The sequence below is a fragment of the Photobacterium sp. AWH4_225 genome, from assembly GCF_056158405.1.
This window is the reverse complement of the sequence record NZ_JBSWTF010000001.1, coordinates 174,244-288,552: the sequence shown is the minus strand read 5'-3', so window position 1 is coordinate 288,552 and position 114,309 is coordinate 174,244. Positions and strand designations below refer to the sequence as shown.

Sequence of the window (114,309 nt, the reverse complement as noted above, 5' to 3'; positions counted from 1 at the left end):
AGTAGTCGATGGTTGTGCTTTTGCCGCCATTGGCTTGGCCGCTGCAGGCATTGTTTTTGGCTCTTTGGATTCAGCTTCTTTAACTTCAGCCGCTTTAGGTACCGATTTTGTCGGTGCTACTTTTTTTGGTAATGGATCTTTTGTTGCTGAAGCTTTTGGTAATGGCTCTTTTGGTACTGGAGCCTTTGATACTGAAGCTTTCGGTACTGATACTTTCGTTGCAGCAGCTTCAGAGGCAGGTGCTTCGGAATTAAGTTGTTCATCAAGGTTAACTTCTGACTCAACAGCAGTAACCTTGGCGATGGATTGCGGTTCTGCCATTGTGTTTTCGGCTTCATGAGCTGAAGCGGCTTCTGCCGTCGCTACCGGACTGACAGCCTTAACGACTTCACTCACCGGCTCATCGCTATGCCACACCTGCCAGCCGCCAATACCTAGCACAACACCTAGGCTCAGCACACCCAGTGCAGCCCAAGGTTTCAGGTTCGCCTGCTTCACCGGTTTAATCGTTGCCGGTTTGATATCACTGTAAGCCATACTATTTTGCTGGCCCTGCTTGCGGCTTAGCGCACTCAGTTTTTTATTCAGTTCACTCATGGTCTATTGCCATCCCCACAGTACCGGGTATGTCCATCTTGGCTGGCGTGCACCCAAGGTATCGCGGATCGCCACGAGCACCTCATCACGCCCAACCAGTAATTTGTTTTCACTGTATGCGGCGATCAACGCCTTGTGACACAGCTGGTTAATAAGTCTTGGAATGCCATCACTGGCCTGCCATATCGCCTTACCCTGTGGCAGGGCAAACACTTCTTTATCGACACCTGCGGTCTGCAGGCGGTGCTCGATATAGGCGATGGTCTCAGCCAAATTCAATGGTCTTAATTCGCTTCGAAAGGTGATCCGCTGGCGGAACTGGCGCAGCTCTTGTCTTGCAAGCTGCTTATCGAGCTCAGGTTGGCCCAGCAATACAATGTGCAGCAGCTTTTCCTGCTCGGTTTCCAAATTACCCAGCAGGCGGATTGCCTCGAGGGCATCATCAGGTAAGGCCTGGGCTTCATCGATAAGCACGACAACGGTTTTACCTGCAGCCTTACGTGACAGCAGTGCCTGTTGCAGCCTGTCTGCCAGCAGACTGTTATCTCCCTCGCCTTCCAAGCCCAGCTCTCGGGACAAAGCAATCCGCAACGCCGAGCCACTCTCAGCTGGCGTCGGCAGATAAGCGAGCTCGAAGTGCTCTGGGAGTTGATTGATCAGCATCCGGCACACCAGGGTTTTTCCCGTGCCGACTTCTCCGGCGATCTGGATGATCCCCTCGCCCATATCCAGCGCCGCCAAGGTGGTATCGATCGCCTCTAGATGCGGCGGCAAAGCATGGAAAAAATGAGTATTAGGTGTCAGGCCGAAAGGCGCTGACACCATGCCGAAATGCTCGAGGTACATGGTTTAACCCTCTTCAGGGAACCACTCGTTGATCAAAGCGCGAGAGCGTTCCACTTCCTGTTGCCAGGTCTGCTCACCAACGACGGTCGGCTTAAGCAAGATCACCAATTCGGTTTTGGTCTGCAGCTTGTTCACGTTACGGAACAGGTGACCCAGCATCGGGATATCACCCAGTAGCGGCACCTTCGATACTTGATCCGAAGTTGCTGATTTCATCAAACCGCCGATCACTACCACATCGCCGGAACGGGCGTGGATCACCGAATCTGACTCACGGATAGAGCTCTTTGCCAGTGGCAGCTGATAGGTACCAAAGGTCTCACCCAACGCAATGTCACGGATCTCGGTTTCAACATCGATGACCGCAGGGTGAACATGCAGTAGAACACTACCCTCATCGCCAATCTGTGGCGTTACATCCAAAGAAATCCCCGAGAAGAAAGGCGTCAGCTCGATATCTGGCGAGGCCGTGCCGCCGTCGCTGTTTACTTCACCGCCGGACACATCGGTCACGAAATACTGATCACTACCGACCTTGATCACCGCCTTCTGGTTGTTGGCCGCAGTAACACGCGGGCTGGATAGTACGTTCAAGTCGCCCTGAGTATCTAGGAAGCTTAACACCGCATCGAAGTTACCATCAGAGATGGTAATGTTGGTCTGGCCGCCAAGCAGGGCGGCAATCGGATCGGCCCCCGGCAAGGTCGGGATATTGCCGTTACTCAGGTCACCGCGGCCAAAAATAATTTCAGTCCCACCGATAGTTTTGGTGATATTGCTCCAGTTGATGCCTTGCTGGTAGCCATCACTCAAGGTCACTTCCATGATCTTGGCTTCCAGTACCACCTGGCGCTTTAGGCGCGTTTGAGAAACACCGAGGAACTCTTTAACTTCGCGCAATTCGTTCGGGTAAGCACGGACTGAAATCAAGCTCGCCTGCGGTGAAACCACAATACTGCGGCCTTGGCCGCTGCCAATCATCGCCTGTACGGCTTTTTCCAGCTGGGCCCAGAAGTCACTTTCCGATGTCGTCTGGATCGTAGTGCCGCCCGTGGTTGTGCTGGAGCTATTGTTGTTACTGCTGCTGTTATTGTTGTTTCCGCTGTTGTTGGAATTGCTACTTGAGCTGCCGGAATTACCGGAATCACTGTTGGTAATCGAGCCGGTTGTCAGCGTGGTCAGAGAGACACCACGGCGCTGCAGCTGCAGGTAATCCACCGGGATCACTTCAGTACGTAACGTCGCAGGGAAAACCTGGATAATATTGCCCTTGCGGGTGGTGTTGTAGCCGTAGATATCAGAGACCACAGACAACACTTCGTCGAGCGTCACATCGCGCAAAGTCAGGGAAATACGGCCCTGAACCTCAGGGTGGATCACCATATTGAAAGGTGTACCTTTCACCAGGCTGCCGAAGAACGCCTTGGCTTCAACATTGCGGGCGTTAACCCTAAAGCGCTTTTCAAGCACTGTCTGGCTGGCATAGTCCATACCATCAAGGCCCGGCATCAAATCGTTGCTGACTGCTGTCGGCAAGTCCATCAAAGGTCGGCTGTTCGCTTCATTGGCGGCCTGATTCAGGGCACCTTTTACTTCCACCGGATCACGGTGTCCCATATTGGTCGAGCATCCTGCCAGGGAAGCCATGACAACGGCTACAATTAATCCACGCATGTTTACCACTTCTTGTTCTACTCTGACTTTACGTTATCGGCGAACATATCCAGTCGCCACTGCCGACCACCCCGTTGCAAGATGACGTAATCATCCGTCACCTGGCTCAAGGTATAACCGCTGATCCGCCCGCCGGTTCCGACAGACACACTGTTAAGAATCGCCCGGCATGCCTGGCCATCCTGATCGCAAAATATGCCCTGCAGCTGCGGCAGGCGTGCCCGTGATGGGCTGGACTTGACCGCCGGAGCCTGCCACCCTAATGGCGCTGTCGGATCCTGCGCGGCCTGTGCCGGTACCAGTGACATAATCAGCCATGCCACGGCTATCACTGCTAATCTAACCACCAATAAAGTCCTCGCTTACTCCGAGTGTGTAGACTTCCAATTGGATATCGGCCCAAGGATAGTTATCTACTTTGTAATCCAAACTGCGCCAGTAGTACTGGACCGGCAACGCTTCCAATTGCTCGAGGTAGCTGATCAAATCAAAATAACGGCCTCGCAGGCTCAATCTAACTGGGTGGATGAAATACCCTTCATCTTCACCGCCAACCAATTGCACCGGCGGTAGTGATTCCAGAGAAAGCAACTTGAGCTTACGCGAGTGCTGAAGTACTTTTTCCATCAGCGCCGACATCTGAACCGGAGTCACCAAGCTTGATACGCGGCCATCTAACTGGGCATCGAGTTCGGCATTTTGCTGCTCAAGCAGGATGATCTGCTCGTCGATTTCCGCATCAGGATCACCTTTGAGCTTGCGCTGCATAACCAACAACTGATTACTGTTGGTGATCAATGCATTCTTGACCGATTGCAATTGCCCTTTTGCTGCATCAACGGCTTTCATCTGGGGCTCGATAATGGCAACAAAGCCGACAAACAACAGGCCAATCCATCCCGACAGCGCAATCAGCCATTTCTCACGCTTGGTCAACAATTCAAATTTGTCACATAGCGTCTGCCACTGGTTCATTGGGCGACTCCTTGCGTACCCGCTTGCGACGCTGGCTGATTACGCTCTGCCAGCAGCTTGAAGGTCACTATATTCTGTTTATTTCTGCCCAAAGACATCAGTTTAAAGCGGCGGTCCGACAGTGATGGGTACTGTTTGAATTCCTGCAGCCATGCCGGCACCGCATCAGGCGTACGCGCCAAGCCTTCCAAGTTGAGCTGCGGCCCTTTGACCTTCAGGTGCTGGACCGAGATATCACCACTTGCTGCCGCCGACAGCTGCTGCATCATGCCGGCATAACCGACCTGCAAACTGCTGTCATGCAAGGCTATCGCCTCAAGCGCGGCGCGTTTGTCAGCCAAATGCTGCTCCAAGCCGTGGGCCACATCCACTTTGATTTGGCTCGGCAAGTGCTTTGCCAAGGCAGCCTTGGCCTGTTCGACTTCAGCGGTCTTTTGCTGCAGGCGTTGCTTATCTGCAGCCAGCTCCTGCTGCTGTTGGTAACCCTGCCAGCTGAACCAGCCAGCCAGTGCCCCCAGCATCACAGTGATAGCCACCCAGCTCATCACAATATTGGGCAGGGTCAGCAGCTCAAGCTTTGGCTTTAGGGCGTCACTGTAAAAGTTAATACCGACCTGCTCGGGCTCAATCACCGCACAATAGGCCACACGTACAGCATTGCTTGCCAAGGAAGGGGGCGAAGGCGTAACCGGTTCAACCTTAACGTTGAGGCGCTGACTCAAAGCCTGTGCCAATTCGCTATCATCATCGTCATCGCAAGAGATCAGTAGCTGGGTGATCGGCGCATCACGCAACTGGGCGCTAAGGAAGTCCAGCGAGCGCTGCAGCTCCAACGCCAAGCCATCCAGCTGCAAGCCTTTCTCCAGCGACTGGGAATCATCCCTTGCCAGTAATGGCACACTAAAACCACGTAGCTGACGTTGGAAACACAGAACTTGTTGTTTGAAAGCCGATAATTGCAGGTTGGTTTTACCACGACGGTGAAGTACCAACTGGCTGCGCTCAAAGGCAGTCAGCTGTCCCCATACCACCTCTTCGGCAGATACCGACAACAGCTCACAGCCGGCTTCACGACAGGCTTTTTCCAATTGTTCTATTTGTTTTTTCTGGGTCGAAAACGCCTGCAGGCGATCTTTGAGGGGAGCGACAAAACCGTCGGCTACCAACTCCATTGGCGATTCATTGACCAGCTCCTTGACCAAAAATGGCAAGGCGGTCGGATACTCTTCCCTCGGCAACTCTGGCTTGTCTATCAGCATGCTCTGGTATAAGCCGTGACCCAATACCATGCGTACTTCAGCCCCTTTGAGCTGGTGCTTTTCGATCAGTGAACGAATAGCATCGGGCCACCCCATAACACCGTTAACCGGTTGCTCATCAGTAGCCCACGCTTTATTTTCCTGATAAACCAAGGCCACGGTATCGGCGAACAATGCCATTCCCACTACAGGAGAATGTGTCTTCTTCCTAAATAACTTCTTTATTATCATTTCAGGCTACTTGGGGTTAACAGGCTTATATCAGGAAATATTGTGGGAAATCACTATTCTTGACATCCAGTGTCAATATTTTGACCATTATAACGATAATTCCCATAATGAATAGTGATTTTTTGCTCTACTCGCTGCTTTTTCCAAACAATTTCCGTGAGTTATTATTACTGGCAGCATCATGCTCTGATGAAATTTCAGGCGAAAAGTAGCGTCCTTGACCGCCATTTATGCCTAATTGCTTGAGTACCTGCCATTCATTGGCATTTTCAACTCCAACGGCAATAACCTTTACATCAGAGTCGGCGCAAGCGCCCAACATACTTCTGACGAATAACTGATTTTCCTGACGCAGGTTTATCTCACGTACCAAGCTGCGATGCAGTTTTATGTAATCGGCACGGATATCTTTGATGTAGTGGGTACTGACAATGGTTCGTCCTGCCTGATCGACCACGAGCTTACAACCAAGCCCCACCAGCATCCGGGTCACTGGCCGCATGGCATCAAGGTGTTTGACCAAGCCCCCTTCAGGGATTTCAAACGACAAGCGGTTAAGTACAGTTCGCGGCGTTTGCAGCAGTTCATCGCGCAGCCATTTGACGAAGCTCTTTTCTAGCAGTGCTTCAACGCTGAGGTTGACGGAAATCGACTCGGTGATCGGCTCGCTCTTGAGCATATGAAGTGCCTTGGTCACCACCAGTTTATCCATCCGAGCACTGAAACCGACCTGCTCAACGGCCGTCAGGAAGCGAGATGCTTTGATCAACATACCGTTCTCATCCCTGATGCGAGATAACAACTCACGGTGAAGCGGGCTACCATCGACCAGTTGAACCGACTGTTGATACATCACCGGGCCGCCGCTGGTGAAAATGGCGTCCAGCAAAGTACGCCAGCGCACGCTACCGCGGGCATCTTCGAACTGCTGATCTTTCTTGAACGCATACCAGCTATTGGAACCTTGTAATTGCGCACTGCGCAGGGCCATATCCGCCTCGTCCATGATACGACCGCGGCGTTCGCCACTGGCACAATACGTTACACCGATATGGCACCAGTTATCCGGCTCCAATGGCGCCGGAGGCGAGAGCCTGTCCAGTGCATTCATCAGCGCATTACAGAACTGCTTAACCTCTTTGGCCGGTTGTTGCGGCAGCAGTATGGCAAACTCAGCATCGAAGTAGCGCGAAAGTACGGTATCAGGATAGCGCTGGATCAGGTTCGACAAGATCCCACCAACATCCTGGATCAGCTCATCTGCCTCAGCTTTACCCTTGTCGGCCAGCAATTCTTCCCAATCGGTGATCCGAATAAGGATCACTGCACCATGGGTTTCCTGATCCTGCAGCATCGACTGCAGCCGGCTGTCGAACAACACCCGGTTTGCGGCACCAGTCAGCTGATCAAGAAAAGTATGAGTACGAATAAAGGTATCGAACCGGCTCCGCTCTTGGCGGGCATCTTTGAGCTCGGCAATCATTTTGTCGAGCGCCAAACTGGCCGTCGCCGGCCATTCCTGCTCGTCACCGACTTCGTTCTCTTCTACCCTACCAGCCAGAATCAAGCGCCCACGGTGTTCGAGCAATTCAGAACCGTGCAGCTGACGGCGCAGCCAATCCATCCCCCAGATCAGCCCTAGGATAATGATGGCAACAGCCAAGCTTATCGACGACATCGCCCCAATCGAGTAGGTAAACTCGGTGTAAGGCGGAATGGACTTCATGGTTACGGTAAAGCCCGGATTATGTTCGAGATCATAACGGCTTCTATGGAGAATACTCGGATCCGTCAGCGGTTGTAGTCCCTTGAAGGCATACACGACGCCGGCTTCACTGCCCACTTCCAGCTCTACTACATTACTGGCCTTAAGCAGTTTGGGTAGCCAGCGAGAAATGGCTTGCGAGCCTTGGGGATCGGCCAACTCCTGATCGATCACTTCCACAACACCATCCAGATAATGGGTAAGGTAATCTTGTCCCAACTTGCGAAAACTCACCGCCCCGCCAATAAAAATGACGAAAATGGCACAAATAACAATTAATGTGACAAAGGCAACTAGGCGGTTTGTTAACCGCATCCCTGAAGCTTTTCTCATAAGCAGCCAAAAAAACTCTTTTAGTCAAACAGATACCTAGCCAGAGATAATCCAAACAAGGCAAAGGCACGGGCGTATATTGCAAGCAAAATACCATTCAATCGATCATGCTGTCAGTGCCAAAGTCGACAAATTAACAATTTTGTAAACCCTAGTTGGGGCAGAAACAGTCTGAATAGCGCAGAAACTCATGGTACTGTAGGGAAAACGGCATCTTCGGCTCTCCCACCAGCGCTATAGGGTAATTAACAAACATGGATTGGATCACCTGCACCAAAAGCTTTGTCACTGTTGTCGATCAGGGCTCTCTCGCCCAGGCAGCCACCAAGCTCAACACCTCCAGCTCGGCACTCTCCAAGCGCTTGGCGTGGCTTGAAAAACAGCTGGGTGTGCAGTTGCTCAAACGTACCACCCGCAGCCTGACCATGACCGATGCTGGCAGACTGTTCTACCAGCGCAGCGCTCGCTTGCTGGATGACTGGCACCAGATGCTGGCAGAGACAACGTCCACTTATGGCGAAGTCAGTGGCGTATTGCGGATAGGTGCACCTCTGGCCGTTGGCAGCCGCCTGCTGGTCAATTATCTGGCTGAGTTTATCGAGGAATACCCTAATATCCAGGTCGAGCTGCATACCATCACCCCGGGACAACTACCGGATCTCAACCTGGATGTATTTATCAGCAAGGAGTTGACGGACTTCAATTCATCGAGCTATATCGCCACCAAGCTGTTCAACTTTCGCCATGGTTTCTACGCCGCGCCATCGTACCTGGAAGGAAAGCCGTTGATTGAAAACCCCGAACAACTTGCCCAGCATAACTGCCTGATGTTCGGTACCCATGGTCATGAGCAAGAGCACTTGTTTGAAAATGATGTCAGGTTACGGCTCAAGGGCAACTTCACCACCCAGAACCCGGAAGCGCTGGTTGCTGCTGCGGTAGCTGGGATGGGGATCATTCTGGCAGGGGAAAATACCGTCAAGCGCGAGCTCAGCAAAGGCTTACTGGTACCGGTTTTGCCGCAGCTCAGACAGCCAGTAAGCTCGGCTTATGCCTACTACCCCAAGCTGGACTACAACCATGTCAAAACCAAGTTGTTCATTGATTTTATCAAGGCAAAATCCAACCCGGCCCACAGCTAACAATTATTACTTTGAATATTTAGAGCAATAAAAAGCCCCGCATCGGCGAGGCTTAATATCTTGGTCAATGACCTAACAACACAGCAAGTGTTTAGAACGGAATATCGTCGTCGAAATCCATTGGCGGCTCATTGTACTGAGGCTGAGGTGCAGCCTGCTGCTGAGGAGCCTGTTGCTGTTGCTGCGGAGCAAAGTTCTGCTGAGGTGCCGCTGCTGGCTGCTGAGGCTGACCCCAACCACCTTGCTGCTGTTGACCACCCATTGGTGCGCCCATACCCTGGCCACCGCCTTGACGGCCGCCCAGCATTTGCATAACACCATTGAAGCCTTGAACCACAACTTCAGTTGTGTAGCGGTCCTGGCCGCTTTGGTCCTGCCACTTACGCGTCTGCAGTTGACCTTCGATGTATACCTGAGAACCTTTACGTAGGTACTCACCAGCTACTTCAGCTAGCTTGCCGAACAGCGCCACACGGTGCCATTCAGTTTTCTCGCGCTGCTCGCCAGTGTTCTTGTCACGCCAGCTTTCAGAAGTGGCAATGGTAATATTTGCTACTGCACCACCACTTGGCATGTAACGGATTTCCGGATCATTACCCAAGTTACCGACAAGGATAACTTTGTTTACGCCACGACTGGCCATAGTTCACTCCGATCTCATTATCGGTGCTGGGAAAAGGCCAGCGACCGTTATTGAAAGTTTATACTTAATCGCGCAGTCTATCATGCTTCACCCCTGATCGAACAGGGTTGAATCCGAGTAAAATACAGCAAACAGCCACGCGAAGAAGTGACACACAATGGTGCTATTATAACCAGCTCACTGTGTTTTTATACAGCTTTTTCTTTCAAGGCCCTGAGCCCTGTGCAATAATGCCGCAGTCATAAATTAGTCAATAAAGCTCATCGATATGGATAACATTGAAGTCAGGGGTGCCCGTACCCATAACCTCAAGAACATTTCCCTCACGCTGCCTCGGGATCAGCTGATTGTTATCACCGGCCTGTCGGGATCGGGAAAGTCGTCTCTGGCTTTCGACACCCTGTATGCCGAAGGACAGCGACGCTACGTCGAATCACTGTCGGCCTACGCCCGTCAGTTTCTATCACTGATGGAGAAACCGGATGTCGACCATATCGAGGGGCTATCCCCTGCGATTTCCATCGAGCAGAAGTCGACCTCGCACAACCCGCGCTCTACGGTCGGTACCATTACCGAGGTTTACGATTACCTACGTCTGCTCTACGCCCGTGTCGGTGAGCCACGCTGTCCGACTCACCATGTTGAGCTAGCCGCCCAAACCGTCAGCCAAATGGTCGACAAGGTGCTCGAACTGCCGGAAGGCAGCAAGATGATGCTGCTGGCACCGATCGTCAAAGAGCGTAAGGGTGAACACGTTAAAACCTTGGCCAACCTCGCCGCACAGGGTTATATCCGCGCTCGTATCGATGGCGAGGTGTGCGATCTGTCCGATCCACCAACGCTGGAACTGCATAAGAAGCACACCATCGAAGTGGTGGTCGACCGCTTCAAGGTCCGCGATGATCTGCAACAGCGCCTGGCAGAATCTTTCGAAACCGCACTGGAGCTATCCGGCGGTACCGTGGTTGTCAGCCCGATGACCGACGGTGAACATGAAGAGATCGTGTTCTCGGCCAACTTTGCCTGCCCGCACTGTGGCTACAGCATGCAGGAACTGGAACCTCGCCTGTTCTCCTTCAACAATCCAGCCGGTGCTTGTGGTACTTGTGATGGCTTGGGGGTACAGCAGTTCTTTGACCCTGAACGTGTGGTGCAAAATGGCGAACTGAGCCTGTCCGGCGGGGCTATCCGCGGCTGGGACAAGCGCAACTTCTATTACTTCCAGATGCTCAAGTCACTGGCCGAGCATTATGGCTTTGATGTCGAAGCACCATTCGATAGCCTGCCGAAAAAGATCCAGAACGTGATCCTCAGCGGCTCGGGCAAGACCGATATCGAGTTCAAGTATATCAATGACCGGGGTGATATCACGGTCCGCCGCCATCCATTCGAGGGGATCCTCAACAATATGGAGCGCCGCTACCGCGAGACCGAATCCAACTCGGTACGAGAAGATCTGATCAAGTTTGTTTCGACTAAACCGTGTAGCAGCTGTGGTGGCTCGCGCCTGCGCCTGGAAGCCCGCAACGTGTTTATTGCCGATACCACCTTGCCGACCGTAAGCGAGATGAGTATCAGCGAAGCGATGGACTTCTTTAGCCAGCTGGCGCTGACCGGGCAGAAAGCCAAAATCGCCGAGAAAGTCCTTAAAGAAATAAATGACAGATTGAGCTTCCTGGTCAATGTCGGCCTCAACTACCTCAATCTATCCCGCAGTGCAGAAACCTTATCGGGTGGTGAAGCCCAGCGGATCCGCTTGGCTAGCCAAATTGGTGCTGGCCTTGTAGGCGTGATGTATGTACTGGACGAGCCGTCAATCGGCCTCCACCAGCGCGACAACGAGCGCCTGCTTAAGACCCTGACCCACCTGCGCGATCTCGGAAATACCGTGATTGTGGTCGAGCACGATGAAGATGCTATCCGGATGGCCGACCATGTGATCGATATCGGCCCGGGAGCCGGTGTCCATGGTGGTAACGTGATTGCCGAAGGTAAGCTGGCTGATATCGTCGATAACGACAATTCGCTGACGGGCCAATATCTCAGCGGCAAGAAATGTATTGCAATACCGGAGCAGCGAGTCGCCATGGATCCCGAGAGGACCGTCAAGCTACTCGGCGCTACCGGCAATAACCTAAAAGATGTTGATGTTGAAATCCCTGTTGGCCTGCTGACCTGTATCACAGGGGTGTCCGGCTCGGGCAAGTCGACCCTGATCAATGACACCTTCTTCCAGATCGCCCACCACCAACTCAACGGGGCGACATCTGGCCAGGCTGCGCCTTATCGTGAAATCCAAGATCTTGAGCACTTCGACAAGGTCATTGATATCGACCAGAGCCCGATTGGCCGTACGCCACGCTCTAACCCGGCAACCTACACCGGGATCTTCACGCCTATCCGTGAATTGTTTGCCGGCACCCAGGAATCGCGTTCGCGTGGTTACAAGCCGGGTCGCTTCAGCTTCAACGTCAAAGGCGGACGCTGTGAGGCGTGTCAGGGCGACGGTGTGATTAAAGTTGAAATGCACTTCCTGCCGGATGTCTACGTGCCTTGTGATGCCTGTAAGGGAAAGCGCTACAATCGCGAAACACTAGAGGTTCGCTACAAGGGCAAGACCATTGACGAGGTGCTGGAGCTGACAGTCGAAGATGCTCGCGAGTTCTTCGATGCGGTACCAGCCATTGCAAGAAAACTGCAGACCCTGATAGATGTTGGCCTGTCGTACATCCGTTTGGGTCAGGCGGCGACTACACTATCGGGTGGTGAGGCACAGCGCGTGAAACTAGCACGCGAACTGTCCAAGCGTGATACCGGCAAGACCCTGTATATCTTAGATGAGCCAACCACAGGCCTGCACTTCCATGATATACAGCAGTTGCTCAATGTCCTGCATCGCTTACGTGATCACGGTAATACCATCGTGGTGATCGAACATAACCTCGATGTTATCAAGACTGCAGACTGGATCATCGATCTTGGCCCCGAGGGCGGTAGCGGTGGCGGTGAAATCATTGCAACCGGTACACCTGAACAAGTGGCGCAGATCGCAGGTTCGCACACTGCACGCTTCCTCAAGCCTTTGCTGCCAGAGTGAACGCCAGTACAATAGTTCAGGCAACCTAACCGACGACGATAAACCGGGCTTGCATTCAAGCCCGGTTTTGTTTGATTCTGACAGTGAGATCCGCGCAACCACCATGACAGTGTTATATGTAAAAGGCACCAACCTTGCCGAGAAAGGGATCAGCAAACCGATGATTAAGCCATTTTTGGTGTCACTCGGGATCTTGTTCCTACTCGCGATGCACTACTTCCAGCATAACCCTGGTGGATCCGGGCTTGAGTTGTCATTCAATGCCATGAGCTGGATCCCATTCAGTTTTGCCATTGCCTTCGGCCTGCTGGAAATTTGCCGCCAGCGGGTATGGCGCTACTCGCGCTTGACCATTGTCCTGGCTGTTTGCTGTATCTTACTCACCCTCCCGGTGTTCTACCCCAATGCCGATGTCAGCCAGAGCTTGCCAAGACTACTTGGCTTATGGGCCGGCCTACTATTCTTCGTCGGCTTGCAGCAATTCTCGTTTAACCACAAACGTCGCCAGCGCATGCTGTGGTTTGTCCTTGCTGCAGTCTGGATCCAATCAGGCTTCGGCTGGGTACAATTCATGCTTCTTGAGCCGGGCAACCCTATTGGCTATGACACCGTGGCCAACCGCCCATACGGTATTTTCCAGCAACCCAACGTGATGGCCAGTTTCCTCGCCACCGGCTTGGTGCTATCTGGTTATTTACTGGCGCGCATCCCAATGTACCGGGGAAAATGGAGCTGGCAGCAATGCTTCTTGCTACTGACACCTGTTGTCACCCTGCCGCTGCTTGTTGTTCTGAGCTCACGGACCGGCTGGCTCGGTGCTGTGGTCGGTACCCTACTGCTGATCCCATATCTGCGCCGCTTTGCTGCCAAGGCACAGTGGCGAATGTGGCTGCTGATGATAGTACTGGGGCTCAGTGTTTCCTGGCACATCAACAGCTCAGCAGGTTGGTCACCGCAGGAAAACCGCTTGAGTTTGGTCAGTGCCCGTGCGATGCATATTCCACAAGCAGTCAATATGTTCCTCACCCAGCCACTAACTGGCTACGGCTTCGGCACGTTCGAGGTCAGTTATATTACCCAAACCGCAAGGTGGCACCACGATAGCCCGGACAACCCAGCCGGTATGGCAGCCCTTACCCATCCGCATAACGAGCTGGTATTCTGGGCCGCAGAAGGGGGGATCATTCCTCTACTTGCGCTGTTCGCAGCCGCGGCAGCAGTATTTCTCAAAATAAAGAAAGCCCGGGAAGGGACCCAGCTGGCTCTGATCGGCCTATTTTTCCCGATCGTCTTGCATTCCCAACTGGAGTACCCGTTCTACCATTCTCTGGTTCACTGGGTGATTTTCATCTTGCTGATTTATTGGGTCGATAACCTAACGGCCAAATACTACAAAAAACGAATGGACTACATCCTGTCAATACGAGCCTTGGTATTGAGCGTCCCGCTCATCACTACCGGATTTATGGTGACGACTCTATATTCGGGTGCGCAGCTGACCAAATACGAAACCAGCCATCCGGCCAATGTCGATTACCTAATGCGGGTCAACAACCCATGGGCGTGGCAAAATCGTTTTGAATGGGATTTACATCTGACCCAATTGCAGCTGGGGATCGCCAGTAACAACCCAACCTTGATCCAGGAATACATCAACTGGGCGCAGCAAAAAGCCAAACACTGGCCCCGTCCTGATCTGTACCAAAACCTGATCAGTGCCCACGGCCAGCTTGGACAGCTGGAACAGGCCGTACAAATTCTTGATGAGGCTCGTTACCTCTACCCAGAACACAAATTCGCTTCGCCAAGTACGACTGAGGTACAGACAATAGAAAGTGAAGCTGATAAATCAGCTCCTTAAAGACAAAAATGGCTACCTTGAGGTAGCCATTTTTTTACTATCGATAATGTTGGTATCGAAGCGCAGATTTATTTCAGCGTCGTTTGCAGTGCACGCAAACACAATGCGACGTTTTCACTGCGGGCAGCATAACCCATCAAGCCGATACGCCAGGCTTTACCTGCCAGAGCACCAAGGCCAGCACCAATTTCCAAGTTATAACGCTCAAGTAGGGTTTTTCTGACTTCGGCATCATCAATACCGTCAGGAATGTAAACTGCGTTCAGCTGAGGCAAGCGATGAGCCTCATCCACCACAAACTCAATGCCTAACTGCTCCAGACCTTCACGAAGTTCCAGGTGGGCGTCTTTGTGGCGCTGCCAGGCATTTTCCAACCCTTCGTTATGCAGCAAAACCAAGGCTTCATGCAGAGCATAAAGACTGTTGACCGGCGCAGTATGATGATAGCTGCGCTTGCCTTCACCGCTCCAGTATCCCAACACGAGGCTCTGATCGAGGAACCAACTCTGCACCGGTGCTTGGCGGCTTTGGATTTTAGCCACTGCTTTTTCAGAGAACGTCAGTGGCGATAGACCCGGTACACACGACAGGCATTTCTGGCTGCCGGAATAGACCGCGTCCAGCTGCCACTCATCCACCAACAAAGGAACGCCACCTAGCGAGGTCACAGCATCCACAATCGTCAGGCAGTCATGCTCACGGGCCAGTTTGGCAATCGCCTCGGCATCACTGAGCGCACCAGTTGAAGTTTCGGCATGGACAAAGGCCACGATTTTTGCGTCCGGATTGCTGTCCAGAGCCTGGGCGACCAAATCGGGATCAACTGGCTCCCCCCAGTTGTTATCGACCATCACGGCAACGCCGCCGCAACGCTCGACATTTTCACGCATCCGGTCGCCAAATACGCCATTGCGGCAGACAATCACCTTATCGCCGGGTTCAACCAAGTTGACGAAACAGGCTTCCATACCTGCACTGCCCGGGGCAGAGACCGCAATGGTAAAGGTATTTTGAGTCTGGAAGGCGTATTGCAGCAGCTGTTTAAGCTCATCCATCATACCGATGAATAGCGGATCCAAGTGCCCAATGGTCGGGCGGCTCAGGGCCTGAAGCACCTGTGGGTAGATATCTGAAGGGCCCGGGCCCATAAGGGTGCGCTGTGGTGGGTAGAAGCTACCAATCGTCATTATTGTTTTCCTCCCTGGCGGTAAGCGTGACAGTCAATCGTTATTGTAAGGTACTGATTGACTATATCAGCAATGAGCTAATTATGCTTATACCAAATCATGACCACCTTCTGGCACATAGATTCCATCAACATTTGTGACAATTTTTTGCAAAATTTATGCATATTTTATTTCTATGTAATTGACAACACACCTGCAAATCCGGTTCAATGTAGATCGTTTTTTGTTCATCCTGAGGAAAGGTTTTTCTCAGGGGCAGACAGAAGAGGAGCGTTACCCAGGTATCTAGGATTGCGGGGCCCCACCCCGAGGCAGTCTGGAGAGGGGGAGTAACGCCGAGATACGACATGACAGGGGGCATGGCGTATCGGCTACGAAGGTTGAATCCTTCTGGCTGTCATCTATTCACTATGGTAATGAATAGGTGGGGAGCTTCTGGTTGTTGTACCGGTTTACAATCTTACCTTTTTGCTCTCCTGACTTTTGTCGGGACTACCATCCCGAGCCCCCTGTTAATTGCGTTTATACTCTTTATTACTGGGAGACTCGTTGTGAGCTTTGTCGAAAATAACTTTACTGTTCCTCCACCGATAACCGTAGCGAAATTTGGCGGTACTAGCGTAGCCGATCATGCCGCCATGAGCCGAAGTGCCACGATCATCAAGGACAACCCTGCTGCTAAAGTAGTTTTGATCAGTGCCTGTTCCGGCGTTACCAACCTGTTAGTTGAACTTGCAAACGGAATTGCCGATAACGAGCAGCGCTCCCAACGGCTACATAAATTGACCTCTATTCACCAGAACATTATCGACAACCTGGCTCAGCCAGACGCTGTCGCTGGCCACATAGAACAACTTATCAATAACGTGGCAAGCCTAGCCGAGCAGGCCGCCGAAGCACCATCGACTAAGCTGACTGATCAGCTGGTTGCCCATGGTGAACTGTTGTCGACGCACTTATTTACCCAAATTCTCAACGAAATGGGGGCTACTGCCCAACGTTTCGATATTCGCTCTGTCATGCGTACCGACAGTCAATTCGGCAAAGCCATTCCGGAAATCGACGCCATCCGCCAACTCGCCGATGACCAGCTCCAGCCTTTGCTGGAAAGCGGTACAATTGTCGTATCCCAAGGCTTTATTGGCTCAGATAACAACGGTGAAACCACGACCCTAGGCCGTGGTGGCAGTGATTACAGCGCCGCTCTCGTTGCTGAGGCCATCAGTGCCGGAACCCTTGAGATCTGGACTGACGTACCAGGCATGTACACTACCGACCCGCGTATCACCGCCAATGCCAAGCCAATCAGTGAGATCAGCTTCAGTGAAGCTTCTGAAATGGCCAACTTCGGCGCCAAGATCCTGCACCCATCGACCTTACTGCCAGCGGTTCGTCAGCAGATCCCTGTCTTCATTGGCTCATCCAAAGCGCCTGAACAAGGCGGTACTTGGATCCGTCAGAAAGTCAGTGAACCACCGAAGTTCCGTGCTTTAGCGCTACGCTGCAACCAGACTATGGTTACCTTGACCAGTCTGAACATGTTCCACGCCTACGGTTTCCTATCAGAAGTATTCCGTATTCTGGCCGAGCATAAGATTTCGGTTGATTTGATCACTACCTCAGAGGTCAGTGTGTCATTGACCCTAGATCAAACCGATACCGGTGGTGGTGCCCCAAGCCTGCCTGCTGCGGCAATGGAGCAACTTAGCAAGTTGTGTAGCGTGGAGGTCGAGCAAGACCTTTGCTTAGTCGCACTAATCGGTAACGAACTCGGTGATGCCCCTGGCGCAGCAACCCAGGTATTTAGTCGTTTGGATGACTACAGTCCACGCATGATCTGCTTCGGTGCCAGCACTCACAACCTGTGCTTCCTGGTGAAAACAGAAGAGTCACGCGAAGTGATCAAGGTTCTGCACCAAGGCCTGTTTGAGTAAGGCTAAACGGATAAGATTCTGAATAGTAGAAAAGAAAAAGGCGCTCAATGAGCGCCTTTTTTATTGTTGTTCTGTTGCTTGATATCTTAAGCCAGGCAACAGAATGAAAGTTTCAAAAACGCAAAAGCTGACATCCATGTCGCTCTAACCCGTCTTCCCTGACGGGTAGGTTTTGAAATTTATTCTGCTGCATAGGCTAGACTATTCGAACAAAAGTTCTTAGCAAACCTACTAGCCATTAAGGTTCGGCCCCAGCCATTTCTCGGCTTCGACCAAATCCCACCCCTTGCGATCAGCATAGCTGTCACGTTGATCATCTTGGATCTGGGCGATCGCAAAGTAGCGCGAGTCTGGATGGGAGAAGTACCAGCCAGAGACCGATGCCCCCGGCCACATCGCATAACTGGTGGTCAGTGACATACCGATGGTTTCTTCGACCTGCAACAGCTCCCACAGCGAGCCTTTTTCGGTATGCTCAGGACACGCTGGGTAACCCGGTGCCGGGCGGATCCCCTGGTATTTCTCGCGGATCAGATCATCGTTGGACAAATCCTCATCCGGTGAGTAACCCCAGATATCCTTACGTACCTGCTCATGGAGATACTCAGCAAATGCCTCGGCCAAACGGTCGGCCACAGCCTGGATCATAATCGCGTTATAATCATCACCCGCCGCTTTGTAGGCATCTGCCAACTCGCGCTCACCAATACCACCGGTTACTGCAAAGGCACCAATCCAATCGGCCTTGCCGCTTTCTTTCGGCGCAATGTAGTCCGACAGGCAGTAATTGAAGCCTTTCGGTTTCTCAGTTTGCTGGCGCAGGTTGTGTAATACCTTGGCGACTTCGGTTCGCGACTCATCGGTGTACACCTCGATATCATCACCAACGCTGTTGGCCGGGAACATGGCACACATACCACGGGCTTTGAGCAAGCCTTCCTGTTCAACCCTATCAAGCAACTCGTTAGCATCATTGAACAAGCGGCGCGCTTCCTCGCCAACTTCTTCATGATCTAAGATGGCCGGATATTTGCCCATCAATGACCAGGTCATAAAGAAAGGCGTCCAGTCGATATACTGACGCAGGGTGGCAACATCAAAGTCATCAAACACCTGTACACCAGGTTTCAGCGGTGCCGGCGGAGTGTAGTTATCCCAATCAATCGCCACCTTGTTTGCCCTTGCGACATCCAAGGTAACCGGCTTAGTCTTAGGGCGCTTGCGACTATGCTGGTCACGAACCCTGACATAGTCAGCATCCAGTTTTTCGACAAAAGCAGGACGCAACTCATTAGACAGCAACGACGTACATACACCAACCGCTCGAGAAGCATTGTTCACATACACCACCGGGTGACTGTAGTTCTGCTCAATTTTCACCGCCGTGTGAGCCTTTGACGTCGTGGCCCCACCAATCAACAGCGGCAGGTCAAAGCCCTGGCGCTCCATCTCTTTCGCCACGTGGACCATCTCATCCAAAGAAGGTGTGATCAGGCCTGACAGGCCGATGATATCGACATTCTCTTCCTTGGCGACCTTGAGGATCTTCTCGCAAGGTACCATTACACCGAGATCGATGATTTCGTAGTTATTACACTGCAGTACCACACCAACAATGTTCTTGCCGATATCGTGGACATCGCCTTTTACTGTTGCCAGTAAGATCTTACCGTTTGTCGCACCCGCTTGTTTCGCAGCGTTAATATAAGGCTCTAGGTGGGCAACCGCCTGTTTCATTACCCGGGCTGATTTCACCACCTGCGGCAGGAACATCTTACCTTCACCGAACAAGTCACCGACCACGTTCATGCCATCCATCAACGGCCCTTCGATCACTTCGAGCGGCTTGGACGCATTGAGGCGCGCTTCTTCGGTATCTTCGACGATAAACTCGGTGATCCCCTTGACCAAAGCATGCTCAAGGCGTTTTTCTACCGACCAAGTGCGCCACTCAAGCGCCGACGCATCGTCTTCTTTACCCACGCCTTTATTGGCATATTCAGCAGCGATATCCAGCAGGCGCTCGGTCGAATCATCACGGCGGTTCAGAACCACGTCCTCTACCGCTTCGCGCAGCTTTTCCGGGACATTGTCATAAATTTCAAGCTGGCCGGCGTTCACGATGCCCATATCCATGCCGTTCTTAAAACAGTGGTACAGGAATACAGCATGAATGGCTTCACGGACGTAATTATTGCCGCGGAACGAGAACGAGACGTTGGACACCCCACCGGAAATCATTGCATGCGGCAGATCGCGCTTGATATCCGCAACGGCTTCGATGAAATCAACCGCATAGTTGTTGTGCTCTTCGATACCGGTCGCTACCGCAAAGATATTCGGATCAAAGATGATGTCTTCTGGCGGAAAGCCAACTTCATCAACCAAGATGCGGTAGGCATTGGTACAGATCTCCAGCTTACGCTCGCGGGTTTCCGCCTGGCCAACTTCGTCAAACGCCATCACAATTACAGCGGCACCGTAGCGGCGGATAAGCTTGGCCTGCTCAACGAATTTCTCTTTGCCCTCTTTGAGCGAGATGGAATTAACAATCCCCTTGCCCTGAATACATTTCAGGCCAGCTTCAATCACTTCCCACTTCGAGGAGTCGACCATGATTGGGACTTTGGAGATTTCTGGCTCAGAGGCACACAGGTTGAGGAAGCGCACCATGCACGCTTCGGCGTCCAGCATCCCTTCATCCATGTTGATATCAATGATCTGGGCGCCGTTTTCTACCTGTTGGCGGGCTACTTCCAGCGCCTCGTCATACAATTCTTCTTTGATCAAGCGCTTGAAACGGGCCGAGCCGGTCACGTTGGTTCGCTCGCCCACGTTGACGAATAAGGTATCTTTTTCAATAGTCAGCGGCTCAAGACCAGACAAACGGCAGGCTACCGGTAGCTCCGGCAATGCGCGAGGCGCGACCTCTGCCACAACCTCAGCAATCTGACGGATATGCTCTGGCGTAGTACCACAACAACCACCCACCAAGTTTAAGAAACCGCTTTCGGCCCACTCTTTGATATGGGCCGCCATCTCCTCCGGTGACAAATCATATTCACCAAAGGCATTCGGCAGGCCGGCATTGGGGTGCGCAGAGACCGCACACTCGGAAATTCGCGACAGCTCTTCAACATACTGGCGCAGCTCATCTGGCCCCAGAGCACAGTTCAGACCAAAAGAAATAGGGTTTACATGACGCAAGGCATTATAGAAAGCCTCAGTGGTCTGGCCCGATAGCGTACGGCCGGAAGCGTCGGTAATGGTACCGGAAATCATCACCGGCAAAGCATAGCCCAGCTCTTCAAACACGGTGTCCACCGCGAAGGCACAGGCTTTGGCGTTAAGAGTATCGAAAATCGTCTCGATAAGGATGATGTCCGAACCACCCTCAATCAAAGCACGGGTTGATTCGGCATACGCCTCAACCAGCTGATCAAAAGTAACATTTCGGAAGCCAGGATCGTTTACATCCGGCGATATAGAACAGGTGCGGTTGGTCGGGCCCAATACACCAGCCACAAATCGTGGTTTATCCGGTGTCTTTGCCGTCCACTCATCGGCCACTTGACGGGCAAGCTTGGCCGCTTCGAGATTGATCTCGGCACTCAACGCTTCCATCTCATAATCGGCCATCGCGATCGTGGTTGCGTTGAAAGTGTTGGTTTCCAGGATATCAGCACCGGCCTCAAGGTATGAGGCATGAATATCCTTGATCAATTGCGGTTGTGTCAGTACCAGTAAGTCGTTATTGCCCTTGAGATCCATGTGCCAGTCGGCAAAACGCTCACCACGGTAATCTTGCTCTTCCAGCTTATAATCCTGGATCATGGTGCCCATGCCACCATCAATGATCAGGATCTGCTCTGCCAAGCGCTTATTTAGTAAATCCTTGCCCATCAACACCGCTTTACTTCCTTATCTATTGTTACAGCTAATTCACATCCTACCATAGCAAAAATGGAAATCTAGACGTCTAAAGGGCTTTTCGTTGATTAATTTTTAACTCATTGTAAGAAATTAAAGATAGCTATCGGGCAACGATAGATTTATATTTTGACACAATTTTCAGCTTTACTTTCAAATACCATCGAGGTCACTGGATGTCAGTTTACAGCACCCTCTGTTTCCTGGCGGCAGCAGCAATGCTTATCGCCTTTGTAAACAGCAAAATAGGAAAAATGCAGACCACTATCGCCATCACTGCTGGGGCGTTGGTGCTATCTCTGGGCATCATTGTTGCCGGGCATAATGGCTGGTTCCATCTAGAAGACATTGCTGCAAGCCAACTTGGCGAGATCAACTTCGAGAGCTTCTTGCTCAAGGGTATTCTAGGTTTCTTGTTGTTCGCGGGTGGCTTGGGGATCAAACTGCCTCACCTAGAAGATCAAAAGTGGGAAATCACCACCCTGGCCCTTGCCGCCACGTTATTTTCGACCTTCTTCATCGGGTTTTCCCTATGGGGGATTTGCCAGGTGCTCGGTATCCAGCTTGATTTGATCTATTGTTTGATTTTCGGCTCGCTGATTTCACCGACTGACCCGATCGCCGTACTAGCCATTGTAAAAAAACTCGATGCGCCAAAGCGTATCTCTACCCAGATTGAGGGCGAATCTTTATTCAATGACGGCTTCGGCCTTGTCATTTTCGTTACCCTATTTACCATCGCTTTCGGTAACGAAGCCCCTACCGTTCTTGGTGTCGGCCAGCTGTTCCTGCAGGAGGCCATCGGCGGTATCGCCTACGGTTTCGCACTGGGCCTGATCTTCCATTACCTGATCAGCTCTACCAATGACCATTCGATGGAGCTGCTACTGACTTTAGGTATCCCGACCGCTGGCTACGTGTTTGCCGATGTCATCCATGTTTCAGGGCCATTGGCGATGGTGGTGTCAGGTATCATGATTGGCAACTGGACCCGCTACATTGGTTTTTCCAAGGAGAGTGAAGATCATCTCGATCACTTCTGGGAATTGGTCGATGAATTCCTCAACGGTGTGCTGTTCCTATTGATTGGTATGAGTATGCTGCAGTTCAGCTTCCATCAGGAAGACTGGGTATTGATGGTCATTGCCGTACCGTTAGTACTGCTCAGCCGTTACCTCAGCATCAAGCTGTCCTATGTTGGCTTCAACCGCTACCGCGACTACAACCCGATGTCAGTCAAGATCCTGACCTGGGGTGGCTTGCGCGGCGGTCTTGCCCTTGCGATGGCCATGGCTGTACCGGCTGGGGTGATGGTGATCCCTGACAAGAACATTGATGTGCGGGAGATTATGCTGGTGATGACCTACTCTGTGGTGGTGTTCTCAATATTGATTCAGGGTTCGACGATTACCCCGCTGATCCACAAAGCCAAACTGTGGGAAGCCGAAAATAGCCCAAGTAAATAGCTACGATAAAAAAAGACCTGCTTCGGCAGGTCTTTTTTTTGCTGGAAACTTTTTCTATTACAGTTGAAAGAACGTCCCAAGCACCAGAATGTAAATTTCAAAAACGCAAAAGTGACATCCATGTCGCTCCAACCCTGGAACGCCAGCCCGGACCGTCCCTGGCGGGTAGGTTTTGAAATTTTATCCTAGTGCATGGGCCGCATGCGTAAAGCAGGATAACTGCCTACTCTGCAAGTATTGTGTTATTCGGCAACAGGCTATTCATCTGTGGTGAAGTTGGCTTCCGAGAAATGCTCCAAGTCATAAGGAGTCTGCTGGTAGACACAGTAGTTTAGCCAGTTAGAAAACAGCAGGTGACCATGGCTACGCCAGCTAGCAATGGGTGGGTTGTCTGGATTATTGTCCGGATAGTAGTTCACCGGTACATTTGGCTCCATTCCTTCCCCGACATCCCTGACATACTCATTATGCAGGGTATCAACGTCATACTCCGGGTGACCGGTTACAAACACATTTCGCTTGTCTTTGGTCGCTGCCAAGTACACGCCGGCCTGCTCAGACGTCGCCAGAATATCTAGATCAGTATGCTCTTCCAAATACTCTGGTGAGAAGTCGGCAAAGCGGGAGTGTGGCGCCAAGAATGAATCATCAAACCCTCGCAAGATAGGGTTGTGGCAGTCATGCGTTCGGTGCCAATATACCCCAGACAACTTCTCCTTACGGGTGCGCTTAGGCAGGTCGTACAGTAGCTTCAATCCCGCCTGGGCTGCCCAGCACACAAACAGCGTTGAAGTCACATGCTCCTTAGCCCAGTTCATGATGGTTTGAATTTCTTCCCAATACAGCACATCTTCAAACTGCACCAAACCCAGCGGGGCACCCGTGACAATCAAACCATCGAAGTTACGGTCTTTCACCATTTCGAACTGACGGTAGAAGGTATCGAGATGCTCGGTCGGCGTATTCTTGGTCGGCCGGTTATCAATGCGTAGCAGTTCGACATCGACTTGTAGCGGACTATTAGAAAGCAGACGCAAGAACTGGGTTTCCGTTTCGATCTTCTTCGGCATCAAGTTTAGCAGCAGCACCTTCAAAGGACGGATTTCCTGACTCGATGCACGGGCTTCCGACATCACGAAGATATTCTCTCCCCGTAGGATATCGGTTGCTGGTAATTTGTCAGGGATCTTAATCGGCATGGGTGCTTCTCCTTAAACGTTTTTCCGTCTGCTCTGCCCCACCAGAGATGTTTAGACGTCCAGATTTCTAAATAAAACTATAAGAGATCACGCCAAGGTGCAAGCAAAACAAGATTAAAAGAATAGATGATGTGGCACGTAAAGGTGAGAAATACTCATGAAACAAGGAAGGTATGAAAGAGGCGCGATTTATTTATCGCCTGAAATGAAAAAACCCAGCCGTTAGGCTGGGTTTTGAAGAAGTGTTCAGCAATGACCTACTCTCACATGGGGAGGCCCCACACTACCATCGGCGCTACAACGTTTCACTTCTGAGTTCGGCATGGGATCAGGTGGTACCGCTGTGCTATTGTCGCTGAACAAAATCGTGGTGCTAGTACCCAGATTTGAACTGGGGACCTCACCCTTACCAAGGGTGCGCTCTACCAACTGAGCTATACCAGCACGCAATTCTGCGTCGAAACCCGCGTTTGCGAATTTCCGAAATTGGAAGCCTGGCGATGTCCTACTCTCACATGGGGAGGCCCCACACTACCATCGGCGCTATTACGTTTCACTACTGAGTTCGGCATGGGATCAGGTGGGTCCATAATGCTATGGTCGCCAAGCAAAATTCTTACAATCTTGAAAGCTGATGTTCTCAACACTCATCCAAGTGTTTGCGGAGTCCGTAAAAACCCCTTGGGTGTTGTATGGTTAAGCCTCACGGGCAATTAGTACAGGTTAGCTCAACGCCTCACAACGCTTACACACCCTGCCTATCTACGTCGTAGTCTCCAACAACCCTTCAGGAACCTTATAGGTTCAGGGATGACTCATCTTGAGGCTCGCTTCCCGCTTAGATGCTTTCAGCGGTTATCGATTCCGAACTTAGCTACCGGGCAATGCGTCTGGCGACACAACCCGAACACCAGAGGTTCGTCCACTCCGGTCCTCTCGTACTAGGAGCAGCCCCTCTCAATCATCCAACGCCCACGGCAGATAGGGACCGAACTGTCTCACGACGTTCTAAACCCAGCTCGCGTACCACTTTAAATGGCGAACAGCCATACCCTTGGGACCGACTTCAGCCCCAGGATGTGATGAGCCGACATCGAGGTGCCAAACACCGCCGTCGATATGAACTCTTGGGCGGTATCAGCCTGTTATCCCCGGAGTACCTTTTATCCGTTGAGCGATGGCCCTTCCATACAGAACCACCGGATCACTATGACCTGCTTTCGCACCTGCTCGACTTGTCAGTCTCGCAGTCAAGCGGGCTTATGCCATTGCACTAACCTCACGATGTCCGACCGTGATTAGCCCACCTTCGTGCTCCTCCGTTACGCTTTGGGAGGAGACCGCCCCAGTCAAACTACCCACCAGGCACTGTCCGCACCCCGGATAACGGGGCGACGTTAGAACATCAACACTACAAGGGTGGTATTTCAAGGACGGCTCCACCGAATCTAGCGACTCGGTTTCAAAGCCTCCCACCTATCCTACACATGTAGGGTCAATGTTCAGTGCCAAGCTGTAGTAAAGGTTCACGGGGTCTTTCCGTCTAGCCGCGGGTACGCAGCATCTTCACTGCGATTTCAATTTCACTGAGTCTCGGGTGGAGACAGCGTGGCCATCATTACGCCATTCGTGCAGGTCGGAACTTACCCGACAAGGAATTTCGCTACCTTAGGACCGTTATAGTTACGGCCGCCGTTTACCGGGGCTTCGATCAAGAGCTTCGACCGAAGTCTAACCCCATCAATTAACCTTCCGGCACCGGGCAGGCGTCACACCGTATACGTCATCTTTCGATTTTGCACAGTGCTGTGTTTTTAATAAACAGTTGCAGCCACCTGGTATCTGCGACTGCCAGCAGCTCCAAGAGCGAGTCTCTTCACCGCCGGCAGCGTACCTTCTCCCGAAGTTACGGTACCATTTTGCCTAGTTCCTTCACCCGAGTTCTCTCAAGCGCCTTGGTATTCTCTACCCGACCACCTGTGTCGGTTTGGGGTACGATTCCTTACTATCTGAAGCTTAGAGGCTTTTCCCGGAAGCATGGCATCAATGACTTCAGTGCCGTAGCACCTCGACATCGGGTCTCAGCCTAGTGTAATCCCGGATTTGCCTAAGATTACAGCCTACACCCTTGAACCTGGACAACCGTCGCCAGGCCCACCTAGCCTTCTCCGTCCCCCCATCGCAATAGTAAGAAGTACGGGAATATTAACCCGTTTCCCATCGACTACGCCTTTCGGCCTCGCCTTAGGGGTCGACTCACCCTGCCCCGATTAACGTTGGACAGGAACCCTTGGTCTTCCGGCGAGGGAGTTTTTCACTCCCTTTATCGTTACTCATGTCAGCATTCGCACTTCTGATACGTCCAGCACACCTTACGATGCACCTTCAACCGCTTACAGAACGCTCCCCTACCCAATACCTATAAAGGCATTGCCGCAGCTTCGGTGTATAGCTTAGCCCCGTTAAATCTTCCGCGCAGGCCGACTCGACCAGTGAGCTATTACGCTTTCTTTAAATGATGGCTGCTTCTAAGCCAACATCCTGGCTGTCTGAGCCTTCCCACATCGTTTCCCACTTAGCTATAACTTTGGGACCTTAGCTGGCGGTCTGGGTTGTTTCCCTCTCCACGACGGACGTTAGCACCCGCCGTGTGTCTCCCGGATAGTACTTACTGGTATTCGGAGTTTGCAAAGGGTTGGTAAGTCGGGATGACCCCCTAGCCTTAACAGTGCTCTACCCCCAGTAGTATTCGTCCGAGGCGCTACCTAAATAGCTTTCGGGGAGAACCAGCTATCTCCAGGTTTGATTGGCCTTTCACCCCTAGCCACAAGTCATCCGCTAATTTTTCAACATTAGTCGGTTCGGTCCTCCAGTAAGTGTTACCTCACCTTCAACCTGCCCATGGCTAGATCACCTGGTTTCGGGTCTAATCCTAGCAACTGAACGCCCAGTTAAGACTCGGTTTCCCTACGGCTCCCCTAAACGGTTAACCTTGCTACTAAAATTAAGTCGCTGACCCATTATACAAAAGGTACGCAGTCACCCCGAAGGGCTCCTACTGCTTGTACGTACACGGTTTCAGGTTCTATTTCACTCCCCTCACAGGGGTTCTTTTCGCCTTTCCCTCACGGTACTGGTTCACTATCGGTCAGTCAGGAGTATTTAGCCTTGGAGGATGGTCCCCCCATGTTCAGACAGGATATCACGTGTCCCGTCCTACTCGATTTCACTCGCAATGCGCTACCGGTTACGGGGCTATCACCCTGTATCGCTGAGCTTTCCAGCTCATTCACCTGTCGCAAAACTAGCTTAAGGGCTAATCCGGGTTCGCTCGCCGCTACTGCCGGAATCTCGGTTGATTTCTCTTCCTCGGGGTACTTAGATGTTTCAGTTCCCCCGGTTCGCCTCAATGCGCTATGTATTCACGCATTGATAACTGCTTATGCAGCTGGGTTTCCCCATTCGGAAATCCAAGAGTATAGTGATTCTTACCATCTTCTCTTGGCTTATCGCAGGTTAGCACGTCCTTCATCGCCTCTGACTGCCCAGGCATCCACCGTGTACGCTTAGTCACTTAACCATACAACCCCAAGGGGTCTGTTCGTATGGCTCAACAACCAAGGTTGTTCATCTGAGTATTGATGAACTGTGTTTCGCCGGACTCTTACACAAGACACTTGAATGTGTGTTGCTTGAGAACTCGTTTCATCTTTCGATGAAACTATTAGTTATTGAATTCGAAAATTCAATTTACTAGTCAGCTTTCCAGATTGTTAAAGAGCATGTGTTTATCGTCAGATAACCACTTTCTAAAGATTCTTAAGGAAGAAACCTTAGAGAGTGGTGGAGCTAAGCAGGATCGAACTGCTGACCTCCTGCGTGCAAGGCAGGCGCTCTCCCAGCTGAGCTATAGCCCCAACGATTCGAAAGACTTCACACTCACTTCCTCTGGGAGAGAAAGTGGTGGGTCTGAGTGGACTTGAACCACCGACCTCACCCTTATCAGGGGTGCGCTCTAACCACCTGAGCTACAGACCCAAGTCTTTCACGTTCTTTTACTATTAACCAAGCAATCTGTGTGGACACTGCATAAAACGCAGTCATATCGTTAAGGAGGTGATCCAGCCCCAGGTTCCCCTAGGGCTACCTTGTTACGACTTCACCCCAGTCATGAACCACACCGTGGTAAACGCCCTCCCGAAGGTTAAGCTATCTACTTCTGGTGCAGCCCACTCCCATGGTGTGACGGGCGGTGTGTACAAGGCCCGGGAACGTATTCACCGTGGCATTCTGATCCACGATTACTAGCGATTCCGACTTCATGGAGTCGAGTTGCAGACTCCAATCCGGACTACGACGTACTTTCTGGGATTCGCTCACTCTCGCAAGTTGGCCGCCCTCTGTATACGCCATTGTAGCACGTGTGTAGCCCTACTCGTAAGGGCCATGATGACTTGACGTCGTCCCCACCTTCCTCCGGTTTATCACCGGCAGTCCCCCTGGAGTTCCCGCCATTACGCGCTGGCAAACAAGGATAGGGGTTGCGCTCGTTGCGGGACTTAACCCAACATTTCACAACACGAGCTGACGACAGCCATGCAGCACCTGTCTCAGAGTTCCCGAAGGCACCAATCCATCTCTGGAAAGTTCTCTGGATGTCAAGAGTAGGTAAGGTTCTTCGCGTTGCATCGAATTAAACCACATGCTCCACCGCTTGTGCGGGCCCCCGTCAATTCATTTGAGTTTTAATCTTGCGACCGTACTCCCCAGGCGGTCTACTTAACGCGTTAGCTCCGAAAGCCAGTGTTCAAGACACCAACCTCCAAGTAGACATCGTTTACGGCGTGGACTACCAGGGTATCTAATCCTGTTTGCTCCCCACGCTTTCGCATCTGAGCGTCAGTCTTTGTCCAGGGGGCCGCCTTCGCCACCGGTATTCCTTCAGATCTCTACGCATTTCACCGCTACACCTGAAATTCTACCCCCCTCTACAAGACTCTAGCCTGCCAGTTCCAAATGCTATTCCGAGGTTGAGCCCCGGGCTTTCACATCTGGCTTAACAAGCCGCCTGCATGCGCTTTACGCCCAGTAATTCCGATTAACGCTCGCACCCTCCGTATTACCGCGGCTGCTGGCACGGAGTTAGCCGGTGCTTCTTCTGTCGCTAACGTCAAACACATACGCTATTAACGCATACGCCTTCCTCACGACTGAAAGTGCTTTACAACCCGAAGGCCTTCTTCACACACGCGGCATGGCTGCATCAGGGTTTCCCCCATTGTGCAATATTCCCCACTGCTGCCTCCCGTAGGAGTCTGGACCGTGTCTCAGTTCCAGTGTGGCTGATCATCCTCTCAGACCAGCTAGAGATCGTCGCCTTGGTGAGCTCTTACCTCACCAACTAGCTAATCTCACCTGGGCTAATCCTGACGCGAGAGGCCCGAAGGTCCCCCTCTTTGCTCCGAAGAGATTATGCGGTATTAGCCATCGTTTCCAATGGTTATCCCCCACATCAGGGCATATTCCCAGGCATTACTCACCCGTCCGCCGCTCGCCGCCCATAAACGCACCCGAAGGATTGTTTATGTCGCTGCCGCTCGACTTGCATGTGTTAGGCCTGCCGCCAGCGTTCAATCTGAGCCATGATCAAACTCTTCAATTAAAGTTTTGGCTCAATGAATACTGTTATTACTTATTTCTAAGTAAGAATTGACTGTGCCGATATAGCCGAAGCTATTTCGTATTGGTCACTCAGTTTCATTGATAATGCTTTTGTTGACTATCATTTCACGAGTGCCCACACAGATTGCATGGTCAAATTGTTAAAGAACAATATATTCAACGTGTTATCAGTGATTATCGAAACAATCTCTCGTTGAACAGGGCAGCCATTCTATCCAATCAATTCTCAGTGTCAAACACTTTTTGAAAATTTATTTTTTAGAGTGAATCCCCTTCCGATACGTAGTGGGCTTTTCAGCGCCGCTCTCCGTGTCGGTGATGCGGCATTATAGGGAGAGAATTATTATTGGCAAGCATAAAAATAAAAAAAAATGCCAAGCGAACAAAAAACAAACCAACACGGAAGAACTGGTTTATTTCAACGACAAAACATTCAATATATCCCGGCCAGCCGCTTTTACTCTTCGCTTGCTAGGCTGCAGGCACAGCACCATAAGCTCCTGGCAGGCTGAAACATGATACGCTTTCATCAACCGATTATATTCGGCTTTCCCTGTTACCCAGCGTAAATATCCCGCTATTAAGTCAGCAGGGCGATTGCTAACTTTGGGGCGATGCCGGTCAAGAATGTGCTTCATTGCCACAAGTCGCTTGTTGTGATCACGACTGATAGCATCCGCTCTGTCGGAGACATAATGACAAAGGTTACTGTGAAGCACCCCAACCACCCCCTCTTCTGCCACCTTTAGCCATAGATCCCAGTCTGAAGCAGATTTGAGGTTTGGGTCAAAGCCACCGACTTTGACCAGGGCGCCCTTATTGACCATGACAGTACTGGTACCCACTACATTTTCGGCAAATAGAATCGAAGTGAAAGAAGGAAAGACTGTTACTGGATCAGTACTCAGCAACTTGTTAAAGCGTGGCCAAAAAGCAAAACAACCAATTATAGGGTCACCCGCCTCGGTGATATGCATGTAGTCGGTAAAGCTCAATACCATCTCAGGATAATGGCGGTGAAGGTCGAGTTGCTGCGATAGCTTGTTTTCCAACCAAAAGTCGTCTGCATCAAGAAACGCGATTAATTCGTTGCTGCAATGTTCTATCCCGAGGTTCCTTGCCTGCGAAGCACCTAGCCGTTGGGTACATAGCACCTTGATATCATCCTGCTGCGCCAACCATTCACGTGAACCGTCGGTTGAGCCGTCATCAACCACAATGATTTCGACCGCTACACCCTGCATCCGGATACTGTTGATGGCCCGCGGTAGCGTAGATAGACAATTGTAATTAGGGATCACCACACTCACTTCTGTTTCAACGCTCATCATCATCGCCTCTCTACATAGATTGTCGATAACGCAATGCAAACCACACGCCAAAGCGTATTGGCATCAATATTGGATAACAACAATAAGGCACACCACCAGCAACATACTGCCAAAGGGCAATGAGGATAAAGTCATGAAGAAGATCGGATACGTGATCCCTGTTTTCCCAACATTATCTGAAACCTTTGTTGGTGTTGAGATCAGGGCAATGCAAAAGCTAGGACACGCTGTTCAACCTTATGCATTCAGCCCAGGCCAGCACTTTCAGCCAGCTGATAGTGAATTGAAAAAGCAGTGCCGCTACCTCACTTCAGCCCCTGCGTATCCTTTTGCCAATATCTGGAACTTCCATCGCTGCCACCATTTTCTCAGGCAGCAGCAAGGGTTTAGTTACTTATCCCTTCTGCGACAAGGGTTACAACTGGCGCGCCTCGCCCAGCAGGATAAATGCGAGCATCTCCACGCCCACTTTGCATGGCACAGCACGGCCACGGCAATTGTTGCGGCAAAGCTGCTCAACATCCCCGTCTCTTTTGTCGGCCATGGCGCCGATATCTATGCCACCCCACAGGACATTGAAAGCAAGCTGAAAGCCGCTAACTTTATCTGCGCTGTCACCAAAGACATGCAAAATGAACTGCAAACTGCAACTAAAAGTCCAGTTTTGCATATACCCTGTGGTATTGACGCCTCCCAATATCCGCCGCTCAATAGCAACTGGCAACCAAAGAAAGACTTTTTGTTTATTGGCCGACTGGTTGAGAAGAAAGGACTTGATACTTTGCTCCATGCACTGAGCCAACTCCCTCCGGACACCCATCTAGATATTGTCGGAGACGGCCCACTACGATCTAGCCTCAACCAACTTGCCCATCAGCTCGGGCTTAATTCTCATACCCGCTCGCAAGTTCATTTTCTCGGCCATAAGGAGTCAGCTTGGTACCGCCAGCATGCCAACGACTACAAAGCCCTTGTCGCCCCATTCACCATCGCCCCGAATGGTGATAAAGATACCGGCCCACTAGTCATCAAAGAAGCAATGGCATTGGGCCTTCCGGTCATTACTACTGACTTGTCAGGATGCAATGAAATCCTCGAACAGCAGTATGGTCTTCAAGTACCTATGGATGATCACCTTGCTCTTGCTAACGCTATGGCAACGCACCGCTTGCAACCCATTTCCACTCTCAAGCAAATCCGGCAAAGAGCCTTTGATCGGGTCATGGATCAATTCACTGCTCTTTCACAAGCCAAAAGGCTTTCTACACAGGTAGAAGCATTATGACTCCGGCAATGACTATGGCGGTATACGCTGTTGGTTTGGTCAGCAGCAAGCTAATTGCCCTTGGCCTCCAGCCTTTCGTCACGCAGTGGCTGGGCGCAGATCAATTTGGCCAACTTGATGTACTGGTGACCTTCGGCAGTTTACTCACCCTGATCATGGCATTTGGTATCAGTGACGCCATGTACCGTTTTGCCCATGACCAAGCCGATCAGGCCGCTTTTTTTCGTTGCACATTCGGACTCATTTTGCTGATTGCCTCTGTGATAATGCTACTGGGGCAGGCCTTCCTCTCCGAACTGCAACAAATCCTGCCGGGAGACCCCTCATCTTTTGCCGTGCGCTGTTTGTTAATCACCCTATTGCTCAACACCCTGTGTTGCGTACCGCTAGCAATCCTTAGGATACGTAACCTTGCAAACCAGTTTGTATTGGCACAGGTTGCTTTCGCTTTGGTCCAAGGGCTGGGAATCATCTTTCTAGCACCTCAGTACGGCGTTGATGGAATAATGGCTGCAGGTCTAGTCGCACAAATTGTCCAGATCATCACTCTCTCCAAGCATTTTCCGCCCCCAAGATTGGGCCTTAGTGCCTTACTGCTGAAATACGGCCGTGCCATTACCCTTTCGGGCATACTCAGCTTTTTAGTTATGGGGGTTGAGCGCTGGGCCATCGCCGATACTCTCGGCCTAGCGGCTCTGGCCCCCTATGCGATTGCTGCACAGTGGGCCATCGCTGCCAGTCTGTTACTCGAACCTTTTGGTATGTGGTGGTTTCCCAAGCGCTTCGGCTTGCTCGGTACTCAGACACAACGCCAGCAAGCTGCAACCCTGAGTGTGTTGGGTTGCCAGTTAGGTTGCTTGGTTGCAGCAGGGATCATCATTGTTGGCTCCCGCTTTTTATTGCTCTGGCTACCTGCCGAATTTCACCAGAGCGCACAGATCCTCCCTCTATTGGGTATCACCGTCATGTTCAAGCATGCCAGCACCCTGCTCAACATAGGCTGTTACCACCAGAAGGACGGCAACAGCATCATGGCAATCGGGATTATTAGTGCAGCATGTGCAGTCGCCCTATTGGTATTTGTCCTTCCCCGTTACGGTCTCTACCCGTTTATTTTGGCGGGTATCGGTTTACAACTACTGCGGGTTTGCTTGTTTTATCTCTGGAGTCAGCATTACCTCCGCCTGCCCTACCCGCTGCCGCGCCTAGCTGTAAGCTATGGTCTCGTGGCCTTAATACTGGTTAGCCATATCCACTTCAATTTGGCCCATGAGATCGCCTTTAGCCTACTGTTATTGATACAAGTTGGCTGGCCATGGCTTCGCCCTAAGCTGACGGGATGGAAAAAAGCAGCGGAGGCTAACGGATGAAACGGCAAAACCAAGGACTTCTAGCATTGACATGTTGCGGGCTGATTTTTACCGCCTGGATGTCGCAGGGCAATTTGATTCTGGTTGTCTGTTTGCTATTTGTCCTGCCTTTTGTCATCAGCCAGGCTTTTCTGGTGTGTGTTGGCTTCATTATTTTCTCTTATTTCCGGATCCACGAAGCCTTCCCGCTACTCATGCCATTGAAGATCCCCCAGCTATTAGCACTCGCCAGCCTAGCAGGGCTTGGCTGGCAGCTATGGCTGCAGCGGGACACCGTCAACTGGCACCGCTTGCAAACCCTTTTCTTGCTCTTCAGTGCCTGGGTTCTGGTGTCCTGCCTATTCGCCACCAACCGTGGTGAGGCTTTTGCAAGTTTCAATGGCAACTTCATCAAGATTGTCATTATGGTCTTTGCTATCAGTTGGCTGCCACAACGCTTACCCCAATTGAAAGTGATCCCTTATTTACTGCTACTCAGCGGTTTGCTAATTGGTGGACTGGCCTTGTTCAATAAGGCCAATGGCATTGGCTTGGTGGAAGGCACCCGAGTCACCATTGGCCGAGATATTGGCTCAATGTTAGGTGACCCCAACGATCTAGCGCTGGTACTGCAGTTTCCCGTTTCTTTTGCCATGGCCTACAGTTTCCATGGCCCGAAATGGCAACGGGCACTGGCGTTCGTTGTGCTCATCATCATGATCATGAGCGTGTTGGCGACCCAGAGCCGCGGAGGATTGCTCGGTATTGCCTGTGTTGTATTTGCCATGGCGCTACTGAAAAGCCGCTCAATCGTTCTCCCCAGTATTATCAGTGGCGTCGGGCTGATGGCGCTGGTGCTATTGGCAGGGATCAGCGACCGAAGCTCCGGCGGGGCAGCTGAAGCCGGAATCGATGAGTCGGCCATGGGACGAATTTATGCCTGGCAAGCCGCCTTCAACATGGCTGTCAGCAACCCCTTTGCCGGGGTCGGCCTCAATAACTTCTACTACAACTATTATTTCTACTCGCCGCATTGGGATGGCAAAAACCATGCGGTACATAGCACCTGGCTCCAGATCCTATCAGAGACAGGGTTCGTCGGGTTGGTACTATTCCTGCTTATGGTAATAGGTGCCCTGCGTGTCAGTTACCAACTCCTCAAACGTCTCGAGCACCATGAGATGAAGCCACTGGCTCAGGGACTATGGCTGGGAACCCTATCTTTCTGTGTCAGCGGGACATTCCTGACTCAGGGAACAACCTGGCCACTGTACATCTTAATCGGATTATTGCTGGCACTAGACCGGCTTACCCTAAACCAGGAGGCAAACCATGCGCGCACTTGTTAAAGCCCATTTGGCGCCAAACCACTTTGCCATGCTCAAAAGTATGGTCCGACAGCTAAGAGGCAGTTCACTCCCTTCGATCCCCTTTCTGCACAAAGGACTCTATCACTTGCATTTGGCAGTAAAGCAAAGCCTTCATTGCATTTTGCAAAAAGGGTATTTCACGCCTGTCTTTGTCTCCCGTCTGACCAACCGCCCCCGACTACTGCAATTAAGTTGCGGTATGCCGCAAATCATTGGGCCGCTGGATATCACACTCGGTGAAAACTGCCGACTTTCCGGTATCGCAACGTATTGTGGTAGGGCTTGGGGCAATCAGACCCCACAACTAATTGTCGGTGACAACGTTGATATTGGCTGGCAAAACACCCTGGCCGTTGGCCACACAATCCGCATTGACGATAATGTTCGCCTTGCGGGTAAGGTATTTCTTGCCGGCTTTCCCGGCCACCCGATGGATCCCACCGCCAGGGCCGAAGGTAAACCTGACACAGACCAGCAAATTGGTGACATTCACCTGTGCCGCAATGCCTGGTTAGGGACTGGGGTTATGGTTATGGCCGGTGTAACTGTCGGTGAAGGAAGCGTGATCGCCGCCGGCAGCGTAGTGACGAAAGATATCCCTGCAGGGGTGCTGGCAGGCGGTAATCCAGCCAAGGTTATCAAGCAACTGGAGTATTGAGATGGAATTTTTGGTTTTCGGTGAAGACTGGGGGCGCCACCCCTCAAGCAGCCAACATTTACTCCAAGCAATTGGTGAGCACTACGAAGTGCATTGGATAAACTCAATCGGCCTGCGTCAACCCACCCTCACCCATAAGGATATCCAGCGGATTGGAGAAAAGCTCATAGCGGCCTTTAAGACAAGACTGCCATTTACTCCAGCATCGACGATTTCAGTGACAACCAGTACCGAACAACCAACGTCGGTCATCAAGCCGCTTGTCTGGCCGATGGCGCAAACCTCCCTCATCCAACAGCTCAATAACCGATTACTGAAACGGCAAGTCAGCGCCAAACGTTGCCAGCGGGTAGTATGGGCGGCCTTACCCAGTGCAGTAGACTATTTGGATATCTGCGACAGTGATCTTGTGATCTACTACTGTGGTGACGACTTTTCCGCACTCGCCGGGGTCGACCACCAGCTCGCCGCTGACGCCGAACGGCGCTTAGTTGCCCAAGCCGATATCATTTTTGCCTGCAGTCCCGCTTTGCAAGATAAGTTCCCCGCAAACAAAACCGTTCTGTTGCCGCATGGTGTGCACCTGTCGCAATTTGCAAACGCAACAACCTGTCCAGAAGATATCGATCCGAGCAAACCCAGTATTGGCTTCTATGGCAGCCTCAATAACTGGCTCGATCAATCGCTTATTGTCAGACTTGCTCAAGCTCGCCCCAACATTAACTTCTATTTTATTGGCCGTGAAGACTGTGATACAGAAGCGATGCGACAGCAGACCAACATCATCCTGTTGCCTGCCAAGCCTCACCACCAGCTACCTCAATACCTTCAGCACTGGGATATGGCGATCCTACCCTTTGTCGATAATGACCAGATCCGCGCCTGTAACCCATTGAAGCTGAGGGAGTACCTTGCAGCAGGTAGCCCGGTCATCAGCACGAACTTTCCAGCGACGGCCCCTTACCGAGATCTGATCACAACAGCCAGCAAAGAATCCGAATGGTTAACAGCTATCGATCACTACTGCCAATGGACAACTCAGCAAAGAAGTAACCATGCCAAGCAGGCCTATCAAGCGGTTAGTCATGAAAGCTGGTCGTTCCGTGCTACACAAGCAATTGAAGTTATTAAACAAAAATTACCGCACTAGCCTAGTGTCAATATTTTTAGGCGGTAGATAACAATTCTCCCAACTTCAGGCACTTTTTTTGCTACCAATAATGGAGGAGCAAACGGAGCCACCCAGGGGGAAAGATGAAAAGGATATTGATAGCGTTAGGTTGCCTGTTAATAGTAGGTTGTGCCACACAACCAGGGCCAAGCAGCCTGACCCTATTCTTCAGCCCAGAGCAGATTTCACTCACTGCCGAGCAACAGCGCAAGATAAGTGACTTCCTGGCACAAAACCCCTACCAGCAATTAAGCGCCAAAGTGGCCCCGGCCGATCTGGATAATCCCTTTGATGCCCTGCTTCAGGGACAAAAGCGAATCCAGGCCGTCAGTACCCTTTCCAACAGCCAGAACATCCCGCTGCACCTGGAATATGTACCGACCCAAACCGCTGATACTTTGATATTAGAAAGGCAAGCACCATGAGGCACCAACTCTTTGCCAAGCTGTATCCGCTTCTGCAGGCGTTGTGGAACCATCGCTACCTGCTGATCATCCCTGTACTGGTTATGCCACTACTGATGACTGCAGGCGGGGCACTCAAAGCAAAGCGCTACTACGCCCAGACCACAATCCTGGTACAGGAAGCCGCAATGCTAAACCCATTTCTGGAGGATTTGTCTATCTCGATGAACCTGCAGAAAAGGATTAAAGCCCTACGGGTATTGCTCCATAGCCAGTTCGTTTTGCAACAAGTTGCCATAGACCTTGAATTGGCCTCAGCGGACAATCCTAGCCAACTCAATACCGTCACCAGCCAACTCAATAGCAACCTGAGCGTCAACCTAATTGGTAACGATTTGGTTCAGCTTGGTCTTAACTGGCATACCCCGGAAGAGATGCCCCTGATCCTCAATAAACTTGCATCCTTATTCCTGGACAAACTACGTGCCCCCGGCCGGGCATCTATTGACGGCTCCGAGCTATTCCTCCAGCAGCAGCTTGAATCAACCTTGGCCGATCTCGAGAGCGCCGAAAGCGCTTTGGCCACATTCAAATCGGATAATGCCAGCAACCTACCCCAGCTCCAGGGAAGCCGGATCCAGAATGATGCCCAGATCAACACCCTGATCCAGGAAACCAAGCTTGAATTACTCAACGCCCAGGCCAAGCGGGATAACTTCTATGACCGCCTCGCCAGTACCAACCCCGTCGTCGGCATGCTGGAAGCCGAAATCGTCAAAGCCGAGGCAGAGCTTGCGATACTTCGGGCCAGCTATACCGATCGCCATTCTTCGGTCAAAGCAGTACTGCGCCAACTCGATCGCCTGAAACAGGAACGCTCCCGCTTGGTTGACCAGCAACAGTCGCTCAACCCACAGCAAGTCAGCCAGTTGTGGCAACGTATTGCCAGCAACACCCAGCAATTGGATAACCCCAACCAACCGATCCTGATCAGCCAGTTTGAACAACTGCAGCAGGCCGAGAACCAAATCCAGTCGTTGCAGGGCGAATTGCAGTTGCTTGAGGCACAAGCCTTGCAACTAGAAGAAAAGCGGGCCGAATTTGCCCAACTGGAAAAAGAACTGACTGTGCTGCAGCGCAACTATGACGTCAAAGCCAAAATCTACAACCAGCTTCTCGAACGTTACGAGATGGCCAAAGTGACCGGCCAATTGGGCCGCTTCGAAGAGCCGGACAAACTCCAGATCATTGCCCGCCCAAGCGTCCCAGGCCAACCACTCAATTGGCCATGGTGGCTCAACTTCAGCCTCGGTATTTTTGTTGGTCTCGGGCTAGGGCTATCACTGGTTTGTGCCGTGCAGCTACTCGATACGCGGTTATACCAAAGCCGCCAAATCACCCGACTAGCCAAGGCACCGGTGTTGATCCGAATTCCACACTTTAGCGAGGAGGCATCATGACGACCCATACCCTGCAAGTTGTCCAGCACCTAAATCCTGGAGGCATCGAAAGGCTGGTGCTCAACCTTGTACGCTTTGCCTCTAACGATAACCAAGTCCATGTCGTTGCATTGGAAGGGACTAAAGATCAGGCAATTGCGCAATGGCCCGAGCTTGCCCCGCTCGCAGAACGGTTATATTTCCTCGACAAGCCTGCGGGACGCGATATAAAAACCATTTTCAAATTGCGCCGTCTTATCCGCTCCTTGCAAGCTCAGGTGATCCACTCTCACCACCTCGGGCCGTTGCTATACAGCCGTGCGGCCTGCCTCGGTCTCAAAGGAATCACCCATATCCAAACCGAGCACGACAGCTGGCATCTCGACGACCCTAAACAACGCTTGCTAACCCGCAGCTTGCTGGCAGGCAGCCGGGTCAAACTGGTGGCCGATGCACCTCGGGTAGCCGATCACTTGAGTGAGCTGGGGATCAAAACGGATCAGATCATTATCAACGGGATCGATACCCTGCACTATGCCCCGGGCCAAAGTCCCCAAGCCCGCCACCAGCTGCAGCTCCCAACCGACGCATTGATCATTGGCTGCGCCGGTCGGTTGGTAAAGGAGAAAGGTATCGATGTTATGCTCGAAGCACTGGCAACCCTGCCTGAATGCTACCAGCTTGCCGTCGCCGGCGACGGACCTGAGCGCCAGCCGCTAGAACAACTCGCACAACAGTTGGGATTGAAAGGGCGGGTCCACTGGCTTGGCCGCTGCGATAACATGCTGAATTTCTACCATGCTATCGACCTGTTCTGTATGCCCTCGCGTCAAGAAGGACTTCCGCTAGCACTGCTGGAAGCACAGGCCTGCGGCAAACCCGTGGTGGCGACCGATGTCGGTGGTATCCCCGATTTGATTTGTCCCCACAGCGGACACCTTATCCCACCTGATCAACCCGCCGTGCTGGGACAGAGCCTACTGGAGAAACTCCGTGGGCCGATAAATAGCTGCGCCCAGACAACACAATATATTCGCCAGCTCGCCGATGTCAGGACGATGGCGAGCGCTTATGAATCCCTGGCCAACGGATAGGAGAGGCTGACCATGACTATCAGCTGGATGGTATTAATTGCCCTGACCCTGATCATTTTCTATCACCATGTTATCTATACAGGTTTGATGGTGGTATGGGGACGTAAGTCGCCTCGTGCTGTAGAAGATCACGACAACGACAATGGCATTGCTACTCCCAATGCCGGTCATGAGATAGGGGAGCAGCCCTCCGTTGCCATTCTCATCCCTGCCCACAACGAAGCTGAGTTTATCGAGGCAAAACTTGCCAACCTGATGATGCTGGAATATCCGCCCGAGAAGCTATCGGTTTGGGTATGCTGTGATGGCTGCAGCGACAATACCGCAGATATCGTCGCAGATTGGCAAACTCTGTATACCAAAGCCGGTATTCGCCTAGAGCTCATGGATGAACCTGACAATAAAGGCAAGGTTGTACGTATCAACCAGTTGCTGTCCGCGGTCAAAGGTCAGGTTGATTTGATTGCGATGTCGGATGTGTCTGCCCTGCTCTCTATTGACGCCCTCACCCAGGCTGCCGGCAGTTTTCGCGACCAGCAAATTGGCGCCCTAACCTGCAACTATCTGTTGGCCGAAGCCCCAGAGGGTGAACAGCAATATTGGCAATGGCAAAATGCAATACGCCAAACTGAATCGCAAATCGGTAATGTAATGGGAGGCAACGGCGCTTTTTACATTGTGCGGGCAAAACTGTTTTCACCATTGCCAGAAGATACCATCAATGATGATTTCATCCAGACCATGCTGGTTATCAAGCAGGGCTACCAGGTTCAGTTCAACCACTATATCAACAGTGTCGAACTCTCGCCGTCAACGGATCAGGATACCTACCAACGCCGCCAGCGCATAGGGGCGGGCAACCTGCAGCAGTTGATACGTTGCCGGTTTGTCTTCCTCAGCAGCCATCAAGGTGCTCGCTGGCTATTTACCTCGGGCAAGGCTATGCGCACCGTGATGCCCTTTATTTTGGTTGGCTACTTACTGCTTTCTGCAATCTTGGCTTTTCAAGGCTCAGCCATTGCCCAGGCCTTGCTGGCCCTGCAGTTGGTCGGCTATGGCGCAGCAGCCTTGCCCTTGTTCGGTATCAATAACAAGGTGGCAAACAAGCTGCATTATTTCATCTGTGGTTATGCCGCCTCTTTACTGGGGATGACCCGTTACCTGATGGGACATTTCCGCTCAGGTTGGCGCCACCAGCCACCTGTCTCCGACTATCAAGCGCAAACCACACTGTTCATGAAAAGGGCCAGTGATGTCGTGCTTGCCAGCATCGGACTGATCATCACCCTACCTGTGTGGCCTGTCATTGCCCTGCTGATCAAGTTGGATTCGCCCGGCCCCGTTTTCTACCGTCAGATGCGGGTCGGTAAAATCAGCGACCAACAGGTCGAACTGTTCGAAGTCATCAAGTTCCGCTCGATGTCCAACAACGCCGAGTCGGCTTCGGGGGCAACCTGGGCCCAGCAAAACGATCCACGCGTAACCAAAGTAGGACACTTCCTACGGGTCACCCGCCTTGATGAACTGCCCCAGTTCCTCAATGTCCTAAAAGGCGATATGGCGCTGATTGGCCCGCGCCCGGAGCGTCCGCAATTTTGCGGCAAATTGCAAAATGCATTGCCATTTTACCTTGAGCGAACCGCTGGCCTGAAACCGGGGATCACCGGCCTAGCCCAAGTCAGCCAGGGCTATGACAGCAGCTTGGAAGATGTAAAAAGCAAAATCGGCTTTGATCACGCCTACGCACTGGCTCTAAGCTCGCCGCTGCAATGGCTCAAGATGGATTTGTTCATCATTTTCAAAACCATCTACATCATGGTTAGTAAACGCGGGCAATAGTTGGCACAGCACTTGTATTAATAGAGGAGGACTTCACAAATAACACTAGAGGCCAGTTATGAATCAAGCAGTAAATAACGCCAATATCGGTTTGACGCTCCAGGACGAATTTGATGCCCACCTTGCCAGACAGATGGAGCCGGAGTTCGAATCACTCAGTCTGACCGATAACGATGAGATGATCATCGACATGACCCAGGTACAATTTATTGACTCTTGTGGAATTGGTGCCATTGTTTTCTTATACAAGCGCTTAAAAAGCCGAGGAAAACAGCTACGCCTGCTCAATGTAAACGGCCAACCGCGCCAGCTGATGAAAATGTTAAGGATTGACAAGGTGATCCCCCTGATCACCTCAGCGGAGTTATGTTGATATGGTAAAACTTTCAAGCCTGCTACTGATAATGCTCGCCAGTGGATGTACGACTTGGCCGACATCTGGTGATAACCCGTATTCGGAGCCAGACGTCGATCAGTGGCATGAGCTTGAACACCACGATTTCGAGCTACAGCTACTGGCTACCCGGGGGGCCAAGCTTTGCCTGCCGGGCCAATATATGAAGCTTGCCAATCTCCACGATAAGGCTGGCCAAGAGCACAAAGCGGGTTTTACCGATGATGCCGATATTACCCTGCTCGAATACCAGACCCAGTTTGCCAAAATTCAACGCCAGATGGATTGGCTCGAGCACCACACCGAATGCCTCGATACCCGCTATTCTGAAATCCAGCTCAGGGATCAGTTCCTGTTGTTAATGCGGGTTGATAACCAATTTGCTTTCAACCGCGCCAAACTGTTACCTGATTACCAAAATGCATTGCGACGGGCAGCTTCAATCCTAAAACGCCAAGATCACTGGCAGCTAGAGCTGACCGGACACACCGACACTATCGGCACCGAACAAAGCAATTACCAATTAGGTATGCGCCGGGCCGATACGGTCAGGCGCTTCCTGATCGAACAAGGTGTCGACTCACACCAGATTGCCATTTTCAGTGCCGGTGAACGTGAATCGTATGAAGATCCCAATTCAAGAACCGAACGCCTGAGTAATCGTAAGGTTGAAGCTCGGGTGCTGGTCGACCACCATACACGGGCTCCGCACCGGGTGTACTCACTCAGTGACTGGCATGCTGTCAAAGAGCAGCTAAGTCCAGGTTCGCTATGATAAGGCTTTTCTTGGTCATCTGCATGTTGGTCATCGCCCCTGCTTGGGGAGCAAACCTGACGCCGGGTGACCGCGTCTTCCTCCAGTTGCCCGGGGAAGCCGATTTCAACGAACCCCTCACTATTGATGATCAGGGCCAGATAAGATTGCCAGAGATAGGCTTGGTCCCAGTGGCCGGGCTCACCCTCGAGCAGGCCGAGCAACGCATCCGCGAGGAGCTGAGGACCGTCTACCGCAACCTCGACGAATTCAAGCTCAGTATTCTCGAGCAGGTTTTACGGGTCCGGGTATTGGGTTATGTCGAAGAGCCGGGGATGATATCGCTCAAGCCCGGTAGCAACATCCAAATGGCGGTAACTGCTGCAGGTGGTGCCCGTCCCGGGGCCCAGCTCGATCAATTCAAGCTGATCCGCGACGGCAAAAGCCAGCAATTCGACTACAAAGCGTATCTGGACGGCGGTGATCCGGCTAGCCTGCCTGCCTTGCAAGGTGGAGATACTATTTTCATACCGGCCTCACCGCTACTCGGAAACGTCGAGGTCGACTTTGACGCCGCCTCGTTAACCAAAGGCGGGGATGCCAACGAAGAGCAAGGGATCACCATCTTCGGTGAACTGCGTAATCCCGGCACCTTCAGCTTCAAACCCGGTATGACCGTTGTCGATGCTGTTATGCGTGCCGAAGGGGTTACCCGCTATGCCGACGTCACCAAGATAAGGGTCATCACCGATAACATCCCCTACCAGTTCGACCTCAAGGCTTATTTAGATAGCGGAGATACCAGTAACCTGCCGCCCATCAAGCCCGGTACCACTATCTTCGCCCCGATTGAGGTCGAAGACATCAACACCACCTCTCGCACTGTGTATGTGATGGGGGAAGTCAAAGCGCCCGGCGCCTATGAAAGCTCACCCGGTACCGGCTTCATCGATGTGCTAGCCAATGCCGGCGGGCCAACCCGCTTTGCCGATACTACCCAGATTAAACTGCTGAGCAGTACCAAAGCAGCTATGACGATCAACCTAGTCAAATATACCCAGGCCCCAGCTCTTTACCCCCTACCAGACATGATGCCTGGCGATGTTATCTTTATTCCGGAAAAAATCGATTTCAACGAAAAGTCATGGCTCAAGGTCACCAATGACCGGGCAATCAAAATCATCGGCGCGGTCAACAACCCGGGCCGCTTCGAATGGAACGACACCATGAGCTTTATGGATCTACTGGCACATGCCGGTGGTCCTAAGCAACAAACCAACCTGTCGAACATTCGAATTGTACGTGAAAGTGCCAGCATCGATGAGGAGCGAGTGACGACGTTCAATTTCGAAGCATTCACCAAGCTCGGCAAGCCACAGAACCAGCTGCCGCAACTACAAGCTGGCGATACCGTTATTTTCGACGAACTGCCCCACGACCCGACAGACAACAAAGCCAGCTGGTTACGCCAATCAGCACAAGATTCAATATATATCTTCGGTCAGGTCGGTGCTCCCGGACGATATGCCTTTAATAACGAGCAAGGCTTTTTGGATATCCTCTCTGCTGCCGACGGGCCTACCGGCGAGGCCGATATCCAGGATGTGCTGATCACCCACCGTAACGGTACCACCACCAAAGTGACCCGCTTTAACCTAGCCCGTTACTTCAAGACAGGTAACGAAGCCTTGTTACCTAAAGTCGTTGCCGGGGATGTGATATTTGTGCCGCAGGTCGATACCGTCGCAGACACCGAAGCCATCAAGGTGATGGGGGCAGTGAAGTCACCCGGCCGCTTCAACTGGAATGTCAGCATGACTTTTCTTGATGTGTTGGCTCTCGCTGGAGGCCCGCTGCAGCAGGCCAACATCACCAATATCCGCATCATAAAAGAAAACCGTCAGTCACAAGATAACGTGCTGTATTTCGATCTGGATAACTTCATCAACGAAGGGGGAAGCTTTGCCGCCCTGCCCCGCCTGACGGCCGGTGATACGATTGTAATCGATGAGCTTCCCCATGACCCGACAGACAACAAATCGAGCTGGATACGCCAGTCTGCCGATGATTCCATCTATGTGTTTGGCCAAGTCGGTGCACCGGGCCGTTATGCTTTCAACCGCGAGTTGGGCTTTCTGGATATTCTCTCAGCGGCCGATGGACCGAACGGCGATGCCGATCTGCGCCAAATCCGGATCAGCCACCGCAACGACAATACCTCACGGGTAACCCGGCTAAACCTGTCGATGTACTTCGAAACCGGTGATGAAAGCCTGCTGCCGAAAATCGTCCCCGGTGATGTCATTTATGTGCCCAAACTCGAAGGGAACTGGCTCGATAAGCCTTCCGAGCAGGTGGTAAGGCTTATGGGGTCGGTCAATAAGCCTGGCCGATACCCTTTCAACAGCCAGATGAACATCCTCGACCTGCTCGCTGAAGCCGGCGGCCCAACCGACAGCGCATACATCGAGCGGATCATGATTGTGAATACGTCGTGTTGCGGTGACAAGGCACAAACCTTCAACTTGCGCGACTATGTCATCGAACCGGCACGTTATCCCCTCCCCCTGCTTAGGGCTGGCGATACTGTCTATGTTCCCAACCTCAACGACTCGGTCGGTGAACAGTGGCGCCAGGGCTTGAGGGATGTACTGGGGATCTTTACCTTGATAGCCTTAGGAGCAGCATTATGAAACCTTGGCTCAGCGGCGAATATGACCAACTTTTCCATCAAATCCACCAACGCAGTGCGCGGGTGATTACCTTGGCCGGGGCTTCGAATCAATGTGGCACCTCGACCCACTGTAATTGGCTGGCAAGACGCTGTGCTGAAGATCACAAGGTCTTATTGGTCGATCTTGATCTCTCTGGTAACGGCCAGGGTTATACTGCCAAGCCCTGGCACTGCAATGGCGAGGGCGAAGCCGAGGCCATGGTAACGCTCACCGAGCAGCTCACCTTACTCCCTCAGCCAAGCGAAGAGCGGACTATTCTTGACTTACGCCAGCCACACAGCTTTCATCAGGCGCTTGAGCGTTGGAAACAGGACTACCACTACATTCTGTGTGATGTCGGTACCATGACCCAGACCAACTGGCGAAACCTGCCCATCAACGCACTTAGCCATGCAAGTGATGCGACCATCCTTTGTTTGGCGGCAGCCCAAACCACGGAAAGTGAGTTATTAACCTGTATCGGTAAATTGGAACAGAACGGCATCCCTCTACTAGGAACACTCATCAATGATCAGGTGAACCCTTCGCTGGCTGATGAGATCATTCGGGTCCTGACAACCAAAGCCCGCTGGTTACCGAGCAGTATCAAACAGAAAGTCGTCGATTATCTGCAAGCAAGCGCGCTTTTGCAGGGAAAATACCAATAAAGTACCTGCTAGGGAGCTTGTCCATGAACCAAGTGTTGTTCCAGCGCCAGTTTGTCCTAAACTACGAAAACATTTCGGCAATGCGCCGGATGCTCGACGACAAAGCCCAAGCGTTACAACTTGCTCCCGACACCATTCAGAACATCAAGCTAGTCTGCAGTGAATACTGTGCCAACCTGCTAGACCATCAACAGCAGCCGGCAACCCACTGCACCATCAGTTATGGCAAGTACGACGGCCAATATTGTTTTTCTATCAGCGACAACGGCTCACCATGGCCCGCCCAGACTATCCAAATCAACGAGGCTGAACTGCCTGACTTCCCTACCGAGTCGGGCATGGGGCTTGCGCTTATTAAAACCACTTTCCCTGACTTTAGCTACACTATTGATGCTGATAGCAACAAAATTACGTTTTTGTTACCCCAGCAATCAAGCCGTAAACACCTTGTTATTGTCGATGACAGCCGAAGCCAACTCACCATGCTGACCAGTTACCTCGAGGCAGATTACCAGCTCTCGATATTCAGCCGGGCCGAAGATGCATTCAAGTGGCTGCAGGGGAACCACTGTGATCTAGTGCTGACCGACTTATGGATGCCCGATACCAATGGCCTAGATTTTCGTCGCCTTGTCGGTGACTTACGCCGCCATCGGTTATTGCCGTTTGTGTTCCTTTCGGGCGATACGGTGTCGGAAACCATGGCAGCGGTTACCCAATCCGGAATTGATGATTTCCTTGCCAAGCCCATCAATAAGCATCACCTTCTCCAAGTACTGGAACGCGTACTCAACCGCCATCACCACCTGCTCAATGCCTTTGAAGACAACCTGCTTCAGCAACTGGAAACCACTACACCGCTTTATCAAGGTGATCGTAGCTACCAGGCTTACCCGCTGGCTAAATTCAATATACAAATCAGCCGTGAGCCTGAAATCAGCGGTGATTTTGTTATTCAGCATCGCCTTGAAAATGGATCACAGTTATTGATCCTCGGGGATCTGATGGGGCATGGCATTGTGGCCAAAGCCAACGGTGGGATCTGTTACGGTTTGATCCAAGGTTTATTACTCGATCCGACAATTAGTCCAGAGGTGATATTCAACCGGCTCAATGAGCATCTTTATCATACCGAAGCTAACAGCCTGATTTGCTTGTTAGGCATTCATCTTGATCGGGACCAAAAACTATCCGTCTATAATGCCGGAATGCCTGCGCCAATTAGCTTTACTCCGTCATGCCGTAGGCTCAGGGAAGGAATGGGTCTTATAGGATTGTTCGACTGCATATCCCCAACCTCCCAACAGCTTACTTTTGGCCAAGGAGATAGCCTTCATTGTTTCAGCGATGGTTTACTGGAGTCGGAACTACCCGAGACAGTACAGCAACACATTGCAACCTTGCCCGCTGAGCAGCGCCATCATTACTTGTGGCAGCGACAGCCTGATAATCATGAAGATGATAGGACGCTTATTAGCCTAACTATTCAATAACGGATATCTTGGGCTCAGAATGGAACTCAGCACAAGTGAAGCATTCTTTTTATGACAGCTGATAGATTTGGCTCAACTGATTCCAACATGCGGTGTCACTGTAGTTAGCCCTAACCATCTGCTGTTGTTTCTGTGATAATGCATACCAATAAGCCTTACCGTGCTGGTCTACTTGTTTCAACTTGCCCGCTAGCTGTGGCCATTGCGCTTCTTCGACTAACCATTGTGAGTCAAGCAGTGATGGCATCTCACCTACATCGGTAGAAATCACCACCACGCCGCTGGCCATTGCTTCAAGTGCCGCCATCGGCAAGCCCTCCGCACGGGAGGTAATAAGCAGCACATCCAACTGTTGCCAGTACGGAGTCATACTCGGCACAAAACCATGCCAATTGAGTGGAGCGTCATCTAGTAATGACGCCTGCTCCCCATCACCAAAAACATGAAAGTCCATACTCGGCAACTGCTGGCTCAAATTAACAAAACGATCGATGGCTTTTTCATGGCTCAGTCTACCGACAAAACCAACTTGTAACCGATGATGGCGTTTGCGCTCAATCGCATTCTCTCCACAACGTACGAAATTGCGCTGCAGTTCGCAACGGAACGGCTGGCGTTGTTGGATCTTGCGGCTGACGGCAAGATTATGGGATAAGCAGGCACTATAACGATTAACCCATTCGTAACAGGCTAACTTACCCGATACCGCCTCACCGGCATGGAATGTCGTCACTAAATGGAAAGCTGTTAAGACACGACAGCCACGAGCGATAATTGATGCTTTATAGCCATGGGCATGAACAACATCACAGCTTGATAATCGACGGAAAAAGCGGATGGTTGAAGTATCTGAAAGGAAGCGAAAAGGAACATTTTCTTGCCCAAGTTGGGCATACAACGGATGGTCTGGGTAGCGATTTAGGAATACAACCTCAACATCGGCTTGTTGGGATTGCAGCATCAGGGCCAGCTGGTGGATATGGCTTTCGATACCACCGAAGCCAGAGCTGTCAACAAAGAGGTAAACCATCTATTACTATCCTTGATCACAAACGATAAGGAATTAGATGCAAAAAAAAAGCCGAGTCTAAGACTCGGCCTCTTTTTTATTTAACGCGCTAGTGCTTATTCAGCAGCAGCTTCTTCCTGAGCTTCAGGACGATCTACTAGCTCGATGTAAGCCATAGGGGCTTTATCGCCAGCACGGAAACCGCATTTCATGATGCGAGTGTATCCGCCTGGACGCTGAGCAAAACGTGGACCCAGTTCGTTAAATAGTTTCGCAACAACTTCGTTATCACGAGTACGTGCGAATGCAAGACGACGGTTAGCAACACTGTCAGTCTTAGCTAGGGTAATCAATGGCTCAATTACGCGACGCAGCTCTTTTGCCTTAGGCAGGGTAGTCTTGATAAGTTCGTGACGTACCAGAGAGCCAGCCATGTTGCTGAACATCGCTTTGCGATGGCTGCTGTTGCGGTTGAGTTGACGACCACTCTTACGATGGCGCATGACCTAATCCTTCTAACTAGATATCAGTAACTATTAATCTTCAGCAATAGATGCTGGCGGCCAGTTTTCTAGGCGCATGCCTAGAGACAGACCACGTGATGCCAGCACGTCTTTGATTTCAGTCAAAGACTTCTTACCAAGGTTTGGAGTCTTAAGAAGCTCAACCTCAGTACGCTGAACAAGATCACCGATGTAGTGGATCGCTTCTGCTTTTAGACAGTTAGCAGAGCGAACAGTTAGTTCAAGATCGTCTACAGGACGCAGTAGGATCGGATCGAACTCCGGCTTCTCTTCTTTCTCTTCAGGAACACGTACATCACGAAGATCTACGAATGCATCCAATTGCTCAGCTAGGATAGTAGCTGCGCGACGGATAGCTTCCTCAGGATCAAGTGTACCGTTTGTCTCCATATCGATAACAAGCTTGTCAAGGTCAGTACGTTGTTCTACACGTGCTGCCTCAACCGCGTATGCGATACGGTCAACTGGGCTGAAAGTTGCATCAACTAGCAGACGACCAATTGGACGCTCATCTTCTTCAGTGTGAATACGAGCAGACGCTGGTACATAGCCACGACCACGTTCTACCTTGATGCGCATGCTGATATCAGCATTGTCATCAGTTAGGTGGCAGATTACGTGCTCTGGGTTCGCAATCTCAACATCACCGTCGTGGGTGATGTCACCTGCAACAACAGGGCCTGCACCAGATTTATTCAGAGTAAGGATAACTTCGTCTTTACCCTCAACCTTAACGGCTAGGCCTTTAAGGTTTAGAAGGATCTCAAGAATGTCTTCCTGTACTCCTTCTTTGGTGCTGTACTCGTGTAACACACCGTCGATTTCTACTTCAGTGACGGCACAACCCGGCATTGAAGATAGAAGAATACGACGTAGAGCGTTACCAAGAGTGTGGCCGAAACCACGCTCAAGCGGCTCAAGAGTTACTTTTGCATGCGTCGTGTTAACTTGTTCAATATCAACAAGACGTGGCTTAAGAAATTCTGTTACAGAACCCTGCATTGTGTCCTCTCTTAACTATAGCCTTACTTAGAGTAAAGCTCGACGATCAGGTGTTCGTTGATGTCGGCAGACAAATCAGAACGTTCTGGAAGGCGCTTGAAAGTACCTTCTAGCTTGCTGCTGTCTACTTCGACCCAAGTCGGTAGTTCACGCTGAGTAGCAACTTCTAGAGCTGCTTTGATGCGTGCTTGGTTCTTAGCTTTCTCACGAATGCTAACAACGTCGTTTGCCGCTACCTTGAAAGAAGGAACGTTTACGACTTGACCGTTAACTAGGATCGCTTTGTGGCTTACCAGCTGACGTGCTTCAGCGCGAGTAGCACCAAAACCCATGCGGTAAACTACGTTATCTAGACGACCTTCAAGAAGCTGAAGCAGGTTTTCACCTGTGTTGCCTTTAAGGCGAGCAGCTTCTTTGTAGTAGTTACGGAATTGCTTCTCTAGTACGCCGTAAGTACGACGAACTTTTTGCTTCTCGCGAAGCTGTACGCCGTAGTCAGATAGACGACCGCGACGAGCACCATGCACACCAGGTGCATTGTCAATTTTACACTTGGTATCAATCGCGCGTACACCAGACTTAAGGAACAAGTCTGTGCCTTCACGACGGCTAAGCTTCAGCTTAGGACCCAAATATCTTGCCATGTTCTTTCTCCAGTTTTCCTAGAAACGAAACGTTATACGCGACGTTTCTTAGGTGGACGACAACCGTTATGAGGGATCGGAGTCGCATCAACAATGTTAGTGATACGGAAACCCGCAGCGTTTAGAGCGCGGATAGTAGACTCACGACCAGGACCAGGGCCCTTAACCATAACTTCCAGGTTCTTAACGCCATACTCTTTGGCCATTTCGCCAGCGCGCTCAGCAGCAACCTGTGCAGCGAACGGAGTAGACTTACGAGAACCACGGAAACCAGAACCACCTGCAGTAGCCCAAGATAGAGCGTTACCCTGACGGTCAGTAATGGTTACGATTGTGTTGTTGAAAGAAGCATGAATGTGCGCAACGCCATCAGCAACTTGCTTACGTACGCGCTTACGAGCGCGAGTTGGTTGTTTAGCCATTGTACTCTACCTTCCGATTATTTTTTGATCGGCTTGCGCGGACCCTTACGGGTACGAGCGTTGGTTTTAGTACGCTGTCCACGTAGTGGTAGACTGCGACGATGACGAAGACCACGGTAACAACCAAGGTCCATTAGACGCTTGATGTTCATGGAAACTTCACGACGTAGATCACCTTCTACAGTGTACTTAGCTACACCATCACGCAGTAGATCGATCTGCTCTTCAGTTAGTTCACTGATCTTAACATCTTCAGCGATACCCGCTTCAGCTAGGATAGCTTTTGAGCGAGTCTTACCGATGCCGTAGATCGCAGTAAGAGCGATTACAGAATGTTTTTGATCAGGAATGTTAATGCCTGCAATACGGGCCACTATTCACTCCTAGTACTTTTCAAGAATAACCGCTGCAAAGCCCGTTTAGGATACGCAGCGGTGGAACAATTCTTTTGCACACACAAAAGATTGGTTGGCTAATTTAGCCAACCCACCTTCAATTTGCAAGAAATATTTCTGCTAATTAGCCTTGGCGCTGTTTGTGCTTTGGCTCACTGCAAATTACACGCACAACACCGTTGCGCTTGATAACTTTACAGTTACGGCAGATTTTCTTAACGGAAGCACGAACTTTCATTGCTAAACTCCGTAAATGGGATCTTAACGGCCTGAGCCCTTAAGATTAGCCTTTTTCAAAACAGACTCATATTGTTGAGACATCAGATGTGTCTGAACTTGAGCCATGAAGTCCATAATGACCACAACTACGATTAGTAGTGAAGTACCGCCGAAGTAGAAGCGGACATTCCATGCAATCATCATAAACTCGGGGATCAGACAGATAAAGGTGATATACAACGCACCAGCCAATGTCAGGCGAGTCATCACTTTATCTATGTATTTCGCGGTCTGCTCACCCGGGCGAATACCAGGTACGAACGCACCAGACTTCTTCAAGTTGTCAGCTGTCTCGCGAGGGTTAAACACCAACGCGGTATAGAAGAAACAGAAGAAAATAATCGCAGCAGCATACAGCATCACGTAAAGTGGCTGACCTGGGCTTAGCGCCAGTGAAATATCACTTAGCCAACCTAGGTTCTCATTCTGACCGAACCACTGAGCCAGTGTACCCGGGAACAGAATAATGCTTGATGCAAAAATCGCTGGAATTACCCCTGCCATGTTGATTTTCAACGGCAGGTGAGTGCTCTGGGCAGCGAAGACACGACGGCCCTGCTGACGCTTGGCGTAGTTAACGACGATACGACGCTGACCACGTTCCATGAACACTACAAAGTAAATGACAGCGAAAGAGATCACTGCAATTAATAGTAGAAGAAGTACGTGCAATTCACCTTGACGCGCTTGCTCCACTGTCTGTCCAATAGCTGGCGGCAAACCTGCAACGATACCAGTGAAAATAATCACAGATATACCGTTACCTATGCCACGCTCCGTAATCTGTTCACCCAACCACATCAAGAACATGGTACCGGTAACCAAACTGACGACCGCAACAAAGTAGAATCCTAGGCCTGGGTTAATCACCAAACCAGGGATCATACTTGGTAACCCCGTTGCAATACCAATCGCTTGGAAGGTTGCCAAAACAAGCGTGCCGTAACGGGTGTACTGACTGATCTTACGACGGCCAGACTCCCCTTCCTTCTTCAACTCGGCCAAAGCCGGGTGGACAACCGTCAGCAACTGGACAATGATCGATGCCGAAATGTACGGCATGATACCCAGTGCTAAGATGGAAGCACGCTCAAGTGCACCGCCAGAGAACATGTTAAACAGTTCAATGACGGTACCCTTTTGCTGTTCGAACAGATCGGCAAGTACAGCAGCGTCAATACCAGGAATAGGCACAAAAGAGCCTGCTCGGAAAATTAAGATAGCACCTAAAACGAATAATAGGCGTGTCTTAAGCTCTGCTAGGCCACCTTGGGCGCTACTAAAATCTTGTCCTGGTTGTTTAGCCATCTGTACCTCATCCTCGAGTTAATTATTCCTCGATTTTACCGCCTGCAGCTTCGATAGCAGCTTTAGCGCCTTTAGTAACGCGTAGACCTTTAACTGTTACAGTGCGAGCGATCTCACCAGAAAGTACAACTTTCACGAACTCGATGTTCTTAGTGATTACGTTCGCAGCCTTAAGAGTTTCAAGGCTTACTACGTCACCTTCAACTTTCGCTAGTTCACCTAGACGAACTTCAGCTGTTACAAGGCTCTTGCGAGAAGTAAAACCGAATTTTGGTAGACGCTGTTTCAAAGGCATTTGACCGCCTTCGAAGCCTGGACGTACAGAACCACCTGAACGTGATTTCTGACCTTTGTGACCACGGCCACAAGTTTTACCCAGACCTGAACCGATACCACGGCCTACGCGCTTCGCAGAAGGCTTAGAACCAGCAGCCGGAGATAGAGTATTCAAACGCATTCTGATTACTCCTCAACTTTAACCATGTAGATAACTTTGTTGATCATGCCGCGTACGCAAGCAGTATCTTCAAGTTCTACAGTGTGGTTGATGCGACGAAGGCCTAGGCCACGCAAAGTAGCTTTGTGCTTCGGCAGACGACCGATTGAGCTCTTAGTCTGCGTCACTTTAATAGTCTTAGCCATGTCAATTACTCCAGAATTTCTTTAACAGAAAGACCACGCTTAGCAGCGATCATTTCTGGAGAGTTCATGCCACTCAAACCGTCAATAGTCGCGCGAACGATGTTGATTGGGTTTGTAGAGCCGTATGCTTTAGCTAGAACGTTGCGAACACCCGCAACCTCTAGTACTGCACGCATTGCACCACCGGCGATGATACCTGTACCTTCTGAAGCAGGCTGCATGTACACTTTAGAACCAGTGTGGCGACCTTTAACAGCGTGGTGTAGAGTACCGTCGTTTAGTGCAACTGTAACCATGTTACGACGTGCTTTTTCCATCGCTTTCTGGATTGCAGCAGGTACTTCACGTGCCTTGCCGTAACCAAAACCGATGCGACCGTTACCGTCACCAACTACAGTTAGTGCAGTAAAGCTGAAAATACGACCACCTTTAACCGTCTTAGATACACGGTTAACAGCGATCAGCTTTTCATGCAAATCTGATTGTGTTTTTTCGTTAGCCATCTTCCGCCTACCTTAGAATTTCAGACCAGCTTCACGAGCAGCTTCTGCTAGTGCAGCTACACGGCCGTGGTATTGGAAACCAGAACGATCGAATGCAACTGTTGAGATGCCTTTTTCAATCGCGCGCTCAGCAATAGCTTTACCTACAGCTGCAGCAGCGTCTTTGTTACCAGTACTCTTAACCGACTCACGGATCGCTTTTTCTACTGTAGAAGCGGCTGCGATTACCTCAGAACCATTTGGTGCGATAACCTGAGCGTACACGTGACGTGGAGTACGGTGTACAACTAGGCGAGTTGCACCCAGTTCAGCAATCTTACGACGTGCACGGGTCGCACGACGGATACGAGATGCTTTCTTATCCATAGTGTTACCTTACTTCTTCTTAGCTTCTTTAGTACGCACGATTTCATCGGCGTAACGAACACCTTTACCTTTGTAAGGCTCAGGGCTACGGTAAGCGCGAATATCAGCAGCTACCTGACCAACAACCTGCTTATCAGTACCAGTTAGTACGATTTCAGTTTGTGAAGGACATTCAGCTTTGATACCTGCTGGAAGTTCGTGCTCAACTGGGTGAGAGAAGCCAAGAGTTAGAGCTACTGCGTTGCCTTTGATAGCAGCACGGTAACCTACACCTTTAAGAGTAAGCTTCTTGGTGTAACCTTCAGTAACACCAACAACCATGTTGTTAACTAGTGCACGTGCAGTACCTGCCTGTGCCCAAGCTTTCTCGAAACCTTCGCGAGGACCGAAAGTGATAGCGTTCTCTTCCTGGGATAGAACTACTGCTTCGTTGATAACGCGAGTAAGTTCGCCTTTACCACCTTTAACAGTGATTTCCTGACCGTTAAGTTTAACTTCTACGCCGGCAGGAATAACTACTGGTGCTTTTGCAACACGAGACATTTCCTACTCCTATTATGCTACGTAGCAGATAATCTCACCGCCAAGACCCGCTTTGCGTGCAGCGCGGTCGGTCATAAGACCCTTGGAAGTGGAAACAACAGCAATACCAAGGCCGCCCATCACTGATGGAAGTGCATCTTTTTTCTTGTAGATGCGTAGGCCAGGACGTGAAACACGCTGGATTTGCTCGATAACTGGGTTAGCTTCGAAGTACTTAAGAGTAACTTCTAGCTCAGGCTTAACTTCACCAGTTACAGTGTAGTCAGCCACAAAACCTTCTTCTTTAAGAAGAGCTGCGATAGCAACTTTCATTTTTGAAGATGGCATTTTAACAGCAACTTTTTTCGCTGCCTGACCGTTACGAAGACGGGTCAGCATATCCGAAATCGGATCTTGCATGCTCATAAGTCAATACTCCGTGATTCTAAATTGGATAACTGGGATTACCAGCTAGCCTTGCGCAGACCCGGAATCTCGCCTTTCATGCAAGCTTCACGAACCTTGATACGGCTTAGACCAAACTTACGTAGGTAGCCGTGTGGACGTCCAGTCTGGTTACAGCGGTTACGCTGACGAGACTTCGCAGAATCACGTGGTAGTGACTGAAGTTTAAGCACTGCATTCCAGCGGTCTTCTTCAGACGCATTCACGTCGCTAATTAGAGCTTTAAGTGCAGCACGCTTCTCAGCGAACTTAACTTCTAGCTTGGCACGTTTAGCTTCGCGTGCCTTCATTGATTCTTTAGCCATTAGTAACCCTTACTTTTACTTACGGAATGGGAAGTTAAAAGCAGACAGTAGAGCATGAGCTTCTTCATCAGACTTAGCAGAAGTAGTGATAGTGATATCAAGACCACGTACACGATCTACTTTATCGTAATCGATTTCTGGGAAGATGATCTGCTCACGAACGCCCATGCTGTAGTTACCACGACCATCGAAAGATTTCGGGTTTAGACCACGGAAATCGCGAATACGAGGTACAGCAATTGAAATTAGACGCTCAAAGAAATCCCACATGCGTTCGCCACGTAGAGTTACTTTACAGCCAATAGGGTAGCCCTCACGGATCTTAAAGCCAGCAACAGACTTACGAGCTACAGTGATTAGCGGCTTCTGACCTGCAATAGCAGTCATGTCAGCAGCAGCATTCTCTAGAAGCTTCTTGTCGTTGATCGCATCGCCCACACCCATGTTAAGTGTGATCTTTTCGATCCTTGGGACTTGCATGATACTCTTGTATTCGAACTTTTCAGCAAGTTCTTTAACTAGAGTCTCTTTGTAGTAATCATGCAGTTTCGCCATTGTACTACTCCAAAAATTACTTGATAGTTTCGCCAGTCGATTTGAAGAAACGAACTTTTTTGCCGTCTTCGAATCGGAAGCCTACACGGTCCGCTTTACCTTCACCGTTAACGATTGCAACGTTAGAAGCGTCAATTGCAGCTTCTTTTTCAACGATGCCACCTTGGATGCCCATAGCCGGTACTGGCTTCTGGTGCTTCTTAACAAGGTTGATACCTTCAACGATTACTTTACCGGTTGCTAGAACCTTAGATACTTTACCTTTCTTACCTTTATCTTTACCAGTAAGAACGATAACTTCGTCGTTACGACGGATTTTAGCTGCCATTTGCGTTACTCCTTACAGTACTTCAGGCGCAAGTGAAACGATCTTCATGAACTTATCGCCACGAAGCTCACGAGTCACAGGGCCGAAAATACGAGTACCGATTGGTTGCTCAGTGTTGTCGTTCAACAATACGCAAGCATTACGGTCAAAGCGAATGACAGAGCCGTCTGGACGACGTACGCCTTTACGAGTGCGCACAACCACCGCTTTCAGAACGTCACCTTTCTTAACTTTACCGCGAGGAATTGCTTCCTTAACAGTAACCTTGATGACATCACCGATATGTGCATAGCGACGGTGTGAACCACCCAGAACCTTAATACACATTACGCTACGAGCGCCGGAGTTATCGGCTGCATCAAGCATACTTTGCATTTGGATCATGTTAGTGCTCCGCTAATTTTAAACATCTTGACCCATTTCGAGCCGATTTGCCTTTTCTTCAAAGGCGGCGAATATTAACACGCTTTTCGGTCGATGGGTAGACAAAAAATGAACGGCCCCAAAATTTTTTCGGGGCCGCTCTCTTATATCGTAGTTAAGTTCGCTTAGATGCGAGCTTTTTCTACTACGCGTACCAGAGTCCAAGACTTAGTCTTAGACAGTGGACGACACTCACGAATCTCAACTGTGTCGCCTAGGCCACACTCGTTGTTTTCGTCATGTGCGTGAAGCTTAGTCGTGCGAGTGATGTACTTACCGTAGATTGGGTGTTTCACCTTACGCTCGATAGCAACAACGATAGACTTGTCCATCTTGTCGCTGATTACGCGACCAAGCTGAGTACGAATTTTATCGCTCATTATGCGCCAGCCTTCTCTGTCAGAACGGTTTTAACACGTGCGATATCGCGACGTACTGCTTTAAGAGTGTGAGTCTGCTGCAGCTGACCAGTTGCAGCCTGCATGCGCAGGTTGAACTGCTCGCGCAGTAGGTTCACAAGCTCAGCATTCAGTTCTTCAACGCTTTTAGCGCGCAGATCTTGTGCGTTCATCACATCACCGCCTTAGTTACGAATGTTGTCTTGATTGGTAGCTTACGAGAAGCAAGTTCGAATGCTTCACGAGCTAGCGCTTCAGGAACACCATCCATCTCGTACAGAACTTTACCAGGTTGGATTTGAGCTACCCAGTACTCAACGTTACCTTTACCTTTACCTTGACGAACTTCAAGAGGCTTAGATGTAATTGGTTTGTCTGGGAAGATACGAATCCAGATTTGACCCTGACGTTTGATGTGACGAGTCATCGCACGACGAGCTGCTTCGATCTGGCGAGCAGTAATACGGCCACGGCCAACTGCTTTAAGACCAAATGTACCGAAGCTTACGTCAGTGCCGTTCGCTAGACCGCGGTTACGACCTTTAAAGGTCTTGCGGAATTTAGTGCGTTTAGGTTGCAGCATCTATAAACTCCTTATTTACGGCCTTTGCGCTGCTTCTTAGGCTTGTCAGCCTTTGGCTCTTCTACTGGCATGCCGCCTAGAACTTCACCTTTGAAGATCCAAACTTTAACGCCAATTACACCGTACTGGGTGTGAGCCGAAGAAGTTGCGTAATCAATGTCAGCACGTAGAGTGTGTAGAGGTACACGACCTTCACGGTACCACTCTGAACGTGCGATTTCAGCGCCGCCTAGACGACCGCTTACTTCTACCTTGATACCTTTAGCGCCAAGGCGCATAGCGTTCTGAACTGCACGCTTCATAGCGCGACGGAACATAACGCGACGCTCTAGCTGAGACGAGATGCTGTCTGCAACTAGTTTGCCGTCTAGCTCAGGCTTACGTACTTCAGCGATGTTGATCTGAGCTGGAACACCAGCGATCTTCGAAACGCGAGCGCGTAGTTTTTCTACGTCTTCACCTTTCTTACCGATAACAACGCCTGGACGAGCAGTGTGAATAGTCACACGGATGCTCTTAGCAGGACGCTCGATAACGATACGTGAAAGAGACGCTTTTGCTAGTTCCTTAGTAAGGAACTGACGTACCTTGAAGTCGCCGTCTAGGTTGTCAGCGAACTCTTGGCTGTTAGCAAACCAAGTGGTATTCCATGGCTTAACGATGCCAAGACGAATACCATTAGGATGTACTTTTTGACCCATTGCTTTCTCTCCTAGTCTCTTAGCGGTCTGCTACAACAACAGTGATGTGGCTAGAACGCTTCAAGATGCGATCGGCACGGCCTTTAGCACGAGGCATAATACGCTTCATGGTAGGACCTTCGTCAACGAAGATTTTAGCTACTGATAGATCATCAATATCTGCGCCTTCGTTGTGTTCTGCGTTAGCGATAGCTGACTCTAGAACTTTCTTGATTAGATCAGCAGCTTTTTTGTTGCTGAACTGAAGAATTTCTAGAGCTTGAGCAACTGGCTTACCGCGCAGTTGATCTGCAACCAAACGAGCTTTTTGCGGCGAAATGCGAGCAAAGCGATGTTTAGCGATAGCTTCCATTACCTACTCCTTAGCGCTTCTTAGCTTTCTTATCCGCAGCGTGACCGCGGTAAGTACGTGTTGGTGCAAATTCGCCTAGCTTGTGACCGATCATTTCTTCAGAAACGAAAACAGGAACGTGCTGACGACCATTATGGACAGCGATGGTCAAACCGATCATCTGAGGGATGATCATTGAGCGACGGGACCAAGTCTTTACAGGCTTCTTGTCACCGCTTTCCAACGCTTTCTCTACCTTCTTCAGCAAGTGTAGGTCAATAAATGGACCTTTCTTGAGAGAACGTGGCATGGCGTATCCTCTTTAAAATTACTTGTTACGACGACGTACGATGTACTTGTCGGTACGCTTGTTCTTACGAGTCTTGTAACCCTTAGTTGGTACACCCCAAGGTGTAACTGGGTGACGACCACCAGAAGTACGGCCTTCACCACCACCGTGTGGGTGGTCAACTGGGTTCATTACAACACCACGTACAGTTGGACGAACACCGCGCCAGCGTGAAGCACCAGCTTTACCTAGCTCACGTAGCATGTGTTCTGCATTACCAACTTCACCTAGAGTCGCACGACCTTCAGCAAGAACTTTACGCATTTCACCAGAACGAAGACGTAGAGTCACGTAAGTGCCTGCACGTGCAATGATCTGAGCGTATGCACCAGCTGAACGAGCCAGCTGAGCACCTTTACCAGGCTTAAGCTCAACACAGTGTACTGTTGAACCTACTGGGATGTTGCGCATTGGTAGAGTGTTACCAACTTTGATAGCAGCATCTGCGCCAGACTGGATAGTGTCACCAGCCTGAATACCTTTAGGTGCGATGATGTAGCGGCGCTCACCGTCTGCGTACAGAACTAGAGCAATGTTTGCGCTACGGTTTGGATCGTATTCTAGACGCTCAACTTTCGCTGGGATACCGTCTTTAGTACGTTTGAAATCGATGATACGGTAAGCATTCTTGTTACCACCACCGATGTGACGTACTGTAATACGACCGTTGTTGTTACGACCACCAGACTTAGATTTTTTCTCTAGTAGTGGTGCGTACGGCTTACCCTTATGCAGGTCAGAGTTAACCACTTTAACTACGTGGCGACGACCTGGGGAAGTCGGCTTACATTTTACAATAGCCATTCTTCTTTGCTCCTAGCCTTACTCTGCACTACCAGCGAAGTCGATGTCTTGACCTTCTTTCAGGATAACGTAGGCTTTCTTAACGTCTGAACGACGGCCTTGACGCATACCTTGACGCTTGGTCTTACCCTTAGTGATAAGAGTATTTACAGACTTAACTTCAACCTCGAACAGTTTTTCAACTGCTGCTTTGATCTCTTTCTTAGTCGCATCTTTAGCTACTTTGAATACGATAGTGTTACCGTTTTCAGCAGCCATAGTTGCTTTTTCAGAGATGTGCGGAGCACGTAGAACTTTTAGAATACGCTCTTCAGTGATCATGCTAGCATCTCCTCAACTGCTTTAACTGCTGCTGCAGTCATCACAACTTTATCGAAAGCGATCAAGCTAACTGGGTCGATTGCCTTAGCATCACGTACGTCTACTTTGTATAGGTTACGTGCAGCTAGGAATAGATTCTCATCTAGTTCGCCAGTTACGATCAGCGCATCAGTAAGCTCAAGCTCTTTAAGCTTAGCTACTAGCGCTTTAGTTTTAGGTGCTTCTACAGAGAAGTCATCAACAACGATTAGACGCTCTTGACGAACAAGCTCAGAAAGAATGCTCTTCATAGCACCACGGTACATTTTCTTGTTAACTTTCTGGCTGTGGTCCTGTGGACGAGCAGCGAAAGTTACACCACCGGTACGCCATAGTGGGCTACGGATTGTACCTGCACGAGCGCGGCCTGTACCTTTCTGGCGCCATGGTTTAGCACCACCACCAGAAACGTCAGAACGAGTCTTCTGAGCACGTGTACCCTGACGAGCACCTGCTGCGAAAGCAACAACTACCTGGTGTACAAGCGCTTCATTGAAGTCACGCCCAAAAGTAGTTTCGGAGACAGTTAGCGCATCAGCGCCTTTGACTACCAATTCCATTACTAACTCCTCGACGTTACGCTTTAACAGCTGGTTTAACGATCACGTTGCCACCTGTAGCACCTGGTACTGCACCTTTAATAAGAAGCAGATTGCGCTCAGCGTCAACACGTACGATCTCTAGGTTTTGAGTCGTTACACGCTCAGCACCCATGTGACCAGCCATTTTCTTGCCTTTAAATACGCGACCTGGAGTCTGACACTGACCGATAGAACCAGGAGCACGGTGAGACAAGGAGTTACCGTGAGTCATATCTTGAGTACGGAAGTTCCAGCGCTTAACAGCACCTTGGAAACCTTTACCCTTAGATGTACCAGTAACGTCTACTTTTTTAATTTCGTTGAACAGCTCAACAGTTAGCTCAGCGCCAACAGCGAACTCTTCGTTGTTCTCTAGACGGAATTCCCAAAGACCGCGACCCGCTTCAACACCTGCTTTCGCAAAGTGGCCAGCTTCTGGCTTAGAAACACGGTTAGCTTTCTTTGCACCAGTAGTTACCTGGATTGCGTTGTAGCCGTCAGTTTCAACAGATTTAACCTGAGAAACGCGGTTTGCTTCAACTTCAACCACAGTTACTGGGATAGAAACGCCATCTTCGGTAAATACGCGGGTCATGCCCACTTTACGACCGATTAGACCAATCATTCTCTTATCTCCCCTTAACCTAGGCTGATCTGAACATCAACGCCAGCAGCTAGGTCTAGACGCATAAGAGCGTCAACAGTTTTGTCTGTTGGCTCAACGATGTCGATAAGGCGCTTGTGAGTACGGATTTCGTACTGGTCACGTGCGTCCTTATTAACGTGAGGAGATACAAGAACAGTGAAGCGCTCTTTGCGAGTAGGTAGAGGGATTGGACCCTTAACCTGCGCGCCAGTACGCTTAGCTGTTTCAACGATTTCCGCAGTAGACTGATCGATCAAACGGTGATCGAACGCCTTAAGGCGGATACGAATACGTTGGTTCTGCATGAGACAGAGCTCCAATTATAAAAATTACACAAACAATATCGCCACTCAACCTCGTAAAGACGAGAGAATGCCGATTGATTTATGTGAACGTAGTATCCCTATCGGATACATTGTCAGTCAATTTAATGACTGCGAACATAAGTCAGAGTATACATTTACAAACTGCTTAGCAGTTTCTTCCTCAACGCTTATTGGTTCACAACTGCAGTTACGAGGCTATATCCTCAGGCAGTGGAGGGCATTATACAGATCACAGTTTTGAACGCAAGCCTTGTTTGAAAATCAGACAGAATTAGCGGTAAGTGACTGTTGGGGCGATGGGCGATGGGCGATGGGCGATGGGCGATGGGCGATGGGCGATGGGCGATGGGCGATGGGCGATGGGCGATGCATTATCATAAGCACCCCCACCAAAATACAATAATTGAAACCGTTATTCGTGTTATGCCACTTGCCTATGGCCGATAGCCAAGCGCCACCACTCCCCTACTCTAATCGTCTTCATCGACAATCTGGGCTTGGTTATAGTTGGCAATGCCCATTTTTTCAATTAGGCCAAGTTGGGTTTCGAGCCAGTCGACATGTTCTTCTTCATCCTCGAGGATATCCTGGAACAGATCACGCGACACGTAATCCCTCACTTCTTCGGCATACGCAATAGCATCTCGCAGATCCGGGATAGCTGCCATCTCCAACGCCAAATCACACTCGAGCATTTCCTGGGTATCTTCACCGATATTAAGCTTGCCGAGATCTTGCAGATTAGGCAAACCTTCCAAGAACAGGATACGTTCAATCAAATGATCCGCATGGTTCATCTCGTCGATTGACTCGTGGTATTCCTTGTCGGCAAGGTGTTTCAGGCCCCAGTCTTTGTACATGCGGGCGTGGAGGAAATACTGGTTAATAGCAACCAACTCGTTGCCGAGGACTTTGTTGAGGTGTTGGATGATTTTCGGATCAGCTTTCATTACAAAACACTCCTCTGTCAGTTCACATAAGCATAGAACCGATTAGAAGAGTGTCAAAAGACACGTTGTAAGAAAGCGTCTGATTAACTGGCTTTCTTGTAGCGAGTGATCGTTGCCTGCTCGATGACTTCTTTGGCCTGGCGAATACATTTTCCGCACTGCGAGCCCAAAGGCGTAAACTGGCGAATGCCGCGGACATCGCTGATCCCATGCTGGTCAGCCAGTTTCATGATTTTCTTGTCGGAAATTCCGTGGCAAAGGCAAACGTACATTTTCATTCCATCCTAATGTTGACGGAGAAAATATAAACGAGAATTGTTTGCATTACTAGTTGCAAACTAAAGAATCTATAGATCGTTTGGAGATAGAAAAAGCGGGGTTATACGATTTAAAAATATAGAGGCAGAGATGACCAGATATGATGACACGGATAACAAAAAGCAAAAAGGGAAGCCGAAGCTTCCCTTTTCTTAGTGTCGTTAGACTATTGCAAATTAAGCAACGATCTTAGCAACAACACCAGCACCTACTGTACGACCGCCTTCACGGATTGCAAAGCGTAGACCTTCGTCCATCGCGATAGGAGCGATTAGAGTAACAACCATCTGGATGTTGTCACCAGGCATAACCATTTCTACGCCTTCTGGTAGCTCGATAGTACCAGTTACGTCAGTTGTACGGAAGTAGAACTGTGGACGGTAGCCTTTGAAGAATGGCGTGTGACGGCCACCTTCGTCTTTAGACAGAACGTATACTTCTGACTCGAAAGTAGTGTGCGGAGTGATAGAACCTGGCTTAGCAAGAACCTGACCACGCTCAACTTCGTCACGCTTAGTACCACGTAGAAGAACACCAACGTTCTCACCAGCACGGCCTTCGTCAAGAAGCTTACGGAACATCTCAACACCAGTACAAGTAGTTGTAGTAGTGTCTTTGATACCGATGATTTCTACTTCGTCACCTACAGTGATGATACCCTGCTCAACACGACCAGTTACAACAGTACCACGGCCCTGGATTGAGAATACATCTTCGATAGGTAGGATGAACGGACGGTCGATCGCACGCTCTGGCTCTGGGATGTAGTTGTCTAGTGCTTCAGCTAGCTCAACAATCTTGTCTTCCCACTCTTTCTCGCCGTTTAGAGCGCCAAGAGCAGAACCCATGATTACTGGGCAGTCGTCACCTGGGAAGTCGTACTCAGAAAGAAGTTCACGAACTTCCATCTCAACTAGCTCTAGAAGCTCTTCGTCATCAACCATGTCACACTTGTTCATGAACACGATGATGTAAGGGATACCAACCTGACGGCCTAGTAGGATGTGCTCACGAGTCTGAGGCATTGGGCCGTCAGTTGCAGCAACAACTAGGATACCACCGTCCATCTGCGCAGCACCAGTGATCATGTTTTTAACGTAATCGGCGTGTCCTGGGCAGTCTACGTGTGCGTAGTGACGAGTTGGAGTATCGTACTCTACGTGAGAAGTAGAGATTGTGATACCACGCTCGCGCTCTTCTGGAGCGTTATCGATAGATGCGAAGTCTTTAGCTTCACCACCGTATACTTTTGACAAAGTAGTACAGATAGCAGCAGTTAGAGTAGTTTTACCGTGGTCAACGTGGCCGATAGTACCAACGTTAACGTGCGGTTTCGTACGTTCAAATTTTTCTTTAGACACGATCGTGTTCCTTCCTAGTTATGATACGCCCCACCGAAATTAATATGGGACGCGTCAGAAGTTGCTATTTTATGCGCCAACAGCAATTGGCGCAATATAGATCTTGCGATTAACCGCGCTCGGCGATAATAGAGTCAGAGACATTCTTAGGAACGTCAGCGTATTCGCTAAATTCCATTGAGTATGACGCACGACCCTGGGTCGCAGAACGCAAGTCAGTTGCGTAACCGAACATTTCCGAAAGCGGTACTTTGGCACGGACAATCTTCAGGCCAGCAGGGCCTTCGTCCATACCTTCGATCATGCCGCGGCGACGGTTAAGGTCACCAACAACATCACCCATCCAGTCTTCCGGAGTGGTTACTTCAACCTTCATCAATGGCTCAAGAATAACAGGCTCTGCTTGTAGCGCACCTTTCTTGAATGCCATAGAACCGGCAATCTTAAATGCCATTTCGTTGGAGTCAACGTCATGGTAAGAACCGTCGAACAGGGTAGCCTTGACATCCAATACAGGATAGCCAGCCAGCACACCGTTGTTCATCTGCTCTTCGATACCTTTAGAAACAGCACCAATGTACTCTTTCGGTACCACACCACCAACGATCTCGTCCACGAACACGAAACCTTCATCAGGCTCCGATGGTTCGATTTTCAGCCATACGTGACCATATTGACCGCGACCACCAGATTGGCGTACAAACTTACCTTCCACTTCCGTTTTACCACGGATAGTTTCACGGTATGCCACCTGAGGTTTACCAACGTTACATTCAACGCTGAATTCGCGCTTCATACGGTCAACGATGATATCCAGGTGAAGTTCACCCATGCCTGAAATCAAAGTCTGACCAGATTCATCGTCTGTTTCGACGCGGAATGATGGATCTTCTGCAGCCAGTTTACCTAGCGCAATACCCATTTTCTCTTGGTCAGCCTGAGAGCGAGGCTCTACAGCGATTTGAATAACCGGCTCTGGGAATTCCATGCGCTCCAGAATCACTTTGTGGTTCTGATCACACAGGGTGTCACCAGTGGTGACGTTCTTCAGGCCGATCGCTGCAGCGATATCACCCGCACGGACTTCCTTAACTTCTTCACGCTTGTTCGAGTGCATCTGAACGATACGGCCGAAACGCTCGCGTTTTTCTTTTACTGAGTTGTAGACGGTGTCGCCTGAATTTACAACTCCAGAGTAAACGCGCATGAAGGTCAAGGTACCAACGAATGGGTCGGTCGCGATTTTGAACGCTAGCGCTGAGAATGGTTCTTCATCGCTTGAGTGACGCTCAACTTCGTTACCTTCTTCGTCTTCACCGCGGATAGCTTTCACTTCCGTTGGCGAAGGCAGGAATTCAATCACTGCATCAAGTACAGCCTGAACGCCTTTGTTTTTGAATGCTGAACCACAGGTTGCCAGCACGATCTCGTTCGCTAGCGTACGCTGGCGAAGACCGGCCTTGATTTCAGCTTCAGACAGCTCACCTTCTTCAAGGTACTTGTCCATCAGCTCTTCAGATGCTTCCGCAGCTGATTCAACCAGGTTCTGACGCCATTCCTCAGCAAGCTCAACCATGTCAGCTGGAATGTTTTCATAGGTAAATGACATACCCTGATCATCTTCATTCCAGTTGATGGCCTTCATCTTGATAAGGTCAACAACGCCTTTGAATTCGTCTTCAGCACCGATATTCAATTGAATTGGCACTGGGTTCGCACCAAGACGGTTTTTGATCTGGTCAACAACACGCAGGAAGTCGGCACCAGCTCGGTCCATCTTGTTTACGAAAACCATACGCGGTACTTCGTACTTGTCAGCCTGGCGCCAAACGGTTTCAGACTGAGGCTCAACACCTGATGAACCACAGAAAACAACAACCGCACCATCAAGCACACGCAATGAACGCTCTACCTCGATGGTAAAGTCAACGTGTCCAGGGGTATCGATGATGTTTACGCGGTGCTCAGGGAACTGAGCTTCCATACCACGCCAGAAGGTAGTCGTTGCAGCAGATGTGATAGTGATACCACGCTCCTGCTCCTGCTCCATCCAGTCCATGGTAGCTGCGCCGTCGTGAACCTCACCAATTTTGTGAGATAAGCCTGTATAGAACAGGATACGCTCGGTAGTTGTTGTTTTACCGGCGTCAACGTGAGCACAAATACCGATGTTACGGTAGCGCTCGATAGGCGTTTTACGAGCCACGGCAGTATCCTCTTACTAAGGGAGTCCTTAGAGTATGGTTTAGGCGCGACAAGCCAAGCTTGCCGCGCCCTATTTGTATTACCGGGGTGATTACCAGCGGTAATGTGCGAACGCTTTGTTCGCGTCTGCCATACGGTGAACGTCTTCACGTTTCTTAACAGCAGAACCTTTGTTGTCAGCCGCATCAAGCATTTCGCCTGCTAGACGCTGAGCCATAGATTTTTCACCACGCTTACGCGCAGCTTCAACCAACCAACGCATAGCTAGTGCGTTACGACGTACTGGACGTACTTCTACAGGCACCTGGTAAGTTGAACCACCCACACGGCGAGATTTAACTTCTACCGCTGGACGTACATTTTCAAGAGCTTTTTCAAAGATAGCTAGGTGTTCTTCACCAGAACGCTCAGCCATTGTTTCTAGTGCAGAGTAAACAATTTTCTCAGCAGTAGATTTCTTACCGTCAACCATTAGGATGTTAACGAATTTTGCCAGCAATTCAGATTTGAACTTTGGATCTGGAAGGATCTTACGCTGACCGATTACGCGACGACGTGGCATGGATATTCTCCGTTGTCTTCTTCAGGTTATCCAAAACTTTACAGTTTCTTCAAAAATTAAATAATTTTAGTGTTTGGCCTTACTTAACGGAATCCATTAAGACTTAGGACGCTTCACACCGTACTTAGAACGACCTTGTTTACGGTCGTTAACGCCTGCACAGTCAAGTGCACCACGAACGGTGTGGTAACGCACACCTGGAAGGTCTTTAACACGACCACCACGGATTAGAACAACTGAGTGCTCCTGAAGGTTGTGACCTTCACCGCCGATGTACGAAGTTACTTCGAAACCGTTTGTCAGACGTACACGACAAACTTTACGAAGTGCTGAGTTAGGTTTTTTAGGAGTAGTAGTGTATACACGAGTACATACACCACGCTTCTGTGGGCACGCTTCTAGTGCAGGCACGTTGCTTTTTACAACTTGCTTAGCACGTGGCTTACGTACCAACTGGTTAATAGTTGCCATTAAATAGCTCCTGAAATATTACTTTCGTAAATGTGAAAAATCTGCCTCCCAACAACAGGAGGACGCGAAATTTTAGGCATCGCACCCAAGGGTGTCAAGATGTAACCAGCGATCAATCAAATGATTATTTCTTGTTCAACCTGATATCCACGGGTTTTCCAAGGTTTAAGAATGCCTATCAGGCCCACTTCATCTGTGTTTCACAGTCGACAGTCAAGCCAACAAATCCTTTATAATCAATAACATTGAAATCAAGCTTGAGCTTATCCTGCAGCCCGCGAGCAGCCAAATCCTCTGCCAGTAAATAAATTTTTACGCCGGAATCGCGGAACGAAAAAATTGGGCTATTTTCAACCGTAGCAGCGATAACTGCGTCTTGGATCAACAAAATCGAGTCATTTTGGCTGATCACGGCAGCGGCTTCGTCAAAAGATCGGGACTGGAATGGGGAGCGGGTAAAAATATGGAGCATACGGTGCCTCAACGAATATGGGCTTAGAATGCCAGCACGCGCTGACAGGCATGCAGGCGCTCGGAAAATTCTGCCGGCTCGCATGCAATGACATCAATCAGCAGATCGTCCGTGGTTAGCCCGCGAACCTGCAAAGACTGCTGGCAAACATAAACCTGCTCGATATCGTAGAGTTCGAGCATCTTGAACGTAGCGATATAGTCACGCGACAAAATGTCTTTCGGTTGCTGGCCATCCAGCAATTGGTAGACACCATCACCGTGGAAAAACAGCAAAATATCTTCGCTGTAGGCGGATGTTGCCAGCACAGCATCCAGGCCTTCACGGCCCGAGGCGACGCCATGTGGCGCTTGGCGGAATACAAAACCTAAAGTTGTCATGGTTATCCCGTTAGAACTGAATGACGCGATCGGCGGTCAGCATGGCTTCGGCCAAACCACCCAAGCCTGCCTGCTCAAAACCCGCGGCCAGGTTACTGCCTGACAGCTGGTTCTGCTCGGCTTCCTGGGGGCTGATGATACCGCGGCGTAGCGCCGCCGCGACACAGGTTTGCAGCTCGGTGCCATGGTTTTGTGCCAGCTGTTGCCAAGCCGCGACCAAATCGAACTCATCCGACGCCGGTGCCGTCAGGGCGGAGCCGTTATGAACCCCGTCCTGATAGAAAAATACTCGTGACAAGTGATGCCCTTCAGCCAGGAGTGCAACGGCAAACTGGTACGCCGAACGTGCCGACTGGGTCCCGTAAGCAGGGCCTTCCACCACCAGCACATAGTTCAGGCTCATTTTTCGCCATCCTCGGTCTTACGCTGGCGGATATAGAGGTAGACCGTATGCTTGGAAATGTTAAGGCGATCCGCGACCCGGTTGATCGCATCCTTGATATCGAAGATACCTTTGTCGAACAGCTCCATCACGATCTGACGGTTTTTGGCATTGTTCGATACATTCTTGTCGGCATTGATTTCTTCGATGGTGCGCTCAACGGTCTGGTCCACCAGCTCATCGACATCGCTGGCAAAGTTGACGCTCGATGCCGCCTGCTTGGCTTCATCAGTCGGCATGAAGGATTGCAGGATCTGCGAGAAAGGTGCATCGAGGTTAACGTTGATACACAGCAGGCCGATAATATCGTTATCGCCGTTGCGGATCGCAATGGTGATTGACTTCATCAAGTCCCCGCCCTTGGCACGGGTAAAGTAGGCACGGGAGAAGTTACGCTCCGAGCCTTCAATATCACGTAGCATGCGCAGGGCAAGATCGGTGATTGGCGAGCCCACTTTACGCCCGGTATTTTCACCATTGGCGATCTTGATTGCAGAGGTGTTGAGATCGGCCAATGAGTGCAGCACGATTTCACAGAATGGACCAATCAAGGCAGCCAAGCCGTCTACAACGGCCTCGTAAGAACGAAGAATAATGTAATCGTGCTCGCTAAAAGCACGCGGCTCAATCAAGTCACTCTCAACCATCACTTCTGAGCCAAAGTTTTCAGTAGATACCACGCGTCTATCTTCCTTGCTGTTGCCCATTCTATTTAACTTCTGTGCCACAGAAATGGGAAAAAATAAATAGAATGGGCTATGCCTCACCGGGAAAGAAAATTTCACGGCGATTGATAAATTTTCAAATCTTGCTTGCAAGTTTATCAGATTTCGGACAGTTGCCTGAACATTTTCACACCATATACAACTAGAATGATAAAAAAACCCAGCCGAGGCTGGGTTTTTAAACTTATCCTAAATCGCAATTCTGCTAAATCACAATATGCGATGTGCTAGATTACTGAGCCGCTTCTTCTGCTGGCTGATCTGCTTTAACGATATCCAGAAGTTCTACTTCGAATACCAGCGTTGAGTTAGCAGGGATGCTTGGGTTTGCCTGAGAGCCGTATGCTAGCTCTGGCGGGATAACGAAAGTGAACTTAGAGCCAACCGGCATTAGCTGAACACCTTCAGTCCAACCAGAAATCACCTGGTTCAGTGGGAAAGTGGCAGGCTGGTTACGCGCGTAAGAGCTGTCGAACTCAGTGCCATCAGTCAGCATACCTTTGTAGTGTACTTTAACCGTATCAGTTGCAGCCGGCTTGTCACCTTCGCCTTGGGTCTCAACCTGGTAAAGCAGGCCTGAGTCAGTCTTCACTACGCCATCTTTCTTCTCGAACTCAGCACGGTAGTCTTCACCGGCCTTGATGTTCTTCTCGGCTTCTTCCTGTGCTTTCTGCTGGGCAATTTCAGACACACGCTGATCTAGCGACTGAAGTGCCTGCTGGGTTTCTTCCGGCGTTAGGCGGCTCTTGTCGGCAAACACATCTGTCACACCCGCCAGCACTTGCTCCTTGCTCAGCTCCAAGCCCAACTCTTTCTGCTGGTCCAGGTTTGCAGCCAGGTATTGCGCCAGTGAAGCACCGATAGCGTAAGCCGCTTTGTCATCTTCAGTCGCGAATGTCGCCGGTGCGGCTTCAGCTGCCACCTGCTCTACTTTTGCAGGCTCTGCCGGTTTTGTTTCCGCTGCTTTTTCATCTTGGCAGCCTACAGCTAGCAGGATCGTTGCAGCCAAAACAGACATCTTCAGAACAGGTTTCATGTATTTCTCCATTTTAAACTGAGGCAATGCCTCAAAAATCAGTCGCCAGTCTTTTCATCAAGCGGTATGAAAAGCACTGTAGATCAATATACTAATATGCACCTTATGAATTCACTGCCCAGCAGTGCATTCATAAGGAAATGACACTATGTGTTAACCAAGTGGAACCAGACCTTAATGCAAACAAAAAGATACGTGCCATGTTTCATTTTGGCACTTTTCATCCTCACTGGCTGTTTTTTTTCCGGTACAGAACTCAATCGCTGGGAACTGGCCCCGGAAGGTACCACCAGTTTCAGCCTCAGCCGAGACGGACGGTTTGCCCTCTACCACTCAGCCCAACAAGGTATCGTGCTGTGGGATTTACAGCAAAACAAAAAGTTAGCGGAGTTTGGTTCTCAAGATCCATATCACAATACGGTGCTCAGCAGCCAGATTTCCGATAACAGCCGCTATGCCATTACCGCGACCGCACAAAACTTTGCCGTCTGGGATCTGGCCTGGGGTCAATCCGAGGGGCTCTGGTCGATATCCGACGGCTTGATCCGCGATGCCGCTATCGCCAACAACGGCCAGCATGTGTTGCTGGCACTATCGAACGGCAAAGCCCTGTACGTCGACTTGGGCAGCGGAAGACGGCTAGAGTTCCTTGCCCACCGAGAAAAAGTCAATTCCGTCGCCATTTCTGCCAATGGCCGCTATGCCCTGTCCGGGGGAAATGACCATTCCGCCTATCTGTGGGATACCCAAAGCGGCCAGATCCTGCAGCACTTTGAGCATCAAAGCCGGATCAGCCGAGTAGCCTTGCAGCGTGATGGTAAACTTGCGATGACAGCAGATGGCAGTAACGACATTTATATCTGGGATCTACAAAGTGGCGAGCAAGTCTCTTCACTGGCCGTCCGGCTTCGTCAGCAGATCCTGTCCAGCGCCCGCTTCTCCGATGACGGCAAACTACTGGCTACCGGTACCCCTGCCCGCCGGGTCGAACTGTGGGACACCCAAAGCGGTGATAATCTGGGTCGCTGGGAAGCGGCAGCCAAACAAGATACTCGACCACCCGCCGCGGTGGTGTATGATGTGGCCATTACGCCCGATAGTCATGTGATCTCGGGAACGTCAGCAGGTATCGCCCAGCAATGGACGACGGAATAACGCAATGAAAGAAATCGAACAGCTACAGGCCCGGATCGACGAGCTTGAAATGAAGCAGGCTTTCCAGGAGCAAACCATCGAGGATCTCAACCAGGCCCTGACCGAGCAGCAGTTCCTGATTGACAAGATGCAGACCCAGTTGAAGTTCATGGTCGGCAAGGTCAAGGGGATGGAGCCATCCAACCTGGCAAGCGAGTCGGAAGAGACACCGCCACCGCATTATTAATAACAAAAAAGGAAGCCCATGGGCTTCCTTTTTTCATGCTAATCGTGAGCGATTAGTGTGAGCAGCCGCAGCCGCCTTTTTCTTCGCCGCCGCAGCAGCCTTCTTCTTTCTCACCGTGGTCGTGGTCGCCGCAGCTACCGCCACCACAGCAGCCGCCACCCTGGTGGATGTGACCGTGAGCGATTTCTTCTTCAGTCGCCGCGCGAACAGCAACAACTTCTACGCCGAAAGTCAGAGTCTGACCTGCTAGCATGTGGTTGCCGTCAACAACAACGTGGTCACCGTCAACTTCAGTCACTTCTACAGGGATTGGGCCCTGATCAGTGTCTGCTAGGAAACGCATACCAACAGTGATTTCGTCTACACCCTGGAAAACGTCAGCAGGTACACGCTGAACCATCGCATCGATGTGCTCGCCGTACGCTTCTTCTGGAGCAACTGTCACTTCAAACTTGTCGCCAGCTTCGCGGCCTTCAAGCGCCTTCTCCAAACCTACGATCAGGTTGTTGTGGCCGTGTAGGTAATCAAGAGGTGCTTCAGTTGTCGACTGGTCAACAACAACGCCTTCTTCGGTCTTAACTTGGTAAGCCAGGCTTACTACGATGTCTTTAGCGACTTTCATGTTTACTCCAATTTTGAACTGGGTATCAAAGGATTTCGCCCGCATGATACCGGATAATGGCAGCAAGATGCCAATATTCTGTTTAAAGGCTGCTCAGCCTATTTAGTCCTCGGGCTTAAAAATCCCGATAACCTGTTGTTTGGTTTGCGAGGAGAGTTGCTCGCTCTGCTCGACGGACTGAGGGGCCCTGGTATCGGTATGACCGCAAGATACACACTCAACCCGCTCGACCTCATTTTCCTGCCACCAGCGCAACGTATCCTGCTGACTACAGCTTGGACAGACTGCACCGGCGATAAACCGTTTCTTGGCCATGCTTTCGCTCCTTGCCACTGTGTTCGTTGTTGTCACTATCGTTTAGTGGCTGGTCAGTCCCAGCCATTATGACGCTCCCGCTCTCCCCGCATTTCCCTATCAAAGATCTCTTCCAGCTCTTTACGCGCTTCTCTGGCTCGAGTAGCCAAATGGACATCTTCCGAGTGCTGCGGTAATAGATCTCTTAGCGCGGTGGTATCCAAGCGGCGGAAATGGGCTTCAGCCCGCTTGGCCTGATAGGGATGCATACCCAGAGATATGAGGGCCTGACGCCCCAAATCAAGGGCGCCGGCAAAAGTTTCGCGGGAAAAATTCTCTACGCCATGGCTAAGTAGCTGGTGAGCTTCAACCCGGCTGCGGGCCCGGGCAAGAACTTTGAGGTTGGGGAAATACTGCTGGCACAAATCAACCACCTCCATCACCTCATCGGGCTCGTCAGTACAGATGATGATGGCTTCGGCTTTATCGGCCCCGGCGGCACGCAGCAGATCAAGCTGGGTCGCATCACCGTAATACACCTTGTAACCAAATTTGCGCAGGAACTGGATCTGGCTCGGGTCGCGTTCCAGTACCGTTACCCGAATTTTATTGGCAAACAGCAAGCGCCCGACTACCTGACCGAAACGGCCGAAACCGGTAATGATCACCCGCGGTTCGCGGTCTATCACGTCCGACTCCAACTCCGCTTCAGCCTCGGCTTTGAAAGTTCGAATAAACCATTTGTCCTGCAGCAGCAAAATCAGTGGCGTCGTCATCATCGACAAACTCACTACCACCAACAAGAACGCCGACAGCTCGCCACCCAGCAACCCCTCGCCCATCGCAGCGGTAAACAGGACAAAAGCAAACTCCCCCCCCTGACTGAGGATCGCTGCCATCTGGCTGCGCGATTTAGCGCGAATACCAAAGATACGGGCCAGCCCATACAGGATCAGCCCCTTGATGCCAATAAGCGCGACTACTGCCAGCAAGATCTGTAATGGGTATTGCAGCAGCAGGCCAAGGTTGACCGCCATACCGACCGAGATAAAGAACAGTCCCAGCAACAAGCCCTTAAATGGCTCAATCGCAATTTCCAGCTCATGACGATACTCACTCTCGGCCAACAGCACCCCGGCCAAGAAAGTGCCGAGCGCCATCGAAAGCCCTAGCGATTGCATGCCCAAGGCAATGCCGATCACCAGCAGCAACGCCGCAACATTGAACAGCTCGCGTACGCCGCTCATCACCACCCAACGGAACAGCGGCCGCAACAAGAAGTGACCACCGACCAACAAGGCAAGAATACCACCAATCATCCAGGCAAAATCAATCCAGCTGCCACCGCCGCCACCGGCCAAAACCGGCAGTATCGCCAGCATCGGGATCACAGCAATGTCTTGGAACAGCAACACGGCAAAGCCAGACTGGCCTGTTTCGCTGCCGCCAAGGTTTTGCTCTTCAATCACCCGCAGGGCAATCGCAGTGGATGACAAGGCCAATCCCATCCCGACCACAAGCGCATCACGCCAAGACACCGCTGGCAATAGTGATTGCCCCGCCAGCAACAGCACCAAGGCCGCAATCACTAAGCTAGTAACCACCACCTGACTACCGCCGAGCCCCAAAATCGGTTTTCGCATCTGCCATAGCTTCTTGGGGTTTAGCTCAAGACCAATCAGGAACAGCAGCAGCACCACACCAAACTCTGAGAAATGGAGAATCGCATCAACATCGGAAATCAGCCTCAGTCCCCATGGACCAATGGCGATCCCCGCCAGCAAGTAACCCAATACAGAGCCCAGCCCCAAACGCTGGGCAATCGGCACCGCTACCACCGCAGCGGCAAGAAAGACGACACTGACCGACAATACATCACTCGCCATACTTCGCCTCCTCCATCAGGGCCATTGGCGCTTCCAGCCATTGGCGGTAGTCCTCGGCGTGTTGTGCTCGCTCATCGGCAGGTATCCGACGGGCCCAGTGCAACACCAGTGGCGGCATCCATTTCATCCGGCATAGCATGGCGCTGAGCTCGAACGGACGGAGGATTTCATCAACACTGCAGCGGTTGTAGCCATCCGGCGTATAGGCCTCAGCCGCCCCACCGGTGGTGATCACCGAACGCCAGTACTTACCCTGGGTCTGGGTGCCTTCACCGTGGGCAAACCCTTTGCTCAGAACAACGTCGATCCACTCCTTAAGCAACGACGGGCAGGAATACATATATAGCGGATGCTGGAAAACAATGATGTCATGATCCCTGATCAGCTCTCGCTCGAAAGTGATATCGATGAAAAAATCAGGATAGGCCGCATAGAGATCATGGACCGTGACATGGGAGAGCCGGCTGATCGCCGCCAGCATGGCGCGGTTAGCAACCGATGCCTCTGGATCAGGATGGGCATAGAGTACGAGTATGCGTGGAAGTCCTTTTGCTGACATAGCATTCCTTGTTACAACAGCAAAATATGCCTATTTCGCCATGAGTTACAACTTTTTATTAACCTATATCCACATAATACATAATTGCAGGCAAAGAGGATCGATTAATCGCCGTCTGCTGCCCGCTTGGTTGCTTTTATTTCCACCAAGGCAGGTATTAGCGGTCACCGCCGCTTTGCGGTAGACTCCGCACTTATTCTTGCATTTAGTTTTTGCGGAGCGGGGCACCCCGGCACAGTCAATGATCACTTTTTCCGATATCCAACTTCTACGCGGTGGCAAGATCCTGCTTGACCAAGCCACGGCGACTATCCACCCGGGCGACAAAGTCGGTCTGGTCGGCAAAAATGGCTGTGGCAAGTCCACCCTGTTTGCCCTGCTCAAGCACGAACTGAGCGTCGATGCCGGTAACTGCCAATACCCGGCCAACTGGGAGCTGGCCTGGGTAGCGCAGGAAACCCCGGCCCTTGAGCGCGAGGCACTGGAGTATGTGATTGACGGTGACCGTGAGTACCGCCAGCTGGAAGCCGACCTGCTCGCTGCCGAACAAGCGGACAATGGTAACAAGGTTGCCGAGCTGCACGGCAAGCTGGAAGCCATCGGCGGCTACAGCATCCGCGCCCGTGCTGCCGAGCTGCTTGACGGCCTTGGCTTTTCGCAAGAGCAAATGCAATGGCACCTAACCCAATTCTCGGGTGGTTGGCGTATGCGTCTCAACCTTGCCCAGGCCCTGCTTTGCCGCTCCGATCTACTGCTACTCGATGAACCAACTAACCACTTGGATCTCGACGCTGTGATGTGGCTGGAAAAATGGTTGCAGAGCTACCGCGGTACATTGGTGCTGATCTCGCACGACCGTGATTTCCTCGACCCTGTCGTCAACCGGATCATCCACATCGAAAACCAAACCATGAACAGCTACACCGGTAACTATTCATCGTTTGAAACCCAGCGAGCAGAAAAGCTGATTTTGCAGCAGGCTATGTACCAGAAGCAGCAAAAACAGATGGCTCACATGCAGTCTTATATCGATCGCTTCCGCTACAAGGCCAGCAAAGCCCGCCAGGCACAAAGTCGGATCAAGGCCCTTGAGCGGATGGAAAAAGTACTGCCGGCCCAGTTCGATAACCCGTTCAGCTTCGAGTTCCGCGAGCCTAGTGCCCTGCCGAACCCTATTTTGATGATGGACCAAGTCGCTGCCGGCTATGGCGATAACCTGATCCTCGAAAAAATCCGGCTGAACTTGGTACCGGGCAGCCGCATCGGCCTGCTTGGCCGAAATGGTGCCGGTAAATCAACTCTGATCAAAATGCTGGCCGGTGAACTGCCTGCCAAAGCCGGGGATTTGACCTACTCGCAAGGGGTGAAAATCGGCTACTTCGCCCAGCACCAGCTCGAAACCCTGTACATGGACGACACCCCGGTCCAGCATATGGCACGCATTGCCCCGCAGGCCACCGAACAGCAACTGCGCGATTACCTTGGCAGCTTCGGCTTCCTGGGTGACAAGGCATTGGAGAAAGTCGGCCCGTTCTCCGGTGGTGAGAAAGCCCGTTTGGTACTGGCACTGATTGTCTGGCAGCGCCCTAATCTGTTGCTACTCGATGAACCGACCAACCACTTGGATCTCGATATGCGCCAGGCACTGACGCTTGCCCTGCAGTCTTACGATGGCGCCATGGTAATTGTCAGCCACGACCGTTTCCTACTGCGTGCGACCACCGATGATCTCTACCTAGTCCATGACCGCCAAGTCGTACCGTTCAACGGCGATCTCAATGACTACCACAAGTGGCTGACTGAGCAGCAACGCAACGAGCGCCGCGAGCAGCAGTCCAGCAAACCGGAAGTGGCCAAGGACAACAGTGCATCTTCGCGCAAGGAGCAGAAGCGCTTGGAAGCCGAGCTGCGCAAGCTAACCGCCCCACTGCGCAAAAAGATCACCCAGCTTGAAACCAAGATGGACAAGTTCAATGCCACTATCACTGACGCCGAAACCCAGCTCAGTGACAGCAGTATCTATGAAGCTGAAAACAAAGCACGCTTGAACGAGCAACTACAGCTTCAAGCCGATGCCAAGTCATCGCTGGAAGAAGTGGAAATGGAGTGGATGGAGCTACAGGAAGAACTCGAGGCGATGGAGCAGCAGCATGCCCCAGAGTAATGACCTGAGCCATTCGAGCCAACAGCCGCTGAGCCATGATGCCTTCTGGCAGTTTAGCTACACTCACTACTTTAAGGCGGACGTCGAAGCCGCCTGTCTGGCCCTGCAGACGTTCCACAATGGCAGCGTCAACCTCGCCCTGCTGATGATCTGGCTCGATGCGCAGTCCATCGACCTCTCGTCGCCACAGCGCAAACAGTTGGAGCAAAGCCTCAAGCCGACTGAGGGCCTGCTCGAGCGCTATCGCCATATGCGTCGCTCGCTGAAACCCCAGCTTGATAGCAACGGTTACGAGCAGCTCAAAGACTTCGAGCTGCAAATGGAGCGCCAGCAGCAACACGACTTGATTGCGGCGTTAAACCAAATGTCGCTTCACCACGTAGCAGAGCATATACCAGGTGCCAATCTGGCACGCTATTGCCATCGCCTGGGGGCTGTGGCATTGATAGACAAACTGATGGCGCAATAAACCACTTCAAGGAGCAATCATGACAATGGCTTTCCAACCAGCCAAAGGGCTCGCAAATCCCCATCTGCAAACCCTACTGCCGCGCTTTTTGCGCCGTAAGCCATTGTTCACTCCCCTCTCCCAGCGTATCGAGACGCCTGATGGCGATTTCCTCGACTTAGCCTGGACCGCCCCTGTTGCCGATTGTCAGCCCGGCCAACCGGTGATGATCCTGTTCCATGGCTTGGAAGGCAGCTTTAACAGCCCCTACGCCAATGGCCTGCTCCATGCCGCCAAACAGCAAGGCTGGCTCGCGGTGATGATGCATTTTCGCGGTTGCAGCGGTGAGATGAACCTCAGGCCGCGTAGCTACCATTCCGGTGAAACCAGCGATGCTCGTTTCTTTATCCAGTGGCTTCGCCAGCAACTGCCAAGCCAGCCCTTTGTCGCCGTGGGTGTATCGCTCGGTGGCAATATGCTGGTGAACTACCTGGCGGAAAGCGGGGAGCACTCTGAGCTCTCTGCCGCCCAGGTGATCTCCCCACCGCTGGACTTAGCTGCCTGCTCGGAACGGATCCAGCAGGGTTTCTCCAAAATCTACCAGCAATACCTACTCGGCTCGATGAAGCGCAACCTGAGCCGGAAAATCGCGGCCCTGCCTAATGATATGCCGGTATCAAGTGAAACTGCATCGCAGCTACAAACCCTGTGGCAGTTTGACGAGCACGTCACTGCCCCCTTGCACGGCTTCAAAGATGCCGCCGATTACTACCAGCGCTGCAGCGGGCTGACCCGCCTTGCTGAAGTCACGGTTCCGCTTAGGGTGATCCATGCCAAGGACGACCCGTTCATGACCGAGGCGGTGATCCCGACAGAGCCGCTGCCGCCGCATATCCAATATGATCTGTGCCAGTACGGCGGACATGTCGGTTTCGTCACCGGCTCGTGGCGCCAGCCGGATTTCTGGCTCGAGAAGACGGTGCCGGAGTGGTTTGGCAAGATCCTAGGTTCGAGATCCTAGTTCCTAGAGAAGAGGCTCTTCTGTTCTGAACCTTATTGTCTTGGACTAAAACCTCTCGCTCTTACCCTGCCTAGGATCTAGGAACCAGGCACTAGGCTCTCTACAACTGACACATTTGCCAATATAATCCCGGTATCTCCTGCAACTGAAAAAGCGCCGTTATGAACATCCCTTGGCAAGACCTTGACCCTGAAACCCTGACTAACCTTATCGAGCATTTCGTCCTGCGCGAAGGAACCGACTACGGCGAGCGCGAGCTGTCACTGGCCGCCAAAGTCGACCGGGTGCGCAAACAATTGGAAAGCGGAGAAGCGGTAATTGTGTACTCCGAGCTGCACGAGACCATCGACATCAAATCCAAGCGCCAATTGGGACACGGTTAACCCTTCCCCAACTTTCGCACACCCTGCATTTTTGGCATCCCGGCTTGACCTGACCGCCCAGCCCTGTTAATAACTCTTTCCGTTAATGTTAACGACAGGGTATGTCATGTCTGCAAAACACCCCATTATTGCAGTAACAGGGTCCTCGGGGGCGGGAACGTCCACCACCTCCGAAGCATTCCGTAAGATGTTCAATATGATGAGCATCAATGCTGCTTGGCTTGAAGGTGACAGTTTTCACCGCTTCACCCGTCCGGAGATGGACGTCGAGATCCGCAAGGCCAAAGAGCAAGGCCGCCATATCAGCTATTTCGGTCCGCAGGCCAACGACTTCCCATTGCTGGAAACCTTCTTCCGCCAATACGGAGAAGACGGTAGCGGCCAGTTCCGCCGCTATCTGCACACGTTTGACGAAGCCGTACCGTATAATCAAATGCCGGGAACATTCACCCCTTGGCAGACGCTACCGGAAAATACCGACTTGCTGTTCTATGAAGGGTTGCACGGTGGCGTGGTTGATGGCGAGGTCAATGCCGCCCAGCATGTTGATCTGCTGATTGGCATGGTGCCAATCGTCAACCTCGAGTGGATCCAGAAGATCGTCAGGGATACCCGGGATCGTGGTCATTCGCGCGAGGCCGTGATGGAGTCGATCGTGCGCTCGATGGACGACTACCTCAATTACATCACCCCGCAGTTCTCCCGCACCCATATCAACTTCCAGCGGGTACCGACAGTCGATACCTCCAACCCGTTTAGTGCCAAGGCGATCCCGAGCCTGGACGAGAGCTTTGTGGTGATCCGCTTCCGCGGGATCAAGAACGTCGACTTCCCTTACCTGCTATCGATGATCCAAGGCTCGTTTATGTCGCGCCACAACACCCTGGTAGTGCCCGGCGGCAAGATGAGTTTTGCAATGGAGCTGATCATGCGACCGCTGATCCAGCAACTGATTGATACGGGGAAAATAGGATAAGAATATTGAGGCTAGAGCCCCCTTCACTAAGTGAAGTTGCCTTTGGTCCCATAGGGCCTATTGGTTCTATGGTTCTATGGTTCTATGGTTCTATGGTTCTATGGTTCTATGGTTCTGCAGGATATCTCTTCCCACAGAACCGCAGTACCATAGGGCCTTAGTGCCGCTATTACTCTTCCACCACCTCATACGAATGGGTCATTTCGACCCCTTCGCCCAGCATCAGGCAAACTGAACAGTATTTTTCCAGTGAATCGGCAACAGTTTTTGCCACAACGGCTTCGTCCAGGTTTTCACCCGTGACCACAAAGTGAAGGTTGGCGGTAGTGAAAATGCGAGGTGCCTGCTCACGACGAACCGAATTGATCTGCGCCTCACAGCCGGTAATTTTCTGTCCCGCAGACTTGAGTCCATCAACCACATCCACCGAGCTACACCCACCAGCAGCCATCAAAACCAGCTCCATCGGGCTTGGCGCTTTTTCGCCACCATTGCCGTCCATTACCACACTGTGGCCGGAATTTGACTGTCCTAGGAAGGTCATATTTTCGACCCATTTGACTCGTGATTGCATTGCTTTCTCCTTACAACTTTTACGGGCTTTCGGCACTATCTAGCAACTGTGTGATCATGTGCACACTTATGACTACAAAATGGCCTTTTCACATAGATCAATATCAAGAAAAGCGCGCCGAAAAAAGATAAAATCTGAACTAATTATTCACGTGAGCTTGCAGCCCAGCGGTTGACTGAATATCCTAAACGACGAACTAATTATGGTTAGGCCCAGCCGCATTATGAAGGACGTCGTTGTTGGGCAACAAACGCAGAGGAAGTTAGTAATATGGTTCCAGGTAAACCTCAAACAGATCCAACTCTAGAGTGGTTTCTTTCCCATTGCCACATTCATAAATACCCTTCAAAGAGTACTTTGATCCACGCGGGTGAAAAAGCAGAGACGCTCTACTACATCGTCAAAGGTTCTGTTGCGGTCCTGATCAAGGATGAAGAAGGTAAGGAAATGATCCTGTCTTACCTAAACCAAGGTGACTTCATCGGTGAATTAGGCCTATTCGAAGAAGGCCAGGAGCGTACCGCTTGGGTTCGTGCTAAGACCCCTTGCGAAGTCGCAGAAATTTCTTTCAAGAAATTCCGCCAGCTTATCCAGGTAAACCCAGACATTCTAATGCGCCTATCTGCGCAAATGGCTAGCCGCCTGCAGGTGACAAGCCAGAAAGTCGGTGACTTGGCATTCCTGGACGTAACAGGCCGCATCGCACAGACGCTATTGAATCTGGCTAAACAGCCGGATGCAATGACCCACCCAGACGGTATGCAAATCAAGATCACTCGTCAGGAAATCGGCCAAATCGTTGGCTGTTCTCGTGAGACCGTAGGTCGTATCTTGAAGATGCTAGAAGAGCAGAACCTGATTTCTGCCCACGGCAAAACTATCGTTGTTTACGGTACGCGCTAAGCTGTTAGCTGTCCGTAAAACGCACCAATATCCAAAAGCCGCCTTGTGCGGCTTTTTTATTACCCTTACCTTTCCCATTTCATGCTTTCAGGGCATTACTGTCTACCACGTCACTGTTTTTGTACTTGTATCTGCTTTACTTGATGCTACATTGTGCATATCAACCTCATCACCTGTAATGGAATACCGGTATGGACATCGAACGCTTTTCACCACATAGCACACATCACTTACATCGCGGTGTGATTTCGCCACTGCCTGATACCATCGAAATGACCGGGTTCAGTGACAGCCGCCACTATCTTGAACAGCACGAGAAGGTGAAGCGCCACACACCGGAAGCCCATTTGGGCTATCCGCTCGACAGCCTCAAACATTAATGCCTAAGCGTTAGACCCAAGAAGCCAAGCATTAAAAAGGCCTATGGCAATGATCGCCACAGGCCCTTGATGCCTTTCACTTATTCATCTCGGCACTGGTCCAATGAAGAAGCGACTAAATGAAAGAACGGCTAATTGGCATCGGTACTTTCGAAGATCTTATCCGCCGACGCTTCGACAAAGCCGGTATACAGCTCACCGTCTTCTTTCGGATATCGCTTGGCAAACTCATAGAAACCACCAGGAACAGTGTAGACCCCATCGGTAAAGCCTACTTCTACCCTGTCGGCCATGGTTGACGACTGCTCGAGCATCACTTCAGGGCTGCCCTTGACCTCACCACCAGAACTGTTGATGTCAAACCCGTTGTGACGCAGCAGGTGATTGACCTCAGCGACCTCGGTGAACTGCTCTAGCTGGTTAATGCTCACTGTAAAGTGGTTGGCACCGAAACCATGGGCAGCGAGCCAACCTGCATACTCGCTTTCTGCCGCCAGTAGCTCGTAGGTCGCATAATCCAACTCCCATAACCGCCCGCCATAGAGGAAGGCCGGATCATGCATCGCCTGCTCGGGTACCTGTTTAACCAAATCCCTGACGGTTTGTTGTAGCAGGGAGCTAAACTGTCCTACCATCAGTTCGCTGATAAACACTTTGGGAGCCAGCGGATTGGGGTGCTCGAAGTGCTCGGCATACAACTTCTTGGCCTCGAAACGGTAGCGGCCGCAAGGCTTGTAGCCAATCGCGATGAACGGAGCTGCCAGTCGGTCGAGACCAACCTGCGGCAGATTGAATGTCCGCAGCGCAATGTGATCATTGAGCAGCGGCTCTTCTTCGGTCAGCAGATCATGAACCTGAGCGGCTGACGGGCACAGGCGTTGGATATAATCCTGCCATAACCCGGAAAATAGTTGCTCTACCCTTTCCATGTGCTCGCTATCCTCTTTGGCTGGTGAATGATTGACGGCCATCAAAGCGTGATGCCCGGTGATAGCTGGGCGGGTAGCTCAGTCTGCTCACCTTCCATCGATGCCATCGGGTACGCACAGTAGTCTGCCGCGTAATAGGCACTTGGTCGCAAGTTGCCAGACGCTCCCGGCCCACCAAATGGCGCATCACCGCTGGCTCCGGTTAACTGGCGGTTGCGGTTAACAATCCCGGCCCGAATATGCTCGATAAAGTATTGCCACTCGCTATCATCGGTCGATACCAAGCCGGCAGACAAGCCATAGCGGGTGTCATTGGCTTTTTCCACCGCCTCATCTAGCTCGTGGTAGCGAGCAACCTGCAGCAGCGGGCCAAAGTATTCCTCATCAGGCAATTCAGCAATCTGGCTGACCTCAATGATCCCCGGGGTGACAATTGCCCCCTGGCCACGGGTGGCCGCTAGCAGTGCTTCGCCGCCAAGCTCAACCAACTGCGACTGGGCCTGCATAATATTATCAGCAGCCTGGACCGAGACTTGTGCTCCCATAAACGGTGCCGGCTCGTCAAACTGACCACCGACACGGATCTGTCTTGTCAGTTCAAGCAAGCGTGCCAGAATTTGGTCTCCCTCCGCGCCATGCGGCAGGTAGAGACGACGTGCGCAGGTACAACGCTGACCGGCACTGATAAAGGCAGACTGAATAATAGTGTAGACAGTAGCATCCAACTCGCCATAGTGACGGGAGATCACCATTGGGTTATTACCGCCCATCTCGAGTGCCAGCATCTTGCCTGGCTGGCCGGCAAACTGGCGGTGCAGCAAATGGCCGGTATTGGCACTGCCGGTAAACAGCAGGCCGTCGATGCCCTTGGCGCCTGCCAAAGCTTCCCCAGTCGCCCGTGCGCCCTGGACCAAATTGATCACGCCGTTAGGCAAGCCTGCCTGTTGCCATAGCTTCATGGTCTCTTCGGCAACTTTCGGGGTCAGATCCGACGGCTTGAATACCACAGTGTTGCCTGCCAACAATGCCGGAACAATGTGGCCGTTGGGCAAGTGGCCCGGGAAGTTGTAAGGACCAAATACTGCCATGACCCCCAATGGACGGTGGCGAAGCACAGCCTGGGTGCCGGCGATGTCTTTTTGCTTTTCGCCGGTCCGCTCCTGGTAGGCACGCAGTGATATCGCAATCTTGCCGACCATGGCACCGGCTTCAGTACGGGTCTCCCACAGCGGTTTACCGGTTTCCTCAGCAATGACCACAGCGATAGCTTCGCTGTGCGCTTTGACTAGCTCGGCAAAACGCTCAACAATTGCCTGGCGCTCGGCGAACGGTGTGTTGCGCCAGCTAACTAATGCCGTTCTCGCTGCTGACACAGCCTGCTCTACCTGTTCGGCAGTGGCAGAAAGCCCTTGCCATACCACTTCACTGCTATAGGGGTTGAGCGACTGCATCGCTTGTCCTTCGCCAGCTTGCCAGCGTCCTGCAATCCATTGGGTCATGCTGCTCTCCTTTATTGGGCGATCAGGCGGACCTGATCCCCTTGTTTAACATCCAACGCCTTGGCCGCTTCCGCACTGATCAAAGCCGTGCCATTTAACACATCAACCTTATCGACGACTGCGCGGAAATGGGTAAACGAGGTATTGCTGACAATACTGTCGGCTTGGCCTGTCGGCTGGCCAATTTCCACCCGGCATAGCTGTGAATGACGTACCGACTCGATATTTCTGACATCACATTCGACCGTCGGGCCGGCATCGAAAATATCGACATAGCCACGGCAGGTGAATCCTTCCTTCTCCAACAAGCGAAGCGCCGGACGGGTTTTATCATGCACCTGACCGATCACCGCCTGCGCTTCTGGGCTGAGCAGGTTGACGTAAATCGGTAGCTTCGGCATCAGGTCGGCAATGAAACCCTTCTTGCCAATACCCGTCAGGTAATCCGCCAAGGTAAAATCAATCGAGAAGAAGTGCTCTTTTAGCCACTCCCAGAACGGAGAGTTACCGTCTTCGTCGGACACGCCGCGCATTTCGGCAATCACGGTATTGTCAAAACGCTCCGGGTGCTCGGCCATCATCAGGAAACGACATTTGGACAACAGGCGGCCATTGAGCCCCTGACGCCATTCGGGACGCAAGAACAAGGTGCAAAGCTCACTGACGCCGGTGTAGTCATTACCGAAGGTCAGCACTTTCACCACGTTATGGACATTGAGGCGACGGGATGAGTGCACCACGGTACTCAAATGGTAGGTATAGAATGGATTATCCAACCCAATCGCGGCCTCGATAGCCGTCGTCCCTGCAATTTCCCCGGTCTCGGTATCTTCCGCCACCATCAGGTAACCTTCCGAGCCCGGTTGGGTAACCGCTTTGGCAAAGCTCTCTTCGGAATGCTGAATGCGGTTGGCGAGGATTTCCTCGTTAACCGGTAGCGAGGTGAAACCATGGCCCGACTCTTCCGCACACTGTAGTAGTGCCGGCAGATCCGCGGCAGTAATAGGACGTATAACCAGCATCGAACTCCCTCCTGATGCAAGCTGCAGCTTGGCTGCCAACTATTGATAAGACCGGCACAGGGCCGGAGGCTGCGGCCAAGCTCCTGCCAGCCGCATCCAGTTAAACAAAATTATGAATAGATTTTGGCGATAGCGCGCTCGAGACGGGCCATGCCCTCGTCGATGTCGGCTTTATCGATCACCAAAGACGGGGTGAAGCGCACCACGTTGGTACCGGCAACCAGTACCATCAAGCCTTCCTCACCCGCCGCCAGCAAGATATCTCTTGCCCGGCCCTGCCACTCCTCATTGAGTGCCGCGCCAAGCAACAGCCCCTTGCCACGAACTTCAGCAAATACCGGATACTTGGCATTGATTGCCTCCAGCGCCTCGCGGAACCATTGCTCACGCTGCTTGACGCCAGCCAACACTTCCGGCTTGGTCACTTCACTGACGACCGCTTCAGCGACCGCACAAGCCAGCGGGTTACCGCCGTAGGTTGAACCGTGAGTACCGATTTTTAGGTGAGTAGCCAGCTCTGTCGTCGTCAGCATGGCACCGATAGGGAAACCACCACCGAGCGACTTCGCTGTGCTAAGGATATCCGGCGTCACACCCAGCCCCTGATAGGCATAGAAGTCGCCGGTACGGCCGTTACCGGTTTGTACCTCATCGAAAATAAGCAAAGCATTGTGCTTGTCACACAGCTCGCGAACGCCCTGAACAAACTCTGGGGTTGGCGATACAATACCGCCCTCGCCCTGCAACGGCTCCATCATGATTGCACAGGTACGCTCCGACATATGCTCTGCCAGGCTGGACAGATCATTGTAAGCAAGATGGGTTACCGCGCCTGGCTTTGGCCCAAAACCATCGGAATAGGCCTCTTGGCCACCGACCGTCACGGTAAAGAAAGTCCGGCCGTGGAAACCTTGTTTGAAAGAAATGATCTCGGATTTCTCCGGACCAAACTTGTCCGCCGCGTAACGACGAGCCAGTTTCAGTGCAGCCTCGTTGGCCTCGGCACCGGAGTTGGCAAAGAAAACTTTATCGGCAAAGCTGTGCTCGGTGAGCAGTTTGGCCAATCGCAGTGCCGGCTCGTTGGTCATCACGTTACTCAGGTGCCAGATCTGCTCGGCCTGCGCCTTAAGCGCATCAACCATCACTGGATGGCAGTGGCCCAGACAGCTCACCGCGATACCGCCAGCAAAGTCGATATACTCGCGACCTTCCTGATCCCACACCCGTGCACCCTGCCCCTTCACCGGGATCATTTGCATCGGTGCGTAACACGGCACCATCACTTCATCGAACACCTGACGATCGACTTTATACTCCTTTGCCATTATCGTTTCCTTCTAATGTTTTTGCCCTAAGCATAGTATTTACATTTTATTAACCAATTCCAATAGCAGAATATTTTTTTATTCCCTATCAGTTAACGGTTAATCTCCTACAAAATACATATTTATGCGGGGTTCGGGAAAACTTATTAAGCCCTGATCATTAAAAGGTGTTTTTCCTGCAAGGAAATAAAGCGATTTCCAGCCATCGGGCTGCATAATCTTTCCGTGCCAAAAAAACCAAAAAAGATACACGAATGTTAAAAAAGGTGACAAGGATCGCGTGATTGAGACAACAAACACGCTGGGAGAAGCGCTTTTTTACTGACTCAAGAAGAAATGGAGTGGTGTAAAGTGGCGGGTTGATTGAGTCAGGCAGCATTTCCTGCTGCCCTTATGCCTTCAGGCTCAGCGACGCAGGAAGTTCGACAGCAGCTGATGGCCCTGTTCAGTCAGAATACTTTCCGGGTGGAACTGGACCCCTTCGATAGGCAAGGTCTTATGGCGGATCCCCATAATTTCATCACGTTCACCGTCTTTTTCCGTCCATGCCGTGACTTCGAAGCAATCTGGCAAAGTATCAGCCTTAACCACCAGCGAGTGATAGCGGGTGACGGTAAGCGGGTTGTTCAAGCCAGAAAAAACGCTGCTATCGGTGTGGGTAACAGGGGACGTCTTGCCATGCATCACCTGGCGGGCACGGACCACATCGCCGCCATAGACCTGAGCGATGGACTGGTGGCCGAGGCACACCCCGAGAATGGGCAGCTTGCCAGCAAAATGGCGGATAGCCTCCAGCGAAATCCCCGCTTCATTCGGCGTACACGGGCCCGGTGAGATCACCAGGTGGGACGGTGCCAACGCCTCAATACCAGCAATGTCGATTTCGTCATTACGTACGACCTTCACCTCGGCGCCCAGCTCACAGAAATACTGGTAGAGGTTGTAGGTAAACGAGTCGTAGTTATCGATCATCAATAGCATGGGTACTTCTGCTCCCTGGAAATTACAGCGGCCTATTGTGCAGCAGGACAGCAGAAAGGCAAGCGTAGACGAAAAAAAACCGGCCAGAGGCCGGTTTTCGGTGTTTACAGCTGTACCCAGCTTATGGGCGGGCAACAAAGCCTACTGCAGCGTACGCTTTCTTCAGCGTTTCCGCTGCACGGGCAGACGCCTTTTCAGCACCAGCTTTCATCACTTCGTCAAGGAAGGCACGGTCAGCACGGATACGGTGGTATTCAGACTGGATAGGCTCCAGCATTGCCACAATCGCTTCACCCACATCTTTCTTAAACGGGCCGTACATCTCTACGCCCTGGTACTGCGCTTCGATTTCAGCAAAGGTCTTGCCGGTTGCCGCCGAGTAAAGCCCCATCAGGTTGGAGATACCCGCTTTGTTCTCGATATCGTGGGCGATACGCGGTGGTGTCTCAGTGTCGGTTTGGGCCTTGTTGATCTTCTTGATGATCGACTTCGGCTCTTCCAACAGGGTGATCACGTTCTTGCGATTGTCATCCGACTTCGACATCTTCTTGGTCGCGTCCTGAAGGCTCATTACGCGTGCGTTGACTGTCGGGATGTATGGCTCTGGTACCTGGAAGATCGCTTCACCATCACCATAGATGTTGTTGAAACGGGTCGCGATATCACGCGCCAGCTCCAAGTGCTGCTTCTGATCACTACCTACTGGCACCTGGTGGGCACCGTACAGCAGGATATCGGCCGCCATCAGTACCGGGTAGCCGAACAGGCCAACGTTGACATCGTTGGCATGGCGCTGTGACTTGTCCTTGAACTGGGTCATGCGGCTTAGCTCACCCATCTGGGTGTAGCAGTTCAGCAACCAGCCAAGCTGGGCATGCTCTGGTACATGAGACTGCACAAACAAAGTGCTCTTCTTCGGATCAACGCCGACAGCCAAGCAAATCGCCAGTGCATCCAGCGTCGCTTCGTGCAGCGCTTTTGGATCCTGGCGTACAGTGATGGCATGCAGATCTACGACACAGTACTGACAATCATAATCATCCTGCATCTGTTCCCACTGACGCAGCGCACCCAGATAATTACCGATACTTAATTCACCTGAAGGCTGTACGCCACTCAATACAATGGGTTTGGTCATGATGAGATTTTCCTATGTCACAAAAAAGCTGCGGCTATCTGCCGCAGACACTATATCAATCCATGCCCGGCAAAAAGCCGAACGTACTAGCTACCTAGTTTAACCACTTCTGCCAGATGACTGAAGTGATCCAGTACAATATCTGGGTTACTTTCGCTGATCGGCTGACCATAGTTGTAGCCGTAAGTCAGCCCCACAACATAACATGACGCCGCTTTCGCCGCCAAGATATCGTTACGGGAGTCACCGACCATCAGCATCTGCTCTGCTGTGATCTGGTGTTTATCCAGCAGCCAGTTCAGAGCATACGGATCCGGCTTTTTCAGCGGGAAGGTATCACCACCGATAACATCGACAAAAAAATCGGCGATGCCGTGCTCTTCAAGCAAATGCGGTACGAACTGTGCCGGTTTATTGGTCACGATAGCCATCGGGACTCCAGCCTCATGGAATGACGCCAGCGTCTCTTTTACCCCAGGGTAAAGCGCACTCTTTCCATGACCGCCTTCTTCGTAGAAGCGATCAAACAGCGCCCTTGCTTCACGATGCAAGGCAGGGTCGAGATCCGGATCAACTTCAACGCTCTGGCTCAGGGCGCGGCCGATCAGAATATCAGCCCCGTTGCCAATCCAAGTCGTAACCTGCTCAACCGTCACCCCCGCACGGCCGAGCGCGCGCATGGTCTTGTCAGCTGCATCGGCCAAGTCCGGTACGCTGTCGAGCAGGGTACCGTCGAGGTCAAAAGCAATAAAATCAATACCGCTCAACTGGCTCATTAGCGCTCAACCTTGGCCAGCTCTGCACGCATTTCGTCAATCACGGCTTTGTAGTCCGGCTGGCTGAAAATTGCCGAGCCCGCTACGAACATATCTGCACCGGCTTCTGCGATTTCACGGATATTGTCGACCTTCACACCACCGTCGATTTCAAGGCGGATCTGACGGCCTGATGCATCGATGCGCTTGCGCACTTCACGTAGCTTGTCCAGTGTCGCAGGGATGAACGACTGACCACCGAAGCCAGGGTTCACCGACATCAGCAGGATCATATCGACCTTGTCCATGATGTAGTCAAGGTAGTGCAATGGGGTCGCCGGGTTGAATACCACGCCGGCTTGGCAGCCGTGCTCTTTGATCAGCTGCAGCGAGCGATCAAGGTGTTCAGTTGCTTCGGCATGGATGGTGATCATGGTTGCGCCAGCCTTGGCAAAGTCTGGGATAATGCGGTCCACCGGCTTCACCATTAGGTGTACGTCAATTGGCGCAGTAATACCGTAGTCACGTAGAGCCTTACACACCGGGGCACCGAAAGTCAGATTCGGTACATAGTGGTTGTCCATCACGTCAAAATGCACAACATCGGCACCTGCTGCCAATACTTTTTCTACATCCTCGCCAAGACGAGCAAAATCTGCAGACAGGATAGATGGAGCGATCAAAAAGTCCTTCATGTTCAGCCTCTATACGGTACAAACGAAAACGTTATCGGAAGTCGGCGCAATTCTACCCGATCATCAAGGTGATGTCTTACCGGATTTCACCATGGGTGTGCCACAGGGCAGCTACACTTATCCTCAGGCTGCCGTATATGACAGATGATAAATATGGCAAACAACGGTAACGGTGTTACTTGGGTATATACGGAGATAAACCATGGCTGAGCGCAAACCGCCCCGCCCCAACTTGGTAAAAAGCATTGCCGGGGCACTGTTTGGGGTGCAGTCGGAGAAAAACAGGGAGATAGATTTCAGCCAGCAGCGCCCGCTGCCATTCATTGTGGCTGGTATCGCTGCTATCGCGCTGTTTGTCGGGGTATTGGTTGTTATCAGCCAACTAGTTACGAGTGGTTAGCGGGCCGACAAGCTGTGCTTAGTCTTGTGACGGCTTGAACAAGGCCAGTAGCTCATCAACCTTGTTGCGGCCACCGCCATTGCGGCTGATAGTCCGCTTGACCTTGACCACAGACAGGTCAGCCCCATGGTATAGGCGACGGGTCAACGTCGTATCGTGGTTTGAGATCAGCACCGGAATATCGCGCTCGGTCGCCGCTCTCTCCGCCGCATCGGCCAACGCCGCCTGATCATCTAAGCTAAAGCCATTGCCTGCGTATGAGGTGAAGTTCGCCGTGGTTGATAACGGCGCATACGGCGGATCGCAGTAAATAACACTGCCCTTGCGAGCACGAGAGAATGTCTGGTGGTAGCCCTCACAGACAAAGGTCGCGCGCTTGGCCTTTTCGGCAAAGAAATACAGCTCATCTTCCGGGAAGTAAGGCTTTTTGTACGAGCCGAACGGCACGTTGAAGCCGCCCTTCTTGTTATAGCGGCACAGGCCATTAAAACCATGGCGGTTCATATACAAGAAGTACAGGGAGCGCAGGTAAGGATCCTGGGTATTATTGAACGCTTCACGGATCTCAAGGTACGCGCCTTTCTGATTGTATTCCGGAGTAAACATTACCTTGGAGTCTCGAACGTACTGCTCGGGGTTGTCCTTGAGGATGTTGTAGAGGTTGATCAGATCTGGATTGATGTCAGCCAGCAGGTATTGCTCGAAGTTGGTATTGAGAAATACCGAACCCGCACCGACAAAAGGTTCAACCAGCTTTCGTGCTGGCGGTAAGTGGCGCTCGATCTCCTCGACCAGAGAATATTTACCTCCAGCCCATTTCAGGAATGCACGATGCTTTTTCATTCAGCTGACCACCAATACCGACTTTGTAACGAAAGGTGGCGGATTGTACACCATTTCAATCTGTGTCTGTACCGCTATAGGGAAATATCTAGCAAAGAAACGGGTTATTTAGCCCGATCCATTTCGGTATGGATCTGGCGGTAGGATTTTACCCATGGATCGACCGACTGCAGCTGCGATGGCAAGCGAGTTTCTGCGATACGTGCCGATTGCACATCCGGGTAATCGCCGGTGACGATAATATACCAGGCAACACCGTTACGGCGGGTTTCATAAACTTCGGCCAAGGCTTCGATGTTATAGTCGAGAATAAACTGTTTGGCTGTCGGCAACGAACGCATCGCCGCCAACTGCAACGCGTAGTGCTCCGGTGCCACCCCGCGCAACTGACTACCTAGCTCCGCGGCAATAGATTCAGTACTGGCCGTCTCGGTGACAGGCGCCACGTCCCCACCTTCTGTCACAGCCACCGAGCTAGCCTCTTCTTCCGGCTCTGTAATCGCAGCAGAGTCCGGCAACGCATTGGTCGCCTCTATGTTGGTCTTCTCTATATTGCTCGCCTCTGATTGAAGACTCTCCTTGTCCTGCTCGGTCTCTGGCAGCTGTACGGGTTGCCCTTCCGGCAAATCCGGCTGCAAGCTTTCCTGACGCTCAGCGACTGCTTGCTCGCCAGTACCGCCCAGCTGCTGCTCATCGAGCATGGCATCGACCACATCAGAAGGGACGACCACCCGAGGGTTGGTATTGGGATCACGACGGCCAACAGTCAAACCTTCAACAGATACATCTGGCGGCAAGGCATCACCATCGTCTTCGAAGGCAACAGGCACATTCGGCTTATTACTCTCAGCCGTATCAGTGCCAGCAGTATCCGCATTGGCAGGCTCATCGGGCAAGCTATCCAGCTGCGCCTGCGGGATCCCGCCTGCTGCTGGTTGCTCCTCTACTGTTGGCACAAACCACCAGGCAATCGCCGCAATTGCGACTACAACCAACCCGCCCAGCAGCACCATTGGCGACACACCGCGGGATTTACTCTCAGCCATATCCTTATCCTCTGTTAAATCGAGCTTGAGCAACTGACCCGGTACGGGGGTACAGTTTGAAGCATGCTCGCGTATCCGACGCCTTCCCTGTGCATCAAGGTGCTCGCCATCGAACATCATTTCGACCATCAACTGGGCTTCTTGTTCCGACAGCAGGCCAATTTCCACCTCCAACGGTGAATTCCCTTGGCCCTGCACCAATTGGCCAAGGTATTTATCGAGCCGCCCCGTGTGACTGAACAACAGGACATTGACCTGCCAGCCCGGATATAGACGCGCCTGCTGCACCACACCCCACAGTTCTGCCACCAGCTCCTGGCTCAGCAAATGCGCATCATCCACCACGATCAATGCGTTGACGGGCTGCTGCTCGAATAAGCGTTCGAGACTTTGCCCAAGCGGATCCTGTTCATTGAAAACGGCTTTGGGTGCAAGTTGCTGCAGGATGATTGAACGGTGTTGGCCGTCCTGCTGGTTGGGATGGCAAAGCAGCAAAGACTGGTGGGAGTCCCCGGCCCAGTGTTCGAGATAACGTTGGGAGAGCCAGGTCTTGCCTGTCCCCTCGGCGCCCGTTACCTGTATAAGGTTAGAGCTGAAGCGGGTCAGGAATTGTAATCGGGAAAGAAGCTGGATTTGGGAGTCCAAATCCAGCGGGTTCAAATGCAGGCCGCGGCTCATAGGCAACCTACAGGATCAGGCTTGTACCGCTTGGCGCAGCACGTCTTCCGGTACCCCAGCAACGACTTCTGCACTGCCAATACCAGTCGGCAGGATCAAGCGAAGCTGACCTGAAAGCACCTTCTTGTCACGCATCATATGCTTCATATAAGCGTCAAAACCCATGCCTTCCGGACCTTGGACCGGCAGTTTGGCTTTTTCCAACAAGCGAATGATACGTTCAACCTCTTCAGAGCCGATAAGCCCCTGAAGTTGTGCCGTACGGGCAGCCTGGACGGTACCCGCGGCAACCGCTTCGCCGTGCAGCCAATTGCCGTAACCCATTTCAGCTTCGATAGCATGGCCAAAGGTATGGCCAAGGTTAAGCAACGCCCTTACCCCAGATTCTTTTTCGTCAGCGGCAACCACATCGGCCTTGATCTGGCAGCAGCGGCCAATGGCATAGCTCAGGGCATCATTATCGAGGGCTTGAAGCTTATCGATGTTTTGCTCGAGCCAAACAAAGAACTCAGCATCGGCAATAATGCCGTATTTGATCACTTCTGCCATACCGGCTGCAAACTCACGGGCCGGCAAGGTCTGTAGACAGTGGTTATCGATAACTACCGCTTTCGGCTGGTAGAAGGCCCCTACCATATTCTTGCCCAGCGGGTGGTTGACCGCCGTCTTGCCGCCGACCGAGGAGTCGACTTGCGCCAACAGTGTGGTCGGGACTTGCACGAAGTCCACGCCGCGCTGGAAGCAGGCTGCCGCAAAACCAACCACATCACCAATCACGCCACCGCCCAAGGCAACCAGCACCACATCGCGGCCATAATTGCCTTCCAGCAGGAAGGACATGATTTGATTGAAGGTATCAAGGGTTTTGTATTGCTCGCCGTCAGGTAATGACAGCAAGGAAACTTCGCATTGTAGCGAACGGATAGTCCCGATGATTTGCTCGGCATACAGCGGGGCTACCGTTTCATTACTGACCACAACAACGCGTCGACCTGCCTGGATGGCAGAGGAAAATAGCGCCGGGTTATCGAATAACTCGGCGCCGATTGAGATTGGGTAACTTCTGTCACCAAGATTGACGTTGATCCGTTCCATGGCCAGCTCTCTTTGTTGATTAGCGCTCTTCTAGCATTTTGATGATTTGGTTAGCAACGACCTTGGCACTCTGATCATCAGTACGAACCACATAGTCTGCTACTTCTTCATACAATGGATTGCGCTCGCCTGCAAGTGATTCCAACACTTCGCGAGGCGTATCAGTTTGCAGTAGAGGACGCTTTTTATCGCGCTGTGTACGTGCCAGCTGCTTCTCGATAGTCGTCTCAAGGTAGACTACGATGCCACGTGCAGACAAACGGTTACGGCTTTCTTTGCTCTTCACCGAGCCACCACCCGTTGCCAGTACAATTCCCTGCTTCTGGGTCAGATCGTCAATCACGTTCTCTTCACGAACACGAAAACCCTCTTCACCTTCAACATCGAATACCCAACTAATATCAGCACCGGTACGCTCTTCAATCACAGTATCTGAATCAAAGAACTCCATATGCAGCTGCTGTGCAAGGTGTCTACCGATAGTACTTTTGCCGGCACCCATTGGGCCGACCAGGAAAATATTTCGTTTTTCAGCCATTTTTAGCAATATTTACGCGCGGTTAATAAAACGACACCGCCCGCAGGCTTCGATAAATCAAGCCCGAGGCGCCAACTTCCTCACATTTAATTCGTGATAAGATCGAAAATTATCTCAGGACTGGGCCGCTGTTGGCAATAGCTAGGTGGGGATTTATTCAGTTCTGGCGCAATGCTGGGACGATTATTGCCCCAGCCGGCCGCCAAACTGATCACTGGTAGACGATTTTGGGTGTGACAAAAATCAGCAGCTCTTTCTTGCCTAGCTCCTCCAATTTATGCCGAAACAAAGCGCCCAGCACAGGAAGATCGCCCAATAGCGGCACTTTGCGCACCGCGTTATTAATAGAGTGCTGATAGATCCCACCCAGCACTACCGTCTCACCGTTGGCAACCAATACCTGGGTGCCAATACGCTGAGTATCAATAGCCACGGCCTCCCCGGTTCCCGTTTGGACAACCTCGCCTTTTTTATCCTGAGTCACAATCAAGTCCAGCACCAGATTACCATCCGACGTGATTTGCGGAGTTACCATCAGACTCAACACGGCTTTTTTGAAACTCACGGAAACAGCACCGCTGGAAGCCGCTTCGAGATAGGGGATTTCAGTGCCCTGCTCAATATACGCCATCTTCTTGTTGGTGGTCATCAGCCTCGGGCTGGAGATAATTTCAGCTTTCTGCTCCGATTGCAGTGCCGATAACTCCAAGTCCAGCAGGATATCGCCCACTTTTGCCACCTGGAAGGCAATACTCGACGCCCCGGGCTTGGTGGCAGCCAAATTCACATTGAGGAAGTCATCTACCGATGCGCCATCATCCAATAGCCCTGATGAGTTGAGATTGCTTTCAATCGACCCGCCAATCGTGGTGCTGCCGTTAGTATTAAGCAGCCCCCAACGTACCCCGAGCTCATCTACATCCCCCTCGTTGACCGTGACAATCCGCGCTTCTATTTCAACCTGCTCGACAGGAATATCCAAAGCGGCAACAATATCGCGAATATTCGCCAAACTTTCAGGAATATCATTGACGATCAGGGAATTGGTCCGCTCATCAATATGCAGCGAGCCTCTGGCTGATAACATGCTGATACCATCCTCCGCCCCCTGCAGCAAACCGCCAAGCTCAAGGGCATTGGCATAGTTTATCTTGAATATTTCCGAGCGCAGCGAAGCAAGCTCTTCGGCTTTGCGCTTTGACTCCAGGGCCTGTTGTTCACTGCGGGCAAGCTCTTCCTTCGGCGCGACCATTAATACCGCCCCCTGCTCACGCTTATCCAGCCCTTTGGCTCGCAGGATAATATCCAGCACCTGCTGCCAAGGCACTTTATCCAAACGCAGCGTCAAATTCCCCTGTACCGAGTCCGACACCACCAAGTTGAAATCATTGTATTCGGCGATCAACTGCAAGACATTTCGGACCGGAACATCTTGGAAGTTAATGGAAATGGGTTTGCTGTCATAGGTTATCGCCTCGTCATGAGGCTGACCACCTGTTGCGACTAAAGCCGGCTGCACCGTCACCAACAGCCGAGACTCACCCGCCTTTTCCAGGGTCACGTAGTCGTAGCTGTAATCCCCCTGTACCGACAGCACCAAGCGGCTCCCGATCTCGCTCTGGAACGTTTCAACCGCCAACACCGGTGTGCCAAAGTCCTTGACGTCAAGCACATAAACCAGCTCTTGGGGTAACTCGGCCTGCGCCAGTTCAATCACCAGTTGCTTGTCCAAACGCCTGGCACCGATCTCTACCTTGCTGCTGGGCAACACCACCTCCAGCACACCGCCCCCTTGGGCCTTGCGGGTAAAGTCAATGCTGCTGATCTGATTAACCTCACTGGCAGCAACCGTATAGCTAACCAGCAGCGCAAGCACAGCCGACACTAACCAACGAACCCGAACCGCTTTCTTTGCCCGTATCAACCGCAGGGCATCCAACCTAATCCTTGTCATCTATCCCATCTCTATTCTGGTACTTCTAGCGATGCCAGTTTCAATGTGGCCGGGATCTTCAACCAGCAGCCTTCCCCATCCGGCATTATTTGTTCTATCGCCACCTTACTGGCCGTCACTTCCATCACCCTGCCATGATTCCTGCCGATATAACTTCCTACTCGCACCTTGGCCAGGATACCCTCAGGGGTATATATCAGCGCCCATTCCTTGCCAGCACCGCCAATCACCCCGCGCATGCTGAGCTGATCCAGCGAAAAGCTTTCGAGCGGCGAACTGCGCGGCCTGAGCTCCGGCTGCCAACACACTTTGCCTGCTTCATGTTCGGGCAAGGCCACTTCGGGCTTGGGCTGCTGGAAAGGAACCCGATCGCTGCTCATGACGAACACTTCCGCCTTGAAGACAGGTTGCTCGTCGAGCGGTTCGACGCGAGCCACCGCACGTTGGTAAGTTTGGTTGATAAACAGCTCGACCGAGTCTTCATTGGCTTGGCACCCCATCAATCCCAGCCAGAGTCCTAGAGCCAAAATGGATTTGTCTGTGCTTTTCATCGTCCCTCCACCGGCGGGGCCTTGAAGCGATAGGTTGTCGCCGATACCTTGAGCAGCAACAGATCCTGCTGTGGCTTACTCCAGCGCAAATCGATATCTTTCAGTGAGACAATGCGAGGTAACTGGGCAATATCAGCTGCAAACCGGCCGATATCTTCATAGTGGCCCACCACATTGATATTGAGCGGCAGTTCGAAATACAGAGGATGTTCTGCCCTGGACGCCCATTCGATACGCTGAAACTCCAGTCCGTTTCGCACCCCGATATCATTGACGCTGGCCAGCAAGCTCGATAGTTCGTCTTCTTCGGGCAGTTGCTCCACCACCTGCTGGTAACGCGCCTGAAGGATATCGACCTGCTCCCGAACCCGGGGCAATGCCGCAACTTGGTTGGCCCGCCTCACAAGATGCTGGCGCAACTCCAGCTCCTGCGACTTGAGGCCATCGAGCGCATCCAGCTTGGGGGAAACCCAGTACCAATAGCCTGCCAGCATAACCACACAAGCCACAGCTAGGGTTACCAGTGCTTGGGCGGGCAACGGCCAATCCGGCATTTCATCTAGCTCAAGATCCTGCCAATCTATCATCGTCGCTCCCTGACGTTGCCATCTGCAGGTTCTGAAACCAGTTCAAACGAAGCCTTGAACCGGATCAGAGCCTGCTTCTCATTGGCCCGAACTATCGAGTGCATAGTGACATCGTTTACCCATTTAGATTGCTCGGCATTGGCCAACAAGGTGGCCAGATGCCCATTGGACTCACCCCGGCCACTGAATTTCACCCGGTTTCCCGTCAACGAGATATCTTCGAGATAGACACCTTGAGGGACCAAACCGGGTAGTATGCTCAACAGATGGGTAATATGATTACGGCCTTTTTGGATATCGGTGATCACCGACAGCCGTTTGAGCAAGGCCTCGCGCTGGACATCCATTTCAGGTAGCAGGGACAATTTGTTTTCAAGCAAGGTGATTTCTTGATCGATCCGAGTATTTCGTCCCTTCTGCAGCGCAATCTGGCCATCAAGCAGCCAGCCCCCCATACCGACCAGCAGCACAATGGCAAACACCGCGCCCCCCAGCATCCAGCCGAAGCGCTGCCTGTAGCGTTTCCGCCCCTCTTCCCGCCATGGCAGTAGATTGACCTTTGCTATCATTTGTAACATCCCCGAATTGCCAATCCCGCTGCAACGGCAAACTGACCGAACGACTTTCCGTCCAGGGCCGAGTCCAACTTGGCCGAACGGCGAAATCCTGACAGCGGCTGCATCTTACGCACCGAGACCGACAACATCCTTGCCAGCATCTCCTCGATAACCAATTCCTGACCGCCGCCAGACAACCAGATCCCCTGCAAAGCCGAGCGAGGATAGGTCGTACTGTAAAGCTGTAATTGCCGTTTCAGCTGATCGGCCAGCTGCTTAGTAAACTGCTCGGCTTTATCGGCGCTGCTCCCCCCCAGACATGTTCAGCCTCGGAAAGGGTTTCACAGCCAAATGACACCTCGCGCCGATAAACGGTTCCAGCCGGCCCCCGGATCCCAATCGCAGTCGCCGTCTGGCCAATATCGACAATGCCCCACTCCCCTTCATTACCATCGCTGCTGCCTTGGCGCTCAGCCTGATACTGTTCCAACCAAACCAGGGCATGGGTTTGCAGCTCCATGACTTCCGGCTCTAGCCGGGCTTGGCGCAGCACTTCTACCCGGCTATCGATAGTTTCCTTGCGCGCGGCATATACCTGAACCGGATGGGTTTGGCTGGGCTCAGCAAATGTATCGCCGAACATTTCCCCCACCATGGGAAAGAAGTCCAGCCTGAGCTCCTCAACAGGAAAAGGTGACGAGGCACTGATAGCCTGCTCTACCGCAAAGACGGATTCTTCTTCAGTAAGGTGGCTATCTAGCTGGATCACCTTGCTGATAATCGCGCTATCGGGCAAAGCCAGTACGGCCTGCCGGGCACCGAACGGTAGGCTTTTTTTTAATTTACGCACGGCTGACAACAAGGCAGGACTGTTTACGCTATTCTGCTTGTTTAATACTGGGGCGGGCAGTTCCACTTCGGAAAAGGCAACAAGCTCGAGCTCAGGCTTTTTCTGTCTCAAGACCACCGCTTTAATGCTGTGATGGCCGATATCAATCCCAATAGTTAGTGGGTTCCGAAACATACCGTGCTATGCTCCCTTTTTAGACAGAACAGCGAATTACTTATTTAAAACAAACACCAGCAATTTAGCGTTAAATTTCCTCGAGTTACCTTTATACTACTAGTGGGAAGCGATGAAACGCATGAATGCTGGTGTAACGGGAAATCTCAAGTGAAGTTCATAAAGCGATTACTCATATTTGCAATTGTTTGCATAATTCTTGGAGTCACTACAATTTTTGGCTTTTACCTTTACGTAAAACCAGAACTGCCAGATGTTGCCACTCTGAAAAATGTTGAATTACAGACACCTATGCAGGTTTTCAGCGCTGACGGCAAACTGATCTCCCAATTCGGCGAGCAACGCCGGATCCCGCTGACACTTGATGAGATCCCACCGCAGATGATCAATGCGGTACTGGCTACGGAAGACAGCCGCTATTACGACCACCCAGGTATTGACCCGATCGGTATCGCCCGTGCCGCTTTTGTCGTTGCCACCTCCGGCTCGGCCAAGCAGGGGGCAAGTACTATCACCCAGCAGCTAGCTCGTAACTTCTTCCTTTCCAACGAGAAGAAGATAATGCGAAAGATCAAAGAGATCTTCATCGCCATCCATATCGAGCAACTGCTGACCAAAGATGAAATCCTTGAGCTATACCTCAATAAGATTTATCTGGGCTACCGCGCCTACGGTGTCGGTGCCGCTGCACAGGTTTACTACGGCAAGGAAGTCAGCCAGCTGACACTGAGCGAGATTGCAGTAATTGCCGGTCTACCTAAAGCACCGTCAACCATGAACCCGCTTTATTCGGTTAGCCGCGCAACAGCCCGCCGCAATGTGGTACTGGGCCGTATGCTGGCTGAAAACCACATCACCCAGGCCGAGTTTGACCAAGCACGCGCCGAGCCTGTGGTTGCCCGCTACCACACTGCCGAAATTGAGCTGAGCGCGCCGTATTTTGCCGAGCAGGCCCGTGCGTGGATGATTAACCGCTACGGCGAAGATGCCTACACTTCAGGCATGCGCGTCTTCACCACGGTCGATCCAAAACTGCAAAATGCAGCCCAGCAGGCTGCCATCGACAACCTGCTAGGCTACGATCAACGCCACGGTTTCCGCGGTGCGGTAGAAACACTATGGAAGCCAGAGCAAGCGGCGTGGTCAAACGAGCAAATCAACGACCACCTAGCCAAGCAGCCAACCTATGGCCAGCTGATCCCTGCAGTCGTCACCCAGGTAGAAGGCAAATCGGCCACGGTTCAGGCAAAAGGCGGCGACCAACACACCCTTGAATGGGATGGCATGAAGTGGGCACGCAAGTTCATCACCGATAACCGCCAGGGCCCTGCACCAAAAACCGCCACTGACATTCTGGCTGCCGGTCAGCAGATCTGGGTTCAGCAGCGCGGCGAAAATTGGGTGTTGAGCCAGGTACCTGATGCCAATACCGCGTTTGTGGCAGTCTCACCGCAAGATGGTGCGGTAAAAGCCATGGTCGGTGGTTTCAACTTCGTCCACAGCAAGTTCAACCGTGCAACCCAATCGATTCGCCAGGTAGGCTCGGCCATCAAGCCATTTATCTACTCGGCGGCGCTGGACAACGGCATGACACTGGCTAGCTTGGTCAACGATGCTCCGATCAACCGCTGGGATCAGAGTATGGGCACCGCGTGGCGTCCGAAGAACTCACCACCGACATACAACGGCCCGACTCGCCTGCGTATCGGTCTGGCCCAGTCGAAAAACGTTATGGCGGTTCGCGTACTGCAGAACGTCGGCCTGGATGAGACCATCGACTTCCTGACCCGCTTCGGCTTCAAGAAAAAAGATCTACCACGCGCAGAGCCGCTGGCACTGGGTGCCGGTAGCCTGACGCCGCTGGAAGTAGCGCAAGGCTTTGCCGTCTTTGCCAACGGTGGCTACTACGTAGAGCCGTACTTCATCGAACGTGTTGAAGACCCATACGGTAACGTGGTCTTCCAGGCCAACCCGACGGTAGTATGCAACGACGAATGCCAGCAGCAACAAGGTCTTACTGCCCAGCAGCAACCTTCGAATCCGATTCTGAGTGATATTGCCATCAGCGAAGAGGAGCTGACTGACGAGCAACAACCACAAGGCCCTCACTACGCCCAGCAGGTGATCACCGAGCAGAACGCCTTCCTGGTTCGTGAAATGCTGGAAAGCAACATCTGGGGTGGCGGTGACTGGCGCCACGGCACCGGCTGGAACGGTACCGGCTGGCGTGGCCAGGTACTCAAGCGCCGTGATGTTGGCGGCAAGACCGGGACCACCAATGACTCGAAAGATGCTTGGTACTCTGGTTTCGCTCCGGGTATCGTGGCAACCGCCTGGGTCGGTTTCGATGATCACAGCCGCAACCTTGGCCGTACTGCATGGAACAACAACCAGGACAAGGACCAGATTTCCGGCGCTGAAGCAGGTGCAAAAACAGCCCAGCCAGCATGGATTGAGTTCATGAAAGAAGCCCTGGAAGATGTCCCGGTTCAGCGCAAGCAGCTACCTGAGCACATTATCCAGGTCCGTATCGACCGTGATAGCGGCAAGCTCAGCAGCCAGAACGACTACACGTCGATGTTCGAGTACTTCGAGGAAGGCACCGAGCCAACGGAGTCGGTCAGTGATTCTGCTTCAGAGGGGATTTTCGAATCCGATAGCTCTGACGAGCTATTCTAAAAGGCCGGAATCCAAAACAAAAACAGAGCGCACCGCGCTCTGTTTTTTTATCTCTCTTTTTTCTGTTTGTTTACAGGTACCAATAACTTAAGCTGGCTGTGGCGCAGGAAGCTGCTCCTCCAGGTGTGCCTGGATCAACTCAGCCAACTTTTCATAGCGCCCTTTAAGCGGCGAACCCGGGCGGTAAGCCAAGGTGATCAAACGGCTCGGTACCGGATCCTCGGCAGAGATATAACATACCCCATCCCGGCGATGCTCTTTCGGTGTCGCCAACTTCGGCATCAGGGTGATCCCACTTCCCGCCGCGACCATGTTTCGCAGGGTTTCCAAGCTCGTTGCTTTGAAGCTGCCGTCTTCCTGGGCCCCTGCGGCAAAGCAGAACCCCATCGCCTGATCCCGCAGGCAATGCCCGTCACCCAGCATCAGCAATGTATGGCCATGCAACTCTTCCATCGGCAACGACTGAAGTGCAGACCACGGATGATCTTCTGGCACAGCAAGTACCATCGGCTCATGGTAAAGCGGTAACTCGATAAACGGCTCACTTTCTTTCACCGCTGCCAGAATAATGCAATCTAGCTTGCCATCTTCCAACTGCTGTACCAACTGGTGGGTTTGCGCTTCGTGAAGAAACAACTCCAGCTCAGGAAAATTGGCTTTTATCTTGGGGATGATATGCGGCAACAGGTAAGGCCCGACAGTCGGAATAAAGCCGATATGCAGCGGCCCTGACATACTGCCACCTTGCTGACTGGCAAGCTCAGTCAGTACCTTGACCTCCAGCAACACCTTCTGCGCCTGTGCCACCAACGCCAAACCCGCGTCAGTAAATAGCACTTTGCGGCTGGTTCTCTCCAGCAGTGCCACACCCAGCTCTTCTTCCAGCTTGCGGATCTGGCCGCTCAGCGTCGGCTGGCTAACAAAACAGGCTTCAGCCGCCTTGCGAAAATGCTTGTGCTCCGACAGTGCCACCAGATATTCGAGATCGCGAATATTCATCACTTACCACTTTGATAGAAATTAACTATCAAAACCATAACACCAAACGATTAGAGCTATCAATATCAAAATTGCATAATCATCACATCAACAGGGAGCAAGACAGATCAGGCTCCAGTTGCAACAAACAACTTATTTAATTCAAAGGAAAATTTCATGTTCGCATCTAAAGAAGGCCAAGCCGTTCCTCAGGTTACTTTCCACACTCGCCAGGGTGATCAGTGGGTCGATGTGACAAGCCAAGAGCTTTTTGCCGACAAGACAGTGATTGTGTTCAGCCTGCCGGGCGCCTTCACCCCAACGTGCTCTTCGAGCCACCTACCACGCTACAACGAGTTGGCATCGGTATTTTCAGAGCACGGTGTGGACGACATCCTATGTGTATCTGTCAACGACACTTTCGTGATGAACGCATGGAAAAATGACCAGGAAGCCGAAAACATCACTTTCATCCCAGACGGCAACGGCGAGTTCTCAAAAGGCATGGGAATGCTGGTTGCGAAGAACGACCTTGGCTTCGGTGACCGCTCGTGGCGCTACAGCATGCTGGTGAAAAACGGCATTGTAGAAAAAATGTTCATCGAAAACGACGAGCCGGGCGACCCGTTCAAGGTTTCTGATGCGGACACTATGCTGGGCTACATTGCGCCAGAACACAAACTGCAAGAATCCATCACGGTATTTACCAAGCCGGGCTGTCCTTTCTGTGCCAAAGCAAAGCAGAACCTGATCGACAAAGGGCTGAACTACGAAGAAGTGGTACTGGGCAAAGATGCCACCACTGTTAGCCTGCGCGCTATCTCAGGCCGCAGCACAGTACCTCAGGTATTCATCGGCGGAAAGCACATCGGTGGCAGCGAAGAGCTAGAAGCACTGCTTGGCTAGCTCCTAATTAATAACGATATAGGGCCCGCCTGACGGGCCCAGACCTGCAAAAAAATGCAAAGCTTGGCTGGCAATGGCGTTTCTGGCAAAGCTTGATTGGAGAGAAGATATGAAAACCCTGAATGTTGATGTTGCAGTGATCGGCGGTGGTACCGCTGGACTTGGCGCTTACCGAGCAGCCAAAGCCCATACCGACAGTGTTGTGATGATTGAAGGCGGCCCTTACGGCACCACCTGTGCCCGCGTAGGCTGCATGCCATCAAAACTGCTGATTGCGGCGGCAGAAAGCGTTCACCAGATCGAAAAAGCCCCGGGTTTCGGTATCCACCCACAAGGTGAAATCGTCATCAACGGCCGGGAAGTGATGGACCGCGTCAAGCGCGAACGTGACCGTTTCGTTGGCTTTGTTCTGGAGGGTGTTGATGAGATCCCTGCCGAAGACAAGATTGCCGGTTATGCCAAATTCATCGACAACAACACCTTAGTTGTTGACGGTCATACCGCCATACATGCCAAGCGTATTGTGATCGCCACCGGCTCACGCCCGGCCTACCCTGCCGTATGGAACGAATTGGGTGACCGCTTGATTATCAACGATGACGTATTCAACTGGGATGATCTACCAAAAGCGGTCGCCGTCTTCGGCCCGGGTGTTATCGGCCTAGAGCTTGGCCAGTCACTCAAGCGCCTTGGTGTGAACGTAGTGATGTTTGGCTTGGGTGGCCAAGTCGGCCCACTAACCGATCCAGAAGTCATGGCGTATGCCAACAATACCTTCAATGAAGAATTCTACCTCGATGCTGACGTGCGTATAGAAAGCATGAAACGTATCGATGATGAAGTCGAAATCCAATACATAGACAAACAAGGTGCCCTACAAGTTATCAATGTCGAGTATGTACTGGCCGCAACCGGCCGCCGCCCGAACGTCGACAAACTGGATATCGAAAACACCTCGATGGAACTGGATGCCCGCGGGGTACCGGTCGCCGATTACTACACCATGCAAACATCAGTCGAATCGATTTTCGTTGCCGGTGATGCCAGCAACCAAATCCCGCTGCTACACGAAGCCGCCGATCAAGGCCGTATTGCAGGTGACAATGCAGGTCGCTTCCCGGATATCCGAGCTGGCCATCGTCGCTCGAAGATCTCGGCAGTATTTTCGGACCCGCAGATCGCCATGGTCGGTGAAACCTACAAAGAAATTACCGAGCGGTTGGGTCAATGCGGTTGCTTCGAAACCGGTGAAGTCTCGTTTGAAAACCAAGGCCGCTCCCGCGTGATGCTACGCAACAAAGGCATGCTGCATGTCTACGGCGAACAAGGTACCGGCCGATTCCTGGGTGCCGAAATGATGGGTCCGAATGCCGAGCACCTTGCGCACCTGCTAGCCTGGGCGCATCAGAACAAGATGACCGTTGCCGAAATGCTGGATATGCCTTTCTACCATCCGGTTATCGAGGAAGGTGTCCGTACTGCACTGCGCGATCTGAACGCCAAATTGCACTTAGGCCCTGAAATGATCAAGCACTGCCTTGACTGTGGCCCGGGCTGTTAAGATCAGACTGAAAAAACTCTCCCTTGCACTAACGACCAGCCCTCCTTGTGAGGGCTTTTTTTTGTTTCCGGCTGCTGATATCAAAGATAAACTGGCTTGAGTAAATAAAGGAGAATAGCCACATGGGATGCCAAGCCTGCACCGGCTCTGAATTCTGGCAGAAACTCGGCCGCTGCCGGCGCTGTATTCGCCAGTTATCGGTATTAAGCCCGCTGGGCTGGATAAGCTGGTTCATTTTCTACCGCCACTCCCCCACTACCATCGAGGCTATTACGCTTTTTGTTGCCGCCAGCAGTATGACTTTACTGTTGTTAGCCCATGGCATCCGCGCCTGGCAGCTAGGTATAAAGGCCAACCGTATAAAGCCGGCAGATAAAAAAAGCCCGGCATCATTGCCGGGCAAATAGACTAAGAGAATTAATTTGTTATTTGGGAGTGCTCCCGCAGCGGCTTATGCCACATTCACTGTTGGGATCACCTGCTCCTGATCCATCCTCACTTCCAGTGCCACTTCATCACAGGCATGCTGGCGCGGACAACGATCACAATCTTTCATCACCTTCTCAGGCAGCAGCGACTTCGACGTCGGCACAAAGCCTTGTTTCATGAAGAACTCCGGCACCCGGGTCAGTACAAACACCTTCTTGATGGCCATCTGCCCGGCTTTCTCGATCAGATGCTCGACAATCGCCTTGCCCTGTCCTTGATGCTGCCAGCCTGCTTCCACGCCAAGCGAGCGTATCTCGGCTAGGCCGGAATCGTAGACATACAGCGACGCGCAACCGGTGACCGTACCGTGATGCTCGGCTACTGCAAACGAGCCGATATCGCGAACCAGTTCATTGCGCATCCGCGGCAAGTTCTCGCCCAGACCGGACCAGTAAGCCACCATCCCTTCGATGGCATCGAGATCGGTGAGGCGTGCCCCGCGGACCTTGACCACCGGTGAGTAGCGTTTCTCGAGACGCTTCTCGGCCTGATCAATAGCAAAATCAACCTGGTTCGGTGCAACTCCACCGAGCGCACAACGTTTTTCAAGGCACGACTCGATAGTCAGGATCGGATACACATCTTCATCAATCACTTCGGAGAAGGCTTTCATCTCAGCCAGTGACAACTCTTCGAGCGCACAGCCCTTCTCGATAGCGGCGACGACGGCCACACCGACAATATGGTGGGCCTCACGGAATGGGATCCCTTTAGCAACGAGGTAATCCGCCAGCTCGGTGGCATTGGAGTAACCCTGCATCGCTGCTTCCAGCGTTCTGTCCTTGTTGACCTTGATGCCTTCAAAGCACAGCGCAGCCATTTCCATACACTCGTACCAGCTGTCCAGCGCATCGAACAAGCCTTCCTTGTCTTCCTGCATGTCCTTGTTATAGGCCAGCGGCAGCGCCTTAACCGTCATCATCATGCCGGTCATCGCGCCGTAGACCCGGCCGCACTTACCACGGATCAGCTCTAACGCATCCGGGTTTTTCTTCTGTGGCATTAACGAGGAGCCAGAAGTCACCGTGTCAGCGAGTTCGATAAAATTGGACTCACCGGAGTTGTAGAAGATCAGATCTTCTGCCATCCGCGACAGGTGTAGCATCGAAATAGACGCCGTCGACAGCAACTCCATCACATGGTCACGATCGGACACCGAATCCAGACTATTACGCGTCGCACGTTGGAAACCCAGACTGTGGGCCAACACCTCACGGTCAATCGGGTAAGCGGTACCGGCCAGCGCACCTGAGCCCAGCGGACAGGTATCCAGCCTGTCCAACGCATCGGACAAGCGAGAGTAATCACGTTCGAACATTTCAACATAAGCGAGGCACCAATGGGCAAACGTCACCGGCTGTGCCCGCTGTAAGTGGGTATAACCCGGCAGGACTGTTGCCTGATGCTGACGAGCAACTGTCACTAGCTGGTTTTGTAGCTGATCCAGCATTAGTAGTAACTGCTGCCCCTGCTGGCGGCACCATAGTTTGAGATCCGTCGCGACTTGATCATTACGCGAACGCCCCGTATGAAGCTTCTTGCCCAAGTCGCCGACCTTGCTAATAAGCTGCTGCTCGACCCAGCTATGGATATCTTCAGCATCAGAACGCAGGATCTGTTTCGGATCCTCCATCACTGCCAACTTGAGCTCATTAAGTGCCAACTCGAGGCGCTGTTGCTCCTCATCCGTCAGCACATTGACCTGGCGCAGCGCCTTCGACCAAGCGATCGAGCCGACGATGTCCTGCTCCGCCAAACGGTAATCAAAACGCAATGAGTCGTTGAACTGCTTAAACCGAGTGTCAGCCGCCTGACTGAACCGTCCGCCCCATAGTGCCATGGCCTTTCTCCTATGTATCTTGCTCGACTTGCTCGTTATTTATAATGTCGTGGTCTGGGTTATTTCTTTTGTTCGTTCAGCGCACGAATACGGCTTGCCAACGAGTAAAGGCGGATAAAGCCACCTGCATGGCTGTGATCGTATACTTCGTCCTCACCGAAGGTCGCGAACTCTTCGGAGTACAAACTATTGGCCGAACGCTTCTGTACCACCGTAGCTTGGCCTTTATACAGTTTAACGACAACCTCACCGCTCACATCTTGTGACAGCTCTTCCGCAGCAGCCAGCAAAGACTTGCAAAGCGGGGTGAACCAACGGCCATCGTAGATAAGGTGCGATGCTTTCAGGCCAATGCTCTCACGGAACTCAAACGAATCTTTGTCCAGCACCAGCTGCTCTACCGCACGCAGGGCTTCATTCATGATGGTGCCACCCGGGGTTTCGTAACAACCACGGGACTTGATTCCGACCAGACGGTTCTCGACGATATCGATACGGCCAACACCGTGCTCGGCACCTTTTTCATTGAGGTAAACCAGCGCGTTGTAAGGAGACATAGCTTCACCGTCAACAGCCACAATCTCGCCTTTCTCAACAAGGATAGAAACCTGCTCAGGTTTTTCCGGTGCGTCTTCAGGATCCTTGGTCCATACCCAGCACAACTCATTCGGCTGGTTCCAGGTCTCTTCCAGTACGCCACCTTCGGTAGAGATATGCCAGGCATTGGCATCACGAGAATAGATTTTTTCCAGCGAAGCCGTACAAGGGATATCACGTTCTGCCAAGTAATCCAGCAGGGCTTCACGGCTACGCAAGTCCCACTCACGCCATGGGGCAATCACTTCTAGCTGAGGGGCTAGCGCCGCATAGGCACTTTCGAAACGTACTTGATCATTACCTTTACCGGTACAGCCATGGCAAAGGGCATCGGCACCGACTTCAAGTGCACACTCAACCTGCGCCTTGGCAATAATCGGACGGGCCATCGAGGTACCCAGCAGGTACTTACCCTCATACACCGCACCTGTTTTCAGGCTTGGGTAGATGTAATCCTTGACCATCTCTTCTTTCAGATCGGCGATGTAGCAAGCAGAGGCGCCAGAAGCCAACGCTTTCTCTTCGATACCTTCCAGCTCTTCTTCACCCTGACCAACATCGGCCACGAATGCCACGACTTCACAGTCATAGTTTTCCTTTAGCCAAGGAATGATTGCCGAGGTGTCCAGACCGCCGGAATAAGCCAATACTACTTTATTTACTTTGCTCATAACTCTCTCCTGATTGCCTGTTCGACGGTCTTCCCGCTCAGGCGCTATCTCAATCCGTGTGTACTAACGTGTGTCTAAATTTGTGTTCTTTTACCGCAGGGTTACGCCTGCGGGGAAAATTTGGTTCCGATACTCTGGCCATCAAACAACGCTGCCAGCTTGTCCGGGTAACGCCAGGTCGCGACTTCAATCGAGCGCCCTAGAGCATTGGCGGCTTCAAAAGCGGCGCGAACTTTAACCACCATGCCATCGGTGATCACTGCCTGGGCAATCAAGGCTTCAGCCTGTGACTCGGTGAGCTCGCTAATAAGCTTGCCCTTGCCGTCCAATACCCCACTGACATCTGAAAGCAGTACCAACTCACCATCCAGCGCAGCTGCAACAGCGACGGCCGCCTGGTCAGCATTGACATTCATCAGCTGGCCATTGCCATCAAGGCCTATCGAGCTAACAATCGGCAAGAAACCCGATGCCATAATTTGGCTGACCAAGCTACTGTCGCCTGGCTCTGCCTTGCCCACCGCACCCAGTTCAGGATCCAGCTCGGTGACCTTGCATAGGCCGCCGTCAGCCAGGCTCAGACCGACTGCAGGAACACCTGCTTTTTGCGCCTGCCCCTGCAGCAGCTTGTTGGCAGTCCCTGCCAATGCACCGGCGATGTAAGGAATTTGATCGGCCGGTGTTACCCGCAGCCCTTCTTTCTTTACCGTTTCCAGCTGCAGCTTGGCCATCAGATCATCAACCAGGTAGCCACCGCCATGGACCAGCACCAAAGGACGCTGCGCCTGTTTCTGATAGGCGCTGATCGCACCGAACAGTTTTTCCAGGGTCTCACCGCAAGACAGTACGGCACCACCGAGCTTTATTACCAAAGGAACCTGACTCATCGCTATTCTCCTAACCTTTATACCAACGCTGTAAGCTGAGGGAAACCATTTCGAATATTTATGCACTGCATCGCTTGCGATGATGCGCCCTTGAGCAGGTTATCAATCGCAGACGTTAAAATAATGTGTCCACCTTGTACCTGCCAGCCGATATCGCAGAAGCAGGTTCCGACCACACTCTGTAGCTTCGCCGCCTGCTGGCCCAGCAGACGAACCGCATGCTGGTCGCCGTCAGCACCGTAAGCTGCTTGCATCGCTGCCTCTACCTGCTCGGCAGTAACACCGTCGGCCAGCTTGGCAGTGATGGTTGCCAAGATCCCCCGCTTGAAGTTACCGAGATGGGGAGTAAAGATGATGTCCTGGCCTAGGTGGGTAGCGATTTCAGGCTGGTGACGGTGGTTGAAAATACCGTATGCCTGAAGGCTGACTTCACAGAAGCTGTTGGTCATAGATGCTTTGCGCCCAGCCCCCGATACACCACTTACCGCATTGATCACCGGCCACTGTTGGGTATCCAGAAGCCCACTCTCAAGCAGCGGTTTCAAGGCCAGCTGCGAAGCGGTTGGGTAACAGCCCGGAACAGCGACTAACTGAGCATTGGTAATCGCGTTATGGTTCCATTCTGCAAGGCCATAAACCGCTTTCTCCAACCACGCCGGGTACTGATGCTCGAAGCCATAGAACTGGGTATAAAACGCGTCGCCCTGCACCCGAAATGCCCCAGACAAATCAAACACCTGACAACCACATCCCAAAAACACCGGTGCCAAATCATGGCTGACTTCATGGGCTGTTGCCAACAATACGATATCACCGGCCTGTGCCACATCTTGCGGCGAACAAAGCGGCTGCAGCGGCAAATCGACAATGCCTTTTAACTGGCCGTGCAACTCACTGATCGGCTTATTGGCATCAAGGCTGTTGGCCGAAACAAACAACCCGGCTAGGTTGAGTTTTGGATGTAGGTGTACCATTTTGGCCAGCTCTGCGCCGGTGTAGCCGCTGGCACCGATAATATAGGTGTTCAACATAATCAATCCGTGTCTTTTGGTCTGTAGGTGCTTTGGTTTAGGGGTGTAGCTAGCAGCAAGGCTGCCTCGGGATGGGGTGCGCAGAGGCACCAAGCGAAACTCAGCGTCGTCGGAGGGCGTGTTGTGATTGGCTAGTCGCTTGGTTCATGTGGCTTAGTACCTATTTCAGTTCCGTTACATTTCTCGATACAGCTTGGTTAACATTCCTTGGTTGTTAACCATAACGCGACATGAATATTTTTATTCACATCTTTTGAATTAATATGTTTACCGATATTTGCTACCTGTGTCAACTCCTGAGCGGTAAAAAATAATAAAAGGAGTCTTGTCCCGCCGATTTACCCTATTCCCTCCTTTATATACACAGCACAAAGCACTAAATCACACCGAAAATGAAAACTTTCTCGACATATTGCACAGCAAGCACGCAGTTTTTGTGCCTTATCAGACCATTCTTGAGAAACTTTGTTACACCCTCCGTTTCATAACATGATAAAAATCAATGCACTGTCGTTTTCTTACTAGTTATGACGATCAATGTTGACCTCAAAGGCTGAACACGGCTAGATTGTTGTCTAATGAGTTAATTGGATGTAATAAATTTACGAGATGGATGCGATATGAACGAAAAGTACAGCGCGCTTAGAAGCAACGTCAGTATGCTCGGTCACATGCTGGGTACGACAATCAAGGATGCGCATGGTGAAGAACTGCTAGGTAAAGTAGAAACCATCCGCAAACTGTCCAAGTCCGCCCGTGCAGGGAACCAAGACGATCGTGCCAAGCTGATCGACGAACTGCAGAACCTGCCGGACGAACAGCTATTGCCTGTTGCCCGGGCCTTCAGCCAATTCCTGAACCTGACGAATATTGCCGAGCAGTACCATACCGTCTCGCGCCACAGTGAAGAGCATATCTGCAGCCCAGACTCTATCGATGCTCTGTTCGCCAAACTGGACGATCAGGACATCAGCAAATTTGATTCAATCCAGGCGGTCCGCGACCTCAACATTGACTTGGTCTTGACCGCCCACCCGACGGAAATAGCCCGTCGTACCATGATCCACAAGCTGGTACAGATCAACAAATGCCTCTCCAAGCTGGAGCTGAGCGAACTGTCCAACAGCGAACGCCAGCGCGTTGAACGCCGTCTTGAGCAGCTGATCGCACAGGCATGGCATTCCGATGTTATCCGTAAGCAACGCCCGACTCCGCTCGATGAAGCCAAGTGGGGCTTTGCCGTGGTTGAGAACTCACTATGGCAAGCCGTTCCTGAGTTCCTGCGCCAGTTCGACGAGAAGCTTACCGCCCACCTGGGCGAAGGCCTACCTATCGATGCCGCGCCTGTCACCTTCTCATCCTGGATGGGCGGTGACCGCGACGGTAACCCGTTCGTAACTTCTGAAGTGACACGCGAAGTGCTGTTGTTATCACGCTGGAAGGCCGCCGACCTCTATCTGCAGGACGTCAAGGAGCTGGTCAGCGAGCTGTCGATGGTCAAGTGTAACGATGAAGTCCGCGATCTCGCCGGTGATGAGCACGAACCTTACCGTGCAATCCTCAAAGATCTGCGCACCAAGCTGACCAACACCCGTGATGTGCTCGATGCCAAGATCAAGGGCCTCGACGCACCAAGTTACGGTATCATCGATGATATCAACCAGCTATGGGACCCACTTTACGCCTGCTACCGCTCACTTCACGACTGTGACATGGGCATCATTGCCGACGGCCTGCTGCTAGACGTGCTGCGCCGCATCAAGTGTTTCGGTGTCCACTTAGTTCGCTTGGATATCCGCCAGGAAAGTACCCGTCACTCGAATGTTATCTCCGAGCTAACCCGCTACCTAGGACTAGGCGATTACGATCAGTGGAGCGAGCAGGACAAAGTGGCCTTCCTGGTCCGCGAACTCTCTTCCAAGCGTCCGCTGCTACCACGCGACTGGGCACCTTCTGACGAAGTCAAAGAGGTAATCGACACCTGT

The 114,309-nt window shown here is 51.6% G+C and carries 115 protein-coding genes, 3 tRNA genes, 4 rRNA genes and 1 riboswitch (2 of these 123 cut by a window edge); of the genes, 35 read left to right on the top strand and 87 right to left on the bottom strand.

From position 1 onward, the window contains the following. The 7 genes from ACXAD4_RS01480 to csrD form a co-directional block, all read right to left on the bottom strand. Positions 1-597, bottom strand: partial view of a tetratricopeptide repeat protein gene (locus ACXAD4_RS01480; protein WP_475238143.1) — the start only. It extends 657 nt beyond the left edge of the window; the window shows 597 of its 1,254 coding nt (coding positions 1-597); its start codon is at positions 595-597; its stop codon lies beyond the left edge, outside the window. Positions 598-600: 3 nt separating this feature from the next. Continuing rightward, positions 601-1,443, bottom strand: coding sequence for an ExeA family protein (locus tag ACXAD4_RS01475; RefSeq protein WP_475238142.1), 843 nt, complete (start codon positions 1,441-1,443; stop codon positions 601-603). 3 nt (positions 1,444-1,446) lie between these two features. Next, on the bottom strand, positions 1,447-3,117 hold the full coding sequence (mshL, locus tag ACXAD4_RS01470) for a pilus (MSHA type) biogenesis protein MshL (protein WP_475238139.1): 1,671 nt from the start codon (positions 3,115-3,117) through the stop codon (positions 1,447-1,449). A 17-nt stretch (positions 3,118-3,134) separates the two neighbouring features. After that, the gene (locus ACXAD4_RS01465) at positions 3,135-3,464 is read right to left on the bottom strand and encodes an MSHA biogenesis protein MshK (RefSeq protein ID WP_475238137.1); all 330 of its coding nucleotides are present in this window, start codon (positions 3,462-3,464) and stop codon (positions 3,135-3,137) included. Continuing rightward, positions 3,457-4,092, bottom strand: a complete 636-nt coding sequence (locus ACXAD4_RS01460) for an MSHA biogenesis protein MshJ (protein WP_475238136.1) — start codon at positions 4,090-4,092, stop codon at positions 3,457-3,459. Before ACXAD4_RS01460 ends, ACXAD4_RS01465 begins: the two co-directional genes overlap by 8 nt. Then, positions 4,089-5,531, bottom strand: a complete 1,443-nt coding sequence (locus tag ACXAD4_RS01455) for a PilN domain-containing protein (protein WP_475238134.1) — start codon at positions 5,529-5,531, stop codon at positions 4,089-4,091. The genes ACXAD4_RS01460 and ACXAD4_RS01455 overlap by 4 nt, the downstream gene beginning before the upstream one ends. Before the next feature lie 178 nt (positions 5,532-5,709). Continuing rightward, entirely contained in the window at positions 5,710-7,680 is a 1,971-nt protein-coding gene (csrD, locus tag ACXAD4_RS01450; RefSeq protein WP_475238132.1) for an RNase E specificity factor CsrD, read from the bottom strand. Between the two features lie 254 nt (positions 7,681-7,934). Between csrD and ACXAD4_RS01445 the strand changes: the two genes are divergently transcribed. Further along, entirely contained in the window at positions 7,935-8,822 is an 888-nt protein-coding gene (locus tag ACXAD4_RS01445; protein ID WP_475238130.1) for a LysR family transcriptional regulator, read from the top strand. Positions 8,823-8,913: 91 nt separating this feature from the next. Here ACXAD4_RS01445 and ACXAD4_RS01440 read toward each other — a convergent pair whose 3' ends face one another. Next, positions 8,914-9,465: a single-stranded DNA-binding protein gene (locus ACXAD4_RS01440; RefSeq protein ID WP_317523768.1), complete on the bottom strand. Its 552-nt coding sequence runs from the start codon at positions 9,463-9,465 to the stop codon at positions 8,914-8,916. Positions 9,466-9,733: 268 nt separating this feature from the next. On the opposite strand from ACXAD4_RS01440, the gene uvrA reads away from it, so the two are divergent. Next, positions 9,734-12,562: an excinuclease ABC subunit UvrA gene (gene uvrA, locus ACXAD4_RS01435; protein ID WP_475238127.1), complete on the top strand. Its 2,829-nt coding sequence runs from the start codon at positions 9,734-9,736 to the stop codon at positions 12,560-12,562. Positions 12,563-12,665: 103 nt separating this feature from the next. Next, on the top strand, positions 12,666-14,423 hold the full coding sequence (locus tag ACXAD4_RS01430; protein ID WP_475242682.1) for a PglL family O-oligosaccharyltransferase: 1,758 nt from the start codon (positions 12,666-12,668) through the stop codon (positions 14,421-14,423). A 68-nt stretch (positions 14,424-14,491) separates the two neighbouring features. Here ACXAD4_RS01430 and ACXAD4_RS01425 read toward each other — a convergent pair whose 3' ends face one another. After that, a complete protein-coding gene (locus ACXAD4_RS01425) occupies positions 14,492-15,610 on the bottom strand; it encodes a pyridoxal-phosphate-dependent aminotransferase family protein (RefSeq protein ID WP_475238126.1) in 1,119 nt (372 codons plus the stop codon). 255 nt (positions 15,611-15,865) lie between these two features. Beyond that, positions 15,866-16,053, top strand: a riboswitch (Lysine riboswitch). A 108-nt stretch (positions 16,054-16,161) separates the two neighbouring features. Between ACXAD4_RS01425 and lysC the strand changes: the two genes are divergently transcribed. Further along, positions 16,162-17,544, top strand: a complete 1,383-nt coding sequence (lysC, locus tag ACXAD4_RS01420; protein WP_475238124.1) for a lysine-sensitive aspartokinase 3 — start codon at positions 16,162-16,164, stop codon at positions 17,542-17,544. Positions 17,545-17,775: 231 nt separating this feature from the next. Here lysC and metH read toward each other — a convergent pair whose 3' ends face one another. Beyond that, positions 17,776-21,447, bottom strand: a complete 3,672-nt coding sequence (gene metH / locus ACXAD4_RS01415; RefSeq protein ID WP_475238122.1) for a methionine synthase — start codon at positions 21,445-21,447, stop codon at positions 17,776-17,778. Positions 21,448-21,650: 203 nt separating this feature from the next. Here metH and ACXAD4_RS01410 point away from each other — a divergent pair, with 203 nt between their 5' ends. Beyond that, positions 21,651-22,940 (top strand): cation:proton antiporter, encoded by a 1,290-nt coding sequence (locus ACXAD4_RS01410; RefSeq protein WP_475238119.1) that lies wholly within the window; start codon positions 21,651-21,653, stop codon positions 22,938-22,940. A 257-nt stretch (positions 22,941-23,197) separates the two neighbouring features. On the opposite strand, the gene metA is transcribed toward ACXAD4_RS01410, so the two are convergent. From metA to ACXAD4_RS01365, 9 genes are all read right to left on the bottom strand, one after another. Further along, positions 23,198-24,139 (bottom strand): homoserine O-succinyltransferase MetA, encoded by a 942-nt coding sequence (metA, locus tag ACXAD4_RS01405; RefSeq protein WP_475238117.1) that lies wholly within the window; start codon positions 24,137-24,139, stop codon positions 23,198-23,200. Positions 24,140-24,383: 244 nt separating this feature from the next. Then, positions 24,384-24,499 (bottom strand): 5S ribosomal RNA (rrf, locus tag ACXAD4_RS01400). Positions 24,500-24,507: 8 nt separating this feature from the next. Next, a tRNA-Thr gene (locus ACXAD4_RS01395) sits at positions 24,508-24,583 on the bottom strand. Positions 24,584-24,631: 48 nt separating this feature from the next. Beyond that, positions 24,632-24,747 (bottom strand): 5S ribosomal RNA (gene rrf / locus ACXAD4_RS01390). Between the two features lie 84 nt (positions 24,748-24,831). Beyond that, positions 24,832-27,719 (bottom strand): 23S ribosomal RNA (locus ACXAD4_RS01385). Positions 27,720-27,980: 261 nt separating this feature from the next. After that, positions 27,981-28,056 (bottom strand) — tRNA-Ala (locus tag ACXAD4_RS01380). A gap of 44 nt (positions 28,057-28,100) precedes the next feature. Then, a tRNA-Ile gene (locus tag ACXAD4_RS01375) sits at positions 28,101-28,177 on the bottom strand. Between the two features lie 71 nt (positions 28,178-28,248). After that, a 16S ribosomal RNA gene (locus ACXAD4_RS01370) occupies positions 28,249-29,801 on the bottom strand. Together the 16S, 23S and 5S rRNA genes with 3 tRNA genes alongside form the textbook arrangement of a ribosomal RNA operon. A gap of 433 nt (positions 29,802-30,234) precedes the next feature. After that, a complete protein-coding gene (locus ACXAD4_RS01365; protein WP_475238114.1) occupies positions 30,235-31,149 on the bottom strand; it encodes a glycosyltransferase family 2 protein in 915 nt (304 codons plus the stop codon). A gap of 136 nt (positions 31,150-31,285) precedes the next feature. On the opposite strand from ACXAD4_RS01365, the gene ACXAD4_RS01360 reads away from it, so the two are divergent. The 14 genes from ACXAD4_RS01360 (at position 31,286) to ACXAD4_RS01295 (ending at position 47,784) form a co-directional block, all read left to right on the top strand. Next, entirely contained in the window at positions 31,286-32,437 is a 1,152-nt protein-coding gene (locus tag ACXAD4_RS01360; protein WP_475238111.1) for a glycosyltransferase, read from the top strand. Next, positions 32,434-33,807 (top strand): lipopolysaccharide biosynthesis protein, encoded by a 1,374-nt coding sequence (locus tag ACXAD4_RS01355; protein ID WP_475238108.1) that lies wholly within the window; start codon positions 32,434-32,436, stop codon positions 33,805-33,807. Before ACXAD4_RS01360 ends, ACXAD4_RS01355 begins: the two co-directional genes overlap by 4 nt. Further along, on the top strand, positions 33,804-35,135 hold the full coding sequence (locus ACXAD4_RS01350; RefSeq protein ID WP_475238105.1) for an O-antigen ligase family protein: 1,332 nt from the start codon (positions 33,804-33,806) through the stop codon (positions 35,133-35,135). Before ACXAD4_RS01355 ends, ACXAD4_RS01350 begins: the two co-directional genes overlap by 4 nt. Continuing rightward, entirely contained in the window at positions 35,119-35,814 is a 696-nt protein-coding gene (locus ACXAD4_RS01345; RefSeq protein WP_475238102.1) for an acyltransferase, read from the top strand. Before ACXAD4_RS01350 ends, ACXAD4_RS01345 begins: the two co-directional genes overlap by 17 nt. A gap of 1 nt (position 35,815) precedes the next feature. Next, on the top strand, positions 35,816-36,964 hold the full coding sequence (locus tag ACXAD4_RS01340) for a glycosyltransferase (protein WP_475238100.1): 1,149 nt from the start codon (positions 35,816-35,818) through the stop codon (positions 36,962-36,964). A 104-nt stretch (positions 36,965-37,068) separates the two neighbouring features. Further along, positions 37,069-37,410, top strand: a complete 342-nt coding sequence (locus tag ACXAD4_RS01335) for a putative periplasmic lipoprotein (RefSeq protein ID WP_107299075.1) — start codon at positions 37,069-37,071, stop codon at positions 37,408-37,410. Beyond that, positions 37,407-38,849, top strand: a complete 1,443-nt coding sequence (locus tag ACXAD4_RS01330) for a sugar transporter (protein ID WP_475238097.1) — start codon at positions 37,407-37,409, stop codon at positions 38,847-38,849. Before ACXAD4_RS01335 ends, ACXAD4_RS01330 begins: the two co-directional genes overlap by 4 nt. Then, entirely contained in the window at positions 38,846-39,922 is a 1,077-nt protein-coding gene (locus ACXAD4_RS01325; RefSeq protein ID WP_475238095.1) for a glycosyltransferase, read from the top strand. The genes ACXAD4_RS01330 and ACXAD4_RS01325 overlap by 4 nt, the downstream gene beginning before the upstream one ends. A gap of 12 nt (positions 39,923-39,934) precedes the next feature. Further along, a complete protein-coding gene (locus ACXAD4_RS01320) occupies positions 39,935-41,761 on the top strand; it encodes a sugar transferase (RefSeq protein ID WP_475238093.1) in 1,827 nt (608 codons plus the stop codon). A gap of 58 nt (positions 41,762-41,819) precedes the next feature. Then, entirely contained in the window at positions 41,820-42,134 is a 315-nt protein-coding gene (locus tag ACXAD4_RS01315) for an STAS domain-containing protein (RefSeq protein WP_107299071.1), read from the top strand. A gap of 1 nt (position 42,135) precedes the next feature. Continuing rightward, on the top strand, positions 42,136-42,930 hold the full coding sequence (locus tag ACXAD4_RS01310; RefSeq protein WP_475238091.1) for an OmpA family protein: 795 nt from the start codon (positions 42,136-42,138) through the stop codon (positions 42,928-42,930). Further along, positions 42,927-45,602 (top strand): SLBB domain-containing protein, encoded by a 2,676-nt coding sequence (locus tag ACXAD4_RS01305; RefSeq protein WP_475238089.1) that lies wholly within the window; start codon positions 42,927-42,929, stop codon positions 45,600-45,602. The genes ACXAD4_RS01310 and ACXAD4_RS01305 overlap by 4 nt, the downstream gene beginning before the upstream one ends. Then, the gene (locus tag ACXAD4_RS01300; protein ID WP_475238086.1) at positions 45,599-46,291 is read left to right on the top strand and encodes a P-loop NTPase family protein; all 693 of its coding nucleotides are present in this window, start codon (positions 45,599-45,601) and stop codon (positions 46,289-46,291) included. Before ACXAD4_RS01305 ends, ACXAD4_RS01300 begins: the two co-directional genes overlap by 4 nt. A 23-nt stretch (positions 46,292-46,314) precedes the next feature. Then, positions 46,315-47,784, top strand: coding sequence for a response regulator (locus tag ACXAD4_RS01295; protein ID WP_475238083.1), 1,470 nt, complete (start codon positions 46,315-46,317; stop codon positions 47,782-47,784). A 49-nt stretch (positions 47,785-47,833) separates the two neighbouring features. Here ACXAD4_RS01295 and ACXAD4_RS01290 read toward each other — a convergent pair whose 3' ends face one another. The 40 genes from ACXAD4_RS01290 to fkpA all read right to left on the bottom strand — a co-directional run bounded on the left by ACXAD4_RS01290 (position 47,834) and on the right by fkpA (position 71,477). Next, positions 47,834-48,814, bottom strand: a complete 981-nt coding sequence (locus tag ACXAD4_RS01290) for a glycosyltransferase family 4 protein (protein ID WP_475238081.1) — start codon at positions 48,812-48,814, stop codon at positions 47,834-47,836. A gap of 95 nt (positions 48,815-48,909) precedes the next feature. Continuing rightward, positions 48,910-49,296: a 50S ribosomal protein L17 gene (rplQ, locus tag ACXAD4_RS01285; protein WP_007468807.1), complete on the bottom strand. Its 387-nt coding sequence runs from the start codon at positions 49,294-49,296 to the stop codon at positions 48,910-48,912. Between the two features lie 33 nt (positions 49,297-49,329). Beyond that, on the bottom strand, positions 49,330-50,319 hold the full coding sequence (locus ACXAD4_RS01280) for a DNA-directed RNA polymerase subunit alpha (protein WP_039465380.1): 990 nt from the start codon (positions 50,317-50,319) through the stop codon (positions 49,330-49,332). Between the two features lie 23 nt (positions 50,320-50,342). Next, positions 50,343-50,963: a 30S ribosomal protein S4 gene (gene rpsD / locus ACXAD4_RS01275; protein WP_039465382.1), complete on the bottom strand. Its 621-nt coding sequence runs from the start codon at positions 50,961-50,963 to the stop codon at positions 50,343-50,345. A gap of 32 nt (positions 50,964-50,995) precedes the next feature. Further along, positions 50,996-51,385: a 30S ribosomal protein S11 gene (gene rpsK, locus ACXAD4_RS01270; RefSeq protein ID WP_036817716.1), complete on the bottom strand. Its 390-nt coding sequence runs from the start codon at positions 51,383-51,385 to the stop codon at positions 50,996-50,998. 17 nt (positions 51,386-51,402) lie between these two features. Continuing rightward, the gene (gene rpsM / locus ACXAD4_RS01265; RefSeq protein WP_036817714.1) at positions 51,403-51,759 is read right to left on the bottom strand and encodes a 30S ribosomal protein S13; all 357 of its coding nucleotides are present in this window, start codon (positions 51,757-51,759) and stop codon (positions 51,403-51,405) included. Between the two features lie 145 nt (positions 51,760-51,904). Beyond that, positions 51,905-52,018 (bottom strand): 50S ribosomal protein L36, encoded by a 114-nt coding sequence (rpmJ, locus tag ACXAD4_RS01260; protein ID WP_000868186.1) that lies wholly within the window; start codon positions 52,016-52,018, stop codon positions 51,905-51,907. Positions 52,019-52,041: 23 nt separating this feature from the next. Continuing rightward, positions 52,042-53,367 carry a preprotein translocase subunit SecY gene (gene secY / locus ACXAD4_RS01255; RefSeq protein WP_475238062.1) on the bottom strand — a complete coding sequence of 442 codons (1,326 nt, stop codon included), beginning with the start codon at positions 53,365-53,367 and terminating at the stop codon, positions 52,042-52,044. 22 nt (positions 53,368-53,389) lie between these two features. After that, positions 53,390-53,824, bottom strand: a complete 435-nt coding sequence (gene rplO, locus ACXAD4_RS01250) for a 50S ribosomal protein L15 (RefSeq protein WP_107299065.1) — start codon at positions 53,822-53,824, stop codon at positions 53,390-53,392. Between the two features lie 5 nt (positions 53,825-53,829). After that, positions 53,830-54,009 carry a 50S ribosomal protein L30 gene (rpmD, locus tag ACXAD4_RS01245; protein WP_107299064.1) on the bottom strand — a complete coding sequence of 60 codons (180 nt, stop codon included), beginning with the start codon at positions 54,007-54,009 and terminating at the stop codon, positions 53,830-53,832. 5 nt (positions 54,010-54,014) lie between these two features. Further along, a complete protein-coding gene (gene rpsE / locus ACXAD4_RS01240; RefSeq protein WP_036817708.1) occupies positions 54,015-54,512 on the bottom strand; it encodes a 30S ribosomal protein S5 in 498 nt (165 codons plus the stop codon). Positions 54,513-54,524: 12 nt separating this feature from the next. Then, positions 54,525-54,878, bottom strand: a complete 354-nt coding sequence (gene rplR / locus ACXAD4_RS01235) for a 50S ribosomal protein L18 (protein ID WP_039465396.1) — start codon at positions 54,876-54,878, stop codon at positions 54,525-54,527. A 9-nt stretch (positions 54,879-54,887) separates the two neighbouring features. Then, the gene (gene rplF / locus ACXAD4_RS01230; protein ID WP_317524765.1) at positions 54,888-55,421 is read right to left on the bottom strand and encodes a 50S ribosomal protein L6; all 534 of its coding nucleotides are present in this window, start codon (positions 55,419-55,421) and stop codon (positions 54,888-54,890) included. A 12-nt stretch (positions 55,422-55,433) separates the two neighbouring features. Next, positions 55,434-55,826: a 30S ribosomal protein S8 gene (rpsH, locus tag ACXAD4_RS01225; RefSeq protein WP_107299062.1), complete on the bottom strand. Its 393-nt coding sequence runs from the start codon at positions 55,824-55,826 to the stop codon at positions 55,434-55,436. A gap of 38 nt (positions 55,827-55,864) precedes the next feature. After that, on the bottom strand, positions 55,865-56,170 hold the full coding sequence (gene rpsN / locus ACXAD4_RS01220) for a 30S ribosomal protein S14 (protein ID WP_036816280.1): 306 nt from the start codon (positions 56,168-56,170) through the stop codon (positions 55,865-55,867). Positions 56,171-56,185: 15 nt separating this feature from the next. Further along, the gene (gene rplE / locus ACXAD4_RS01215; RefSeq protein ID WP_107299060.1) at positions 56,186-56,725 is read right to left on the bottom strand and encodes a 50S ribosomal protein L5; all 540 of its coding nucleotides are present in this window, start codon (positions 56,723-56,725) and stop codon (positions 56,186-56,188) included. Positions 56,726-56,741: 16 nt separating this feature from the next. Then, positions 56,742-57,053, bottom strand: a complete 312-nt coding sequence (rplX, locus tag ACXAD4_RS01210) for a 50S ribosomal protein L24 (protein WP_047876497.1) — start codon at positions 57,051-57,053, stop codon at positions 56,742-56,744. A gap of 12 nt (positions 57,054-57,065) precedes the next feature. Beyond that, entirely contained in the window at positions 57,066-57,437 is a 372-nt protein-coding gene (gene rplN, locus ACXAD4_RS01205) for a 50S ribosomal protein L14 (protein ID WP_004410450.1), read from the bottom strand. Between the two features lie 164 nt (positions 57,438-57,601). After that, positions 57,602-57,856: a 30S ribosomal protein S17 gene (gene rpsQ, locus ACXAD4_RS01200; protein WP_039465415.1), complete on the bottom strand. Its 255-nt coding sequence runs from the start codon at positions 57,854-57,856 to the stop codon at positions 57,602-57,604. Continuing rightward, positions 57,856-58,047, bottom strand: coding sequence for a 50S ribosomal protein L29 (gene rpmC, locus ACXAD4_RS01195; RefSeq protein WP_007469134.1), 192 nt, complete (start codon positions 58,045-58,047; stop codon positions 57,856-57,858). The genes rpsQ and rpmC overlap by 1 nt, the downstream gene beginning before the upstream one ends. After that, positions 58,047-58,457 (bottom strand): 50S ribosomal protein L16, encoded by a 411-nt coding sequence (rplP, locus tag ACXAD4_RS01190; RefSeq protein ID WP_107299059.1) that lies wholly within the window; start codon positions 58,455-58,457, stop codon positions 58,047-58,049. Before rplP ends, rpmC begins: the two co-directional genes overlap by 1 nt. An 11-nt stretch (positions 58,458-58,468) precedes the next feature. Continuing rightward, a complete protein-coding gene (gene rpsC, locus ACXAD4_RS01185; protein ID WP_107299058.1) occupies positions 58,469-59,158 on the bottom strand; it encodes a 30S ribosomal protein S3 in 690 nt (229 codons plus the stop codon). Positions 59,159-59,177: 19 nt separating this feature from the next. Further along, entirely contained in the window at positions 59,178-59,510 is a 333-nt protein-coding gene (rplV, locus tag ACXAD4_RS01180; RefSeq protein ID WP_007469139.1) for a 50S ribosomal protein L22, read from the bottom strand. A 10-nt stretch (positions 59,511-59,520) separates the two neighbouring features. Then, on the bottom strand, positions 59,521-59,799 hold the full coding sequence (rpsS, locus tag ACXAD4_RS01175; RefSeq protein ID WP_005302795.1) for a 30S ribosomal protein S19: 279 nt from the start codon (positions 59,797-59,799) through the stop codon (positions 59,521-59,523). Positions 59,800-59,817: 18 nt separating this feature from the next. Next, a complete protein-coding gene (gene rplB, locus ACXAD4_RS01170; RefSeq protein WP_317524766.1) occupies positions 59,818-60,642 on the bottom strand; it encodes a 50S ribosomal protein L2 in 825 nt (274 codons plus the stop codon). 18 nt (positions 60,643-60,660) lie between these two features. Further along, positions 60,661-60,963 carry a 50S ribosomal protein L23 gene (rplW, locus tag ACXAD4_RS01165; RefSeq protein ID WP_039465430.1) on the bottom strand — a complete coding sequence of 101 codons (303 nt, stop codon included), beginning with the start codon at positions 60,961-60,963 and terminating at the stop codon, positions 60,661-60,663. Next, positions 60,960-61,562: a 50S ribosomal protein L4 gene (gene rplD, locus ACXAD4_RS01160; RefSeq protein ID WP_107299056.1), complete on the bottom strand. Its 603-nt coding sequence runs from the start codon at positions 61,560-61,562 to the stop codon at positions 60,960-60,962. Before rplD ends, rplW begins: the two co-directional genes overlap by 4 nt. Before the next feature lie 16 nt (positions 61,563-61,578). Continuing rightward, entirely contained in the window at positions 61,579-62,208 is a 630-nt protein-coding gene (rplC, locus tag ACXAD4_RS01155) for a 50S ribosomal protein L3 (protein WP_107299055.1), read from the bottom strand. Positions 62,209-62,222: 14 nt separating this feature from the next. Next, complete coding sequence (rpsJ, locus tag ACXAD4_RS01150; RefSeq protein WP_107299054.1) at positions 62,223-62,534, bottom strand: 30S ribosomal protein S10; 312 nt, start codon at positions 62,532-62,534, stop codon at positions 62,223-62,225. Positions 62,535-63,025: 491 nt separating this feature from the next. Next, complete coding sequence (gene bfr / locus ACXAD4_RS01145) at positions 63,026-63,505, bottom strand: bacterioferritin (protein ID WP_281026241.1); 480 nt, start codon at positions 63,503-63,505, stop codon at positions 63,026-63,028. Between the two features lie 83 nt (positions 63,506-63,588). After that, complete coding sequence (gene bfd, locus ACXAD4_RS01140) at positions 63,589-63,777, bottom strand: bacterioferritin-associated ferredoxin (RefSeq protein ID WP_475242681.1); 189 nt, start codon at positions 63,775-63,777, stop codon at positions 63,589-63,591. A gap of 222 nt (positions 63,778-63,999) precedes the next feature. Further along, positions 64,000-65,184, bottom strand: coding sequence for an elongation factor Tu (gene tuf / locus ACXAD4_RS01135; RefSeq protein ID WP_107299050.1), 1,185 nt, complete (start codon positions 65,182-65,184; stop codon positions 64,000-64,002). Positions 65,185-65,293: 109 nt separating this feature from the next. Then, the gene (gene fusA, locus ACXAD4_RS01130) at positions 65,294-67,390 is read right to left on the bottom strand and encodes an elongation factor G (protein WP_475238044.1); all 2,097 of its coding nucleotides are present in this window, start codon (positions 67,388-67,390) and stop codon (positions 65,294-65,296) included. A 90-nt stretch (positions 67,391-67,480) separates the two neighbouring features. Beyond that, positions 67,481-67,951 carry a 30S ribosomal protein S7 gene (gene rpsG / locus ACXAD4_RS01125; RefSeq protein ID WP_036818327.1) on the bottom strand — a complete coding sequence of 157 codons (471 nt, stop codon included), beginning with the start codon at positions 67,949-67,951 and terminating at the stop codon, positions 67,481-67,483. Positions 67,952-68,047: 96 nt separating this feature from the next. Further along, a complete protein-coding gene (rpsL, locus tag ACXAD4_RS01120; protein WP_004399892.1) occupies positions 68,048-68,422 on the bottom strand; it encodes a 30S ribosomal protein S12 in 375 nt (124 codons plus the stop codon). 178 nt (positions 68,423-68,600) lie between these two features. Then, entirely contained in the window at positions 68,601-68,894 is a 294-nt protein-coding gene (gene tusB, locus ACXAD4_RS01115) for a sulfurtransferase complex subunit TusB (RefSeq protein ID WP_475238039.1), read from the bottom strand. Between the two features lie 23 nt (positions 68,895-68,917). Then, positions 68,918-69,274, bottom strand: a complete 357-nt coding sequence (tusC, locus tag ACXAD4_RS01110; protein WP_475238037.1) for a sulfurtransferase complex subunit TusC — start codon at positions 69,272-69,274, stop codon at positions 68,918-68,920. Positions 69,275-69,284: 10 nt separating this feature from the next. After that, positions 69,285-69,677 carry a sulfurtransferase complex subunit TusD gene (gene tusD, locus ACXAD4_RS01105; RefSeq protein ID WP_475238036.1) on the bottom strand — a complete coding sequence of 131 codons (393 nt, stop codon included), beginning with the start codon at positions 69,675-69,677 and terminating at the stop codon, positions 69,285-69,287. Continuing rightward, positions 69,674-70,396, bottom strand: coding sequence for a helix-turn-helix transcriptional regulator (locus ACXAD4_RS01100; RefSeq protein WP_317524775.1), 723 nt, complete (start codon positions 70,394-70,396; stop codon positions 69,674-69,676). Before ACXAD4_RS01100 ends, tusD begins: the two co-directional genes overlap by 4 nt. 277 nt (positions 70,397-70,673) lie before the next feature. Beyond that, positions 70,674-71,477, bottom strand: a complete 804-nt coding sequence (fkpA, locus tag ACXAD4_RS01095; protein ID WP_475238034.1) for an FKBP-type peptidyl-prolyl cis-trans isomerase — start codon at positions 71,475-71,477, stop codon at positions 70,674-70,676. A 177-nt stretch (positions 71,478-71,654) separates the two neighbouring features. Here fkpA and ACXAD4_RS01090 point away from each other — a divergent pair, with 177 nt between their 5' ends. Continuing rightward, complete coding sequence (locus ACXAD4_RS01090; protein ID WP_475238032.1) at positions 71,655-72,632, top strand: WD40 repeat domain-containing protein; 978 nt, start codon at positions 71,655-71,657, stop codon at positions 72,630-72,632. A 4-nt stretch (positions 72,633-72,636) separates the two neighbouring features. Then, entirely contained in the window at positions 72,637-72,858 is a 222-nt protein-coding gene (locus ACXAD4_RS01085) for a SlyX family protein (protein ID WP_039468948.1), read from the top strand. Positions 72,859-72,910: 52 nt separating this feature from the next. Here the strand turns inward: ACXAD4_RS01085 and slyD are convergent, their stop codons facing one another. The 4 genes from slyD to kefG form a co-directional block, all read right to left on the bottom strand. Further along, positions 72,911-73,480: a peptidylprolyl isomerase gene (gene slyD / locus ACXAD4_RS01080; protein WP_107299044.1), complete on the bottom strand. Its 570-nt coding sequence runs from the start codon at positions 73,478-73,480 to the stop codon at positions 72,911-72,913. Between the two features lie 102 nt (positions 73,481-73,582). After that, positions 73,583-73,795, bottom strand: a complete 213-nt coding sequence (locus ACXAD4_RS01075; RefSeq protein WP_317524778.1) for a YheV family putative zinc ribbon protein — start codon at positions 73,793-73,795, stop codon at positions 73,583-73,585. Between the two features lie 53 nt (positions 73,796-73,848). After that, a complete protein-coding gene (gene kefB, locus ACXAD4_RS01070) occupies positions 73,849-75,660 on the bottom strand; it encodes a glutathione-regulated potassium-efflux system protein KefB (RefSeq protein ID WP_475238027.1) in 1,812 nt (603 codons plus the stop codon). After that, on the bottom strand, positions 75,650-76,219 hold the full coding sequence (gene kefG, locus ACXAD4_RS01065; protein ID WP_475238026.1) for a glutathione-regulated potassium-efflux system ancillary protein KefG: 570 nt from the start codon (positions 76,217-76,219) through the stop codon (positions 75,650-75,652). Before kefG ends, kefB begins: the two co-directional genes overlap by 11 nt. A gap of 241 nt (positions 76,220-76,460) precedes the next feature. Between kefG and ACXAD4_RS01060 the strand changes: the two genes are divergently transcribed. From ACXAD4_RS01060 to ACXAD4_RS01040, 5 genes are all read left to right on the top strand, one after another. Further along, positions 76,461-78,383, top strand: coding sequence for an ABC transporter ATP-binding protein (locus ACXAD4_RS01060; RefSeq protein WP_475238024.1), 1,923 nt, complete (start codon positions 76,461-76,463; stop codon positions 78,381-78,383). Beyond that, positions 78,370-78,852 carry a TIGR02444 family protein gene (locus tag ACXAD4_RS01055; protein ID WP_475238023.1) on the top strand — a complete coding sequence of 161 codons (483 nt, stop codon included), beginning with the start codon at positions 78,370-78,372 and terminating at the stop codon, positions 78,850-78,852. The genes ACXAD4_RS01060 and ACXAD4_RS01055 overlap by 14 nt, the downstream gene beginning before the upstream one ends. Positions 78,853-78,877: 25 nt before the next feature. Then, positions 78,878-79,852, top strand: a complete 975-nt coding sequence (locus ACXAD4_RS01050) for a hydrolase (protein WP_475242680.1) — start codon at positions 78,878-78,880, stop codon at positions 79,850-79,852. Positions 79,853-80,013: 161 nt separating this feature from the next. Further along, on the top strand, positions 80,014-80,235 hold the full coding sequence (locus ACXAD4_RS01045) for a YheU family protein (RefSeq protein WP_475238021.1): 222 nt from the start codon (positions 80,014-80,016) through the stop codon (positions 80,233-80,235). Between the two features lie 106 nt (positions 80,236-80,341). Continuing rightward, positions 80,342-81,211 (top strand): phosphoribulokinase, encoded by an 870-nt coding sequence (locus tag ACXAD4_RS01040; RefSeq protein WP_107299036.1) that lies wholly within the window; start codon positions 80,342-80,344, stop codon positions 81,209-81,211. 169 nt (positions 81,212-81,380) lie between these two features. Here ACXAD4_RS01040 and ACXAD4_RS01035 read toward each other — a convergent pair whose 3' ends face one another. After that, a complete protein-coding gene (locus ACXAD4_RS01035) occupies positions 81,381-81,785 on the bottom strand; it encodes an OsmC family protein (RefSeq protein WP_317524786.1) in 405 nt (134 codons plus the stop codon). Between the two features lie 270 nt (positions 81,786-82,055). On the opposite strand from ACXAD4_RS01035, the gene crp reads away from it, so the two are divergent. After that, positions 82,056-82,688, top strand: a complete 633-nt coding sequence (crp, locus tag ACXAD4_RS01030) for a cAMP-activated global transcriptional regulator CRP (RefSeq protein ID WP_036801200.1) — start codon at positions 82,056-82,058, stop codon at positions 82,686-82,688. Between the two features lie 191 nt (positions 82,689-82,879). Continuing rightward, on the top strand, positions 82,880-83,068 hold the full coding sequence (locus ACXAD4_RS01025) for a hypothetical protein (RefSeq protein WP_475238017.1): 189 nt from the start codon (positions 82,880-82,882) through the stop codon (positions 83,066-83,068). 131 nt (positions 83,069-83,199) lie between these two features. Here ACXAD4_RS01025 and ACXAD4_RS01020 read toward each other — a convergent pair whose 3' ends face one another. The 8 genes from ACXAD4_RS01020 to rpe form a co-directional block, all read right to left on the bottom strand. Next, entirely contained in the window at positions 83,200-83,997 is a 798-nt protein-coding gene (locus ACXAD4_RS01020) for a 2-oxoadipate dioxygenase/decarboxylase family protein (protein ID WP_475242679.1), read from the bottom strand. A 41-nt stretch (positions 83,998-84,038) separates the two neighbouring features. Further along, positions 84,039-85,496, bottom strand: coding sequence for a succinylglutamate-semialdehyde dehydrogenase (astD, locus tag ACXAD4_RS01015; RefSeq protein ID WP_475238016.1), 1,458 nt, complete (start codon positions 85,494-85,496; stop codon positions 84,039-84,041). A gap of 11 nt (positions 85,497-85,507) precedes the next feature. Next, positions 85,508-86,518, bottom strand: coding sequence for an arginine N-succinyltransferase (astA, locus tag ACXAD4_RS01010; protein WP_475238014.1), 1,011 nt, complete (start codon positions 86,516-86,518; stop codon positions 85,508-85,510). A 110-nt stretch (positions 86,519-86,628) separates the two neighbouring features. Further along, a complete protein-coding gene (locus ACXAD4_RS01005) occupies positions 86,629-87,843 on the bottom strand; it encodes an aspartate aminotransferase family protein (protein ID WP_475238011.1) in 1,215 nt (404 codons plus the stop codon). 405 nt (positions 87,844-88,248) lie between these two features. Further along, complete coding sequence (locus tag ACXAD4_RS01000; protein WP_475238009.1) at positions 88,249-88,824, bottom strand: aminodeoxychorismate/anthranilate synthase component II; 576 nt, start codon at positions 88,822-88,824, stop codon at positions 88,249-88,251. 121 nt (positions 88,825-88,945) lie between these two features. Further along, complete coding sequence (trpS, locus tag ACXAD4_RS00995) at positions 88,946-89,962, bottom strand: tryptophan--tRNA ligase (RefSeq protein ID WP_187461868.1); 1,017 nt, start codon at positions 89,960-89,962, stop codon at positions 88,946-88,948. An 86-nt stretch (positions 89,963-90,048) separates the two neighbouring features. After that, positions 90,049-90,738, bottom strand: a complete 690-nt coding sequence (locus tag ACXAD4_RS00990) for a phosphoglycolate phosphatase (RefSeq protein ID WP_475238006.1) — start codon at positions 90,736-90,738, stop codon at positions 90,049-90,051. Then, positions 90,738-91,412 carry a ribulose-phosphate 3-epimerase gene (rpe, locus tag ACXAD4_RS00985; protein ID WP_039469006.1) on the bottom strand — a complete coding sequence of 225 codons (675 nt, stop codon included), beginning with the start codon at positions 91,410-91,412 and terminating at the stop codon, positions 90,738-90,740. Before rpe ends, ACXAD4_RS00990 begins: the two co-directional genes overlap by 1 nt. On the opposite strand from rpe, the gene ACXAD4_RS00980 reads away from it, so the two are divergent. Next, positions 91,411-91,560 (top strand): hypothetical protein, encoded by a 150-nt coding sequence (locus ACXAD4_RS00980; RefSeq protein WP_475238004.1) that lies wholly within the window; start codon positions 91,411-91,413, stop codon positions 91,558-91,560. The genes rpe and ACXAD4_RS00980 overlap by 2 nt on opposite strands. A 54-nt stretch (positions 91,561-91,614) precedes the next feature. Next, positions 91,615-91,812: a DUF2970 domain-containing protein gene (locus tag ACXAD4_RS00975; RefSeq protein WP_475238002.1), complete on the top strand. Its 198-nt coding sequence runs from the start codon at positions 91,615-91,617 to the stop codon at positions 91,810-91,812. Between the two features lie 18 nt (positions 91,813-91,830). Here the strand turns inward: ACXAD4_RS00975 and dam are convergent, their stop codons facing one another. From dam to pilM (ACXAD4_RS00925), 10 genes are all read right to left on the bottom strand, one after another. Further along, positions 91,831-92,655: an adenine-specific DNA-methyltransferase gene (gene dam / locus ACXAD4_RS00970; protein WP_475238000.1), complete on the bottom strand. Its 825-nt coding sequence runs from the start codon at positions 92,653-92,655 to the stop codon at positions 91,831-91,833. Positions 92,656-92,759: 104 nt separating this feature from the next. Beyond that, positions 92,760-94,379 (bottom strand): AAA family ATPase, encoded by a 1,620-nt coding sequence (locus ACXAD4_RS00965; protein WP_475237999.1) that lies wholly within the window; start codon positions 94,377-94,379, stop codon positions 92,760-92,762. A gap of 15 nt (positions 94,380-94,394) precedes the next feature. After that, positions 94,395-95,474: a 3-dehydroquinate synthase gene (gene aroB / locus ACXAD4_RS00960; protein WP_475237997.1), complete on the bottom strand. Its 1,080-nt coding sequence runs from the start codon at positions 95,472-95,474 to the stop codon at positions 94,395-94,397. A 19-nt stretch (positions 95,475-95,493) separates the two neighbouring features. Then, positions 95,494-96,012, bottom strand: coding sequence for a shikimate kinase AroK (aroK, locus tag ACXAD4_RS00955; RefSeq protein ID WP_317524054.1), 519 nt, complete (start codon positions 96,010-96,012; stop codon positions 95,494-95,496). A 211-nt stretch (positions 96,013-96,223) separates the two neighbouring features. Next, on the bottom strand, positions 96,224-97,966 hold the full coding sequence (locus tag ACXAD4_RS00950; protein ID WP_475237995.1) for a type IV pilus secretin PilQ: 1,743 nt from the start codon (positions 97,964-97,966) through the stop codon (positions 96,224-96,226). Between the two features lie 11 nt (positions 97,967-97,977). Continuing rightward, on the bottom strand, positions 97,978-98,517 hold the full coding sequence (locus tag ACXAD4_RS00945) for a pilus assembly protein PilP (RefSeq protein WP_475237993.1): 540 nt from the start codon (positions 98,515-98,517) through the stop codon (positions 97,978-97,980). After that, positions 98,514-99,104: a type IV pilus inner membrane component PilO gene (locus ACXAD4_RS00940; protein WP_475237991.1), complete on the bottom strand. Its 591-nt coding sequence runs from the start codon at positions 99,102-99,104 to the stop codon at positions 98,514-98,516. Before ACXAD4_RS00940 ends, ACXAD4_RS00945 begins: the two co-directional genes overlap by 4 nt. Next, the gene (locus ACXAD4_RS00935; RefSeq protein ID WP_475237989.1) at positions 99,101-99,673 is read right to left on the bottom strand and encodes a PilN domain-containing protein; all 573 of its coding nucleotides are present in this window, start codon (positions 99,671-99,673) and stop codon (positions 99,101-99,103) included. The genes ACXAD4_RS00940 and ACXAD4_RS00935 overlap by 4 nt, the downstream gene beginning before the upstream one ends. Further along, positions 99,670-99,921 (bottom strand): pilus assembly protein PilM, encoded by a 252-nt coding sequence (pilM, locus tag ACXAD4_RS00930; protein WP_475242678.1) that lies wholly within the window; start codon positions 99,919-99,921, stop codon positions 99,670-99,672. The genes ACXAD4_RS00935 and pilM (ACXAD4_RS00930) overlap by 4 nt, the downstream gene beginning before the upstream one ends. Continuing rightward, positions 99,918-100,685 carry a type IV pilus assembly protein PilM gene (gene pilM, locus ACXAD4_RS00925; RefSeq protein WP_475237986.1) on the bottom strand — a complete coding sequence of 256 codons (768 nt, stop codon included), beginning with the start codon at positions 100,683-100,685 and terminating at the stop codon, positions 99,918-99,920. The genes pilM (ACXAD4_RS00930) and pilM (ACXAD4_RS00925) overlap by 4 nt, the downstream gene beginning before the upstream one ends. Positions 100,686-100,835: 150 nt before the next feature. On the opposite strand from pilM (ACXAD4_RS00925), the gene ACXAD4_RS00920 reads away from it, so the two are divergent. Beyond that, on the top strand, positions 100,836-103,364 hold the full coding sequence (locus ACXAD4_RS00920) for a penicillin-binding protein 1A (protein ID WP_475237983.1): 2,529 nt from the start codon (positions 100,836-100,838) through the stop codon (positions 103,362-103,364). A gap of 87 nt (positions 103,365-103,451) precedes the next feature. Here the strand turns inward: ACXAD4_RS00920 and oxyR are convergent, their stop codons facing one another. Next, positions 103,452-104,363 carry a DNA-binding transcriptional regulator OxyR gene (oxyR, locus tag ACXAD4_RS00915; RefSeq protein ID WP_317524061.1) on the bottom strand — a complete coding sequence of 304 codons (912 nt, stop codon included), beginning with the start codon at positions 104,361-104,363 and terminating at the stop codon, positions 103,452-103,454. A 156-nt stretch (positions 104,364-104,519) separates the two neighbouring features. Here oxyR and ACXAD4_RS00910 point away from each other — a divergent pair, with 156 nt between their 5' ends. From ACXAD4_RS00910 to ACXAD4_RS00900, 3 genes are all read left to right on the top strand, one after another. Continuing rightward, entirely contained in the window at positions 104,520-105,248 is a 729-nt protein-coding gene (locus ACXAD4_RS00910) for a glutathione peroxidase (RefSeq protein WP_475237981.1), read from the top strand. Positions 105,249-105,357: 109 nt separating this feature from the next. After that, the gene (locus tag ACXAD4_RS00905) at positions 105,358-106,809 is read left to right on the top strand and encodes a dihydrolipoyl dehydrogenase (protein WP_475237978.1); all 1,452 of its coding nucleotides are present in this window, start codon (positions 105,358-105,360) and stop codon (positions 106,807-106,809) included. Between the two features lie 122 nt (positions 106,810-106,931). Further along, on the top strand, positions 106,932-107,216 hold the full coding sequence (locus ACXAD4_RS00900; protein ID WP_475237975.1) for a DUF3624 domain-containing protein: 285 nt from the start codon (positions 106,932-106,934) through the stop codon (positions 107,214-107,216). A 44-nt stretch (positions 107,217-107,260) separates the two neighbouring features. Here ACXAD4_RS00900 and argH read toward each other — a convergent pair whose 3' ends face one another. The 4 genes from argH to argC form a co-directional block, all read right to left on the bottom strand. Next, positions 107,261-109,138: an argininosuccinate lyase gene (gene argH / locus ACXAD4_RS00895; RefSeq protein ID WP_475237973.1), complete on the bottom strand. Its 1,878-nt coding sequence runs from the start codon at positions 109,136-109,138 to the stop codon at positions 107,261-107,263. Between the two features lie 59 nt (positions 109,139-109,197). After that, positions 109,198-110,406, bottom strand: a complete 1,209-nt coding sequence (locus ACXAD4_RS00890) for an argininosuccinate synthase (protein ID WP_475237971.1) — start codon at positions 110,404-110,406, stop codon at positions 109,198-109,200. A 101-nt stretch (positions 110,407-110,507) separates the two neighbouring features. Then, complete coding sequence (gene argB, locus ACXAD4_RS00885) at positions 110,508-111,299, bottom strand: acetylglutamate kinase (RefSeq protein WP_475242677.1); 792 nt, start codon at positions 111,297-111,299, stop codon at positions 110,508-110,510. An 11-nt stretch (positions 111,300-111,310) separates the two neighbouring features. Next, entirely contained in the window at positions 111,311-112,324 is a 1,014-nt protein-coding gene (gene argC / locus ACXAD4_RS00880; RefSeq protein ID WP_475237969.1) for an N-acetyl-gamma-glutamyl-phosphate reductase, read from the bottom strand. Between the two features lie 620 nt (positions 112,325-112,944). Here argC and ppc point away from each other — a divergent pair. Further along, positions 112,945-114,309, top strand: the 5' portion of a protein-coding gene (gene ppc / locus ACXAD4_RS00875) for a phosphoenolpyruvate carboxylase (protein WP_475237967.1). 1,266 nt of this gene lie beyond the right edge of the window; 1,365 of the gene's 2,631 nt are visible here — the first part of the coding sequence; it begins with the start codon at positions 112,945-112,947; its stop codon lies beyond the right edge, outside the window.

What these genes read in the sequence shown, in the direction of transcription:
- ACXAD4_RS01475 (WP_475238142.1), bottom strand. Translation starts at nt 1,443, where the DNA reads ATGTACCTCGAGCATTTCGGCATGGTGTCAGCGCCTTTCGGCCTGACA.
- mshL (WP_475238139.1), bottom strand. Translation starts at nt 3,117, where the DNA reads ATGCGTGGATTAATTGTAGCCGTTGTCATGGCTTCCCTGGCAGGATGC.
- ACXAD4_RS01460 (WP_475238136.1), bottom strand. Translation starts at nt 4,092, where the DNA reads ATGAACCAGTGGCAGACGCTATGTGACAAATTTGAATTGTTGACCAAG.
- ACXAD4_RS01455 (WP_475238134.1), bottom strand. Translation starts at nt 5,531, where the DNA reads ATGGCATTGTTCGCCGATACCGTGGCCTTGGTTTATCAGGAAAATAAA.
- csrD (WP_475238132.1), bottom strand. Translation starts at nt 7,680, where the DNA reads ATGAGAAAAGCTTCAGGGATGCGGTTAACAAACCGCCTAGTTGCCTTT.
- ACXAD4_RS01445 (WP_475238130.1), top strand. Translation starts at nt 7,935, where the DNA reads ATGGATTGGATCACCTGCACCAAAAGCTTTGTCACTGTTGTCGATCAG.
- ACXAD4_RS01440 (WP_317523768.1), bottom strand. Translation starts at nt 9,465, where the DNA reads ATGGCCAGTCGTGGCGTAAACAAAGTTATCCTTGTCGGTAACTTGGGT.
- uvrA (WP_475238127.1), top strand. Translation starts at nt 9,734, where the DNA reads ATGGATAACATTGAAGTCAGGGGTGCCCGTACCCATAACCTCAAGAAC.
- ACXAD4_RS01430 (WP_475242682.1), top strand. Translation starts at nt 12,666, where the DNA reads ATGACAGTGTTATATGTAAAAGGCACCAACCTTGCCGAGAAAGGGATC.
- ACXAD4_RS01425 (WP_475238126.1), bottom strand. Translation starts at nt 15,610, where the DNA reads ATGACGATTGGTAGCTTCTACCCACCACAGCGCACCCTTATGGGCCCG.
- metH (WP_475238122.1), bottom strand. Translation starts at nt 21,447, where the DNA reads ATGGGCAAGGATTTACTAAATAAGCGCTTGGCAGAGCAGATCCTGATC.
- ACXAD4_RS01410 (WP_475238119.1), top strand. Translation starts at nt 21,651, where the DNA reads ATGTCAGTTTACAGCACCCTCTGTTTCCTGGCGGCAGCAGCAATGCTT.
- metA (WP_475238117.1), bottom strand. Translation starts at nt 24,139, where the DNA reads ATGCCGATTAAGATCCCTGACAAATTACCAGCAACCGATATCCTACGG.
- ACXAD4_RS01365 (WP_475238114.1), bottom strand. Translation starts at nt 31,149, where the DNA reads ATGAGCGTTGAAACAGAAGTGAGTGTGGTGATCCCTAATTACAATTGT.
- ACXAD4_RS01360 (WP_475238111.1), top strand. Translation starts at nt 31,286, where the DNA reads ATGAAGAAGATCGGATACGTGATCCCTGTTTTCCCAACATTATCTGAA.
- ACXAD4_RS01355 (WP_475238108.1), top strand. Translation starts at nt 32,434, where the DNA reads ATGACTCCGGCAATGACTATGGCGGTATACGCTGTTGGTTTGGTCAGC.
- ACXAD4_RS01350 (WP_475238105.1), top strand. Translation starts at nt 33,804, where the DNA reads ATGAAACGGCAAAACCAAGGACTTCTAGCATTGACATGTTGCGGGCTG.
- ACXAD4_RS01345 (WP_475238102.1), top strand. Translation starts at nt 35,119, where the DNA reads ATGCGCGCACTTGTTAAAGCCCATTTGGCGCCAAACCACTTTGCCATG.
- ACXAD4_RS01340 (WP_475238100.1), top strand. Translation starts at nt 35,816, where the DNA reads ATGGAATTTTTGGTTTTCGGTGAAGACTGGGGGCGCCACCCCTCAAGC.
- ACXAD4_RS01335 (WP_107299075.1), top strand. Translation starts at nt 37,069, where the DNA reads ATGAAAAGGATATTGATAGCGTTAGGTTGCCTGTTAATAGTAGGTTGT.
- ACXAD4_RS01330 (WP_475238097.1), top strand. Translation starts at nt 37,407, where the DNA reads ATGAGGCACCAACTCTTTGCCAAGCTGTATCCGCTTCTGCAGGCGTTG.
- ACXAD4_RS01325 (WP_475238095.1), top strand. Translation starts at nt 38,846, where the DNA reads ATGACGACCCATACCCTGCAAGTTGTCCAGCACCTAAATCCTGGAGGC.
- ACXAD4_RS01320 (WP_475238093.1), top strand. Translation starts at nt 39,935, where the DNA reads ATGACTATCAGCTGGATGGTATTAATTGCCCTGACCCTGATCATTTTC.
- ACXAD4_RS01315 (WP_107299071.1), top strand. Translation starts at nt 41,820, where the DNA reads ATGAATCAAGCAGTAAATAACGCCAATATCGGTTTGACGCTCCAGGAC.
- ACXAD4_RS01310 (WP_475238091.1), top strand. Translation starts at nt 42,136, where the DNA reads ATGGTAAAACTTTCAAGCCTGCTACTGATAATGCTCGCCAGTGGATGT.
- ACXAD4_RS01305 (WP_475238089.1), top strand. Translation starts at nt 42,927, where the DNA reads ATGATAAGGCTTTTCTTGGTCATCTGCATGTTGGTCATCGCCCCTGCT.
- ACXAD4_RS01300 (WP_475238086.1), top strand. Translation starts at nt 45,599, where the DNA reads ATGAAACCTTGGCTCAGCGGCGAATATGACCAACTTTTCCATCAAATC.
- ACXAD4_RS01295 (WP_475238083.1), top strand. Translation starts at nt 46,315, where the DNA reads ATGAACCAAGTGTTGTTCCAGCGCCAGTTTGTCCTAAACTACGAAAAC.
- ACXAD4_RS01290 (WP_475238081.1), bottom strand. Translation starts at nt 48,814, where the DNA reads ATGGTTTACCTCTTTGTTGACAGCTCTGGCTTCGGTGGTATCGAAAGC.
- rplQ (WP_007468807.1), bottom strand. Translation starts at nt 49,296, where the DNA reads ATGCGCCATCGTAAGAGTGGTCGTCAACTCAACCGCAACAGCAGCCAT.
- ACXAD4_RS01280 (WP_039465380.1), bottom strand. Translation starts at nt 50,319, where the DNA reads ATGCAGGGTTCTGTAACAGAATTTCTTAAGCCACGTCTTGTTGATATT.
- rpsD (WP_039465382.1), bottom strand. Translation starts at nt 50,963, where the DNA reads ATGGCAAGATATTTGGGTCCTAAGCTGAAGCTTAGCCGTCGTGAAGGC.
- rpsK (WP_036817716.1), bottom strand. Translation starts at nt 51,385, where the DNA reads ATGGCTAAACAACCAACTCGCGCTCGTAAGCGCGTACGTAAGCAAGTT.
- rpmJ (WP_000868186.1), bottom strand. Translation starts at nt 52,018, where the DNA reads ATGAAAGTTCGTGCTTCCGTTAAGAAAATCTGCCGTAACTGTAAAGTT.
- secY (WP_475238062.1), bottom strand. Translation starts at nt 53,367, where the DNA reads ATGGCTAAACAACCAGGACAAGATTTTAGTAGCGCCCAAGGTGGCCTA.
- rplO (WP_107299065.1), bottom strand. Translation starts at nt 53,824, where the DNA reads ATGCGTTTGAATACTCTATCTCCGGCTGCTGGTTCTAAGCCTTCTGCG.
- rpmD (WP_107299064.1), bottom strand. Translation starts at nt 54,009, where the DNA reads ATGGCTAAGACTATTAAAGTGACGCAGACTAAGAGCTCAATCGGTCGT.
- rpsE (WP_036817708.1), bottom strand. Translation starts at nt 54,512, where the DNA reads ATGGCTAACGAAAAAACACAATCAGATTTGCATGAAAAGCTGATCGCT.
- rplR (WP_039465396.1), bottom strand. Translation starts at nt 54,878, where the DNA reads ATGGATAAGAAAGCATCTCGTATCCGTCGTGCGACCCGTGCACGTCGT.
- rplF (WP_317524765.1), bottom strand. Translation starts at nt 55,421, where the DNA reads ATGTCTCGTGTTGCAAAAGCACCAGTAGTTATTCCTGCCGGCGTAGAA.
- rpsH (WP_107299062.1), bottom strand. Translation starts at nt 55,826, where the DNA reads ATGAGCATGCAAGATCCGATTTCGGATATGCTGACCCGTCTTCGTAAC.
- rpsN (WP_036816280.1), bottom strand. Translation starts at nt 56,170, where the DNA reads ATGGCTAAAGAATCAATGAAGGCACGCGAAGCTAAACGTGCCAAGCTA.
- rplE (WP_107299060.1), bottom strand. Translation starts at nt 56,725, where the DNA reads ATGGCGAAACTGCATGATTACTACAAAGAGACTCTAGTTAAAGAACTT.
- rplX (WP_047876497.1), bottom strand. Translation starts at nt 57,053, where the DNA reads ATGGCAGCTAAAATCCGTCGTAACGACGAAGTTATCGTTCTTACTGGT.
- rplN (WP_004410450.1), bottom strand. Translation starts at nt 57,437, where the DNA reads ATGATCCAAATGCAAAGTATGCTTGATGCAGCCGATAACTCCGGCGCT.
- rpsQ (WP_039465415.1), bottom strand. Translation starts at nt 57,856, where the DNA reads ATGAGCGATAAAATTCGTACTCAGCTTGGTCGCGTAATCAGCGACAAG.
- rpmC (WP_007469134.1), bottom strand. Translation starts at nt 58,047, where the DNA reads ATGAACGCACAAGATCTGCGCGCTAAAAGCGTTGAAGAACTGAATGCT.
- rplP (WP_107299059.1), bottom strand. Translation starts at nt 58,457, where the DNA reads ATGCTGCAACCTAAACGCACTAAATTCCGCAAGACCTTTAAAGGTCGT.
- rpsC (WP_107299058.1), bottom strand. Translation starts at nt 59,158, where the DNA reads ATGGGTCAAAAAGTACATCCTAATGGTATTCGTCTTGGCATCGTTAAG.
- rplV (WP_007469139.1), bottom strand. Translation starts at nt 59,510, where the DNA reads ATGGAAGCTATCGCTAAACATCGCTTTGCTCGCATTTCGCCGCAAAAA.
- rpsS (WP_005302795.1), bottom strand. Translation starts at nt 59,799, where the DNA reads ATGCCACGTTCTCTCAAGAAAGGTCCATTTATTGACCTACACTTGCTG.
- rplB (WP_317524766.1), bottom strand. Translation starts at nt 60,642, where the DNA reads ATGGCTATTGTAAAATGTAAGCCGACTTCCCCAGGTCGTCGCCACGTA.
- rplW (WP_039465430.1), bottom strand. Translation starts at nt 60,963, where the DNA reads ATGATCACTGAAGAGCGTATTCTAAAAGTTCTACGTGCTCCGCACATC.
- rplD (WP_107299056.1), bottom strand. Translation starts at nt 61,562, where the DNA reads ATGGAATTGGTAGTCAAAGGCGCTGATGCGCTAACTGTCTCCGAAACT.
- rplC (WP_107299055.1), bottom strand. Translation starts at nt 62,208, where the DNA reads ATGATTGGTCTAATCGGTCGTAAAGTGGGCATGACCCGCGTATTTACC.
- rpsJ (WP_107299054.1), bottom strand. Translation starts at nt 62,534, where the DNA reads ATGCAGAACCAACGTATTCGTATCCGCCTTAAGGCGTTCGATCACCGT.
- bfr (WP_281026241.1), bottom strand. Translation starts at nt 63,505, where the DNA reads ATGAAAGCTGATCCGAAAATCATCCAACACCTCAACAAAGTCCTCGGC.
- bfd (WP_475242681.1), bottom strand. Translation starts at nt 63,777, where the DNA reads ATGTACGTTTGCCTTTGCCACGGAATTTCCGACAAGAAAATCATGAAA.
- rpsG (WP_036818327.1), bottom strand. Translation starts at nt 67,951, where the DNA reads ATGCCACGTCGTCGCGTAATCGGTCAGCGTAAGATCCTTCCAGATCCA.
- rpsL (WP_004399892.1), bottom strand. Translation starts at nt 68,422, where the DNA reads ATGGCAACTATTAACCAGTTGGTACGTAAGCCACGTGCTAAGCAAGTT.
- tusB (WP_475238039.1), bottom strand. Translation starts at nt 68,894, where the DNA reads ATGCTCCATATTTTTACCCGCTCCCCATTCCAGTCCCGATCTTTTGAC.
- tusC (WP_475238037.1), bottom strand. Translation starts at nt 69,274, where the DNA reads ATGACAACTTTAGGTTTTGTATTCCGCCAAGCGCCACATGGCGTCGCC.
- tusD (WP_475238036.1), bottom strand. Translation starts at nt 69,677, where the DNA reads ATGAGCCTGAACTATGTGCTGGTGGTGGAAGGCCCTGCTTACGGGACC.
- fkpA (WP_475238034.1), bottom strand. Translation starts at nt 71,477, where the DNA reads ATGAAACCTGTTCTGAAGATGTCTGTTTTGGCTGCAACGATCCTGCTA.
- ACXAD4_RS01090 (WP_475238032.1), top strand. Translation starts at nt 71,655, where the DNA reads ATGCAAACAAAAAGATACGTGCCATGTTTCATTTTGGCACTTTTCATC.
- ACXAD4_RS01085 (WP_039468948.1), top strand. Translation starts at nt 72,637, where the DNA reads ATGAAAGAAATCGAACAGCTACAGGCCCGGATCGACGAGCTTGAAATG.
- slyD (WP_107299044.1), bottom strand. Translation starts at nt 73,480, where the DNA reads ATGAAAGTCGCTAAAGACATCGTAGTAAGCCTGGCTTACCAAGTTAAG.
- ACXAD4_RS01075 (WP_317524778.1), bottom strand. Translation starts at nt 73,795, where the DNA reads ATGGCCAAGAAACGGTTTATCGCCGGTGCAGTCTGTCCAAGCTGTAGT.
- kefB (WP_475238027.1), bottom strand. Translation starts at nt 75,660, where the DNA reads ATGGCGAGTGATGTATTGTCGGTCAGTGTCGTCTTTCTTGCCGCTGCG.
- kefG (WP_475238026.1), bottom strand. Translation starts at nt 76,219, where the DNA reads ATGTCAGCAAAAGGACTTCCACGCATACTCGTACTCTATGCCCATCCT.
- ACXAD4_RS01060 (WP_475238024.1), top strand. Translation starts at nt 76,461, where the DNA reads ATGATCACTTTTTCCGATATCCAACTTCTACGCGGTGGCAAGATCCTG.
- ACXAD4_RS01055 (WP_475238023.1), top strand. Translation starts at nt 78,370, where the DNA reads ATGCCCCAGAGTAATGACCTGAGCCATTCGAGCCAACAGCCGCTGAGC.
- ACXAD4_RS01050 (WP_475242680.1), top strand. Translation starts at nt 78,878, where the DNA reads ATGGCTTTCCAACCAGCCAAAGGGCTCGCAAATCCCCATCTGCAAACC.
- ACXAD4_RS01045 (WP_475238021.1), top strand. Translation starts at nt 80,014, where the DNA reads ATGAACATCCCTTGGCAAGACCTTGACCCTGAAACCCTGACTAACCTT.
- ACXAD4_RS01040 (WP_107299036.1), top strand. Translation starts at nt 80,342, where the DNA reads ATGTCTGCAAAACACCCCATTATTGCAGTAACAGGGTCCTCGGGGGCG.
- ACXAD4_RS01035 (WP_317524786.1), bottom strand. Translation starts at nt 81,785, where the DNA reads ATGCAATCACGAGTCAAATGGGTCGAAAATATGACCTTCCTAGGACAG.
- crp (WP_036801200.1), top strand. Translation starts at nt 82,056, where the DNA reads ATGGTTCCAGGTAAACCTCAAACAGATCCAACTCTAGAGTGGTTTCTT.
- ACXAD4_RS01025 (WP_475238017.1), top strand. Translation starts at nt 82,880, where the DNA reads ATGGACATCGAACGCTTTTCACCACATAGCACACATCACTTACATCGC.
- ACXAD4_RS01020 (WP_475242679.1), bottom strand. Translation starts at nt 83,997, where the DNA reads ATGGAAAGGGTAGAGCAACTATTTTCCGGGTTATGGCAGGATTATATC.
- astD (WP_475238016.1), bottom strand. Translation starts at nt 85,496, where the DNA reads ATGACCCAATGGATTGCAGGACGCTGGCAAGCTGGCGAAGGACAAGCG.
- astA (WP_475238014.1), bottom strand. Translation starts at nt 86,518, where the DNA reads ATGCTGGTTATACGTCCTATTACTGCCGCGGATCTGCCGGCACTACTA.
- ACXAD4_RS01005 (WP_475238011.1), bottom strand. Translation starts at nt 87,843, where the DNA reads ATGGCAAAGGAGTATAAAGTCGATCGTCAGGTGTTCGATGAAGTGATG.
- ACXAD4_RS01000 (WP_475238009.1), bottom strand. Translation starts at nt 88,824, where the DNA reads ATGCTATTGATGATCGATAACTACGACTCGTTTACCTACAACCTCTAC.
- trpS (WP_187461868.1), bottom strand. Translation starts at nt 89,962, where the DNA reads ATGACCAAACCCATTGTATTGAGTGGCGTACAGCCTTCAGGTGAATTA.
- ACXAD4_RS00990 (WP_475238006.1), bottom strand. Translation starts at nt 90,738, where the DNA reads ATGAGCCAGTTGAGCGGTATTGATTTTATTGCTTTTGACCTCGACGGT.
- ACXAD4_RS00980 (WP_475238004.1), top strand. Translation starts at nt 91,411, where the DNA reads ATGTTCAGCCTCTATACGGTACAAACGAAAACGTTATCGGAAGTCGGC.
- rpe (WP_039469006.1), bottom strand. Translation starts at nt 91,412, where the DNA reads ATGAAGGACTTTTTGATCGCTCCATCTATCCTGTCTGCAGATTTTGCT.
- ACXAD4_RS00975 (WP_475238002.1), top strand. Translation starts at nt 91,615, where the DNA reads ATGGCTGAGCGCAAACCGCCCCGCCCCAACTTGGTAAAAAGCATTGCC.
- dam (WP_475238000.1), bottom strand. Translation starts at nt 92,655, where the DNA reads ATGAAAAAGCATCGTGCATTCCTGAAATGGGCTGGAGGTAAATATTCT.
- ACXAD4_RS00965 (WP_475237999.1), bottom strand. Translation starts at nt 94,379, where the DNA reads ATGAGCCGCGGCCTGCATTTGAACCCGCTGGATTTGGACTCCCAAATC.
- aroB (WP_475237997.1), bottom strand. Translation starts at nt 95,474, where the DNA reads ATGGAACGGATCAACGTCAATCTTGGTGACAGAAGTTACCCAATCTCA.
- aroK (WP_317524054.1), bottom strand. Translation starts at nt 96,012, where the DNA reads ATGGCTGAAAAACGAAATATTTTCCTGGTCGGCCCAATGGGTGCCGGC.
- ACXAD4_RS00950 (WP_475237995.1), bottom strand. Translation starts at nt 97,966, where the DNA reads ATGACAAGGATTAGGTTGGATGCCCTGCGGTTGATACGGGCAAAGAAA.
- ACXAD4_RS00945 (WP_475237993.1), bottom strand. Translation starts at nt 98,517, where the DNA reads ATGAAAAGCACAGACAAATCCATTTTGGCTCTAGGACTCTGGCTGGGA.
- ACXAD4_RS00940 (WP_475237991.1), bottom strand. Translation starts at nt 99,104, where the DNA reads ATGATAGATTGGCAGGATCTTGAGCTAGATGAAATGCCGGATTGGCCG.
- ACXAD4_RS00935 (WP_475237989.1), bottom strand. Translation starts at nt 99,673, where the DNA reads ATGATAGCAAAGGTCAATCTACTGCCATGGCGGGAAGAGGGGCGGAAA.
- pilM (WP_475237986.1), bottom strand. Translation starts at nt 100,685, where the DNA reads ATGTTTCGGAACCCACTAACTATTGGGATTGATATCGGCCATCACAGC.
- oxyR (WP_317524061.1), bottom strand. Translation starts at nt 104,363, where the DNA reads ATGAATATTCGCGATCTCGAATATCTGGTGGCACTGTCGGAGCACAAG.
- ACXAD4_RS00910 (WP_475237981.1), top strand. Translation starts at nt 104,520, where the DNA reads ATGTTCGCATCTAAAGAAGGCCAAGCCGTTCCTCAGGTTACTTTCCAC.
- ACXAD4_RS00905 (WP_475237978.1), top strand. Translation starts at nt 105,358, where the DNA reads ATGAAAACCCTGAATGTTGATGTTGCAGTGATCGGCGGTGGTACCGCT.
- ACXAD4_RS00900 (WP_475237975.1), top strand. Translation starts at nt 106,932, where the DNA reads ATGGGATGCCAAGCCTGCACCGGCTCTGAATTCTGGCAGAAACTCGGC.
- argH (WP_475237973.1), bottom strand. Translation starts at nt 109,138, where the DNA reads ATGGCACTATGGGGCGGACGGTTCAGTCAGGCGGCTGACACTCGGTTT.
- ACXAD4_RS00890 (WP_475237971.1), bottom strand. Translation starts at nt 110,406, where the DNA reads ATGAGCAAAGTAAATAAAGTAGTATTGGCTTATTCCGGCGGTCTGGAC.
- argC (WP_475237969.1), bottom strand. Translation starts at nt 112,324, where the DNA reads ATGTTGAACACCTATATTATCGGTGCCAGCGGCTACACCGGCGCAGAG.